Annotated in this window: 105 protein-coding genes, 1 tRNA gene and 1 pseudogene (2 of these 107 only partly in view); 59 read left to right on the plus strand and 48 right to left on the minus strand. The window is 36.7% G+C overall.

Features of this window, described 5'->3' with window-relative positions; all coding sequences use genetic code 11:
- Positions 1-355: the 5' portion of a LysR family transcriptional regulator gene (locus tag FHR28_RS18095; RefSeq protein WP_004722769.1), read on the minus strand. The gene continues 635 nt to the left of window position 1, outside the view; the window shows 355 of its 990 coding nt (coding positions 1-355); its start codon is at positions 353-355; its stop codon lies beyond the left edge, outside the window.
- A 625-nt stretch (positions 356-980) separates the two neighbouring features.
- Between FHR28_RS18095 and FHR28_RS18100 the strand changes: the two genes are divergently transcribed.
- Complete coding sequence (locus FHR28_RS18100; RefSeq protein ID WP_056514634.1) at positions 981-2,585, plus strand: isocitrate lyase; 1,605 nt, start codon at positions 981-983, stop codon at positions 2,583-2,585.
- Between the two features lie 361 nt (positions 2,586-2,946).
- Here FHR28_RS18100 and FHR28_RS18105 read toward each other — a convergent pair whose 3' ends face one another.
- The 6 genes from FHR28_RS18105 to FHR28_RS18130 all read right to left on the minus strand — a co-directional run bounded on the left by FHR28_RS18105 (position 2,947) and on the right by FHR28_RS18130 (position 7,478).
- The gene (locus FHR28_RS18105; RefSeq protein ID WP_004722766.1) at positions 2,947-3,234 is read right to left on the minus strand and encodes a PA4642 family protein; all 288 of its coding nucleotides are present in this window, start codon (positions 3,232-3,234) and stop codon (positions 2,947-2,949) included.
- A gap of 222 nt (positions 3,235-3,456) precedes the next feature.
- Entirely contained in the window at positions 3,457-3,729 is a 273-nt protein-coding gene (minE, locus tag FHR28_RS18110; RefSeq protein WP_004722763.1) for a cell division topological specificity factor MinE, read from the minus strand.
- Between the two features lie 2 nt (positions 3,730-3,731).
- Positions 3,732-4,544, minus strand: coding sequence for a septum site-determining protein MinD (minD, locus tag FHR28_RS18115; protein ID WP_004722761.1), 813 nt, complete (start codon positions 4,542-4,544; stop codon positions 3,732-3,734).
- 66 nt (positions 4,545-4,610) lie between these two features.
- Positions 4,611-5,330, minus strand: a complete 720-nt coding sequence (gene minC, locus FHR28_RS18120; RefSeq protein ID WP_004722759.1) for a septum site-determining protein MinC — start codon at positions 5,328-5,330, stop codon at positions 4,611-4,613.
- A gap of 143 nt (positions 5,331-5,473) precedes the next feature.
- Positions 5,474-6,523 (minus strand): hypothetical protein, encoded by a 1,050-nt coding sequence (locus tag FHR28_RS18125; RefSeq protein WP_004722756.1) that lies wholly within the window; start codon positions 6,521-6,523, stop codon positions 5,474-5,476.
- Positions 6,524-6,560: 37 nt separating this feature from the next.
- Positions 6,561-7,478, minus strand: a complete 918-nt coding sequence (locus FHR28_RS18130) for an acyltransferase (protein WP_105713225.1) — start codon at positions 7,476-7,478, stop codon at positions 6,561-6,563.
- Positions 7,479-7,857: 379 nt separating this feature from the next.
- Between FHR28_RS18130 and FHR28_RS18135 the strand changes: the two genes are divergently transcribed.
- From FHR28_RS18135 to FHR28_RS18180, 10 genes are all read left to right on the plus strand, one after another.
- Entirely contained in the window at positions 7,858-8,508 is a 651-nt protein-coding gene (locus FHR28_RS18135; RefSeq protein ID WP_056514630.1) for an OmpA family protein, read from the plus strand.
- Positions 8,509-8,961: 453 nt separating this feature from the next.
- Complete coding sequence (locus FHR28_RS18140; protein WP_004722749.1) at positions 8,962-11,001, plus strand: UvrD-helicase domain-containing protein; 2,040 nt, start codon at positions 8,962-8,964, stop codon at positions 10,999-11,001.
- A gap of 101 nt (positions 11,002-11,102) precedes the next feature.
- Positions 11,103-11,555 (plus strand): dUTP diphosphatase, encoded by a 453-nt coding sequence (gene dut / locus FHR28_RS18145; protein ID WP_004722748.1) that lies wholly within the window; start codon positions 11,103-11,105, stop codon positions 11,553-11,555.
- A 229-nt stretch (positions 11,556-11,784) separates the two neighbouring features.
- Complete coding sequence (locus tag FHR28_RS18150; protein ID WP_154129633.1) at positions 11,785-13,224, plus strand: phosphomannomutase/phosphoglucomutase; 1,440 nt, start codon at positions 11,785-11,787, stop codon at positions 13,222-13,224.
- Positions 13,225-13,282: 58 nt separating this feature from the next.
- Positions 13,283-14,188, plus strand: a complete 906-nt coding sequence (gene argB / locus FHR28_RS18155; protein ID WP_004722746.1) for an acetylglutamate kinase — start codon at positions 13,283-13,285, stop codon at positions 14,186-14,188.
- Between the two features lie 174 nt (positions 14,189-14,362).
- Positions 14,363-15,148 carry a GNAT family N-acetyltransferase gene (locus FHR28_RS18160; RefSeq protein ID WP_105713223.1) on the plus strand — a complete coding sequence of 262 codons (786 nt, stop codon included), beginning with the start codon at positions 14,363-14,365 and terminating at the stop codon, positions 15,146-15,148.
- Between the two features lie 185 nt (positions 15,149-15,333).
- Positions 15,334-16,182, plus strand: coding sequence for a class II glutamine amidotransferase (locus FHR28_RS18165; RefSeq protein WP_016539214.1), 849 nt, complete (start codon positions 15,334-15,336; stop codon positions 16,180-16,182).
- Between the two features lie 1,067 nt (positions 16,183-17,249).
- A complete protein-coding gene (locus FHR28_RS18170) occupies positions 17,250-17,705 on the plus strand; it encodes a bacteriohemerythrin (protein WP_056514616.1) in 456 nt (151 codons plus the stop codon).
- 203 nt (positions 17,706-17,908) lie between these two features.
- On the plus strand, positions 17,909-18,991 hold the full coding sequence (locus FHR28_RS18175; protein WP_216076339.1) for a hypothetical protein: 1,083 nt from the start codon (positions 17,909-17,911) through the stop codon (positions 18,989-18,991).
- Between the two features lie 17 nt (positions 18,992-19,008).
- Positions 19,009-19,329, plus strand: a complete 321-nt coding sequence (locus tag FHR28_RS18180) for an RnfH family protein (protein ID WP_004722741.1) — start codon at positions 19,009-19,011, stop codon at positions 19,327-19,329.
- Between the two features lie 84 nt (positions 19,330-19,413).
- Here FHR28_RS18180 and FHR28_RS18185 read toward each other — a convergent pair whose 3' ends face one another.
- On the minus strand, positions 19,414-19,812 hold the full coding sequence (locus FHR28_RS18185) for an outer membrane protein assembly factor BamE (protein ID WP_004722739.1): 399 nt from the start codon (positions 19,810-19,812) through the stop codon (positions 19,414-19,416).
- Between the two features lie 112 nt (positions 19,813-19,924).
- On the opposite strand from FHR28_RS18185, the gene fur reads away from it, so the two are divergent.
- Complete coding sequence (gene fur, locus FHR28_RS18190) at positions 19,925-20,362, plus strand: ferric iron uptake transcriptional regulator (protein ID WP_004722737.1); 438 nt, start codon at positions 19,925-19,927, stop codon at positions 20,360-20,362.
- 79 nt (positions 20,363-20,441) lie between these two features.
- Here fur and FHR28_RS18195 read toward each other — a convergent pair whose 3' ends face one another.
- Together FHR28_RS18195 and FHR28_RS18200 are read right to left on the minus strand one after the other, a co-directional pair.
- Positions 20,442-21,560: a PilT/PilU family type 4a pilus ATPase gene (locus tag FHR28_RS18195; protein WP_004722736.1), complete on the minus strand. Its 1,119-nt coding sequence runs from the start codon at positions 21,558-21,560 to the stop codon at positions 20,442-20,444.
- A gap of 25 nt (positions 21,561-21,585) precedes the next feature.
- Positions 21,586-22,623 carry a type IV pilus twitching motility protein PilT gene (locus FHR28_RS18200; protein ID WP_166783226.1) on the minus strand — a complete coding sequence of 346 codons (1,038 nt, stop codon included), beginning with the start codon at positions 22,621-22,623 and terminating at the stop codon, positions 21,586-21,588.
- A gap of 123 nt (positions 22,624-22,746) precedes the next feature.
- Between FHR28_RS18200 and FHR28_RS18205 the strand changes: the two genes are divergently transcribed.
- The 6 genes from FHR28_RS18205 (at position 22,747) to FHR28_RS18230 (ending at position 27,876) form a co-directional block, all read left to right on the plus strand.
- Positions 22,747-23,439, plus strand: a complete 693-nt coding sequence (locus tag FHR28_RS18205; protein ID WP_166783227.1) for a YggS family pyridoxal phosphate-dependent enzyme — start codon at positions 22,747-22,749, stop codon at positions 23,437-23,439.
- A 122-nt stretch (positions 23,440-23,561) separates the two neighbouring features.
- Complete coding sequence (locus tag FHR28_RS18210; protein WP_004722731.1) at positions 23,562-24,395, plus strand: undecaprenyl-diphosphate phosphatase; 834 nt, start codon at positions 23,562-23,564, stop codon at positions 24,393-24,395.
- 205 nt (positions 24,396-24,600) lie between these two features.
- Complete coding sequence (locus tag FHR28_RS18215; RefSeq protein ID WP_004722728.1) at positions 24,601-25,404, plus strand: thioesterase family protein; 804 nt, start codon at positions 24,601-24,603, stop codon at positions 25,402-25,404.
- A gap of 296 nt (positions 25,405-25,700) precedes the next feature.
- Positions 25,701-26,492 (plus strand): hypothetical protein, encoded by a 792-nt coding sequence (locus tag FHR28_RS18220; protein ID WP_166783228.1) that lies wholly within the window; start codon positions 25,701-25,703, stop codon positions 26,490-26,492.
- Positions 26,493-26,656: 164 nt separating this feature from the next.
- Positions 26,657-27,412 (plus strand): hypothetical protein, encoded by a 756-nt coding sequence (locus FHR28_RS18225; protein ID WP_166783229.1) that lies wholly within the window; start codon positions 26,657-26,659, stop codon positions 27,410-27,412.
- A 56-nt stretch (positions 27,413-27,468) separates the two neighbouring features.
- Positions 27,469-27,876, plus strand: a complete 408-nt coding sequence (locus FHR28_RS18230; protein ID WP_004722722.1) for a hypothetical protein — start codon at positions 27,469-27,471, stop codon at positions 27,874-27,876.
- Positions 27,877-27,893: 17 nt separating this feature from the next.
- On the opposite strand, the gene FHR28_RS18235 is transcribed toward FHR28_RS18230, so the two are convergent.
- The 3 genes from FHR28_RS18235 to FHR28_RS18245 all read right to left on the minus strand — a co-directional run bounded on the left by FHR28_RS18235 (position 27,894) and on the right by FHR28_RS18245 (position 33,341).
- A complete protein-coding gene (locus FHR28_RS18235) occupies positions 27,894-31,490 on the minus strand; it encodes an AAA family ATPase (RefSeq protein WP_166783230.1) in 3,597 nt (1,198 codons plus the stop codon).
- Positions 31,491-31,499: 9 nt separating this feature from the next.
- Positions 31,500-32,753 (minus strand): exonuclease SbcCD subunit D, encoded by a 1,254-nt coding sequence (locus FHR28_RS18240; protein WP_166783231.1) that lies wholly within the window; start codon positions 32,751-32,753, stop codon positions 31,500-31,502.
- A 210-nt stretch (positions 32,754-32,963) separates the two neighbouring features.
- Positions 32,964-33,341 (minus strand): VOC family protein, encoded by a 378-nt coding sequence (locus FHR28_RS18245; protein WP_004722716.1) that lies wholly within the window; start codon positions 33,339-33,341, stop codon positions 32,964-32,966.
- A 106-nt stretch (positions 33,342-33,447) separates the two neighbouring features.
- On the opposite strand from FHR28_RS18245, the gene FHR28_RS18250 reads away from it, so the two are divergent.
- Positions 33,448-34,077, plus strand: coding sequence for a hypothetical protein (locus FHR28_RS18250; protein ID WP_166783232.1), 630 nt, complete (start codon positions 33,448-33,450; stop codon positions 34,075-34,077).
- A complete protein-coding gene (locus FHR28_RS18255; protein WP_004722712.1) occupies positions 34,078-34,572 on the plus strand; it encodes a hypothetical protein in 495 nt (164 codons plus the stop codon).
- A gap of 51 nt (positions 34,573-34,623) precedes the next feature.
- On the opposite strand, the gene FHR28_RS18260 is transcribed toward FHR28_RS18255, so the two are convergent.
- The 7 genes from FHR28_RS18260 to FHR28_RS18290 form a co-directional block, all read right to left on the minus strand.
- The gene (locus FHR28_RS18260) at positions 34,624-35,193 is read right to left on the minus strand and encodes a hypothetical protein (RefSeq protein WP_056514586.1); all 570 of its coding nucleotides are present in this window, start codon (positions 35,191-35,193) and stop codon (positions 34,624-34,626) included.
- Positions 35,194-35,210: 17 nt separating this feature from the next.
- Positions 35,211-35,873 carry a DUF2625 domain-containing protein gene (locus tag FHR28_RS18265; protein WP_004722708.1) on the minus strand — a complete coding sequence of 221 codons (663 nt, stop codon included), beginning with the start codon at positions 35,871-35,873 and terminating at the stop codon, positions 35,211-35,213.
- A 31-nt stretch (positions 35,874-35,904) separates the two neighbouring features.
- Positions 35,905-36,645: an NUDIX hydrolase gene (locus FHR28_RS18270; RefSeq protein ID WP_151956059.1), complete on the minus strand. Its 741-nt coding sequence runs from the start codon at positions 36,643-36,645 to the stop codon at positions 35,905-35,907.
- Between the two features lie 197 nt (positions 36,646-36,842).
- Positions 36,843-37,883, minus strand: a complete 1,041-nt coding sequence (locus tag FHR28_RS18275; protein ID WP_166783007.1) for an IS481 family transposase — start codon at positions 37,881-37,883, stop codon at positions 36,843-36,845.
- Between the two features lie 129 nt (positions 37,884-38,012).
- Positions 38,013-39,509, minus strand: a complete 1,497-nt coding sequence (locus tag FHR28_RS18280) for a nicotinate phosphoribosyltransferase (protein ID WP_166783233.1) — start codon at positions 39,507-39,509, stop codon at positions 38,013-38,015.
- 18 nt (positions 39,510-39,527) lie between these two features.
- Positions 39,528-40,421 carry a phosphoribosyltransferase family protein gene (locus tag FHR28_RS18285; protein ID WP_166783234.1) on the minus strand — a complete coding sequence of 298 codons (894 nt, stop codon included), beginning with the start codon at positions 40,419-40,421 and terminating at the stop codon, positions 39,528-39,530.
- 587 nt (positions 40,422-41,008) lie between these two features.
- Positions 41,009-41,713, minus strand: coding sequence for a nitroreductase (locus FHR28_RS18290; RefSeq protein WP_151956062.1), 705 nt, complete (start codon positions 41,711-41,713; stop codon positions 41,009-41,011).
- Positions 41,714-42,131: 418 nt separating this feature from the next.
- On the opposite strand from FHR28_RS18290, the gene FHR28_RS18295 reads away from it, so the two are divergent.
- Together FHR28_RS18295 and gltS are read left to right on the plus strand one after the other, a co-directional pair.
- Positions 42,132-43,376 carry a DcaP family trimeric outer membrane transporter gene (locus FHR28_RS18295; protein WP_154129622.1) on the plus strand — a complete coding sequence of 415 codons (1,245 nt, stop codon included), beginning with the start codon at positions 42,132-42,134 and terminating at the stop codon, positions 43,374-43,376.
- A 548-nt stretch (positions 43,377-43,924) separates the two neighbouring features.
- On the plus strand, positions 43,925-45,160 hold the full coding sequence (gene gltS, locus FHR28_RS18300; RefSeq protein WP_004819437.1) for a sodium/glutamate symporter: 1,236 nt from the start codon (positions 43,925-43,927) through the stop codon (positions 45,158-45,160).
- Between the two features lie 37 nt (positions 45,161-45,197).
- Here the strand turns inward: gltS and chrA are convergent, their stop codons facing one another.
- Positions 45,198-46,406 carry a chromate efflux transporter gene (gene chrA, locus FHR28_RS18305; RefSeq protein ID WP_105713210.1) on the minus strand — a complete coding sequence of 403 codons (1,209 nt, stop codon included), beginning with the start codon at positions 46,404-46,406 and terminating at the stop codon, positions 45,198-45,200.
- Between the two features lie 137 nt (positions 46,407-46,543).
- On the opposite strand from chrA, the gene FHR28_RS18310 reads away from it, so the two are divergent.
- Both FHR28_RS18310 and FHR28_RS18315 read left to right on the plus strand, forming a co-directional pair.
- Complete coding sequence (locus FHR28_RS18310) at positions 46,544-47,530, plus strand: patatin-like phospholipase family protein (RefSeq protein ID WP_056514567.1); 987 nt, start codon at positions 46,544-46,546, stop codon at positions 47,528-47,530.
- A 434-nt stretch (positions 47,531-47,964) separates the two neighbouring features.
- The gene (locus FHR28_RS18315) at positions 47,965-48,486 is read left to right on the plus strand and encodes an acyl-CoA thioesterase (RefSeq protein WP_004722691.1); all 522 of its coding nucleotides are present in this window, start codon (positions 47,965-47,967) and stop codon (positions 48,484-48,486) included.
- Positions 48,487-48,649: 163 nt separating this feature from the next.
- Here the strand turns inward: FHR28_RS18315 and FHR28_RS18320 are convergent, their stop codons facing one another.
- A complete protein-coding gene (locus FHR28_RS18320) occupies positions 48,650-48,991 on the minus strand; it encodes a hypothetical protein (protein ID WP_004819444.1) in 342 nt (113 codons plus the stop codon).
- Positions 48,992-49,472: 481 nt separating this feature from the next.
- Here FHR28_RS18320 and FHR28_RS18325 point away from each other — a divergent pair, with 481 nt between their 5' ends.
- Complete coding sequence (locus tag FHR28_RS18325) at positions 49,473-50,081, plus strand: glutathione S-transferase family protein (protein ID WP_166783235.1); 609 nt, start codon at positions 49,473-49,475, stop codon at positions 50,079-50,081.
- Between the two features lie 256 nt (positions 50,082-50,337).
- On the opposite strand, the gene FHR28_RS18330 is transcribed toward FHR28_RS18325, so the two are convergent.
- Positions 50,338-50,565, minus strand: coding sequence for a hypothetical protein (locus FHR28_RS18330; RefSeq protein WP_004722685.1), 228 nt, complete (start codon positions 50,563-50,565; stop codon positions 50,338-50,340).
- 447 nt (positions 50,566-51,012) lie between these two features.
- Between FHR28_RS18330 and FHR28_RS18335 the strand changes: the two genes are divergently transcribed.
- From FHR28_RS18335 to FHR28_RS18350, 4 genes are all read left to right on the plus strand, one after another.
- Positions 51,013-52,026: a CobW family GTP-binding protein gene (locus FHR28_RS18335; protein WP_166783236.1), complete on the plus strand. Its 1,014-nt coding sequence runs from the start codon at positions 51,013-51,015 to the stop codon at positions 52,024-52,026.
- Between the two features lie 56 nt (positions 52,027-52,082).
- Positions 52,083-52,613: a YaeQ family protein gene (locus FHR28_RS18340; RefSeq protein WP_004722682.1), complete on the plus strand. Its 531-nt coding sequence runs from the start codon at positions 52,083-52,085 to the stop codon at positions 52,611-52,613.
- 107 nt (positions 52,614-52,720) lie between these two features.
- The gene (locus FHR28_RS18345) at positions 52,721-53,344 is read left to right on the plus strand and encodes an MgtC/SapB family protein (RefSeq protein ID WP_004819450.1); all 624 of its coding nucleotides are present in this window, start codon (positions 52,721-52,723) and stop codon (positions 53,342-53,344) included.
- A gap of 217 nt (positions 53,345-53,561) precedes the next feature.
- Positions 53,562-53,900, plus strand: coding sequence for an FKBP-type peptidyl-prolyl cis-trans isomerase (locus tag FHR28_RS18350; RefSeq protein ID WP_166783237.1), 339 nt, complete (start codon positions 53,562-53,564; stop codon positions 53,898-53,900).
- Positions 53,901-53,983: 83 nt separating this feature from the next.
- On the opposite strand, the gene FHR28_RS18355 is transcribed toward FHR28_RS18350, so the two are convergent.
- Entirely contained in the window at positions 53,984-55,024 is a 1,041-nt protein-coding gene (locus FHR28_RS18355; protein WP_166781830.1) for an IS481 family transposase, read from the minus strand.
- Between the two features lie 565 nt (positions 55,025-55,589).
- Between FHR28_RS18355 and pgaB the strand changes: the two genes are divergently transcribed.
- The 7 genes from pgaB (at position 55,590) to FHR28_RS18390 (ending at position 63,117) form a co-directional block, all read left to right on the plus strand.
- Positions 55,590-57,623, plus strand: a complete 2,034-nt coding sequence (gene pgaB / locus FHR28_RS18360; protein WP_105713207.1) for a poly-beta-1,6-N-acetyl-D-glucosamine N-deacetylase PgaB — start codon at positions 55,590-55,592, stop codon at positions 57,621-57,623.
- 8 nt (positions 57,624-57,631) lie between these two features.
- A complete protein-coding gene (pgaC, locus tag FHR28_RS18365; RefSeq protein ID WP_004722670.1) occupies positions 57,632-58,897 on the plus strand; it encodes a poly-beta-1,6-N-acetyl-D-glucosamine synthase in 1,266 nt (421 codons plus the stop codon).
- A gap of 33 nt (positions 58,898-58,930) precedes the next feature.
- Complete coding sequence (gene pgaD / locus FHR28_RS18370) at positions 58,931-59,344, plus strand: poly-beta-1,6-N-acetyl-D-glucosamine biosynthesis protein PgaD (protein ID WP_004722669.1); 414 nt, start codon at positions 58,931-58,933, stop codon at positions 59,342-59,344.
- 58 nt (positions 59,345-59,402) lie between these two features.
- The gene (locus tag FHR28_RS18375) at positions 59,403-60,530 is read left to right on the plus strand and encodes an acyltransferase family protein (protein ID WP_105713206.1); all 1,128 of its coding nucleotides are present in this window, start codon (positions 59,403-59,405) and stop codon (positions 60,528-60,530) included.
- A 139-nt stretch (positions 60,531-60,669) separates the two neighbouring features.
- Positions 60,670-61,587 (plus strand): HARLDQ motif MBL-fold protein, encoded by a 918-nt coding sequence (locus FHR28_RS18380; RefSeq protein ID WP_105713399.1) that lies wholly within the window; start codon positions 60,670-60,672, stop codon positions 61,585-61,587.
- 140 nt (positions 61,588-61,727) lie between these two features.
- Entirely contained in the window at positions 61,728-62,354 is a 627-nt protein-coding gene (locus tag FHR28_RS18385; RefSeq protein ID WP_166783238.1) for a hypothetical protein, read from the plus strand.
- A gap of 178 nt (positions 62,355-62,532) precedes the next feature.
- Positions 62,533-63,117 (plus strand): hypothetical protein, encoded by a 585-nt coding sequence (locus tag FHR28_RS18390; protein ID WP_166783239.1) that lies wholly within the window; start codon positions 62,533-62,535, stop codon positions 63,115-63,117.
- Here the strand turns inward: FHR28_RS18390 and FHR28_RS18395 are convergent.
- From FHR28_RS18395 to FHR28_RS18415, 5 genes are all read right to left on the minus strand, one after another.
- Entirely contained in the window at positions 63,111-63,353 is a 243-nt protein-coding gene (locus tag FHR28_RS18395) for a lysozyme inhibitor LprI family protein (protein ID WP_216076340.1), read from the minus strand. The two genes, FHR28_RS18390 and FHR28_RS18395, sit on opposite strands and share 7 nt — an antisense overlap.
- Positions 63,354-63,846: 493 nt before the next feature.
- Positions 63,847-64,407 (minus strand): TetR/AcrR family transcriptional regulator, encoded by a 561-nt coding sequence (locus tag FHR28_RS18400; RefSeq protein ID WP_004722653.1) that lies wholly within the window; start codon positions 64,405-64,407, stop codon positions 63,847-63,849.
- 29 nt (positions 64,408-64,436) lie between these two features.
- On the minus strand, positions 64,437-65,345 hold the full coding sequence (locus tag FHR28_RS18405; RefSeq protein ID WP_166783240.1) for an alpha/beta fold hydrolase: 909 nt from the start codon (positions 65,343-65,345) through the stop codon (positions 64,437-64,439).
- A gap of 49 nt (positions 65,346-65,394) precedes the next feature.
- Positions 65,395-66,183, minus strand: coding sequence for a crotonase/enoyl-CoA hydratase family protein (locus FHR28_RS18410; protein WP_166783241.1), 789 nt, complete (start codon positions 66,181-66,183; stop codon positions 65,395-65,397).
- Positions 66,184-66,452: 269 nt separating this feature from the next.
- Positions 66,453-68,003, minus strand: a complete 1,551-nt coding sequence (locus tag FHR28_RS18415) for a hypothetical protein (protein WP_004722648.1) — start codon at positions 68,001-68,003, stop codon at positions 66,453-66,455.
- Between the two features lie 408 nt (positions 68,004-68,411).
- Between FHR28_RS18415 and nfuA the strand changes: the two genes are divergently transcribed.
- Positions 68,412-69,050: a Fe-S biogenesis protein NfuA gene (gene nfuA, locus FHR28_RS18420; RefSeq protein WP_004819478.1), complete on the plus strand. Its 639-nt coding sequence runs from the start codon at positions 68,412-68,414 to the stop codon at positions 69,048-69,050.
- 300 nt (positions 69,051-69,350) lie between these two features.
- Entirely contained in the window at positions 69,351-71,384 is a 2,034-nt protein-coding gene (locus FHR28_RS18425; RefSeq protein ID WP_004722645.1) for a ligand-gated channel protein, read from the plus strand.
- A gap of 47 nt (positions 71,385-71,431) precedes the next feature.
- Here the strand turns inward: FHR28_RS18425 and FHR28_RS18430 are convergent, their stop codons facing one another.
- The gene (locus FHR28_RS18430; protein ID WP_004722643.1) at positions 71,432-72,442 is read right to left on the minus strand and encodes a hypothetical protein; all 1,011 of its coding nucleotides are present in this window, start codon (positions 72,440-72,442) and stop codon (positions 71,432-71,434) included.
- Complete coding sequence (locus FHR28_RS18435) at positions 72,439-73,488, minus strand: alpha/beta fold hydrolase (RefSeq protein ID WP_166783242.1); 1,050 nt, start codon at positions 73,486-73,488, stop codon at positions 72,439-72,441. Before FHR28_RS18435 ends, FHR28_RS18430 begins: the two co-directional genes overlap by 4 nt.
- 323 nt (positions 73,489-73,811) lie before the next feature.
- On the opposite strand from FHR28_RS18435, the gene FHR28_RS18440 reads away from it, so the two are divergent.
- Positions 73,812-74,426, plus strand: a complete 615-nt coding sequence (locus FHR28_RS18440; RefSeq protein ID WP_004722639.1) for a carbonic anhydrase — start codon at positions 73,812-73,814, stop codon at positions 74,424-74,426.
- Between the two features lie 63 nt (positions 74,427-74,489).
- Here the strand turns inward: FHR28_RS18440 and FHR28_RS18445 are convergent, their stop codons facing one another.
- Together FHR28_RS18445 and FHR28_RS18450 are read right to left on the minus strand one after the other, a co-directional pair.
- Positions 74,490-75,977: a hypothetical protein gene (locus tag FHR28_RS18445; protein WP_004722636.1), complete on the minus strand. Its 1,488-nt coding sequence runs from the start codon at positions 75,975-75,977 to the stop codon at positions 74,490-74,492.
- 516 nt (positions 75,978-76,493) lie between these two features.
- Positions 76,494-77,612 (minus strand): Fic family protein, encoded by a 1,119-nt coding sequence (locus FHR28_RS18450; RefSeq protein ID WP_166783243.1) that lies wholly within the window; start codon positions 77,610-77,612, stop codon positions 76,494-76,496.
- Positions 77,613-78,186: 574 nt separating this feature from the next.
- Here FHR28_RS18450 and FHR28_RS18455 point away from each other — a divergent pair.
- From FHR28_RS18455 to FHR28_RS18465, 3 genes are all read left to right on the plus strand, one after another.
- On the plus strand, positions 78,187-78,777 hold the full coding sequence (locus FHR28_RS18455) for a hypothetical protein (protein WP_155860340.1): 591 nt from the start codon (positions 78,187-78,189) through the stop codon (positions 78,775-78,777).
- 127 nt (positions 78,778-78,904) lie between these two features.
- Entirely contained in the window at positions 78,905-79,492 is a 588-nt protein-coding gene (locus FHR28_RS18460; RefSeq protein ID WP_166783244.1) for a hypothetical protein, read from the plus strand.
- An 85-nt stretch (positions 79,493-79,577) separates the two neighbouring features.
- Positions 79,578-80,849: a hypothetical protein gene (locus FHR28_RS18465; protein ID WP_166783245.1), complete on the plus strand. Its 1,272-nt coding sequence runs from the start codon at positions 79,578-79,580 to the stop codon at positions 80,847-80,849.
- A 984-nt stretch (positions 80,850-81,833) separates the two neighbouring features.
- On the opposite strand, the gene FHR28_RS18470 is transcribed toward FHR28_RS18465, so the two are convergent.
- Positions 81,834-81,909 (minus strand) — tRNA-Arg (locus tag FHR28_RS18470).
- Positions 81,910-81,981: 72 nt separating this feature from the next.
- Positions 81,982-83,352: an amino acid permease gene (locus tag FHR28_RS18475; RefSeq protein ID WP_034616126.1), complete on the minus strand. Its 1,371-nt coding sequence runs from the start codon at positions 83,350-83,352 to the stop codon at positions 81,982-81,984.
- Between the two features lie 317 nt (positions 83,353-83,669).
- On the opposite strand from FHR28_RS18475, the gene prpF reads away from it, so the two are divergent.
- The 3 genes from prpF to FHR28_RS18490 all read left to right on the plus strand — a co-directional run bounded on the left by prpF (position 83,670) and on the right by FHR28_RS18490 (position 87,135).
- A complete protein-coding gene (gene prpF / locus FHR28_RS18480; protein WP_166783246.1) occupies positions 83,670-84,857 on the plus strand; it encodes a 2-methylaconitate cis-trans isomerase PrpF in 1,188 nt (395 codons plus the stop codon).
- A 258-nt stretch (positions 84,858-85,115) separates the two neighbouring features.
- On the plus strand, positions 85,116-86,075 hold the full coding sequence (locus tag FHR28_RS18485; protein ID WP_166783247.1) for a diguanylate cyclase domain-containing protein: 960 nt from the start codon (positions 85,116-85,118) through the stop codon (positions 86,073-86,075).
- 148 nt (positions 86,076-86,223) lie between these two features.
- A complete protein-coding gene (locus FHR28_RS18490; RefSeq protein WP_004722627.1) occupies positions 86,224-87,135 on the plus strand; it encodes a polyprenyl synthetase family protein in 912 nt (303 codons plus the stop codon).
- A gap of 519 nt (positions 87,136-87,654) precedes the next feature.
- Here FHR28_RS18490 and FHR28_RS18495 read toward each other — a convergent pair.
- The 4 genes from FHR28_RS18495 to FHR28_RS18510 all read right to left on the minus strand — a co-directional run bounded on the left by FHR28_RS18495 (position 87,655) and on the right by FHR28_RS18510 (position 90,737).
- Positions 87,655-88,506, minus strand: coding sequence for an SPFH domain-containing protein (locus tag FHR28_RS18495; protein ID WP_004722624.1), 852 nt, complete (start codon positions 88,504-88,506; stop codon positions 87,655-87,657).
- Between the two features lie 26 nt (positions 88,507-88,532).
- A complete protein-coding gene (locus tag FHR28_RS18500) occupies positions 88,533-88,994 on the minus strand; it encodes an NfeD family protein (protein ID WP_004722621.1) in 462 nt (153 codons plus the stop codon).
- A gap of 138 nt (positions 88,995-89,132) precedes the next feature.
- A complete protein-coding gene (locus tag FHR28_RS18505; RefSeq protein WP_056514468.1) occupies positions 89,133-90,050 on the minus strand; it encodes a patatin-like phospholipase family protein in 918 nt (305 codons plus the stop codon).
- A gap of 60 nt (positions 90,051-90,110) precedes the next feature.
- Positions 90,111-90,737, minus strand: a complete 627-nt coding sequence (locus FHR28_RS18510) for a 1-acyl-sn-glycerol-3-phosphate acyltransferase (RefSeq protein ID WP_166783248.1) — start codon at positions 90,735-90,737, stop codon at positions 90,111-90,113.
- Between the two features lie 155 nt (positions 90,738-90,892).
- Here FHR28_RS18510 and FHR28_RS18515 point away from each other — a divergent pair, with 155 nt between their 5' ends.
- The 4 genes from FHR28_RS18515 to FHR28_RS18530 all read left to right on the plus strand — a co-directional run bounded on the left by FHR28_RS18515 (position 90,893) and on the right by FHR28_RS18530 (position 96,439).
- The gene (locus FHR28_RS18515) at positions 90,893-92,146 is read left to right on the plus strand and encodes an MFS transporter (protein WP_166783249.1); all 1,254 of its coding nucleotides are present in this window, start codon (positions 90,893-90,895) and stop codon (positions 92,144-92,146) included.
- A gap of 582 nt (positions 92,147-92,728) precedes the next feature.
- The gene (locus tag FHR28_RS18520; protein WP_151956133.1) at positions 92,729-94,390 is read left to right on the plus strand and encodes a phosphoethanolamine transferase; all 1,662 of its coding nucleotides are present in this window, start codon (positions 92,729-92,731) and stop codon (positions 94,388-94,390) included.
- Between the two features lie 17 nt (positions 94,391-94,407).
- Positions 94,408-95,100 (plus strand): DNA-binding response regulator PmrA, encoded by a 693-nt coding sequence (locus FHR28_RS18525; RefSeq protein ID WP_056514455.1) that lies wholly within the window; start codon positions 94,408-94,410, stop codon positions 95,098-95,100.
- A gap of 1 nt (position 95,101) precedes the next feature.
- The gene (locus FHR28_RS18530) at positions 95,102-96,439 is read left to right on the plus strand and encodes an ATP-binding protein (RefSeq protein ID WP_004722611.1); all 1,338 of its coding nucleotides are present in this window, start codon (positions 95,102-95,104) and stop codon (positions 96,437-96,439) included.
- Between the two features lie 28 nt (positions 96,440-96,467).
- Here the strand turns inward: FHR28_RS18530 and FHR28_RS18535 are convergent, their stop codons facing one another.
- From FHR28_RS18535 to FHR28_RS18550, 4 genes are all read right to left on the minus strand, one after another.
- Positions 96,468-97,274, minus strand: coding sequence for a hypothetical protein (locus tag FHR28_RS18535; protein ID WP_004722609.1), 807 nt, complete (start codon positions 97,272-97,274; stop codon positions 96,468-96,470).
- A 295-nt stretch (positions 97,275-97,569) separates the two neighbouring features.
- A complete protein-coding gene (locus FHR28_RS18540) occupies positions 97,570-98,244 on the minus strand; it encodes a phosphatase PAP2 family protein (RefSeq protein ID WP_166783250.1) in 675 nt (224 codons plus the stop codon).
- Between the two features lie 302 nt (positions 98,245-98,546).
- Positions 98,547-99,734, minus strand: coding sequence for an ammonium transporter (locus tag FHR28_RS18545; protein WP_166783251.1), 1,188 nt, complete (start codon positions 99,732-99,734; stop codon positions 98,547-98,549).
- Positions 99,735-100,053: 319 nt separating this feature from the next.
- A complete protein-coding gene (locus FHR28_RS18550; RefSeq protein WP_166783252.1) occupies positions 100,054-100,539 on the minus strand; it encodes a hypothetical protein in 486 nt (161 codons plus the stop codon).
- Positions 100,540-100,778: 239 nt separating this feature from the next.
- On the opposite strand from FHR28_RS18550, the gene FHR28_RS18555 reads away from it, so the two are divergent.
- Positions 100,779-101,393: a hypothetical protein gene (locus tag FHR28_RS18555; RefSeq protein ID WP_374759592.1), complete on the plus strand. Its 615-nt coding sequence runs from the start codon at positions 100,779-100,781 to the stop codon at positions 101,391-101,393.
- Between the two features lie 2 nt (positions 101,394-101,395).
- On the opposite strand, the gene FHR28_RS18560 is transcribed toward FHR28_RS18555, so the two are convergent.
- Positions 101,396-102,004 carry a hypothetical protein gene (locus FHR28_RS18560; RefSeq protein WP_166783254.1) on the minus strand — a complete coding sequence of 203 codons (609 nt, stop codon included), beginning with the start codon at positions 102,002-102,004 and terminating at the stop codon, positions 101,396-101,398.
- Positions 102,005-102,159: 155 nt separating this feature from the next.
- Between FHR28_RS18560 and FHR28_RS18565 the strand changes: the two genes are divergently transcribed.
- The 6 genes and pseudogenes from FHR28_RS18565 (at position 102,160) to FHR28_RS18590 (ending at position 107,399) form a co-directional block, all read left to right on the plus strand.
- Positions 102,160-103,002: an SDR family NAD(P)-dependent oxidoreductase gene (locus FHR28_RS18565; protein WP_228722103.1), complete on the plus strand. Its 843-nt coding sequence runs from the start codon at positions 102,160-102,162 to the stop codon at positions 103,000-103,002.
- A 94-nt stretch (positions 103,003-103,096) separates the two neighbouring features.
- Complete coding sequence (locus FHR28_RS18570) at positions 103,097-103,843, plus strand: DUF4882 family protein (RefSeq protein WP_216076341.1); 747 nt, start codon at positions 103,097-103,099, stop codon at positions 103,841-103,843.
- A 40-nt stretch (positions 103,844-103,883) separates the two neighbouring features.
- A pseudogene (locus FHR28_RS18575) lies at positions 103,884-104,174 on the plus strand (SDR family NAD(P)-dependent oxidoreductase); the annotation flags it as partial.
- A gap of 287 nt (positions 104,175-104,461) precedes the next feature.
- Positions 104,462-105,181, plus strand: coding sequence for a carbonic anhydrase (locus FHR28_RS18580; protein WP_154129509.1), 720 nt, complete (start codon positions 104,462-104,464; stop codon positions 105,179-105,181).
- A 693-nt stretch (positions 105,182-105,874) separates the two neighbouring features.
- Entirely contained in the window at positions 105,875-106,243 is a 369-nt protein-coding gene (locus FHR28_RS18585; protein ID WP_166783256.1) for an endonuclease domain-containing protein, read from the plus strand.
- Positions 106,244-106,433: 190 nt separating this feature from the next.
- Entirely contained in the window at positions 106,434-107,399 is a 966-nt protein-coding gene (locus FHR28_RS18590; protein ID WP_166783257.1) for a hypothetical protein, read from the plus strand.
- A 31-nt stretch (positions 107,400-107,430) separates the two neighbouring features.
- Here the strand turns inward: FHR28_RS18590 and FHR28_RS18595 are convergent, their stop codons facing one another.
- Positions 107,431-107,859, minus strand: coding sequence for an SMI1/KNR4 family protein (locus tag FHR28_RS18595; protein ID WP_154129507.1), 429 nt, complete (start codon positions 107,857-107,859; stop codon positions 107,431-107,433).
- 72 nt (positions 107,860-107,931) lie between these two features.
- Positions 107,932-110,826 (minus strand): valine--tRNA ligase, encoded by a 2,895-nt coding sequence (locus tag FHR28_RS18600; protein WP_056514435.1) that lies wholly within the window; start codon positions 110,824-110,826, stop codon positions 107,932-107,934.
- A gap of 349 nt (positions 110,827-111,175) precedes the next feature.
- Between FHR28_RS18600 and FHR28_RS18605 the strand changes: the two genes are divergently transcribed.
- The 3 genes from FHR28_RS18605 to FHR28_RS18615 all read left to right on the plus strand — a co-directional run bounded on the left by FHR28_RS18605 (position 111,176) and on the right by FHR28_RS18615 (position 113,618).
- Positions 111,176-111,871 carry a hypothetical protein gene (locus tag FHR28_RS18605; RefSeq protein WP_004722586.1) on the plus strand — a complete coding sequence of 232 codons (696 nt, stop codon included), beginning with the start codon at positions 111,176-111,178 and terminating at the stop codon, positions 111,869-111,871.
- A gap of 80 nt (positions 111,872-111,951) precedes the next feature.
- Complete coding sequence (locus FHR28_RS18610) at positions 111,952-112,749, plus strand: SDR family NAD(P)-dependent oxidoreductase (RefSeq protein WP_004722584.1); 798 nt, start codon at positions 111,952-111,954, stop codon at positions 112,747-112,749.
- A 101-nt stretch (positions 112,750-112,850) separates the two neighbouring features.
- On the plus strand, positions 112,851-113,618 hold the full coding sequence (locus FHR28_RS18615) for a hypothetical protein (protein WP_166783258.1): 768 nt from the start codon (positions 112,851-112,853) through the stop codon (positions 113,616-113,618).
- A gap of 133 nt (positions 113,619-113,751) precedes the next feature.
- Here the strand turns inward: FHR28_RS18615 and FHR28_RS18620 are convergent, their stop codons facing one another.
- Together FHR28_RS18620 and FHR28_RS18625 are read right to left on the minus strand one after the other, a co-directional pair.
- Complete coding sequence (locus FHR28_RS18620; protein WP_166783259.1) at positions 113,752-114,783, minus strand: agmatine deiminase family protein; 1,032 nt, start codon at positions 114,781-114,783, stop codon at positions 113,752-113,754.
- Positions 114,784-114,944: 161 nt separating this feature from the next.
- Positions 114,945-115,343, minus strand: partial view of a YbjQ family protein gene (locus FHR28_RS18625; protein ID WP_166783260.1) — the 3' portion only. Its footprint extends 30 nt past the window's final position; 399 of the gene's 429 nt are visible here — the last part of the coding sequence; its start codon lies off the right edge, out of view; its stop codon occupies positions 114,945-114,947.

Here is a 115,343-nt window from a genome sequence, read left to right on the forward strand (position 1 = left end):
ACGCTTTGACTAGACGAGGAACAAGTGTCGCTTCGGCATAATCAGAGGTCATAATACGGAATACACGGTTTGAAGTATAAGGTCGGAACTCAGTACGAGGTTCCAAAATCATCGATAAATCAGACAGTGCGTCACGGATGCGGGGTTGTAATTCTAAAGCACGTTCTGTTGGTGTCATACCTTCAGAAGAACGAATTAAAAGAGGGTCATTAAATAAATTACGAAGACGACGTAAAATATTACTCATTGCGGGTTGGGTAACACCAAGCTGTTCAGCAGCACGAGTCACATTTTTTTCACGTAAAAGAACGTCAAGGTAAATTAAGAGGTTGAGATCGACCCGCTCCAGATTCATAAAAAAAATACCGAAAATAAAATTTAGAAATCACAGGGGATTATGCCATAAGGAAATGCTTTTGTGTAAAAAGTAGATAAAAAAACAGCAGGCGATTTATTGTTGTAGAAGGATCAAGATTTATTGTCTTAGTTTTAAATTGAGATGCATGTTTGAATAAATCCTAATCTGCCCATTATACATCAAGGCAATCAGATTTTTGAGCAACAACATTGTTTATCAATCGATGAATCAGCCGATTATGCTTTGAGCAATTCTTGATCATTCAGGATATTTTTATATCAAAAAAACCCAGTTCTGGTTTTTTTGTTACAAGCTCAGACTTAAGTCTAATAGTGATAAAATGAATAAATTGCCTTATATTTAAGCAAAACAGGGGTGATCGCTATTTAAATAAAATTTTATAAATTAAAGGTTTATTGGTTTTTAATATAATTATAATACGACTTTGATCTACATATTTTTTAAATAAATACTGAAAATTAACTCAGAATATTGGATTAATTTGAGGAGTCAATCTAAGCTAAGACCATAACAACGAAGTGTTCTAAATCTGAACAAACAAATACCGAGTGGATTTAGCTCTTCGATTGATGAAATCCTAATATTATTACAGGAACATATCATGACTACATACCAAACAGCGATTGATGCAATCCGTGAATTAAAAGCAAAATTCGGAAGCACATGGCGCGATATTAGCCCAGAAGATGCTGCGCGTATGCAACTGCAAAACCAATTCAAAACTGGTTTAGATATCGCTAAATATACAGCTGCGATCATGCGTCGTGATATGGCTGAATATGATGCTGATTCTAGCAAATACACTCAATCTTTAGGTTGCTGGCATGGATTTATTGCGCAACAAAAAATGATTGCGAACAAAAAATATTTCGGTACTACAAGCAAACGTTATATCTACCTTTCTGGTTGGATGGTTGCTGCACTTCGTTCAGAATTCGGTCCACTTCCTGACCAATCTATGCACGAAAAAACTTCTGTACCTGCTTTAATCGCTGAAATCTATACATTCTTACGTCAAGCTGATGCGAAAGAACTTAACGATTTATTCCGTGCGCTTAAAAAAGCAAACGAAGCTGGTGATACTGCTAAAGCTGCTGAAATCACTGCTCAAATCGACGGTTTCCAAACTCACGTTGTGCCAATTATTGCGGACATCGATGCTGGTTTCGGTAACGAAGAAGCGACTTATTTACTTGCACGTAAGATGATTGAAGCTGGTGCTTGTGCACTACAAATCGAAAACCAAGTATCTGATGCTAAACAATGTGGTCACCAAGCTGGTAAAGTAACAGTTCCACATGAAGACTTTATCTCTAAAATCCATGCATTACGTTATGCATTCTTAGAAATGGGTCTTGATGACGGTATCATCGTTGCGCGTACTGACTCTGAAGGCGCTGACTTGACTCAAAAAATCCCAGTGGTTAAAGAGCCAGGTGATATTGCTTCTCAATATATCAGCTACTTAGACACAACTGAAATTGATATTGCTGATGCTCAAGAAGATGAAATCTTAATTAAACGTGATGGTAAATTACACCGTCCTAAGCGTTTAGCTTCTGGCTTATATCAGTTCCGTGAAGGTACTCAAATTGACCGTGTTGTACTTGACTGTGTGTCTAGCTTACAAAACGGTGCAGATCTTCTTTGGATCGAAACTGCGACTCCAAACGTTGAAGAAATTGCACACATGGTTAACCGTGTACGTGAAACAGTTCCAAATGCGAAGCTTGTTTATAACAACAGCCCATCATTCAACTGGACTTTAAACTTCCGTCAACAAGCTTACGATCGTTGGGTTGCTGAAGGTAAAGATGTTTCTGCTTATGACCGTGCTAAATTAATGAGCGCTGAGTACGATGCTTCTGAATTGGCTGCTGATGCTGACTCGAAAATCCGTACATTCCAAGCAGATGCTTCACGTGAAGCTGGTGTATTCCATCACTTGATTACACTTCCGACTTACCATACTGCTGCGCTTTCTACTCATGAGCTTGCACAAGGTTACTTCGGTACTGAAGGTATGTTGGCTTATGTTGCTGGCGTACAACGTAAAGAAATCCGTGGTGGTATTGCTTGTGTTAAACACCAAGCAATGGCGGGTTCTGACATCGGTGATGATCACAAAGAAATCTTCTCTGGTGACAATGCACTTAAAGCGCATGACGATGCTAAAAACACAATGAACCAATTCGCTGCTCACTAAGCACTGATTTGATTCGAAGAACCCAGCGTAAGCTGGGTTTTTTTATGGCAGGATGATAACTAACTGTAGGATTTAGTTTACACAGCATATTGTTGTTTGAATTAAATTAAGATTGGAAGACGTTAAAACATGGTTAAAGATAAAATGAAATAGTGTAACTCTATAAAAGTTTATTTATTCATGTTGATGTGTATAAGTATTTAAATCATTGTATTCAATAGTGATGAGGATACGTTTGAGAATTTTGAGATATACATTGAGGAAAAGAGGGCTATATAAAATAAAAATGCCCAATGAAATTCATCAGGCATTTATTGATTAACAATATTGAGTTGTATCGTGTTATTCGCGTATTTAGTCGTTAAGCAAACTTTGCCAATACATCTAAGAAACCTTCTTTTTGACGCGGATATTCTGCGATCACATCATGAATACGTTGACCTTCAGGATTGGTTGCATTGATGTCTCGACCATCAGCAACAAACTTGGTTAACAAGCGTTCATAGTCAAACGGGCGCATATGTTTAAATGCGTGATAAAGTACATGAAAATCTGTATTGGTACCTTCAGGAGGAAGTTGATCTAAGTAGGCAAATACACGCTCGTCTGACCATTCTTCATTGAACGTTGCTGGCTGTGAAAGTGCCATAACAGCATCTCCTCAAAATAAAATAATTCTAAATCTAATGATTGATTTGCAGCATTATATAAACCTTATTGATCTTTCGTTTAATAAGGATAAATACAATATTTAGCTGAAAAAAATCTAAAATAAAAAGGGCAAAATATATTGCATGAGTAAAAGCAATGCTTTTTGACTCTGCCCTATATTTTGCCCTGAATCAATTCACTTGACTAATCAATAATGAAATTATCGTTCTTCAGGTAAATTGATATTCATTTCCAACATTTCAATGTTGGCTTCAGAACGAACTTGCATTTGAATATGCTGTTCATCCACACCACGGACATAACGATTAACCACTTGCATGATTTCTTTCTTCATTTGGTCAATCTTGTCTTGGCTTAAACGTTTGCCCAAACCGTTTTCAGAAGCAACAATAACTTTTAAGCGGTCTTTAGCAGTTTGGGCGCTAGATGGTTTGTCATCATTGCTAAAAAGTTTACTCCAAAATCCTGCCATTTCTACGCTCCAAATAACCGTGCTAACCAACCCTTAGGTTTCACTGTAATATGTCGATAAGGACGTTCCTCACCCAAGAAACGCGCAACTAAATCATCATATGCTTGCCCAGCAGATGCTTCTTGGTAAAGAATGACAGGTTTACCTTCATTCGATGCCTGAAGCACGCTAGGGCACTCTGGAATGACGCCTAAAGTTGGTACACGTAAGATATCTTTTGAGATATCATCAATGGTCAACATTTCTTGTTTATCGGCACGTTCAGGGTTAAAACGCGTAATACATAAATGCTTACGAACACGCCCTTCGTTGTTTTCTACTTTTTTCGTCTTACTGTCGAGCATACCGATAATACGGTCTGAATCTCGAACAGAAGAAATTTCTGGGTTTGTTACAATAATTGCTTCATCTGCATGATACATGGCTAAAATCGCGCCACGCTCAATCCCCGCAGGTGAGTCACAAATAATATAATCGAACTCTTGCGAAAGCTCATCGATTACACGAGCAACACCATCATCGCTCAACGCATCTTTATCACGGGTTTGTGATGCAGGTAAAATATATAGATTTTCAATATCTTTATCACGAATCAATGCTTGTTGTAAGCGTGCTTCGTTATTGATGACATTAACAAAATCATACACCACGCGGCGTTCACAGCCCATGATCAAATCTAAATTACGCAAACCCACATCGAAATCAATCACAACAGTTTTATGACCACGTAGGGCTAATCCTGTTGCAAAAGATGCACTCGTCGTAGTTTTACCTACGCCACCTTTGCCTGATGTAACGACAACAATTTTGGCCACCGAATCCACTCCTGTTATGGTCATTTTACCCGATTAAACGAGTTTTATATGGTGTTAATTTATACCTTAAAATTGCAAAGCTTCAAACACTAGCTCTTGCTGGTCATTCAAGTAAATATGTACAGCCTTTTTAATGACATCTTGAGGAATGTCATCTGCCACACAATATGTTCCTGCAATAGAAACCAATTCGGCTTCTAGTGAATGACAAAAAATTCTTGCAATGGTGTTACCACCTGCGCCTGCAATGACTCTACCACGAACACTGCCATAGATATGTATATTTCCTGAAGCAATCACTTCCGAACCACTGTTAATACCAGCATTCAGTATGATGTCCCCATGATCTTGAACTAGGCATTGACCAGTTCTTAAAATTTCATCATGGTATGAGGTTATATGACTCAATGTTTTAGGTGTATCAACGCTTGCATTTGGGGTCGCCACAGTTGGAGCTTTTACTGGTGTTTCAACCACTTGCTCTTTCGTCGGTTTAATCCGTTGCAATGGACGATCGGCAGGCAAGACTGGAAATTGAATTGCACGTGCTTGATCACCCAATAAACCATCAATCACAGCCATAGGCTGTAAATCTAGACTGATAATGAGTTGAATCAGGGCAATAAGCTCTTGTTCAACTGTGCTATCAATAATGACTAAAGCCCCTTGATAAGAGGTTTCACTCATCATTGAAGTTAATTGCTGGCGGATGGCATCATGATCATTAGTATCGAAGGTTAATCGGGTAAAATTAACCATTCTGCCTGTAATCCGTATATCAGCCATAATTATTCCTTAAAAGGCGTGTGACCTAAATTTTCTATCTAAGCGTCAAAAATTGTGAAATAGGGCAAATGCTAGAACATATTGAATGATTTCTCTAGCAAAGATACAAATATTTTCAATGAATTGCTTATTCTTTGAATCACTTAATCTTTTACTTGATCATTTTTTTCTAATTCAAGCTGCCATTGTTTTACTTTCACTTGTTTCCTTAACGATTCTAAACTTTCATAGACCACAGATTCAACCAGTTCTTCAAGCTTCTGATTTTCAATATTTAACTGGCTTAATTTGGTTGAGATCAGTTGATAGGTCGCGTTTGGATTGTGTAGATTGCCTTCTGTAAAAGGTTCAACCAATCCTTGGGTAATGTTCTCACCTAACTGTTGCCCAATATTTTGAATCTGATTTTCAATCATACTGCCTGCAATTGGGATCATGCGCAATAACTGGGTCAATTGCGGGGTGTCCTCAATCGCTTGACGTACAATCTGTCCGACATTATGGGTAATCACATGACTTTGTGCTTTTAGTTCAGTGGCCAAAGACTCTTGTAAGACTTCAGCTAAAGTTTGTGCAAAACGATCTCTATGATGATCAATTAAATCATGAATGATTTTTTTATGACTTGAGCTGGTGTCTAATTCTTGTTTAATTCCATCAATGACTGTAATCACAACACGATCAGATAATTCTTCCATCAGCACTCGATAATAAAACAGCACACGTTTTAGAATGTTATCAGGAATAACCTTATAACCTAACTCATGAAAATGATAAGCAATAATACCGACCCGAATTAAACGTAAAAAACGTAAATAAGGAATAATCGCTAAAATTTCATACCAATGAATAAATGGAAAGAAAAACCAACGCGCATGATGTTTGTTGATAATTGCGATGAGCCAGCGAATGCCTAATTCAACAATCAAAAAGGTGATAAACCAGCTTTCCGTTTTAATCACCCATGGATGCAGATCTGTTTTGTAATACTGTAAAACTTGCGGTAAATGAATTTCATTGAAAAGCCAGTCACCAAAATTACTCATTAAAAAAGCATTGGCACATAAACAGAATAGGTTGAAGACGATGATAAACATCATAAAGATGTCATAACCAAAAGCGATCCACCATCCTCGTGACATATCGTTTTTCGTTTCTGTACTGTTTTCGAGTGGTGGAACTTGCTCTGTCATATCCATCCTATTCTGTGATTTTTTCTTCAATTGAACGTTAGTGGTTATATTTTTGTTTTATGGCGCTAATCAGTTGATCTTTTTCAGTCCATAAATCATCAACCCAGTTTTGAAAGCGTTCGCGATATTCTGCATCATCTTCATAATTGCCACCCAATACCCATTCAGGAATCTCAATTTTACGCATATTGACCACAATTCGTGGTACTTCACCTAACCAAAATTCTCCATAACCGGGTGCACCATCTGGATAAACAATGGTCATGTCCACCAGTGCGTCAATCTTATCACCTAAGATATTTAAAGCGAGTGCGAGTCCACCTGCCTTAGCTTTAAGTAAATTGGTAAAAGGGGATTGTTGTTGAGCATGTTTTTCTGGGGTAAAGCGTGTTCCTTCAAGATAATTGAGCAATGTGAAAGGCTGGCTTAATAACTGTTCACAGGCTTTACGTGCTTCTTCCATATCACGTGTTTTCAGTTCAGGATTCTTTGCAATCTGCTCTTTGGTATGGCGTTTCATCATTGGAAAGCCAAGAATTTTAAATGCTTGCCCGACAAACGGTATAAAAATAAGTTCCCATTTGGTGAAAAACCGGGTGAGTGGCATACGGGTTAGACCAAAATACTGGTTTACTGTGGTATCGACCCAACTTTGGTGGTTACAGGTCATTAAATAACGACCTTGCATATTTAAATCCAAGTTTTCATCAACGGTAATGTCCCATTGTGTTTCGGGAAGAACATGATCAATCAACCAATTATTGACACTTAACCAACTATTGGTGATATTGATATTGGTTTCATCCACCTTTTTTGACTTTTTAAATAATTTGGTCAAGCCTAAAGCTAAAACAGGTGGGCCGTGAAAAAAAGTACTGCCAGTAATCACTGAGCCAACGGTTAAACCTTTCGTAATTTTTTTTAAAATAGGTTGCTTCTGCTGTTGAGATGACATAGAACAGTCCTAATGATTTATTGTGAGTGCCAGTTCAAGCGACTAGATATTTTTTACTGCTACGTTGCGACATTGGAAACCATGTTTATCATTATTTAGAATGAATAAATTTCGTATTTGTTGCCTCGTATCACCCAGAAATATACATAATCGCAAACATAGACGAATTGTCCACAGGCCTTAAATATAATCGTTACAATGCAATTTAAAAAGACACATTTAATGACTATGTATAAATTATGATGATCACTTTTGTAAATTTCATTGTAAATATTACAAAATGTAAAAAAATACGTGATTGTTAACAAAATGCCTATAGTGGCACTTTGTTTTTTATACCAAAATTAAGTTAACAAAAAACACAACTTGGAGGCATGCAATGCGTGCACTATTAATTACAACACTTACAGCAGGGGCTTTAGTACTTTCTGGCTGTCAATCAACTGGTAATAACATCGGTGGTATGGAGTACGACAAATCTGCTATTGGTGGTTTGATCGGTGCAGCAGCGGGCTATGGTTTGTCTCGTGGTAATGCAAACTCATCTGCACAAAATAATCGTGCAGCAGCAATTGGTGCGCTTTTAGGTGCGGGTACTGGTCTTTATTTAGACAATAAAGAGAAGAAATTACGTCAGCAAATGCAGGGTACTGGTGTAGAAGTTAACCGTAATCCAGATGGTTCTGTAGCTTTAGTTATGCCAGGTAGCATTACATTTGATACCAACAAGTCATCAATTAAACCGAACTTCTACGGTACTTTAAATAAAGTTGCTCAAACTTTAATGGAAGACAATAAGAGTGTAATTCTTGTAACGGGTTATACCGATAATACAGGTAATGATTCAATCAATATTCCATTGTCTCAAAACCGTGCATACTCAGTTGCAAACTACCTTAAAGGTAAAGGCGTGCAAAGCCGTATTGATACTCAAGGTTATGGCTCACAAAACCCAATCGCAGATAACTCAACTGCTGCGGGTCGTGAACAGAACCGTCGTGTTGAAATCAGCATTTATGCAGCAAACTAATATGCGACAAACTAAGAAATCGTAACAACAGTAACGTATTTTTTGGTTGAAGGCATTGAAAAGGAGTCATGGTTCGCTATGATTCCTTTTTTTATTTTCCAAATTTTTGCTTAAATCTCATCAATTTGTCTAAGGATGAGGTTAAGGTTTTTTATCATTATAACTAGAGTCGATACGGTGACAGTCTTTCTTCTTGCTGCTGCTATTTGCTAGCCGTTATGATGGCTTTGGGTGATAGCTTTTGGTTATGCTTTCGCCACTTGATCGCCAGTCAACTGAATAACAACAACTCATAACAAAATAGAGTATTGAAATAAGAAGGTTTGAAACTAAAGCAGAATTTAACTGAAATGATTTTTATCTGGTTTTTATATTGGAAAAATTCAAATTAAGCATTTTGCAACTCTACTTTAGATGACTATAATCGAGCTCGAAGTTTTTAGAGGATGAACAATGTCGAAAGCAAGTCAACTGAATGACAAGCAACTTGAAGCCATGAAATATACTCAAGGACCCTTGTTAGTACTTGCAGGGGCGGGTTCAGGTAAAACCTCAGTAATTACAAGAAAAATTGCGTATTTGGTCCAGCAGTGTGGGATTCCTGCGCATCGAATTACCGCAATGACCTTTACCAATAAAGCTGCACGTGAAATGAAAGAACGTGTGGGTAAGTTGTTAGGTAAAGAAGAAGGGAAAGGGCTTTCAGTTTCGACCTTCCATACCTTTGGTTTAAATTTATTACGAATTGAGCTGAAAAATACCCCACTTAAAAATAATTTCTCAATCCTTGATGCAGATGACTGTAAGCGTATTCTTATGGACTTGATGCATCGTGATAATTTATCGGGTGCTGAAAGCAAAGAATTGATTGCTAAAGCCATGAAGAAAATTTCTGATTGGAAAAATGATTTGATTGTGCCTGAGCAAGCACATACGACTTGTGAAACACCAGAAGATGTGCAGTTTGCCCACTTGTATCAATTATATGAACGAAATTTACGGGCTTATAACGCTGTAGATTTTGATGATCTGATCGTGATGCCAACACGTCTCTTACAAGACAATGCAGAAGTTCGTGATCGTTGGCAAAACCGGGTTCGCTATCTACTCGTGGATGAGTATCAAGATACCAATACCGCGCAATATATTTTGGTAAAATTATTGGTCGGTGTGATGGGGCAGTTCACCGCTGTAGGTGATGATGACCAATCCATTTATGCATGGCGTGGCGCAAAGCCTGAAAATATGGCATTGCTAAAAGAAGATTTCCGCAATTTAAAAGTGATTAAACTGGAGCAAAATTACCGTTCTACCAGTCGTATTTTAAAAGCCGCGAACCATGTCATTGAAAATAATCCACATATCTTTGATAAAAAGTTGTGGAGTGATAAAGGTCATGGTGAAGTCATTCGAATCATCACCTGTCGTAATGATGATGATGAATCTGAACGTGTGGTAAAAGACCTGCTCACGCATAAATTGATGAATGGTAAAAACTGGAAAGATTATGCGGTGTTGTATCGCGGAAATTTCCAAGCACGTGTATTGGAAACTCAGCTACGTCAAATGCAGATTCCATACAAGCTCTCTGGTGGTCAATCTTTCTTTGGTCGTGCAGAAATTAAAGATGTGATGAGCTACTTACGCATCATCATTAACCCTGAAGATGACAGTGCTTTCCTTCGTATTATCAATACGCCTAAACGTGCAATTGGCCCAGTAACACTTGAGAAGTTAGGTCTTTTTGCCCAAGAAAATCATTTATCACTGTTGGCTGCGGCAAGTGATCAACGCTTAACTATGGTGATGCCGAAAAAGGCCACCACACAATTGGCTGAGTTTGCTGGCTTTATCAATGATTTCACTCGTGAATTGTTAGATGACGATGAACCTGTTCCTAAAATTCGTCAAATGATGAATGATGCAGGCTATATCGATTATTTACGTGAAACGGCTGCAACGCCTGCACAAGAAAAAACCAAGATTGATAATGTGGAGATGCTCTATACCAGTATTCAAAGCTTAATCAATCGTGCTGAAGATGTAGATGAAAAGAACATTGAAAGTGTGATTCGTAAAATGGTGTTGCTGGATATGCTTGAGCAGCAGCAGGAAGATGAAGACACTGATAAGGTCAACCTGCTGACATTACATGCATCTAAAGGTCTGGAATTTCCATTTGTTTATATTATGGGCTTAGAAGAAGAGCTTCTGCCACATAAGAACTCCATTGCCGCTGAAACGATCGAAGAAGAACGCCGTTTAATGTATGTAGGCATTACCCGTGCACAACAAGGTTTGACCTTAACTTTGGCTGAACAGCGTAAAAATGGTGGGCAAATGAAACAAATGACCCCAAGCCGCTTCTTAGATGAATTACCACAAGATGAGTTGGATTGGTTAGGTCGTAAGAAAAAATTAGCTGAAAATGTTGATCCTAAGCAACAGGCACAGCAATATTTACAAAACTTAAAAGCGTTATTAAAACGTTAATTTTTTAAATCAGTTCTTTTATTTTTCTTTCGATTTGATTTTGAACAGATCGGAAGACATAGAAGAACCTTTAACAGCTTTATTTAACCAAGGATTTCAATATGAAAGTTCAAGTAAAAGTACTTGATCAACGTTTAGGTCAAGAATGGCCAATGCCAACATATGCAACAACAGGTTCAGCGGGTTTGGACTTACGTGCATGTGTAGAAGAAGCGATTCAAATTGAACCTGGTCAAACTGTGTTGGTTAAAACAGGTATGGCCATTTATATTGAAGATACTAATTTTGCTGGTCTGGTTTTACCACGTTCGGGCTTGGGCCATAAGCATGGGATCGTATTGGGCAACTTGGTTGGCTTAATTGATTCAGATTATCAAGGCGAATTGATGGTTTCTGTTTGGAATCGTGGTCAAACCACCTTTACTTTAGAACCAGGTGAGCGTTTAGCACAGTATGTTTTAGTGCCTGTAGTTCAAGCGCAATTTGATATTGTAAGTGAATTTGAAGCGACTGAACGTGGTGCAGGTGGTTTTGGTCACACTGGGAAGAACTAGATTTCTCTCATTATTTTAAAGCCTGATTTATCAGGCTTTTTTAGTATTATGTTTATTTGTAACAAAAAGTATGTATAACGCTGTATATAAAATTGAATATATTATCAAGAGTTTTTTAGTATATTGCATTTGACCCGATATAAATATTCTCATATAAATGAATTGCTTGCTTATCATTAGAGAGATTAAGCTGACGAAATAAAGGGTTAAGCAAATAGAAGTTTTGCTTATGAAAAAGATGAATGATTTTCCTTTTCAGATTTTCCGCGCCTATGATATTCGTGGAAAAGTTGAAATGATGCCACCTGAATTGATTCAGGCAATCGCATATGCTTTAGTTGATCAACTGATTGAAAAGGGTCAATCAAAAATCACCTTAGGATACGATGCACGATTAAGTAGTCCTGCGTATGCTCAAATTATCAAACAGGTATTTCAAAATAAAGACATTGAAGTCACTGAAATAGGTTGTTGTGCTACGCCACAATTGTACTTTGCTGCAAGAAATACGCAGGGCAATGGCATTATGGTGACAGCGAGTCATAATCCAAAAACCGACAATGGTATTAAATGGATTATGCAGTTTGAGCCACCGTCTCCTGAAATGATTCAAAACATAGGCACTCAAGCAAAAAGTTATCTGCAAAGTGAGCAGTTTCCATTGCTTGATACAGGATCGTTTGTTCAAACAGCGGCTCATCAAATTAAATCTGAATTTTGTTTATCCTATAAATCTGCATTATTAAAAGATATTCACTTAACCCGACCGCTCAAAGTCGTGATTGATGGCTTAAATGGTTCCGCAGGCTTTTGTGCTAATCTTGTTTTAAAAAAATTGGGCTGTGAGGTGATTGCATTACGCTGTAATGCTGATGGAAACTTCCCTGACCATGCACCAGATCCTTCACAAGCCACACATTTAGAATTATTACGACAAAATGTACTCAATCATCAGGCAGACATTGGTATCGCTTTAGATGGTGATGGTGATCGCGTGGTTTTATTGGATGAAAATGCCCATATTATTTCAGCGGATCGGCTTTTAGCATTGTTTGCCCAAATGTGTTTAAAAGATCATCCACAGCATGAAATTGTGTTTGATGTGAAATGTTCATCTATGGTACGTCAAGTGGTTGAACGTTTGGGCGGTCAAGCCAAGATGATTCGAACTGGTAGCAGTTTTTTACGCAAATACATGTCGCAATCAAAAGGCCAGGCTGTCTTTGGTGGTGAGTACGCAGGTCATTATGTATTTAATGATGGGCGTGGACTTGGTTATGACGATGGTCTATATGCTGCCTTACGTGTGATGGAATACTTATGTGGTTTCCCTCAAGCAACATTGTCTGAAATCTTAGCTTGTTATCCAGATCGTTTTTATACTGAAGATACCTATATCAGTACCCATCGTACTGATCCGAAAATTGTTTTGAATGAGATCGAACAGCTCAGTCAACAATTTGGTGCTGAGCTGAGTAAAATCGATGGTGTTCGCCTTGATTTTGAGCATGGTTTTGGCATTATTCGGGCATCAAATACAGGTGAATATTTTACCGTACGTTTTGATGCAGATTGTCCAAATTGTTTAAATGAAATTCGTCAGACATTTGCGTCTATGCTCAGTGATCGTTATCCTATGATCGCCCAAGATATTCTACAGGCACACTGATTTCTTGCATCATCCATATTCATCAGTCTAATTCCTACAGCTCACTAAGGAGAGGCGAATGCCACATCAGCATACTGGCATCGACAAAGCGCAAATATTGACAGAGGCTTTGCCATATATTCAACGATTTTCAGGTAAAACACTCGTTGTAAAATATGGTGGCAATGCAATGACTGATCCAGAGTTGGAAAGCTCATTTGCTCGCGATATCGTTTTACTCAAAACTGTAGGTTTAAATCCGATTGTCGTACATGGTGGTGGTCCACAAGTAGATTCATTGCTTAAACAGTTGGGCCGTGAGTCTGATCGTATTGATGGAATGCGGGTAACGGATCCTGCAACCATGGAAGTGGTCGAGATGGTTTTAGGCGGCAGCGTCAATAAATCTATCGTTAATCTGATTAATCAGCATGGTGGACGTGCCATTGGTTTAACGGGTAAAGACGGTAATTTATTGCGTGCTCAAAAGCTCTTGATGGAAAAGACACTTGCAGATGGTACAGTCACGCAAATTGACTTGGGTCTAGTTGGGGAAGTGACTGGGGTTAAAACTGACGTTTTAGAAATGTTTACCCAAAGTGATTTTATTCCAGTGATTGCGCCTTTAGGTGTAGATGAAGACGGTCAAACTTATAATATCAATGCAGACTTAGTCGCAGGTAAAGTGGCAGAAGCTTTGGGCGCGGAAAAATTGATTCTATTGACCAATATATCAGGTGTTTTAGATGAAAATAAAAACCTCCTGACTGGACTAAGTACTCAAGAAGTCGATCGTCTCATTGAAACTGGGGTGATTTACGGGGGGATGATTCCTAAAGTGGGTTGTGCCTTAGATGCGGTTAAAGGTGGGGTTGTGAGTGCGCACATTGTAGATGGGCGGGTACCTCATGCAACACTCTTAGAAATCTTTACCGATCATGGTGTAGGAACGTTAATTACCAACCGTGCCAAGCCTCAGAAATAATTTTTAATCAGTACATTATTTTTCTTCAAAAGCCAGTGTAAAACATTGGCTTTTTGTTTTGCCGATTTTATTTCAAATTAACCATTCATAGCGTGTTTTTAAACGGTCATTTTTTCGTCATATAAGTGTCATCGGGATTGCCTAGTGTAAGTAAAAGCTCAAGGAGTCGAAAATATGTTCGCAAAATTAAATCAGTATCGTCAGAACTTCCAGAACTTAAATTTACCGTTACCAAAACCTAAAAAAGCACAATCACAATATAAATTTGAATGGGTTGAAGACCTGAAACAACTCAAAGAAGTACAAAAATTTCGTGCAGTACAATTCGCAGATCAGTTTGGCATTACATTTGAAAATGGATTAGATCAAGATTTATATGACCTTGATTGTGAGCATGCGGTATTACGTGATAAATGGAGCAATGAGATTGTTGCCTATACACGTCTGAAGTTGATTCAGGGGCATGAGCTTGCACGTAGTTATAGCGCACAAGAATTTGATGTTTCTCAACTTTCACATCTATCCAATATTGTGGAAATAGGCCGTACGTGTGTACATCCGCGTTATCGTAATGGACGTGCATTGTCGATGTTGTGGTTAAATTTGGTTCCGACAGTGCTATGGAAAATGAAAGCAAAACACTTAATGGGATGTGTCAGTATCCGTTTGGAAGACAATAAGGCACGTGCTTACTATACGCATCAGCATTTGAAGAAAATGACTGCCAAACAGTCGATTGATATAAAGGCAAATCCCGCTTTTGAACCGAGCCATCCAGAGTATAGCTTTCCACAAGATGAACGAATTCCAAAGTTGTTTGATGTCTATTTGAAAATGAATGCGCGTTTATCGAAACAGGCATATCACGATGAAGCATTTAATTGTTTAGATTATTTTGTCTTTTTAGATGTCAATGAAATTGCCAAAAACTTTGTTTTAAACAAAATGGTTAATCGCTGAGTGTCCGAAAAATAAGGGTACTTAGAGTTTGATATCCTAAAAGTACCCAAATCATTTTGCTGATCTGGGTTAGGTCATGGGTATAATATGCATCTGTTTGCAGTTATTTTCAGTTATTGAGATTTGCAAGCAGCTGCGTAGTCATGCACAATATTCTTATAAATAAAATGTTGTATGAATACACTATGTGCCAATTGCTTGGAATGAACTGCGCTGCTCCCACTGATATTACTTTTTCGTTTCGTGGGTTTTCTCAACGTGCAGGAATAACCTCTGATCATTCTGATGGGTTTGGCATTGCCTTTTTTGAAGATAAAGCATGTCGTTTATTTGTCGACAATCAATCTGCAGTCTTGTCACCGATTGCTGAACTGGTACGTAACTATCCAATCAAATCACGGAATGTGATTGCGCATATTCGCAAAGCAACTCAAGGTAAAATCACCTTAGAAAACTCCCACCCCTTTATTCGTGAGTTATGGGGTAGACAGTGGATTTTTGCGCACAATGGTGATTTACATAACTTTCATCCACATTTGTCAGGGCGTTTTACCCCTGTAGGCAGTACCGACAGTGAGCTGGCATTTTGTTATTTGCTTGAACAACTGGTTTTAAGATTTGGTTATTTTGAACCGAGTTTAAATGATGTATTTGCCTTGCTTGAAGAAATTTCACCTAAAATTGCAGAATATGGCACTTTTAATTTTTGCCTCTCCAATGGACAAGCATTGTTTAGTTATGCGACAACGAAGCTGCATTGGATTGTACGCGAGTATCCATTTACATATGCACGCTTGGTCGATATTGATGTCGATATTGATTTTAGTCAATTTACGACAAAAGAAGATCGTGTTGCCGTGATTACCACAGAGCCATTAACTCAAAATGAAGTTTGGACCGCATACCAACCTGGTGAGATGATTTTATTTAAAGATGGTCAAGTGATAAAAACAGCAACAACACATGTTGAAAGACTTGCTCGTGAGGCTGCTGATCCAAGTTTGGTTAGAGTCACCAAGGCAGATCAATATTAGTTTGATCTGAATGAATTCATATGATGATTGGGGGGAGGTGTTATTCGATAACTCCATGTTTTTCAAGTATAAATCATTGTAAAAATAAAAAACAATTCAATTTAACTAGCCCATTCAGGTTTTTATAGGTGCTTTTGTACTAGCTATAGATGCAAGAATTATCTTAGATCGATAGCAATTTCCTTATCATTCGGTTACAGGGTTTTTTTCACTAAATCCTGTAAAAATTACTTCGAATTATTTATTGTAAATCGCATTATTTTGAATGATCAAAGTCTCATATTAAATTGTATAGGATGGTCATCTTTGATACTTAACGGAGTATTTTGATGCTACTACAACAAACAGAAGACAATCAAAATAATAATGTTTAATCATATTCTCTTGAAAAAAATGAGTAATAATATCGTTATAATTGTTTAAATATTAAAGTTGTTTCATAAATCAAAAAATGATTATGTGGCATGAATCATATTGGTATTGAAAGTTCCTTCTCGCTTTGGGAGAAGGCTAGGATGAGGGCGCTTTTATGTTGATTTATGGTTTTAAAAAGGACTTATGAAAGAAGTCTATTATATAAAATTGTCGTGATAAAATTTATATTTCAACTCTTTTAAGAGTAAATCATGAAATAAGCGGAATAAAAATAGAAAATAAATTTCACTTGAATAAAGAAATTATTTAAAAATATAACAAAATCACAAAAGAATATTTTTTCTTATTTTGCAAAAATGATTGAGTGATTTTATCACGAGAAATCGTGTTGAAAATAGTAAGTAAAATATCATTTGAGTGGTTGTTTAAAATTTTTAGATTACACATTCATAATCATTTATTCATTCTAAATAATAAATATAGACAATCAATAAAATTATTTAAACTTAATAATTGGTTAAAAAATATCTTACTCTTTTAGTGCGGATTAAAATATTATCTAAGTATAAACAATAACTTAATTTATTTCATAGTTTTTTTAATGAATCCCGACTAATACAGTTCATTTTTATTTAGAGAGATAGCCGTTAATATGGTTGCTGAAGGTCAAGACATTATTTTAAGGTGATCGTATGAAGATGAGATGGATTCCAGAATATAATACGGGTATCGATGTGATCGACGATCAACATAAACGGATTTTGGATTATATCAATGAAATTGATGAAATCGGTATGGCAACGGATCGTACTCGTATTAAGCAAATTCTTGATAATATTATTGACTATACACAATCCCATTTTACCTTTGAAGAAAGCTTACAAGAAGAAGCGGGTTATAAATACCGTGTTCCTCATAAACGCGTACATGACTTATTTATTAAACGTATCGAAAGTTATCGTACCAGTTTTGAAGAAGGGCATTCTATAGAAAAAGAATTGCATGAAGTATTGTCTAAATGGTTAATTAATCATATTCAGCATGATGATGCAGATTATGTAGGGGCTGTAAAATTAAATATGATGGGGATCATTAAAGAAAACGAAAAGAAAAAAGGCAAAAATTGGTTTGCAAGATTTTTTTCATAATTTACAGGCATTTTATGATTGTGAAATTATGGGAATCACCAGCTCTCTAACTAAAAAAATTCAGAGGGGATAAAAAGAAATAACAAAGATTATAACAATATCTAGCGCAGCAAATCATCGAGGGGTGATTTGCTTTTTTCTTTTAAGCTTTGATTTTCATCATCGACAAAGGCAAAATAGCAGAACTTTTTACGAAACACCTCATGCAGGATTATTCTATGTCACGATGGTTATCGCCGCTCATGGCATTTTGTTTATCATTTATGATTATCGCAGGTTTAGCTCCAAGTCTGGATATTCAAACTGATCGACAAATTGATTTTTGGATATTGTGGTTAGTGTCAATGCTGGTGTTGGCATTGCCGATTACTTATTTAGAAGTTGCTTTAGCAAAGCGTTCTAAAACAACTGCACTCAATGCCTTGTCTAGCTTAACTCGTGATGCTGACGCATCTCAATCGTGGCGTATTGTGGGTTGGCTGGCTGTTATTTTTATTCCATTCTTAGCGGGTGGGATTTTATCGAATATCAGTCAAAGTGCTGTGCAGATTGCGAATTTACCGATAGAAGGTCATTTGTTATTTGCAGGTGCCGCTGTGGTGGCTTTTGCTTTGTCTTTTGCACCTCGTCAAATTTTAGTGGGTTTGATCACGATAGGCGTGCTGCTTTCTTTAATCCTTGCACAAGTTTTCGGTACACACTTACCCGCTTGGCATGTTACTCCTGTAGAGTTTAAGGAATGGGGCAATGCAACGATTTTAGCCCTTGTGGCCACAGGTCTCGGTTTAGGCTTGTATTGGCAAACCAGCTTGTTGAATGTTCAACAGAATAATGAGGCGTCTAAAACAGCTTTACCGATTTGGATTGCGCAATTGGTTGCTGTGATTGCCTTTGGTTTTTTTGCAGCTTCAGCGCAAATCCCTGCCTATACTTTATTATTTACTGCAGTCATTTCAGCCGCGTTATTATTACAACTAGGCAAAGAACAGTTAGCTCAACGCCAAGTCGCAATATTTATTCAATTTGTAGTGTTGTTGCTGGCATTATTCATTTGGGCAATTCCAAACATTGCAGTGCTGTTTAATCCATTGCTGATGATTTGGGGCTTGGTCATTTGCTTGATTTACTCAATCTTTGTGGGTTGGATCATGAAAATCAGCCACCTGCGTAAAGCAATCAATTTTAGTTCAGAAGCGTTTTATAATATTTGGCGTATTGCGGTACGAATTGTTTTACCTTTGAGCATTGTGTTGGCATTGGTATCCTATATTGGACAGTTAATTTAAGGGTCAAGGTGGATCTCGTGGCAAAAATTTGGGTGGCATATGCTGCCGAAAAGCAACAATTTCACATTGAGTTACAATTTTCTCAAGGCATGACGATTGCCGATGCAATTGCGCAAAGTGGATTGGCACAACAAGTAGAATTGCCTGAAAATTTTAGTTTCGGTATTTTCGGAGTGAAAATAAAAGCGCAATCGCATTTGCTACAAGCAGGTGATCGTGTTGAAATTTATAGAGCTTTAACGATTAATCCAAAAGATATTCGTCGCAATCGCGCAAAAGCAAATCCTGTCGGACGTTACTGTCGTGGCAATCGCTATCAACAATTGTTATTTAAATAAGGCGTTATTTACAATAATCGCTTTAAACAATTGAATGCATATGAAAAACCCCTCATTGAGGGGTTTCTTTTTATCGCAAAGTGTCTATAGTGGGGGCGCATTCAATATTGCTTCTTTAGAAGCAGGTAAACCAGGTTGAGACTCAGGAATGGTTTCTAAACCTTCAATTTTGTTTACGACACCTGATTGATCAAAATAAACCTTTAAATGTTGGCCATGTGCTGCGGGAATCTTCGCTTTTTTCGCGTAAGTTCCTGGGATATAGTTGTAAATGTAATCCCATCGTCCTGGATTCAATGGATCTGAGACTGTTGGGCTACCCAACAAGAACTGTACTTGTTGGTAGGTCATACCGACTTGAATTTTTGAAGCTTGAGCTTGGGTTAACGGTGTTCCCTGAGGAATATCGACTTTGTATACTCCAAATACAGAACAACCACCAAGTAAAGAAGCGACGAATAACGTCAGCATGATTTTTTGCATTTTGCTACACTATCCCAAATTAATTATGATGCAATTGATCCAAGGATAGATCATACTGCATCTCAACTCTGTTGCATATTCCAACTTAAAATTTGTTGAGAGACCTTTTTATATGCCTATTTCAAATCAAGATTTACGCAAAGCTGGACTTAAAGTTACCCTACCACGAATCAAGATTTTGGAATTATTAGAAAATTCAAGACAACACCACTTGAGCGCGGAAGACATTTATAAAACATTACTCGAACAAGGTGAAGATGTCGGTCTAGCGACCGTATATCGTGTGTTAACACAATTTGAAGCTGCTGGAATTATCCAGCGCCATCATTTCGAAAACAATCATTCTGTTTTTGAAATTATGCAAGAAGATCATCATGATCATTTGGTTTGTCAAAATTGTAATAAAGTCGTTGAATTTACTAATGAAACCATCGAGCATGAGCAACATTCGGTAGCTGAGAAACACGGCTTTCAATTGACTGGACATTCTTTGAATCTGTACGGTTATTGTGATGAACCTGCATGTCAGGAAGCTTATCGTAAGCGCTAGAATCACATAAATACAACAAATGAAGAGGGGGCTTAACTAAGCCCCCTCTTTTTATATCAGCTTATTTTTTGCTTTTGAACTATTGTCCATCAAAGGTGAGTTTGCTATTTGAATTGAGTAGCTGTGCCCCACCTTCTTCATCCAATTTGATTTGTAGACGTAAATCATTTGGAGAATCAGCATGTTTAAGTGCGTCTTTATAGGTAATTTGTCCCGCTTTATAGAGGTCAAATAACGCTTGGTCAAATGTCTGCATACCTAATTCACGAGAGCGCTTCATCAAATCCTTAATTTCATGTACATCACCTTTACGGATTAAGTCTGAAACTAACGGTGAGTTGATGAGAATTTCAATTGCAGCACGACGAGAATTACCGTCTGGTGTTGGAATCAATTGTTGCGCAACCATGGCTTTGAGGTTAAGTGACAGATCCATAAACAACTGGCTATGACGGTCAGACTCAAAGAAGTGAATAATCCGGTCAATTGCTTGGTTGGCGTTGTTGGCATGCAGTGTGGCAAAGACTAAGTGGCCTGTTTCAGCAAATGCAATGGCATAGTCCATAGTTTCACGAGAGCGGATCTCACCAATCAAGATCACATCTGGTGCTTGACGCAAAGTATTCTTAAGCGCAATTTCAAAAGAATCTGTATCAATTCCCACTTCACGTTGGGTAATAATACATCCTGCATGTTCGTGTACAAATTCAATTGGGTCTTCAATGGTGATGATATGACCTTTAGAATTTTGATTGCGATAACCAATGATGGACGCAAGCGAAGTTGATTTACCTGTCCCTGTTGCACCAACAAAGATGATGATCCCACGTTTGGTCATTGCGAGATCTTTAAGGATAGGTGGTAATTTAAGCTCATCCATGGTCGGAATTTGAGTTTCAATACGACGCAAAACCATTCCTGGCATATCACGTTGTTGAAAAGCACTGACACGGAAACGCGCAGTTTTATCGCGATTGGTAATGGCAAAGTTACATTCACGCGTCTCAGCAAATTCTTTACGCTGCTTTTCACTCATAATAGAGTTAAGCAATTGCATAATAATTTCGCCGTTTAACTTGGTTTTTACCACAGGAACAATTTGACCATTAATTTTCATTGATGGTTCAACATCCGCGGTAATAAATAAGTCTGATGCTTTTTGCTCAATCATCATGTTGAGCAAGTCATTAAAGTCCATCTTTTTTAAACCTCAATAATCCATTTTATAAGAATGATTCTGGTTGTTTTGCTACATTTCTTGCAACTTGAGGACTAATAACACCTTTGGCGACCAGTGTTTTTAAACTCTGATCCAATGTGGTCATACCATAGTTTGCACCGGTTTGAATTGCTGAATACATCTGTGCAACTTTGTTTTCACGAATCAAGTTACGAATTGCAGGAATACCAATCATGATTTCATGTGCTGCAACTCGTCCGCCACCATTCTTTTTCAGCAGGGGCTGTGAAATAACCGCTTGTAATGATTCTGATAACATGGCACGGACCATGTCTTTTTCTTCAGCAGGGAATACGTCAATCACACGGTCAATGGTTTTTGCCGCTGATGTGGTGTGTAGTGTACCGAAAACCAAGTGACCTGTTTCTGCTGCAGTTAAAGCCAGGCGAATGGTTTCAAGGTCACGCATCTCACCAACCAAGATAATGTCAGGGTCTTCACGTAATGCAGAACGCAGTGCTTCATTAAAGCCATGTGTATCTCGATGCACTTCACGTTGGTTGATAAGGCACTTTTTAGATTGGTGTACAAATTCGATTGGATCTTCGACCGTTAAAATATGGTCATAGCGACTGTCATTAATAAAGTCAATCATAGAGGCCAATGTGGTTGATTTACCGGAACCTGTTGGACCTGTTACAAGGATCAAACCACGGGGTAACTCACAAAGATCCTTAAAGATTTGTCCTAAACCTAAATCTTCCATGGTCAATACTTTGGAAGGAATGGTACGAAATACAGCACCCGCACCACGGTTTTGGTTGAATGCGTTGACACGGAAACGGGCAATACCTGGAACTTCAAATGAGAAGTCAGTTTCTAATTGTTCTTCAAAATCACGACGTTGTTTGTCATTCATGATGTCATAAACCAGTCTGTGAACTTCTTTATGTTCCAGTGCTGGTAAATTGATACGACGGACCTCACCATCGACACGAATCATCGGTGGCATACCTGCTGAAAGGTGTAAGTCAGATGCACCGTTTTTGACGGAAAACGCCAATAATTCTGTAATATCCATAATGTCCCCGAATAAAAACCTATTTGCTTAATTATTTTGTAGAATAATAAGGCCTTTCACTCAGCATAACCAACAATTTCATTGCTTGGAAGCTGAAAATTTTATGAAATGAGAACCTTGTCAATGAATGATCTAAATCAAGCTCGAAATCATGTACTCGCGCAAATTCAGCAGGCCTGTTTGGCTACAAATCGAGATGTGAGTCAGGTACAGTTGTTGGCAGTTTCCAAGACACATCCAAGTACACTATTAAAAGAAATGTATGCTACGGGTCAGCGTGCTTTTGGCGAGAATTATTTACAAGAAGCGCTCGAAAAAATTGAAGATTTAAAAGATTTAGAGATCGAATGGCACTTTATTGGTCATGTGCAGCGCAATAAAACCAAGCATCTTGCTGAAAAGTTTGCGTGGGTGCATGGAGTTGATCGTTTTATCATTGCAGAGCGTCTCTCAAATCAACGAGAAGCGACTCAAACGCCATTAAATATTTGCTTGCAAGTCAATATTGATGCACAAGACAGTAAAGATGGTTGTCAGCCTGATGATGTGGCAGATCTGGTGAAACAAATCAGTCAATTAAAGAATTTAAAGTTACGTGGTTTAATGGTGATTCCTGCACCTGATCATCCGCAAGCATTTAGTGATGCAAAGCAATTATTTGATCAGGTTAAAGTTCATCATGCGCATGCTGAAGATTGGGATACGTTGAGCATGGGGATGTCTGGAGATATGGTAGAAGCCATTGCCGCAGGGTCAACCATGGTACGTATCGGGACGGCTTTGTTTGGTGCACGAGATTATTCAAGTCAGCGTTAAAGATCAGACTAAAACTGGCTTGGAGCCTGACTTAATTTTCGCTGGGTTTAAGTTTATTTTAATTTAGATTTAATGCTGTAAACGTATAAGGCATCAATAATTCTAATCCGTTGAGATTGTTGATGACTATTTTTCATGTACTTATTCTTGCCATCATACAAGGGTTTGCAGAACTGCTGCCTGTATCCAGTTCAGCGCATGTGATTGTGGCTGAAAAATTGATGGGTTTTGACCCATCAGCGCCTGATATGACGTTTTTATTGGTGATGCTACATACAGGAACCATGTTTGCGGTCATTGTGTATTTTTGGAAGTCTTGGCGCACAACCTATTTTTCGTCATGGGATCGTTTTAAAAAACAAGCATGGTTTGTGATTGTTGCAACAGGCATCACTGGCGTACTTGGATTAGCGTTGCAATCGATGATCAAACATGTTTTTTTTGCTGGGGCAAACCACTTTGAAATTGAGCAATTGTTTAGCAATTCAAAATTAATGGCTGCTGCTTTAGCATCTGCTGGTGTATTGATTATTTTATCCTCTCGATTAGATCGTGGACAGGTTGGTGATGTGACGATGAAAAGTGCGGCATGGATTGGCGCAGTTCAAGCTTTATGCTTGCCGTTCCGTGGTTTTTCACGTTCAGGTGCAACAATTTCAACAGGATTATTTTTAGGTGTCGCTCGCCAAAAAGCGGAAGAGTTTAGTTTTGCCTTGGCAGTGGTGTTAACCCCAGCGGTGATTGTAAAAGAGCTTTATCGATTGCTACATGCCGAGAATTTTCAAAGTATTCATTTAGCTCAACTGCTTTTACCCAGCATGTTTGGGATGCTGTTTAGCTTTATTGCAGGTCTTGTTGCTTTAAAATGGCTATCGAGTTGGCTTGAACATGGCCGCTGGCATTTCTTTGGTATTTATTGTCTGATTTTTTCAGCTGTCGTTTTACTCATCGGTTAAATATAGGCTTTCAAATACTGACTTTTCAATATGTCACTCTTTTTAATATCTCACTTTAAATTTAAGCGTTCAATCCAGTGTGAAAATATTGAACGCTATGGGTCATTTTTCCTATTAGTATTAGACTTCTTTGCTTAAGTCGAGTACAAAAATAATGCGGAATTATATGTATAGCGAATGATTTTTAAGAGTGATAGGGAAGTTTATGTCTGCATATTATCAATTGATTCAGCGTCATATCGATGAGCAGGGTGTAGTGACTGCACATTATCAATCGACACATCATGCTCAAGGGGCTTGGAATGCGCATGAGCAACATATGGCACCAGCGACAGGGGTTATTTGTGCTGAATTAGAGCAGTTTTCACCTCGAAATGATGTTCGAATTGGTCGTATAAGTTTAGATATTCTTGGATTAATTGCGGGTGGTGAATTTTATATTCGGACAAAAGTGATTCGTGCTGGCAAGACCATTGAACTGATTGAATCCGAAATGGTTACACAAGGTAAAATAAGCATTGTGGCGAGAACTTGGCGCATGATGACCAATAATAGTCAAATTGTTGCAGGTTTAGAGGATCAATCTATTGGTACGCCTGAACAGTTACCAATTTGGGATGAAATACGTCAATGGCCTGGTGGCTATATTCATTCGATTGAAGCAAGGACTGAGCAACGTCGACAAGGAGCTGGTATTGTGTGGCTTAGCAATACTTTGGATATGGTTGAAGGTCGACCGACATCGTCATTTGTGAAGTTAATGGGAATGATCGATACTGCAAATGGTGTCGTGGCGAGACAAACACCCCCTTTTAATTGGGGCTTTCCAAACTTAGATTTACAAATTCATTTATATCGTTTGCCTCAAGGTCAATGGTTAGGTTTAGAAACCGTACAACAATATGGTGACGATGGTATTGGTTTAACCAGTTCCGTCTTACATGATATTTATGGGCCATTTGGACGTAGTGAACAGATTCTAACTCTAAGACCTATACAAGCTGAGTAGTTGCATCAATGAAATCAAAAACTGTATTTCTACATACAGTTTTTTGATTTGTGTTGGTATTTATTCTTTTGAATAGTAATTAGATTTTTACATTGGCTAAGATAAATCACTATAAAAAAACAATTCTATGTACTGGTAAAATGAAGCTGATGAGTATCCGTTTAAGCATTTGGAATTTACTTTAAGGCAAACTATTCAGTTAACTTTTTTAAAATATACTCAACAATTCTAGATGTAATATGATCCTCAATTTGACTATACTGATTTGAATAAAATTTAAAAACTGGAAATAGAATATGTATAAATCCAAACTATTATTATGGTTATGTCTTTGTGCTTTAATCAGTGCTTGTAGTACTGCAAAATATTCTTCAACTCAGGATGCTACTTCGCAAGAAATCGAATCTGCACCATCACCTACCTCAGCAACAGCTAAGGCTGCACCAGCGCCTATTTCCAATCAAAATCGAGTAAAGTCAGAAGAGCGTTTGGGGACGAAATGGGGAGATGACGTGAGTTCGTATGTGACTCAAGTTGATTTAAAACGTTTAAGTAGTCATCCTATTGATGAAACTCAAATTCGTTATGCCAGTAAGCAATTTTCAGGACGCAGTATTAACAGCATTTCTTTAGCCGCTGGAAAAATTAGCTTTTCTGTTGTGGATGATCGTGGGCGAATTTTACCACTGTATCGCGAGGGTGAGCGTTATTATCTCTCAGCCCGTGATGGACAAAGCTATCAATTGCGTTATGCCAATACCAGTAGCCAAACCTTTGAAGTTGTTGCAAGTGTCGATGGCCTAGATGTTCTTAATGGAAGTAAAGCTTCACGTTCAAATAGTGGTTATGTGTTAAGACCTTATAGCTCATTTGCGATTGAAGGTTTTAGAAAAAGTAACTCATCTGTAGCTTCATTTATTTTTAGTAAGCCAAATGATGCTTATGCTGCCAACTCTGCCAGTGGTTCTATTCAAAATACTGGTGTGATTGGTACAGTGGTGTATGAGTTAAAAGCACCTAAATACGATCTACCCAAAAAATCTAAGGATACTTATGCGCCCGCACCAAATGCCTTTCCTGCGGATTAATTAAAAATATCAAAACGAGAGAGGGGGATATTATCCCTCTTTTTTTGAGATGTTATAATGTTACACAATTGCAATAATTTAAAAATAGCGCAGTCAAAACAGCTGCGATATTATGACTTTGATAATAATCTACGTAACTTATAAACTTTAAAATAGGTTTTATAATGAAAAATATAAATATATTTCTCTGTCTTTTGTTGTGTATTTTTCTAGCTGCATGTTCGAAAAAAACAGATGAAAGCGCATCACAACCCCAAACCGAAGCGACCAGTGCAGATGCAGCCGCTGAAGCAGCCAACAATCAAGTTGCAGCTGATGAAAAGTTAGGCACAAAGTGGGGTGATGAAATTGATTCACATGTGACTGAAGTGCAGTTAAAGCGTAAATCTGATTCACCTCTTGCTGAAACTATCGTGCAATATGCAGATAAGAACTACAAAGGTAAAACAGTCAATGCAATTTCTATAGCTGCAGGAAAAGTGAGTTTTTCTGTTGTAGATGATCGTGGAAACCGAATTCCAATGTATCGTGTTGGACAAAGCTACTATTTGTCAGGGCGTGAAGGGCAAAGCTATCAGCTTCAGTATGAAAATAACACAGCGAAAACCTTTGAAGTGGTTGCCAGTGTTGATGGTGTAGATGTCATTGATGGCAGTGAGGCGTCCCGAAGTAATTCTGGTTATGTCTTACATGCACATGATTCTTTGAAAATTGAAGGTTTCCGTAAGAGTGAATCTGCTGTTGCTTCCTTTACTTTTAGTAAGCCTAAAGATGCGTATGCTGCGAACTCAGAGAATGGTTCAATTCAGAATGCTGGTGTAATTGGTACAGTTTTATATGAGTTGGAAGCACCAGAAGATGAGGCTAAACCCGTGAATAAATATGCACCTCCACCAAATGCATTTCCCGCAGATCGATAAAGAATAAAGTAAAGAAGTACTTATAAGCACTTCTTTTTTAATTGTTTGGAAGAATAATGAAAAATATTAAATATTTACTATCAATTCTATGTTTATTGGTTACATCTTTAATTCATGCAAATACAAGTGTAAATCCTGAGCTGAACAAAGCGATTGTTTCAGAGCAAAAGACTTATCAAGCGTTTAAGGAGGTTTTTGAATCCCTTGTTGCATCTCTCATGGATTCAATTGCGAATACGGCTCAAGATGATAATATAATGAGCGCGCATAGGAGATGTGTTCATCAACAGCAAATCGTTAAAATGTTGTTGAATAATCAAAAGTATAAAGAGCAATTCGATCAAGAGTTTGCTGAAGATCAGCGGACATTTGATGAAGCTTTGAATGGTTTTAAAAATTCAGTGACTGCAATGAAACCTTATTGCGATAAGATACAAGCAGAATACGATAAAAATTTAAATTAAGAAGTGTGAGTTAAACACTAACTCACCACTTCAATCGTACTTGCACCCGCTCCTAAAGGACGTACCTGAATTTGCACAGGAATACGTTCATGCATTTCCTGTATATGTGAAATCAATACAACTTTACGCCCTTGATTCTGCAATTGATCTAAAGCATTCATGACCATATGTAAAGAAGATGCATCCAATGTTCCAAAACCTTCATCAATAAAGAGAGATTCAATTTTCATTGAACCTGATGCCATATTGGCAATTGCCAAAGACAAGGCAAGGGCAGTCAAGAATGATTCACCTCCTGAAAGTGAGGCAACAGAACGGGTTTCACCGTCCATATCATGGTCAATGATGGCAAGGCTCAGTGAGTTATCTAACCGCTTTAAGGTATAACGTTGAGACAACATCGCCAATTGTTGGTTGGCGTGTTCGAGTAAAATATCCAGATTATACTGCTGTGCATAATCACGGAATTTCTTACCTGTCGCATCTCCCATTAAGCCTGAAATTTTGCCCCAGCGATGTTCTTCCTGTTGTACTTGTTGAATCTGATCAGCAAATTGCTTTTGCTTAGCAAGATTTTGCTGATGCAATTCAAGTTTAAGTTTTAACTGATCGCGGATTTCAAATTGGGTTTTTAAAGCATTCACATTATCCAAAATCAATTGTTGTAGCTGTTCAAAATCAATTTCGGGTTGATGGAGCTTATGTTCGGTTAATTGCTCTTGTATAGTGTTAAGTGCTGAGTTGGCCTCATTTAACATTCGTTCAGCATGTTGCAGTTGTTGGCGAATCTGTTGTTCTTGTACCGCTGTGATTTGAGCCAAGTGCTCTAAATCATCAGGCTGAAAATCTGGATGCTGAGTGAGCCATTGTTGAATATCCTGATTCACTTGATTGAGGCTATTCTGATTGTGTTGTTGCTGGGCGTTGAGTTGTTCGAGCTGACTTTTTTCCTGCTCAAATTGATTGCGTAATTGATTAAAACTTTGCTTTTGTTGTTGGTAAAGCGTCTGAATTTTCTGGTATTCATGCTCATACTGAGTTAACCATTCATTCGGCTTAACCTCTGTTAATCCTGTCATGCTTTGAATGAGTCGATTTGCCAATTCTGTATTTTGTTGCCCTTTCAGTTTTATCTCGTTCAAGCTATGGGCAGTTTCAGAAATTTGTTTGGCTGCATTCGCTATATTGAGTTGAGCAGTATTGAGTTGCTGTAGATATTGATCATGCTGTTTCGACAATGACTCAAATTGTTCAAGTTGTTGTGTACGTGTATTTAATTGGCTCAAGATATGTTGTGCTGTGGTGATACTGTATTGTTGCCATGCATTTTTTTCACGATCAGCTAAGCAACTGACAATATGCTGAACCTGATTGTGTAGGTTATTGGCATTTTGCAATAAATGTTCAGTGTGTTGAATGCTTTGAGTTAATTGTTGCTGAATTTTGATGCTTTGAATCCATTGCTTAGATTGTGCTTCCAATTGTTGAATATCAAACTGATATTGCTGGGTAAGTTGCTCCAATTGTTGCTTAATTTCAGATTGTGTCTGAGTTAAGTTCAGCGGGATTTGGGCTGATTGACCTTGTTCAATACACAGCTGTTGTATGACGTTTATTTTTTCAGTCACATTTTGAAGAGTGGTCTTAAGCTGTTGCTGTTCGACACTCAATTTGGTCAAGTCTTGTTGAGCCGCTTGCCAAAGGTTAAAGGTTTCTTGTTCTTTGAGCGTGGCTTGTTGTTCCTGTTGCTGTTGTAACTCAAACAGTACTTTAGATACAGCAGAATCATCAAGGTGATAGGGATGAGTTGTGCTTCCACAAACAACACAAGCTTGACCATCTACTAATTCAGCTCTTAAATGTTCTACATTTTCAGCATGTAATAAGCGTTGCTGTTGTAAAACCTCTTGCAGTTTTAAACGGGCTTGTTTCGCCGTTTGAGCATCTTGCTCAGCCTGTATTGTGGTTTTTTCAAGTTGTTGAAATTGCGCTGAGCAATGATTCAATTGGTTATTAAGCTGCTGGGATTCAATCTTTAATTCAAAAAACTGGGCTAATTTTTGCTGTAACGTCGCCAATTGGTTGAGTTGGCTTAGTTTAAATTCACGTTGTTGACGCGTTTGTTCAAGCTGAGTTTCAAGTTGCTCCGCAGTTCCAAATTGATGAATTGAGTCTTGTAATTGTGTTTTTTGCTCAATTAATTTCGTTTCAGCCTGAGATACATTTCCTAATTGATTTTCAATAGACTGATAGTGCTGAATAAATTGAGTTAACTGTTGCACATGTGCAGTTAAACCTTTATCCAAACTTGAGAACTGTTGAGTGTCTGCAAGTTGCTGATTTAAAATATTTCGTTTTTCTGTAATCTGCTGAATATGATGTTCAAGTTGTTGTTGTTGATTGAGTAGTGGGGTTTTAGACGATTCTAAATCATTTAATCTGGTCTGAATTTTCTTAAACTCGACTCCAATAAAATCCCGCTCCTGAATACATTTTCGTACTTCACTCAAAGAGTCACGATGGGTATTTTCAAAATTCTGCTGAACAGTTAAAGCACTTTCAGTTTGGAGAAAACGGGTCTTTTCAGTGTCAAATTGAACTTGTAATGCATCAAAAAGCTGTTGTTGTTTTTGAATTTGTGGTGCGAGTTGCTGTTCGGTTTTTATCAGTTGTTGCTTTTGAAAAAGACTAGAGCGAATCTCTGAGAATATTTCTAAACGATTTAAACGTTCACGCTCAGGGATTAAGCCTTGTTGGGTTTGTAATTGTGTATCAAGCAACTGTTGCTTAACGACAATTTCATCATTCAGTTTTTGTTTACGCTCAAACCATTGCTGCTGTTTTTCAAGTTGCGATTTTTCATCTTCAAGTTTTTTATAGTCTTGATTGATGTGTTGGAATTGTATGTGTAATTCAGCGGCATCTTCCTCAGAGAGGAGCTCAATATGACCGAGAAGATTTTCCAATTCCTTACGTTTTGATGCCACCAATTTGGTTTTTTCATAGGCCAATTGACCGACTTTTCCAAAAATGGATGAATTGGTTAAATACTCAAGTAATTCACCACGTTCATTGTCACGTGCTTTTAAGAAGGCTGTAACTTCGGACTGTGCCAAAAGAACTGCACGGGTAAATTGCTCAAAACTCAGTTGGGTAATTTTATAGATCGCTGATTCAACGGCTTTGGCTTTATCTGCTACCACTGTTTCATCAGTTAAGCATTTTAAATAGCGTTGGACACTTTGTAGTTTTCCATCTGCTTTTTCACGGGAACGTTTAAGTTCCCAGCGTGCCAAATAATGCTTTTGGTCTTGTGCCACAAAACATAATTCAGCAAAGCCGTGTGCGGTACCACGCCGTAGTACAGTCAGTGGTGAGTTGGTTAAAAGTTCAGAGCCATCAACATCCTGTAATTTACCATCACTGTCTTTTAAACGTGGGATTTTATTAAACAGAGCAAGGCACATGGCATCCAAAATGGTTGATTTTCCTGCCCCTGTTTTTCCAATAATCGCCACTAAACCTGCTGAAGCCAAAGGCTCAGATTCAAAATCTATAAAATGTTCACCCGAAAGAGACGCGAGATTTTTGAGTCGTATAGATAAAATTTTCACAGCAAACTCCTATACGTCATGTTGATTTTCAAGCGTTTTTTCGGCTTCTTGTAATAAGCTTAAAAAGTCTTTCAAGACTGCATCATCATTGGTATAGCCATTTTTTTCCCAAAGTTGTTGAAAGAGTTTTTCTGGTGTCGGTGGTTCCAAATTGATTGAAGTAATTTCATCGCTATTTTTTTCTGATGCAAAGTATTGTCTTGAGATGCGAACTAAGCGGTAACGGCTTTTAGGCAAGGCATCTTCAAATTGTTGGCGCAAATTGGGCGGAGGTGGAACATCGGTATGGTATTCAATATCGACATATTCACGCTGGTCAACATTTTCAATTTCACCGCTTGCTAATGCCTTTAATTTGGCTAAAACTTCGTTCAATTCCCCTTTAATTTTATGCAGTTGTACACTACGGGGAATAAATACACTTTCAAATGAAACCCGTGACTCATCTGTTTTAAGCGGGTCAATATTAACGTCGACAATTTGGTGTTTATAGTTGATTTCACTAAAGGATAAGGGAATAGGTGAACCACTATAACGGATATGTTCCTGACCAACTTTTTGCGGTTTATGTAAATGCCCCAGTGCAACATAATCAATGCTATCCTCAAACAATGTAGTAGATAGTGCTTCCTCATTGCCAATGATAATCGGGCGTTCAGAATCAGAGGTTTCTCCACCTTGCATATGGGCATGTGACATTAGAATGAGTGCTTGATTATCTGTCTTTCGTTTTCGTGCTTCAGAAATCACCTGTTGATGTAAATAGGCAATGGCATTTTGACTGTTATTGGTTTGTTCATTAAAGCCAGTGATTTCGGCTGGGCGCAGAAACGGTAAGCTTAGGCACCAAGCAATAATATTTTTTTGTTCATCATAAATTGGAATCAGTAAACGATCTAAATCAATTTGACCAAGCTCGTTTTTATGAATCACACCGACTGTTTTAGCGTGATATTTTTCAAGCAGGGGCTCAACTTGTTCAATGCGATAACCTGAATCATGATTACCTGCAATCATTAAGGTTTGCATATGTGGGGCAAGCTGATGTGCATTGGCTAGGAATTGATAGAGCTGTTTCTGCGCAGCAGATGCAGGATTGATGACATCGAATATATCGCCTGCAATCAATAGGGCATGGGGCTGTTTTTCTTTGATTTGAGCTAATAACCACGCTAAAAATTGCTCATGTTCATACTGGCGAGAATGGTTATAGAAGAATTGTCCCAGATGCCAGTCTGAAGTATGAAGAAAGCGTACAGTCATTAGTTGGATAAGCCTTACAGAATTTAAAATTAAGGTAGCACAAATTGAATGCTTAAATCAGCTGTAAGGCCTTAATCACTTAATATGATCTGTATTTTTTATAAAAATTCTTAAAAATTTTTCACTATCTTTTAATTTCAACTGTTTCATGCAGCCCAATATAGACAGGTTTTTTCTCAAACATTCATTTAGATTTTTAATCAATCAAGCTTATTTTGCATTGGGATCAACTTGGACGAGTCCAAAGGTATTATGATCTGCATCTAAAAAATAACCTTGCCAACATTTATTGGGAATAGCAAATTTCTCCATTGCTACTTGTCCACCCAAAGCTAAAATCTTTTCAGCAGTTGTATCAAAATCTTCAACCTCAAAGGAACAGGTAAAGGCATTGGTTCCACAATGGGTGGGTGGTGTTTGAGCTGGACGCTCCAATAAGCCACCATGTATGTTGGCTGTTTCAATTTGAAAATATTGAATGGGTAGACCTTCAACTTTGCTAAATTTCCAACCGAAAACTTCATGATAAAATTTAACTTCACGTTCAGGGTTTGAAGACTGAATTTCAAAGTAGCTTAGTGCATTCATTGTTATTGTCCAATTTTAAATGTTTTGATTAAGATAATAGAGTTTGCAAAGTTGTGATGTATAAATATTGAAAATGAAAGAATGAGGCAATTAAAAGTGATGTGTTATGGATAAAGAAAAATTACATGAATTACGCGCAAAAATTACCATTTCAATCGCAGATGCTTGCGCTTTATTAAAACAATATGATGAGATAGAACATTGCATACAAGCTTATCATCAGCAGAATATTGAAAAAATTTGTGCAGCAACAGATTGTAAAGCGGAGCTTGCACGAGAATATTATGATGATCCTAGATATCATCACAATCTTGAAAAAATCATTCAAAAAATTAATGAATTTAATCAACGCACAATCAAATTGAGCATAGATGAAAATCTAAAATATGTTGATAAAGTGGGTTTCTTTATTTGGGCTGAAGATGAAAACTTAGAGAGGATACAAGATAAAAACAATAGAACTTATTTTATTCCGCAAGATGATTTTGCTTATGTCGTTAAACTATTTAGATCTTTATTTCCGTTGTTTAGCCCACTGAGAAATGAATTTGAGTGTAGTTTTGATCCTTGTTCAGATAATTATTTTGATCAAAATACCATACAAGGCATTATCTTAAAAATTAGAGATCTGCATTTTAACGATAGCAAAGTGATGAATTTTTTAGAAAAACTGGTCTGTTGTTTAGAGGAAAAAATGCAAATAGGGACTTATGTAGTTATTTTTGGAAACCAATAAATGAAATTGAAGCGGAAGTTAGAAATTGATTTAAAAGATTTTATTTTAAATGGAAAGTTTGATTTTGTAGAATTAGGGCAAACCATAGAATGCTTGAAGAATGAACTCTCCAAACCGGATGATCACTTAACGATAGATTGTTATACCGAACTTTGGCGTTTAGGTACGATAGAACTCCATTTTTTTGAAAAGCAACTTTGCGCTATTTTTTGTGATGAGTTTCGTCAATTAAAAAAGAGTAAAACTTTGAAAGTTGAGCCTTGGGTGATTCAAAATTTTAAAAAATTGAGTTTGGACAAATTTCTAAAAATTCTAAATAAGCAGAGAGCTGATTATTCCATTAAATTTAATCAACAACTGAATAATGTAATTGTGAAAATCAATAAAAGTCAGGTGGTTTTATATTTTGAACCAGAGCTTGGTTCAAAAAATCCCGAAAAACAAAATCCAAATCATTTTTTAATCAAAGCTTTTGGTTTATCTAATATGTATTAGCCTAAATCTGATTTGTCATTTTTAAGCTCATCAGGCTAAGGGGGAGTAACTCTACTGATGATTATTTTGAACAAAATTCTTAAGCTTATTTAAAATTTTATAACCAATAAAATCGTTAAAATTTGGATATTTAATCCGATAATACTCATTCCAATAGCTGACAATTCTACTTTGAGTCGTTTGGTCATATTTGGGATTTTGCAGCATAAATGCTGCAAAAAGCCCTTGATTATTTGCATCTAGAATCGGTTCAATGGCCTCTAAAATTTCTTGAACATATTCACCCAATAACTGAAAAATGAAAGGGATCATAAAACTTGTAAGGTCAGTTTTAATGAGTCTTTCGAGCGCTCTTTGCCGAACAAAACCATTGTGATGGCGAGTAAGAATACACCATAGAATTTGACGTTGTGTTAAAGAAAAATTATGAAACTCAATACATTGTAACTGAGTTATATAGATCCTTGATGGTACAACGATATGTTCGTGATGAATCAACACTTCGCATTGAGAGCTTTCATGAATTTTTATTTTTTTACTTTCTAAGTATTTTGATATTACTAAAACATCATCTAATAGAGCTTTAGGAAAAGCTCGGATTAACTTTAGATGATTGCTCACGGATTTGCTGCTCTCAGTTATTTTAAAGTCGGTGCAAAATGAAAATCATAACTCTCAGAAATAGGAATAATTTTTTTATCCACTTGTTCGATATCCTTACCTTCTTTGGTAAATAACATGGGCATAAAACTAAAGACTTGGTTGCCATTGAGACTTTGAAGATCTGTCTGCCAGTTTTGCCAACGGAATACTTGATAAAACTGAGCAATATCTCCATTGAATGCCCAAGTCAAAAATTCTGAATAGCTCACATCAAGATTTTCCCATACCAATGTATCTGGGGCAAAATAGTAAATCTTTCCAATTGCTTCACCTAATTTTCCATTATTGATAGCAAAGTAACCCCCTAAAACATCATCAGCAATCAGTAGATAGGTTAGCTCCAGATCAGATTGATGAAACGTTTTATGATGATTCCATTCAGTAATACCACGATCTAATTTTGGATGTCCTGAAGCTAAAATTCTCAACCATCCATGATCAATCAGTATTCCACCTGTTTCATAAATAATTGAACCCATAGGTGAACGTGTTGTGACTTGAATGCTCAGTAACTCTTGTTCAGCTCTTAATTTGTTCTTGGGTAAAACTTCAATATGGTTGGTGGCTTGAGTCATCCATTCTTGTACCAATATCCAGCCTGAATCTTCAATATTGATTAATTGTTCTAAAGTTTTCATTGTTCGCTGTTATCCAAATAATACAACGCGCTTAAGTGGTTTCCCTCGGATACTCCAAAATTCGAGGAAAATGGAAATCATAACTTTCTAGCGCAAACTTATACAATTGAGCAGGACGTTTGCCCGCAATTTTAGTTTGGTCTGTTTCCTCAACTGCGCCAGCTTCAATCATACGCCGTCTAAATGATTTCTTTTCTAGGCTTTGCCCTAAAATAATTTCATAAATCTGCTGTAGCTCAGTCAAAGTAAACAGTTGAGGCATCAAACTGACGGGTAAGGCTGTATAACGTGCCTTACTACTTAAACGGTCAACAGCCATATCTAAAAGCTGTAAATGATCAAAAGCCAAGTCTAATTTTTTTGCCTCAGCAATTGAAACCCACTCGCTATATTCATTTTGTTCAGTGGCAATCTGTTGGAATGCTTTGAAATCAATCAGGGCAAAATATAAAGCTGTTACAGCCCATCCACGTGGATCACGTGTTGCATTGCCAAGCGTCGCAACTTGTTCCAAATGCGGTGATTGAAGTCCAGTTTTTTCAACCAATTTACGATGTGCTGTTGCCATCAAATCTTGATCTTTAGACAAATCGACAAAACCACCTGGGAGTGCCCATTTATCTTTTTGTGGGAAATTAGAACGTTTAATCAATAAAACCTGTAGTTGACCCGCATCAACAGAAAAAATCGCCATATCAACTGTAAGTAAAGGGGATTCATAATCCTTTTTATTATAGTTTGATAGAAATTCCTGTTCAGAGTTAAAGGTCACTGTAAGACTCGCTTGATTTTATTAAAGTAACGGATTGTGTTGGATTATTGCAGGGTGGAAGAGATTCGCCAAGTAGAAAATAAGTTTAGTAAAAATGAGATGGATAATGGCGTATTTTAAGCGCAGAAACCTTGCGATAAAATGTACTAGCTCAAACCAGATCTGACAGTTACCCATTTTTTAGTGTGCCTGTCAGGTTAAATTTGAGCTAAATTCTTCTCAGCCCAAATTCGCTTCCCATCAAGTAATGTTTCCAGTGGTGTGCGACCACAGCACATTTTTCCCTGATGAGTTCGTTCAGTATTATAGAATTTTTGCCAAACGTCTAGATCAGCTTGTAATTCCTCTAATGTATTATAAAGCTTCTTCCTAAATGTAATTTGATAAAACTCCTGCAAGATCGTCTTATGGAAACGCTCGCATATTCCATTCGTTTGTGGGGATGCTGCTTTTGTTTTGGTGTGATCAATATCATTGATGGCTAAATATAGCTCATAATCATGTTGTTCAACCTTACCGCAATATTCAGTACCTCTATCTGTCAGGATACGCAGCATTGGTAGATCCTGCGACTGATAAAATGGTAGTACACGATCATTTAACAGATCTGCCGCTGTAATCGGTGTTTTCGTTGTATAGAGCTTGCAATGAACGACTTTGCTGTAGGTGTCGATGAAAGTTTGTTGATAGATTCGACCGACACCTTTCAGATTGCCAACGTAAAATGTATCTTGGGCTCCAAGATATCCTGGATGGTGTGTTTCTATTTCGCCACAAGCAACATCATCTTCATGTTTACGCTCAAGTGCAGCAATCTGATGATCATTTAACTCAAAGCCATCTTGTGCCACTTTGGCTTCTAAGGCTTTCAATCGCTTTTTAAAATTCTCTAAATCGTGGCGGAGCCAAATAGATCGAACCCCGCTACCTGAAATGAATACACCATTTTTACGTAACTCATTACTACTGCGGTGTTGACCATAAGCTGGATATTGGATTGCGAAATCAATAACGGCTTGTTCTGTGGCATCGTCTACACGATTCTTAAGATTCGGTACTCTTCGGGATTTATTGATGAGTGAATCAACATCACCTGATTCAACGAGTTCCTGATAACGGTAAAAGGTATCTCTAGAGACACCCATGATTTTACAAGCTCTGGATACATTCTGAAGTTCTTCAGCTAAATTGAGTAAGCCTACTTTGTGTTTGATGATTTGATTGTTAGTATGCAACATAAGAAAGTTACCTTTGTTTGATTAAGATTCGACACCTTTATCAAAACGGGTAACTTTCTCTTTTTCAAGATCAATGTCTGATCAGATCGGAACTAATACAGATAAAAGCAAGGTTTCTGCAAATAGCTGTTATAACTGATTTGCCAAGCGTTCCCGAATTTCATTCAAACGACATGCTCGAATCAATTGCCCATCTTCAAACACCGTTTTTAACTCACCTTGTTGTTCTTGTTCCATTGTTTGTTGATCAAATAATACAAAGCCATCCTCAGTTTTTTCTACACGAAGTAAACCTTTGGCAGATTTCTTTATACCAGAATCAGTGATTGGATCTTTAAACAATTCACGTAGAACACCGTTGACTTGTCCCCAAGTGGCTTTAACTGCAAAGCCAAATGTGTCACGTGTTAAATAATTATAAGTATAACTACCGATGCCAAAGACCAGATTATTTGAAGCAAAGCCCTTAGCTTCCAGCCTTTGAACAATATTTAAAGCACGTTCCAAAGTAATCGAGTCACCATAAATCAAACCAACACGCTCATTTAAAACTTTATAGCCTTGATCTGTTTCGGTTCCGCCAAAGATTTCCCATAAACATTGCACAGCGCCTTTATAAGCTGGACTGCCCATTTCAGCTTCAGGGTCACCGCAAATGATTTTTACAGGATCACCAGAGTCAGGACGAAAAACCAATTTAGCCAAACCTAAAGCATTTGGCTGGCGAGCTAGAATTTCGTCTTTTAACTCCACAGTAAATTCTGTAATCACTCGCCAAAAATCCCAAGTATCCGATACGATACTGACCACACCTGATGGATAAAGCTCTGTGATTAAACGTCTAAAAGTTTCAATTTCATTGTCTTCACTGCCCATACACATCACACTATGTTCGGTTGCTGGAACCGAAACACCTACAATGCCTTCCGCATCGTAATATTCTTCTGCATAATCAATCGCTGAAACCGCATCTGTACCGATAAAGCTGGTTAAATGCCCTACACCATTTTGTGTGGCATCATAAATCCCACTCATGCCGCGACTACTAAAATCATGGCCTTGTACAGCAACGAAGTCTAAAGGTGCACCTGTTTTAATCGCATATGCTGTCAGTAAGCGTTTGTATTCAAATGCAATCGTTGCTGTCGTACAGCTTTTCCATAATTCAGCGCTGAGTACTGTTTCTAAGTAGTTGGTTAACCAAAAGAACTCAGGCAGGGTATTTACAATAGTGAGGACAGGTACTTTTATATTGACACGACTGCCTTCTTCTAGCGCTTTGATTCGGATTGGTAAATAGCCTAAGTCATATAAAGCTTCGATATGATCGACTGGTACTGCACCGTCACCCAATGCGTTATCCATTCTACGTTTATATCTAGCTATGACTTTTGCCTTATCTTGTTGGAAAAAACCTTCATTCCAAGTCTCGATCAAAAAGTGTTTGATAAAGCCTTGTAAGCCAAAGAACACGATTTTATCGTCGAAATCAGGCAACATTTTTGCTAAACGAGAAGATCGTGGCGTGAAATTGGCATAAACATATTCTGTGCCAGCAGGGTACTGACGTCTGTGATCTGCTTTATAAAAGTCGATTGCATTCAGTGGATTGATTTTTAAGCTCATTCTTATTCTCCAAAATAATTAAAATGAATTGAAACGACTAAATGAAATGACGTTTAAATTTGGGTGTTCAGTTTGTGGAAAGCTCGTCGTGGTAAAAATTTGGTCAACCAAGCCTTCAAATACGTGCATACCTTTACTAAAGATCCCGTGAGTCACATACAAAATCACATGTTGGCAATTTAATTTTTTTAACTCTTGTGCAATACCAATAAAAGTTGCACCACCATCACAAATATCGTCCGTGATCACAGCTGTTTTGCCAGTTAAATCAGTTGCATTGACTTGAGCATTCTGAATTTTTCCTGTGACGGCATCACGTTTTTTTTCACAGTAGACCATTTCGATTTCGTGATCCCTTAAGCTATTGATGACTTTGGTAATCATTTTGGTCCGTTGTTTTGCACCTGCATCTGGACAGATTAAAACGGTGTCTTGAGCAATTAAAATGTCTTGTAACTTTGAATTTTGCAGAATGATTTCACTTGGTTGAACATTCTCAATCTCAAAAAAATGGGTGTTTTCATTTAAAAGTTTTTCAGTAACACAACTATGTGCATCCCAAACTTTGATTGATTTACGCTGTTGTGGAAATTGCTCAGTATTGATATTTAATAATTTTGTCATCAGTTCTAATGAGAATGCCTGTCCCATCGCACAGATTCGATCTTGGCGTGCGTATGGGAAATAGGGGATTTCCAAATCAATTTCTAAACCTTGATTGAGTAATACATTTTCAATTAACAAGTAATCCATCAAATCTTGCGTGTTACTGATTTTGGCTTGAATCTGAATTTGCCCTTTCAATGTTTTTAATGTATCTGCTGAAATTTGAACATGTCGTTCACCACCCGCAAACTGGATATTTTGAATAGGGATAATATTGTTGTTTGAATCTTTGACTTGGATAGACATGTTGCTTATACCTATAAGGTGGCTTATTGCCAATACATATATAGTGTCATAAAGCCTATTTAATTATCAATATTACTTTACAAAAGATTACAAACTGCGGTTTTAGAGACCATTAAAATGAATTTATTTTATTAAGTATTTGTTTTTATTGTGTAATTTTAAATTGGTGGGAACATGTTGATTTTTAATGCTGTCTATTATTCGAGATTTAACAGGTTTTAATCCCTAGACATTTATTATGTAAGAAACAGCAGGGGATCGCTAAAAGACGATAGCTATATAAAGACAGCTACGATAAAAAGCCCTTAGTATAAGAAAACATGTACTTTAACAAGCCAGGTGGGATGATTCATTCGTTGAAATATGCTTGTATCAACTGATACAGAAGAATAGATTTTTTAAAAATTAAAAAAATGCTCATGTGGAGTAAATCATATTGGTATTGAAAGTTCCTTCTCCACCTTTGGAGAAGGTTAGGATGAGGAACTTTTATGTTGAACTCAGTTTTAAAAAGGGCTTTTGAAAGAAGCCGAATAAAAATATTTTAAAATGACTTAAATTATTGAAGGCAGTTAAATAAAGCTGCTCTAATCCAAGAACACGGTAAAGTTTTCAACAGGTTCACGCGGGGTAATAAATGTATTTACCATATGATCTGGATCGGCATAACCCAACACAACAGCACAGACTAACTCTTCATCGTCAGGCGCATTGAGTACCTCTAAGACGATACGATGAAAATGATTCCATGCAGCTTGAGGGCAACTGTCTATACCGCGAGCTTTGGCTGCAATCATGACATTTTGCACCATCATGGAAATGTCCATTTTAGCGCCAGTCCCCATAATTTTATTTACAGTAAAATACAGCACAACAGGTGCATCAAAAAGCTGATAATTCCTTAAATGTTGTGCAGCCATTTTTTCTTTTTCACTTTTTTGAATCGCTAAAAGTCCATATAGCCCCCAACCATTTTCACGACGACGATCGATAAATGGTGAAATCCAAGTGGTCGGGTAGTATGAGAAACTCGCTGTATGCTGATCAGCAAGTTCTGGTCGAGTAAATAATTCGATTTGAGCAGCACAAACTCGGTCAATCATTTCTTGGCGTTTATTACCTGTGACTACATATACTTTCCACGGTTGGGTATTTGCTCCAGATGGTGCACGACATGCAACATTTAAAATATCTTTAATAATGGCTAAATCGATAGGTTTATCCAAAAAAGCACGTACTGAATGACGGCTTGTAATTACTTGATCTATCACTTGAACCTGTTCGAAAAACATAAAAATCCTTTAATGGTCTAGTTTTCCATCAAATAAACTATATACGATAGTCGTAGAAGCGTTATATTCATTTTTTGAAATTTTAGCTAAGCCTTAGATTATATAATGATTATAGAAATACTAATCTGAAAAAAGAATTGAAATTAAAGTCTTATTCGATAAAACTGATTTAATAAAGGGGTTGAGTTACGCTAGATTACAAAGGTGTAAGAATTATACACAAATTGTTACTTTTGGGTTTTAACTTAGTTTCAACGCTTTCATAATTTAATAGCAAGCATATATGTGCAAAGTTTTTTTTATGTGGTGTCTGAGAAACTACTGAAGAAAACAAGAAAAATTGATTTTTTAGCAAAGTATTGGGGTTAAAAGATCAAATTGTACGGATGCACATCATAAATAAGGCTAGGAGTATTTCATGAGTCTATTCACAAATCGCAAGTCATTGATCGTCAAAAGTTTAGCATTAACAGTAACAGCTTTGATGGTAAATACAGCTCAAGCTGCTACTGACAGTCAAGAGATTCAACAATTACGCAATGAAGTTCAAGAATTAAAAGCACTTCTTCAACAGCAACAGCAGCAAGTAAGATTAGTTGAATCTAAAGTTCAAGCAGCTCCATCTTCTTCTTCAGTTGGCTTAAAGTCTAAGTCTGGTGCAGATATCAATATTTATGGTTTTGTTCGTGGTGATGCGAACTATATCATTGAAGGCGGTGATGACGACTTCAACAAAATCAGTTCAACCAATGGTGAAGCGAGAGATAAACTCCGCGCGACAGCAAAAACTACACGTATCGGTTTAGATTTTAATACGCCAGTAGGTGATGCTAAAGTTGGTGGTAAAGTTGAAGTTGACTTTGCAGGTAATGGTGTAAATGAAAACCTTCGTATTCGTCATGCTTATTTAACCTATAACAACTGGTTGTTCGGTCAAACAACATCTAACTTCTTGTCTAGTCATGCACCAGAAATGATTGACTTTGCAACTAACGCTGGTGGTGGTACTACACGTATTCCACAAGTACGTTATGCATACAATTTGGCACCAACTACAAAATTATTGGTTGCTGCTGAAGAAGGTAATAGTGCTGGGGCTACAGGTACAGCAGTTAAATATAGTCTTCCTGTGTTAACAGGTAAAATTACACAATCATATGCTGATGGCAACGGTAATGCATCTGCACGTGTCTTAGTAGAAAATTATAAAGATAATAATGCAGGCAAAGACAAGACTGGTTGGGGTGTTGCACTTGGTACAGACTTTAAAGTTGCAGATCCTTTAAAACTTTTTGCTGATGCATCTTATGTGGTTGGTAATAGCAATTACCTATACGGAAGTAACAATGCGTATTCTGTTGTAAATGGTGATATTGAACAGAATGAATTCACTGCACTTCAAGTGGGTGGAACATATAAAATTTTACCTAACTTGCGTTCAACTTTAGCGTATGGTGCATTGTTTGCTGACAATGGTACTGATTTTGCCAAATCAAACCAAACTGCAAATGAAAAAATTCAACAAGCTTGGTTAAACGTGATTTATTCACCAGCTAAACCGATTGATTTAGGTATTGAATATATCAACGGTAAGCGTGAAACTTTTGCGGGTCAATCTTATAAAGATAACCGTGTAGGTTTAATGGCGAAATACAATTTCTAATTTTAACTTAGAAATTTATTGATCCAAAAAGCCGAGGAATGATCCTCGGTTTTTTAATACCTGAGTATTCATATTAAAAATAATCATCAAATCAATATCATTTCAAATAATGAATAATATTGTAAAAACATAAGACATTTGCTTAAAAAAATGCATAATTAACCCACTTTTTTTCTATGTTCATATTATCGTATAGATAAATGACCTGTTTTGGCCTGTTCTTGTAAAGCGAATGACTTATGAGGACTGTATTTCTCATTGTTTGATGAAATGATCTTTTATCAATAATAGGAGTAACATCATGACCATTTTCTTTTCTAAATTTTTGCAGCATTGCAATTCTGTTTATATCTAATCGCTAATGTATTTATCGCGATGAGCCTTTTTGATTTTCAATGTTGAAAATCTGCATTTTATTTTAATTTTTTGTTGTATATATCAGGCAATTAGGTAATCACTAAATCTGAGTGATTTTAAGTCTGCTACTATGGAATAGCATTTCTGTATCTATACAACAAAAAATCTAGCCAAAGAATGGACAATTACTTATGGAATTTTCTTTTAATGCCTTCTATACGTTGATTGCAGCGGTCATCGTATTGTTATTGGGTCGTTTCCTGGTCAATAAGATTGATTTTCTCCGTAAATATAATATTCCAGAACCTGTTGCTGGGGGACTTGTTGCCGCAATTTTGTCTTTACTCATCCATAATTTCTGGGGCTATAGCATTACCACGAGTAGTGAATTGCAAACCAGTTTCATGTTGGTATTTTTCGCTTCGATTGGTTTAAGTGCAAATTTTGCAAAATTAAAAGAAGGCGGTTTTGGTTTAGTCGTTTTTTTAATCTGTGTTGCCTCATTTATTGTCGTACAAGACTTTGTTGGGATTGGGTTGGCAACAGCCATGGGTCTAGATCCGCTGATTGGTTTGATTGCGGGTTCAATTACCCTTACAGGTGGACATGGTACAGCAGGTGCTTGGGGTGAGATTTTAGAAACCCAGCATGGTATCCAAGGTGCATTGGCTTTGGGTATGGCAAGCGCAACCTTTGGTTTAATTATTGGTGGGATCATCGGTGGTCCATTGGCCAAGCTACTAATAAACCGTTATCAGTTATCTAATCCAAAGACACAAAAAGAAGTGGATGAGACCAATCAGCAAGCTGTTTCTGATCTTGGTGAATATGTTCCCTTTGAATATCCACATCAAGTCCGTTTGATTACTGCAGATAATGCGATTACAACATTGGGACTTTTTGCAGCATGTCTGGCTTTTGCTGAATTCATGACAGGTTACAGTAAAGGACAATGGTTTGAGCTGCCAACATTTGTTTGGGCACTCGCTGGCGGTGTTATTCTTCGAAATGTACTCGAAGGCATTTTAAGAGTTAAAATGTTTGATCGTGCGATCGATGTGTTTGGTAACGCAGCATTGTCACTTTATCTAGCGATGGCTTTACTTTCATTAAAACTTTGGCAATTAGCAGATTTAGCCGGGCCATTGGTGATTATTCTGAGTGCGCAAACATTAACGATGGCTTTATATGCTGCTTTCGTGACATTCCGTGTAATGGGGAAAAATTATGATGCAGCGGTATTGGCCGCAGGGCATTGTGGTTTTGGTATGGGTGCAACACCGACAGCTGTTGCAAATATGCAGGCCATTACCAATATGTACGGTCCTTCACATAAAGCATTTTTGATTGTTCCGCTTTGTGGTGCTTTTTTTGTCGACTTAATTAATGCCACAGTGATTCAGTTAATTCTAAAATTTATCGCTTAAATTTTAGATTTAAAAAGCCAGTGATATCACTGGCTTTTTAAATGAAATTCAGCAAGGCATAATGAATAAATAAAAGACTAGGAATACTGATAAAAATTGAAATTTTAAGTTTTAGACTTAACAGCATTAAACAGGCTGTGAGAATATCTAATGGATTGCCCATGGTTTTTTGTAGCATGGGGACAATCACAGACAAGATAAATCCAACAACTGCGGCATTGATGAGCATTACAGAATTTTGAATATAACGATTCTCAAGTTGCTTAGACCAGTAAGGCAAAGCTAAAAAAACTAAGAAAAAAGACGGCAGAAAGATCAACAGTGTTGTTATGGCAGCATTAACAATGGGAAATGTTGTAAGGGGCAAATACGCACCAAGATAACTGGCAAAGCTAAACAGTGGCCCTGGCATAAATTGCGCAAGTGTGTAACCTAATTCAAAGTTTTGTTTGCTGATTAGACCTGTATCGACCAAATCTTGATGAAGCATGGGAAGAACTACATGGCCACCACCGAAGACCAGAGCGCCTGTTTTATAAAAACTAAAACTGGCTTGAAAGAGCAGTTTGTTGGAAAAAAGCATGGCTAAGCACAAGGCTAAAAAAATTGAAATAAAGCCAATCAACCAGATTGAATGATGACGATGAGCGATTGGCAAGACCTTAAAATTTATATGCTGCTTTGCGATAGTAAGATCATTTGAATCCTTTTGAATATATGCAAATCGCGTCATTAAAATGGCTAAACAACCAGTACCAAGGATAATCGTAAGTTGTATCCATGCATTGGAAAATAGGAGCAGTAGCACAGTACTGACAAGCATTAAGGCAACTTGTAATTTGGTTCTACAATAGCTTTTAAACATCTGAAAAAAAGCAAAGACGATAATTGCCAAGATGATCGAATGGATTGTTGAAAATAAGGTTACATTAAAAATTGGATGATGTTGAATGAATCGTGCTAAGCCAAACATTAGCAATGCTGAAGGGAGGGTAAACCCAATCCATGCAGCAACTGCGCCTAAATATCGATGTTGCAAATAGCCGATAGCCATGCCCATTTGACTACTACTTGGGCCTGGCAGTAGTTGGGTGAGTGCAAGCAGTTGAGCATACTGCTGCTCATTTAGCCAATGCTTTTTCTCTACAAAAGTCTGTTTAAAAAACACTAAATGTGCGGCTGGACCGCCAAAGCTACTACAGCCTAATTTTAAAAAAATCCAAAAAATTTCAAAAAGTGTGGGCATATTTTTAGGATTATTTTAGACATTTATTTTTATAATCTAATCGAAAATCATGACAGAATAAATAAATACAACAGCAAATCATTGCTAATTATGCTTATATACATGCGAATTTAGATTGTGCCATGATCTGAGAGTATATGTCATTGTTAAAGAAAACCTTAGCTTCTTTGTTTTGTGGTTTGTTACTAACTGCATGTGCACACACACCCGAAAAAAAATCGCAAGCCAGTAGATTAGCACCACAGCAAGTTTTAGAAGCCTCTTCGCGATTGGACAATACTTTTTATCAGTACAAACAGTTATCAAAGAAAAAACCTGTGATTGCTTTGGTTTTAGGCAGTGGGGGCGCGCGTGGTTACGCCCACATTGGTGTAATCGAAGTGCTGGAACAACATGGTATTAAACCTGATTTTATTGTTGGAACAAGTGCGGGAAGTATTGTTGGTTCAATTTATGCCAGTGGAAAATCGCCTGAACAATTACGCCAAATTGCACTCAATATGAAAGTGGGCGATGTGCGCGATTTCAAAATTGGGATGAAAGGTTTTTTTGATGGGCAAAAAGTTGAAGATTATGTCAATAAGCAAATCGATCAGATGCCTTTGGAAAAAATGAAGATCCCGATGTATGTGGTTGCTACAGAATTACAAAATGGTGAAAAAACAATTTTTAATTATGGCAATACTGGGCAGGCTGTGAGAGCTTCTGTATCTATTCCAAGCATGTTTATTCCCACCAAAATTAAAGGTAAGGAATATGTCGATGGTGGTTTAGTTAGCCCAGTACCTGTGAATATCGCCAAAGAATTAGGTGCAGATATCGTGATTGCGGTGGATATATTGGCGCAACCAGTTAACACGGAAACCACGAATGTCTGGGGACTGTTTAATCAAAATATCAATATCATGCAAAATAGATTAGCCGCAGAAGAATTAAAAAATGCAGATATTGTGATTCAGCCAGATTTGCGCGAAAAAGCGCATATTTTTGATGTAAAAGGTCGTCAGGATACCATGCAAGCTGGAATCGATGCTGCCAATCAACGTATGCATGATCTAGATGTGGTTATTGCCAGTAAGAAAAGTCTTGAAACTGCTCAGCAGCAATATCAAGTTCAAAACTAAGATCAATCGTAATAGATCCATTTAAAAATATTATACTTTTATCACTGTATGATTATTTGAATAAGGATGATGTGCTATTTCAGTAATCACTTTATTGAAATCTATGATGATTAAATTTGTTAAGTCTAAAAAGTGAAAATTGTGATACAGCCTAATATAATTTTAGAAACCATTCCTGTAAACACTGAACATTGTTATCAAATTTAATGCCAATTATCGGATCAACAGCGGCTTAAATATGGCAAGATTGCAGCGGAAATATTGTAAAAAATAGAAAATGATTGATAAACCAATAAGATATACCTCAAATAAATGACTAGGTTTATAATCATAAATTGAGAGAATGGTCAATTGCCGAATTAAACATGTTTTTTAGCTGAAAAGATATATAATAATAGGCTTAAATCTCCTGCCAAAATAGAGTCTAGAATACGATGTCTCCATTAGATCAAATGATCCCAGCTACAGATGACCAGTCAGAATTAACCATGTCCGTTTTGATGACCCCAGATATGGCAAACTTTTCAGGTAATGTACACGGTGGAACCATCCTTAAGCTACTTGATCAAGTTGCTTATGCATGTGCAAGTCGTTATTCAGGAAGTTATGTTGTGACACTTTCAGTCGATAAAGTGAATTTCAAAGAGCCAATTCATGTGGGTGAAATGGTCAGCTTCCTTGCCAGTGTCAACCATGTTGGTCGTACCTCCATGGAAATCGGGATTCGTGTTGAAGCACAAAATATTCAAAAACGTACAGTACGTCATACCAACAGTTGCTATTTCACCATGGTGGCTGTAGATGAAAATGGTAAACCACAACAAATTCCAGCTTTAAATCTGGATAATGATTGGAAACGCTGTCGTTTTGAAGCGGCTGAACAACGTAAAGTGGCGCGTTTACAAGAAAATCATCATCCTTCTTGCAGTATCTATAAAAAAGCTTCAAATGGTTAATTGATTAAGTTTCCCCCTCATTGCCAATGAGGGGGGCTTTAGAGAGTCTCAAAATTTAAATGAAATGTGGTTAGCGTGATACGCTATATTTGCCAACACTAAGCTATTGACGCTTAAACATAGATTCAAAAGATAAAAATTTGATAAAGACAGAGCAGTACTTTTAATTGACTTTGTTAAGAACACGTCCATCTACAGTCATGCTCCATGTCCCATTGGCAGTTTGTTGCGGTGCTTGAGAAACTTTAAACTCAGTTGAAAGTGGTCCAATGCCAGCACTAAAGTTATTGCCTTCAAATTTAGAAATTGGGGCAGATACAGATGAACTTGAATTAGGTTGTTTATTGCTATATTCAACACGGCCTTCAGGTGTAATCATCAAATTTACACTGCCATCCTCACTTTGCCACGTGCCTGAGTAGTTTTGCTTATCTGTCGGTAACGGTTTGCTACATGCAACAAGTAGGGTGCTGATGACGCCTAAACCGATCAGTTTTTTTAACATTTTAGATTCCTCGTTAGTCTTGATATGTCAGGTTTTAGTTATAAATTTATCAATTTTACAAACTGATTTAAGTGCAAAATAGTATAGCTGAATTATTCAATAATTCGAATTAGAAAAGCACTCAGAGGGCCATAATTGGCGTATGTACGAGTTATCTTAAAGATTAAAGATCAGAAAAATGATGTTATTGGATGACTTTAATTTTTTTAAAAGTGCAATTTATATAAAAAATATTCTAAATTATTGGTTTGAATCAATCGCTATATTGAGAATAAATTGATTTTTTTTTAAATAAATTGCAGTTAATTTTTCTGTAGCTTAGAGCCTTTATGAAAGGATGGAATTTATTTTTTCATAAGCTATTGATAATTATTTTATTTATTTTTTTAGAAAGGAAGCACTTGCTTTTGCATATAAATTAATCAAATTTGGCGATATTTTGATTATACTCAAAGCACGATAAAAATGGATTTAAAAAATAATGAAACTTTATACCAATGTACATTCTCGTGGAAATACCGTTTTGCCTTTATTAAAAGAATTAGATATCGAAGATCAAGTTGAAATTATTCAAGTGGATTATAAAGACTTGAATCAGCCTGAATATTTGGCACTGAATCCGATGGCTAAGATTCCTTTTTTAGTGGATCAAGGTTCTGTCATTTCTGAGACGCCTGCAATCTTTGCGTATTTAGCAGACAAATATATTGAGAAAGGTTTAGCACCCGCATTGAGTGATCCCAAACGTGGAGAATATTTAAAATGGTTATTCTTTTGCCACGGACCTTTGACTGAGTTTATGGATATTAAAAGCTTAGGTATTTCAACAGAACAAATTCAGGAACGAAGAAGAAGTCTAGGCTTTGGTACAGAAGAAACAATTTATAACTTTATTAAAATTGGGCTAAAGCAAGCAAATCCTTATTTGCTGGGGCATCAAATCTCTGCGGCAGATTTGTTTTTAGCATACTGGCTGATCTTCGCCATCTCTTTTAAAATTGTGCCATATCTAGATGAATTTAAGCCGTTTATACAGTTGATTCAACAGCGTGATACCGTAAAAGATGTAGCCTGGATTCAGGCAGTTTAGCGGAGTTTGTTCAATCATGAATATGGTTTAAAAATTGGATTTTAAATTTATCTGGATGATTCAGAATAGTGAAAATTGAAATATTATCGGTTGTTTTAAACATAAAGTAGATGCTGAGAAATACATTTTTTGATCATCAGCTTAAGTGAATAACATCAGAAAAAATAAAAAGACTAAATCGCAGCATGATCTAGTCTTTTTATTCAGATCGTCTTTTCAGACAACCCAATTGCTAACTCGGGAGGAGTATTAAATCTTATTGACCTGCTTGAGGAGCAGAAGTCGCTGGAGCTTCAGCAGCGCTTTCAGTCGCAGGTTGAGCTGTAGGTTGACCAGCAGCTTGAGTATCTTCAGCTGCAGCTGGTTGTTCTTGAGTTGATACGACAACTTGTTCAGCTTCAGTCGCCGCTGTATCAGTTGCTGCAAATGTTGAGAAAGCAGTGAAAGCAAGTGTAGTAGCTAAAAGAGTTTTAACGAGTTTCATTTTTGGCATCCTTAATTCATCGAATTGATCGTATAACGACCTGTGAGAGCGTCAGTTGTTAAATGCGTTGCTGATCACAGGGAGTAGTGTCATGCTAAGTGCAGATGAAAAAATGGGCAACCTAAGCAACAAAGCGTAACAGGCTGGTTTACATGTTTAAAACAAATCATTGTATTATGTTGCTTTTTTGTGACTCATTGACTTTTACTAATAGGTAAAAATGTATGTAAATATGAAAAGTTGATTAAAAAACATACTATGCTGTTACTTAGACTTAACATTCATTATGCAATCTTTATGAATGCTATATTGGAGTTTTGGATTGCTTTTGTAATTTTAATTTAAAAAATAGATTTAAAACCTGAAACTATAGGCAAATTTTCAGTAATAATAAGAAGCGTCGTGATAACCATCAATTTCTTTCATTTAATATGCTGAGTCGATCCTTTGAAGATTTTAAGCCAAAAAACAGTCAAAACTCATATTATTTCTGGATTTTTAGGGGCTGGAAAGACCACCTTATTACAGCATTTGCTTCAACAGAAGCCAGAAAATGAAACGTGGGCTGTGCTGATGAATGAGTTTGGACAAATTGGTGTAGATCAACAATTATTACCACAAGACTCAGGCTATGAGGTAAAAGAATTACTCGGTGGTTGTTTATGTTGTGCAGGACAATTGCCTATGCAAATTGCCTTGTCTCGATTGATTTATGATAAACAACCCGATCGACTATTTATAGAACCCACAGGCTTAGGTCATCCCGCTCAACTTTTGGCACAATTGACTGAACCGCAATGGCAAGCGCAAATTGATATGCGTGCATTGGTGACAGTAATCGATGGGAGTCGCTTACATGATCCTGAATGGGTGAATCAAGAGCTTTATCAAGATCAGTTAAAAGCTGCACAAATTGTTGTGGTTTCGCATGCAGATAGTATGTCTGCGTCTGATCATGAGGTGTTAAACCAGTTTAAAAATGATTACTTTGCTTATATTCAAACTTGGGTATTGGTAGAGCAGGGCAATCTTGATATTCAACAGCTGGATCTATCCCATCAAGGGGTTGAGCGAAAAGTTGTACCATTGATCCAAGTGCAAAAGCAATTTAACCCCGATGAAGTACTGCCTGTGGTTAAACAATTGCCTTATCACTATGTTGAAACGGCTAATGGATATACTGTTGCAGGTTGGAAATTTTCAAAGCGTTGGCAATTCGATTTTTATGACTTGTTAGATGTCTTGTGTGAGCAAAAAGACTGGTTGCGGATCAAAGGGATATTCAATACCAATCAAGGTTGGATGACATTTAATTTTAATCCAGAAAATTTGAATTATAAATCGGGTGAAGAAAGCTTGGATAATCGGATTGAACTTATTAGCCAGCACAATCGTGATTGGGAAAGTTTAGAAACGGCTTTGTTGAATTGTCGAATTGATCAGGCGGAAAAAACGCAGTAATCCTTTTGAAAATCTTATAGACTGTGCGCCATATTTAAGAACTTTTTGGAACTTTCATGGCATTAAAAGCAACAATTTATAAGGCTGATCTCAATATTGCCAATATGGATGTGCATCAATATGGTGATTATCAATTCACGATGGCATTACATCCATCTGAAACGATTGAACGCTTAATGGTGCGTGTATTGGCATATGCTCGTTTTGCAGATGAACGTTTGGAATTTACCAAAGATTTATTTGAAACTGATGAACCTGCTTTATGGGAAAAGGATTTAACCGGACAGTTGATTAAATGGATTGAAGTTGGTTTGCCTGACGAAGACAAAGTTAAAAAAGCGGCAGCGCGTTGTAAAGAAGTGGCTGTCATCGCCTATGGTTCAGCCGTTGCAGAATGGTATAAAAGAAGTTCTAAACTCAAAACATTATCAAATGTTCAGGTATGGCAGTTGTCTGAGGCGACGACAACTGCAATTCAAGCTTTATGTCAACGCACAATGCAATTGCAATTAAATGTTATGGATGGTGAGTGGACTTTAATTGGTGATGATGCTCAAGCTGTGATTGAATGGACACAGTTACAATAAGCATTGTTGTCCAATAAAAATTGACAAGAAAAGTAAGCGAATCGCTTGCTTTTTTTTGCTTAAATTTCGTATACCTAGAGTGATAAAAATAGTTATGTAGAAAATCAATGAATAATGACATCTACCACTTACTGATGGCTTTGGCGATTGGTGCGATTATTGGTGCAGAGCGTGAGTATCGCAGTAAGTCAGCAGGGTTACGCACCATGATTATGGTGAGTTTAGCATCCTGCTTATTCACCATACTTTCGATCAAAATTGGGGTACAAAATCCTGATCGTTTGGCAGCAAATATTCTGACTGGTTTGGGGTTTTTAGGTGCTGGGGTTATTTTTAAAGATGACAACCGAATTTCAGGTATTACCACTGCAACAACGATTTGGATGGTGGCTGCATTAGGTATGGCTGCTGGTGCTGGTTATGAATATTTAGCATTTGTTGGAACGCTACTGGTACTGGTCGTTTTAGTATTTCTCGTCTATTTTCAAGAAAAAATTGAAGCGATTCATCAAGCTCGTAATTACAGGATTTTATGTGATTATCAGCAAGAGACCTTAGATAAATACGAAGAATTGTTTAAGCAATACAATATGAAAATTTTACGTGGCGTACAAAATAAAACTGAAAAACAGATTGTTGGGCGCTGGGTTTTAATTGGGTCTGCACAAAATCATAAAAAACTCACCAATTATTTGCTTTTAGATCAAGAGATTAAAGAGTTAAGTTTTTAAAATAAAAAACGCTTTTTAAATGTAGATGAATTAATCAATTTTGCACAACAAGCGGAACTTTGGAAAACGCAATTGTTGAAATACACGTATAATTACGCCCAACAGGTTGAGCAAGATTATCAACGTTTGTGTAAAAGTTATGCTGAATATTGTACTGAACAAAAGACAGTGATGTGTAAAGCTTTGCACAAACCCGAATGATGAATAGGAATAATGTATGTCAAATGAATTAGAAATTATCGACTTAAAAGTTGGTGAAGGTAAAGAAGCGGTAAAAGGTGCTTTGATTACAACTCATTATACTGGCTGGTTGGAAGATGGAACCAAGTTCGATTGTTCAATTGATCGTGGCAATTACTTTGAAACAGTGATTGGAACAGGCCGTGTAATTAAAGGTTGGGATCAAGGCATTATGGGGATGAAAGTAGGTGGTAAACGTAAATTAATCGTTCCTGCACACTTGGCTTATGGCGAGCGTAAAATGGGCAAAATCATTCCAGCAAATTCTAATCTGATTTTTGAAATTGAACTTTTTGATGTCAAAACACGTGATTAAACTCACTAAATGTTTGGGCTAATTTAGCTGTACTAGCTCAAACCAGATCTGACAGTTACCCATTTTTTAGTGTGCCTGTCAGGTTAAATTTGAGCTAAATTCTTCTCAGCCCAAATTCGCTTCCCATCAAGTAATGTTTCCAGTGGTGTGCGACCACAGCACATTTTTCCCTGATGAGTTCGTTCAGTATTATAGAATTTTTGCCAAACGTCTAGATCAGCTTGTAATTCCTCTAATGTATTATAAAGCTTCTTCCTAAATGTAATTTGATAAAACTCCTGCAAGATCGTCTTATGGAAACGCTCGCATATTCCATTCGTTTGTGGGGATGCTGCTTTTGTTTTGGTGTGATCAATATCATTGATGGCTAAATATAGCTCATAATCATGTTGTTCAACCTTACCGCAATATTCAGTACCTCTATCTGTCAGGATACGCAGCATTGGTAGATCCTGCGACTGATAAAATGGTAGTACACGATCATTTAACAGATCTGCCGCTGTAATCGGTGTTTTCGTTGTATAGAGCTTGCAATGAACGACTTTGCTGTAGGTGTCGATGAAAGTTTGTTGATAGATTCGACCGACACCTTTCAGATTGCCAACGTAAAATGTATCTTGGGCTCCAAGATATCCTGGATGGTGTGTTTCTATTTCGCCACAAGCAACATCATCTTCATGTTTACGCTCAAGTGCAGCAATCTGATGATCATTTAACTCAAAGCCATCTTGTGCCACTTTGGCTTCTAAGGCTTTCAATCGCTTTTTAAAATTCTCTAAATCGTGGCGGAGCCAAATAGATCGAACCCCGCTACCTGAAATGAATACACCATTTTTACGTAACTCATTACTACTGCGGTGTTGACCATAAGCTGGATATTGGATTGCGAAATCAATAACGGCTTGTTCTGTGGCATCGTCTACACGATTCTTAAGATTCGGTACTCTTCGGGATTTATTGATGAGTGAATCAACATCACCTGATTCAACGAGTTCCTGATAACGGTAAAAGGTATCTCTAGAGACACCCATGACTTTACAAGCTCTGGATACATTCTGAAGTTCTTCAGCTAAATTGAGTAAGCCTACTTTGTGTTTGATGATTTGATTGTTAGTATGCAACATAAGAAAGTTACCTTTGTTTGATTAAGATTCGACACCTTTATCAAAACGGGTAACTTTCTCTTTTTCAAGATCAATGTCTGATCAGATCGGAACTAATACAATTTAGCCATCAGCATGAACGCAAAAATAGAGGTCAATTGATCTCTATTTTTTTATGCTTGATGAATCATCTAACGACTACACTATGTTGCGCTAAAAATGTTGAGTAAGTCTTCTTCATTTCTGCATATTTCAATGTGATAAAAATATAATCCAAATCTTACTTTATGTGGCTATTGTTGAGCTAATATTGTGATTTTAAACACAATAGATTTATTTTTTTGTTTATTATTTGCTCAATACTTAACAATCATCTACAATACTTTTGTCTTAAAAGTGTTTAAATGTCACAAATAAATAATTCTGCTCAGAGTTATTTTTAAGGTTCGTTTCAGTTTTATTCTTTTAAATCATCGTTGTAAAACCTCTGGCTCAATTCGTCTTGAAAAAGGATTTTAGTATTTCAATATTGATGTACTACGGACGAATTCAGATTTAAAACAATGATGATCGAGTATTTAAATATATGCTAAGCCGTTACTTTTCTCCTTCAGCGATGATATGCGTAACACTATTGTTTTCTTCCTTTTATAATAGTGCAATGGCAGAAGTAGACCAAGTTGCTACTGAAACTCCAATCGAGCATGAATTACCTAAAATTGATTTAAATACGCTGACAATTATTGGTTATCATGAAATTACGCCTAATCATGATGCAGTGATTCCAGATTATGCCGTGACCACGAAACAGTTTGAGCTGCATTTAGATTGGCTACAAAAAAACGGCTATAATTTTGTCAATGTAGATCAAATTATTAAAGCCAATGAAGGTAAATATAAACTGCCTACTAAACCGGTATTGTTGACTGTAGATGATGGTTATCAATCTTTTTATCAATATGCATATCCGGTCATTAAACAACGTAAAATTCCTGTTGTACTCGCTGTCGTTGGCTCATGGTTAGAACCCAAAGCCAATGAAATGGTTCAATTTGGTGATGAAAAATTAGCACGTAAAAAACTTTTGACGTGGGATGAACTTAAAACCATGCAAAAGAGTGGCTATGTTGAAATTGGTAGCCACAGTTATAATTTACATCGTGGTATTTTAGGCAATCCTCAGGGAAACTCTGAGCCAGCTGCTGTCACACGCCAATACGATCCAAAAAGTAAAACCTATGAATCTGACAAAGCCTATGCAGATCGTATTTTTAGTGATTTGAAAAAGAATAATAAAGTATTGCAATCACATGGTTTAAAAGCACCACGTGTGATGGTGTGGCCATATGGTCGTTATAATATGGAAGCGGTTGCTTTGGCTAAAAAAGTGGGTATGCCTATTACGATTAGCTTAGATGATGGTCCAGACCATATTGAAAAATCTTTAGGTCATTTGAACCGTATTCTTGTTGAAGGGAATATGACTACGGATTCTTTGGCACAAGAAATCCAAAGTCGTCAGATGAATTTTACTGACAATAACCGCCCACAAAAAGTTATGCATGTGGATTTAGATTATATTTATGATCCAGATGAAGCGCAGCAAGAGAAAAATTTAGGTCACCTATTAGACCGTATTCGTGAAATGAATGTAACCACGGTATTTCTACAGGCATTTGCTGATCCTGATGCCAATGGTTCTGCTGATATGGTGTATTTCCCAAATCGTACTCTTCCAATGCGTGCAGATTTATTCAATCGTGTTGCATGGCAGATTCAAACGCGTACTCAGGTCAGTCGTTTATATGCCTGGATGCCGTTATTGGCTTGGGACTTACCCGCTTCAAATCCTGCATCTAAAGATGTGGTGGTGACTCAGCAAGCCAAAGACAGTGATCATTTAAATATGGGATATCATCGTTTAAGCCCATATTCACCAGAAGCACGTAAAGTAATTGAAGGCTTATATCAAGATTTAGCGAAATCCACGACATTTGATGGCATCTTGTTCCATGATGATGCAACACTTTCAGATTATGAAGATGCCAGTCCAGAAGCCATCAAAGCTTATCAACAAATTGGTTTACCAGCCGATTTAGAAGAAATCCGTAATGATGATGCAAAACTGCAAAAATGGACTGATTTTAAAACCAAGACCATTGATAACTTTGCAATGGATTTGGCGCAAAAGGCACGTTATTACCAACCGTTCTTACTGACTGCACGTAACTTATATGCTCAAGTTGCACTTTCAGCATATTCGGAAAACTGGTATGCCCAGTCTTTAGAACAATCGATTAAAAATTATGACTTTACTGCAATTATGGCAATGCCTTATATGGAACAGGCGCCAGATGCAACTAAGTTTTATAAAGATTTAGTGCAAAACGTGAAGAAACAACCGAATGGGATTAAAAAGACGATTTTTGAATTACAAGCAGTGAACTGGCGTAATAATCAAAAGATTCCAACCTCGGAAATTGCTCAAACGATTCAGTCTTTGTATCAACAAGGTGTGATGCATGTGGGTTATTACCCAGATGATCCAATTGAAGATCATCCAAATACTGCAGAAATGCGTAAAGTATTTGATTCTAAACCACAACGATTGGTTCCTTAAGGTCTGATATGAGTGCATTTCAACACCTGTGGCAATCCGTATTAAACTTTATCTTCTATTATCCATTATTTATGTCGTATCTATGGATGATAGGCGCTTTAATTTTCTATTGGAAAGAACGTAAAGAGCCACCATATACTCAACCGCCAACATTGGAAGAATATCCTTTAGTTGCTGTGCTTGTGCCGTGTTTTAACGAACAAGACAATGCGGATGAGACCATTAGTCATGCATTGAAGTTGAATTATCCAAACTTTGAAGTCATTGCGATTAATGATGGGAGTTCTGACAATACTGCAGAAATCTTAAATGCGTTGGCATTGAAGTATGACAAGCTTCGCGTCGTACATTTGGCTGAAAACCAAGGTAAAGCCATGGCATTACAAGCGGGTAGTTTGCTTACCGATGCTGAGTTTTTAATTGGTATTGACGGTGATGCGTTACTTGATCCATATGCTGCACAGTGGATGATTCGTCATTTTCTCAATAATCCTACAGTTGCGGCTGTGACAGGTAATCCACGTATTCGTACTCGTTCGACTTTACTGGGACGGATTCAAGTTGGTGAATTTTCTTCAATTGTCGGTATGATTAAACGTGCACAACGTACTTTTGGTCGTTTATTTACAGTTTCTGGTGTGATTACTGCTTTTCGTAAAAGTGCTGTACATGAGGTGGGCTATTGGTCACCAAACATGTTAACTGAAGATATTGATATTACTTGGAAATTGCATCGTGCGGGTTGGGATGTAAAGTTTGAACCGAATGCCTTGGTTTGGATTTTAATGCCAGAAACCTTTGATGGTCTATGGAAACAACGCTTACGTTGGGCCATGGGTGGCGCGCAAGTTTTAATTAAGAATTTTGATGTATTATTTAAACCGAAACTGAATTTTCTATGGCCCTTGATTATTGAGTTGATCCTCACCTTAGTCTGGTCATATTTAATGCTGATTATGGTGATTTTCTGGATCTTGCACTTGCTGCTACCGTATGCAGGCTTCCCAGCAATGAGCTCCCCATTATTACCGATGGGAACAGGTATTTTACTCGGTACAACTTGTTTACTGCAGTTCGCAATCAGTAAGTGGATGGATAGTCGTTACGAATCGAGTTTAGTGAAAAACTACTATTGGATGATTTGGTATCCCTTTGTATTTTGGTTGATTACAGTAACGGCAAGTATTGTTGCATTCCCAAAAGTTCTTTTACGTGGAGAAAGTAAAAGGGCACGGTGGGTCAGCCCCGATCGTGGTATGCGACATGATGACTAACATTTTAGTCAGAATAAGTTTTGAGATATGAATATGAAAACAAACTCTTTGATTATTGATGTACGTAAGCAGTTACCGTGGCATCGTCGTTATTTCTCCACGACAATGACGGCAATGCTGTGGGCATTTTGGTTGTTGCTTTGGAGACCTATTGTCATCTTGGTGGGATATCTTTCACTTGAGAAACCACAACTGGTACATTACTTCTTTAATGCTTTTGCAAAAGCCCTAGAAAGCGGATTATTTGCGTTGATTGCTTGTGCGATTTCTTTGTGGTTATGGAGTAACTTTGTTCCAGCGAAGACCAAAAAGGAAGCAGAAGCTAAATCTACACAAGAATATGCTGACCATTTCAATTTGAATGTGGATGAACTTCTACATTCTCGTCAGCAAAAAATCGCTACAGTTCATCATGATGCTGATGGTCGCATCACATATATTGACTAATGGCTTAGTCAGCAAAAGTCCCACAGGTTGGGGCTTTTGTTTTCACAGGGAAACATAGATGTCCGCAAAAATAAACTCGGCAGAAAGTATTCGAGGTCTAGCTTGTTTAGCTGTCGTATTTTCTCATCTTGCAATGAGTTTTTTTCCATTTTTACATCATTTTGATCCTAATGAGAAAACAGATTTGGCTTGGGTGTATGCCATACATCATTTGCCTTTTGGTTTTCTCTACTCAGGTGATGCTGCTGTTTTTGTATTTTTTGTTTTAAGTGGCTTTGTGCTCAGTTATGCGATCTTAAAAAGTCCTCAACAATTTCATGCAAAGATTAAAAATATGATGATTAAACGCTATCCGCGTTTAATGATTCCAGCACTGACTTCATGCATTATTATTTGGTTGGTCTTTAAAGTCATCCATATTGATAGTAGTCATGTGGGTGCTTGGTTACATGCATTTGCGATACAAGATTTTAGTTTTAAACATGCATTATATGAAGGAACTATAGGCGCATTTTTATTCTCAGAAAGTGATATAAACTGGGTGTTATGGACGATGACGATTGAGCTTATGGGTTCATTTGCATTATTTTTTCTACTCTATTTGTACCATTATAAACATATTGCTTTTTGGCTAGGCTCACTTTTAATTCCTTGTCTTGCATTTCTTTGGCGAGGGCAAGGCTTTAGCTTTGGGATTTCCAGTTTTATTATTGGTATCTATATTTATTTGTATGCCAAACCACTTTCAAATGCTGTAGCCATTCCTATGTTATTGATTGGCCTATATTTAGCAGGTGCACATAATACCAGTGCAGCCTATAGCTGGGTTCATCATATTTTAGGGGAGAATACTTATGATTATAGTAATTTCATCGCTGGAATTTTAATTGTTTATAGTGTTTTGATGAGCCCATTATTGTCTAAAGGCTTAGATCACCCGATTTTAGTCTGGTTAGGAAAGTTATCTTTTTCCATTTATCTATTACATTTAATGATGCTGTATTTAATCTGTATTCCGTTGTTTAACTTATTTTTAAGTTGGCATTGGAGTTATTCTCTCGCAGTAATCTGCTCAGGGTTAACTGCGATTGTAGTCACCCTGATTGCTGCGAATTTTTATAGTGATTATGTCGATCAGTTGGCTATTAAGGTCAGTAATAAAATTGCCAACAAGGTTTTAAATTAGTCCTTCAAAACACGCATACAATTTGCAAATATTGTTTACAATTTAAGATGTACTGAGTTGTTTTTTAGGCATTAAAAAATTGATAATTATCGTGATTTAATCAAGTATGGGCGACTCATTTTTAGCATGGATCGCTTATATGCATCTGTTCAAATCCATTGTTATTTCATTGATCGCAATGAGCTTTCAATATACTCAAGCAGCACCATTAAATGCTCAGCAAGCATTGACCGATGCACCGCCGATGAGTTTGTTTGAATCGTGGAATACGCCCATTGAGCCCTTTAAAATTTTTAATCATGTTTATTATGTCGGTACTGAAAATTTATCTTCGGTGCTGTTTGATACAGGTGATGGTTTGGTTTTAATTGATAGTGGGATTGATCAATCGGCAGCGCAGATTAAAGCCAATATTGAAAAATTGGGTTTTAAAATCACAGATGTAAAATACCTACTCAATAGTCATGCGCGTTTAGATCAAGCTGGTGGTTTTGCCAAATTAAAACAATGGAGTGGTGCTCAATTGGTCGCAAGTGCTGCCAATGCCGAAATGCTAGAAAATGGCGGCGTGACTGATTTTGCTTTAGCTAAGCAATTGCCTTTTCCATCTGTAGCTGTAGATATCATTATCAAAGATGGGCAACAATTAAAGCTCGGTCGTCAAATCTTTACAGCACATGCGACGCCAGGCCATTTGCCAGGTGCAACCTCTTGGACGACAGATATCCGTTATTACTTTAAAAACTATAAAGTCATCTATGCTGACAGTTTATTTACGGGCGGTTATTATTTGTTAAACAATAACAATTATCCAAATCTAGTTTCAGACATACGACACACATTTAAAACTTTGGATGCAATCCATGCAGATATTTTCCTTGCCAATAAAGCGGATCGCTTCCATATGAAGCAGAAATTAGCTAAATTGAATGCGGGGGATAAAAAAGCATTTATTGATCAGACGGGTTTACAAAATTATGTAGCGAAGGGGAGTGTTGAATTTGAACAACAATTACAGCAGCAACAACGCTTAGCGCAGTTTAAAACATTACAATAATTAATTTAAAATAAAACATGCTATATGCGTTATATAGCATGTTTTATTTTAAATATTGCTATAATTCAGATAAAACTGATCATTTGTTTTTAAATGATATACAACAGATAACGACTTATCCTAAAATATAGAAAATTGAAATGAAAATACAATATATCAAACAGTTATTATTCATTTGTAGTGTCGTGATCACGTCATCTATATATGCACAAGAATTTCAACAATTGAACATTCAAATGCAGCTTTCAAAACAATGTTATCAAGATGATGAAGACATATTTTTACCTCAAACTTATCAATTACGCTCGACAAAAGTCGTATTAAAAACCTATTCCTGTATCCGTAAAAAGCAAGATCGAGAGCAATATTTTTCAGCGTATGGGATACAGTTGGGTGCTAAAAAATCATTATATTTAGTCGATCAACTGGCGGATGCAAGTGGTTATGTTGGTGTTAAATCTGAGCAAGTGGATGCAGATACGATTGTGTTTGACAATATGTATGAACGTGGCGGTGATTTAGTGATTGTGTGGATGCCAGATCTACAAAATATCTATCATGTGAAAGTTCATTATATGGCTTCAGATGAAGGTGGGGTAAAGCTGTATAGTAAAAATGATCAGATTTTTATTCAAAAAATTGATTTAAAAGCGCTTAAAGATGACCAGCCGATATATAAAAATATAGTAAAACCAATAATACTCAAAAAGGTGCCAGGCAAAGGGATCGTATTTGCTTCAGGTGATCTAAAAGCATTACAAAATTAAAATAAGAGATCTGGTTTATCTGTATAAAGAAAACAATTGTTACGTTTAAGCTGGGTATCTCTAGTGAGATAGTTATACAATTTACTGGGTAAACTATTAAAAAAACAATCAAAATACTCAGCTTTAAACTTAGCTCATGAGTCTGAACTGGGGCGTATTATATGCTTGAGATTACGCTATGTTGAAATTTATCATTGTCCTATTATTTTTGATCACGTTATATGTGTTATGGCGGTGGGTTGCTAAACAAAAAATTAATGCAGCTTTTGAAGAACAACGACAAGCATTATCTCAATTGGTTCAGAATCCTCAAGACGATAATGATTTACCTGAAAAAACCAAGCTGATTAAACAGATGATTGCAGAAGAGCGACAAAAAGCGAGTTCAACAGTAGCAACAGCACCATTAAATTCTACAGTTCAAGTAGAGCAGCCGACCGTACTTGAGGAGCAACATACCCCCGCCAAGCCGATCACTGATGAAGACCAACGGTTATTTGATGCAGCGGCGCAACTGTTTTTTGAACAAGCTTTACAGACCAAAGATTTTTCTCAAGCCGGGCATATTCAACATGATGTACTCAGTAAAATGCCGATGAATACACAAAGTCAGATCGGGTCTTTTGATTTTGGTGAATGGTCTATTTTTTGGAGTTATCATGAACAATCACTTGAATACTATGTCGGACGTTATGGGGTGTTCTATGCGCATGTTGATCATCAAGGCATAGAACATAAAGCCGAATTTAAAGATCGTTATTGATTTTCTATTAGACTGCTTAATTCTTTTAGTCGAAATGTTGTGGAATTGATTTCACAATCTAAATGTGCAAATCCTGATGCCAATCCCAAAGCACCATAAGTAAGACTTCCCATGAGTTCATTACATTGAGCATCACGATAATTGAGCCAAGCTTTTTGTGATTTTTCTAGTAATAACTTGTTGTTATCATCGTATTGCAGATAAATGCGTTGATATAGCTCAGGGTCTGTTGGCATTTCATAAACGGCTTGCGTTGTAGGTTAAAATTGAGCATGAGACGTATACGTCGTAAAGCATGAAACGAAGAGAATAGCGAGACTATTTTCAAGTTTCATAACGGAGGCTGAGATAATTTTAGCCACAACCCTGAGCAAGAACAAAGCACTGCTTTGTTTGCAGCGCAAGGCGCAGCGGGGGACTAGCGTGTTTTTTGCCGCTACGTCGTTACGAACTATTCATTTAGAATGACTAAATTTCATATTTCGTGCCTAGTGCCGCCTAAAAAACACACGTAGTCGCAAACGTAGACGAATTGTCAACAGACCCTATTATTTTCGCTTTATCTGTTTTTAATTGCTGCTGCATACATTGATAAGCTTGTCGTTGATCTTGTTGATTGCATTGTGCATAAGCTGTATTGAATAGGCTCATAAAAAGCAAAGCTAAAAAACTATATTTGATCTTTTTTATCATTTAATTTTCACCAAGAAGTTGCAAATCAGTCGAGTATTATAGGGAGAGTTGTTGAGAAATTCGCGCTTTGACTTGATTTAAATAGAACAGATCGTTATTTAGTCGATACATTAAAATCGCACCCTCATAATCGGCCACACTTATTTTTGCCAAAATTTGTGCATCGGCTTGATCCATTTTTTGTTGAAATAATTGATACAAGGCATTTTGCCAATCTTGGAAAATTTCACGGATTTTTTCCAAGACTTCTAAAGAAATATGGCTTGCCTCTAAGGACAGTATCCCCACTAAACAGCCTTTTATTTCATAACTAAAAAAATGAACAGCTTTATCATGGATGATTTGAAATTGTTGATTTGCATCCACTACAGCAAAATCTTCGAGTTTAAACAGCGATTGATTTAAATAAAGATGAGTGTGCGCTAAGATCTGCATCAATAAGGCTTGTTTGTTGGGATAATAATAATAAAACGATGCTTTACTGAGTCCACATGCTTTTGCCAACATCTCCATACTTGTTCCAGCATAACCATGTGCTTTAAATTGTAAAGCACAGGTATTTAACATATGTTCAGGCCTAAGTTTTTGTGGGCGCATAGATGACCTTGCTGCTTATGGAGTTAAAATTAATCGTGGATGAATGTTTCGAAAGTATTTAACATTTTATCCCAAATTGGCTCCGAACCTTGACGAAAATAGCCCATATGTCCAATCTGTTTTAAACCAAACTCGTCTGCGGATATGTTGATAAAGTGCATGGGCGCATTTTTGTAATGTTGCATAAAAGCATAACGAGAATTTGGCAATGCCCAATCATCATCTAAAGCGGCCACTGCATAAATCGGCGTTTTAATTTGGGCATATTGTTCATGCAAATTTTGTTGCTCAGGATCTGCAAAAAAGTAAGTGGGATTTTTGCACCATCTACGCCATTGTTGGTAGACCCCTTTAGGTAAATCTGCACCCATATTGAGTTTACTCCAAGGTAAGTAACCTGTAATCGCCACCATAGGTGGAAAGATAATGTTCCAAATTACCTGAACTTTAATTTTTTCTTTAAATGGCATATAGCCATGCCAGCCAGCACCTGTGCCAAAACAATACATTGCACTTACTTTGTCGTGATTCGGTGTTAACCCTAAGGCTTGTCCACCGTAAGAATGTCCAACTAAAAATAGGGGCGTATCTTGTTTAAAACTGTAGTCAATTGCACCTGCTAAATCTAATGTTCCCCAATCCAGATATGACATTTTAAAACCTTTTAATTGCCGTGGCGCAGATTTGGCCACGCCACGATAATCAAAAGTGAGTACCTGATAACCCAATTGTGCTGCATATTCAGAGAAGCGGCGATAAAATGCTTGTGGGACACCTGTTGCACTGGAAACAACAAGATTTGCTTTGATTGTATTGACTGGGGTGTAAAGTACGCCAGCCAGTACATAACCATCCAATGCCTTAAAGCTGATGGCTTGGCTTGTAAAACTATTGCCATTCAAGTGTTTGATTTCAGTTGAATACTTTAAATTTTGCATGATTGTTCCCACAGTTATTAGGTTATCGCCGTATATCGCTATGATTGGTTTACTTGCCTTTAAACTGTGGTGCTCGACGTTCGATCATTGCTCTCACACCTTCTTGCGCATCTTCAGAGGCGAGTAAAGGGCTAAGTAGATTTTGTAGGTTTGCAAATGCGCCTTCAGGACTTTGTAAAAAGGCTTGATGTGCCGAATGGAGTGCCGCTTGGACGGCAAGTGGTGCCGCATTGGCAATACGTTCAGCCAGCTCTATGGCACGCGTTAACTGTTGGTTATCCTCAACAACCTCAGTGACTAAGTTCATTTCATAGGCTGTTTGTGCATAAAATAAATCACCAGTTAACACATATTTCATGGCTTTTGCCCAGCCAGCAGCTTGGACGAAACGTACTGTTGCACCACCAAAAGGTAAGATACCGCGCTGTACTTCAATTTGGGTAAATTGAGTATTTTCATTGGCAACAACGATGTCAGAATTCAACATCAATTCAATACCAGCGGTATAACAATAGCCTTGTACCGCGGTTACCAATGGTTTTGTTCTTTGACGCCCAACAGTTCCCCAAGGATTCACAATATCATCGCTAAAATTAAATACCCCATCGGCTAGTTTTGGTTGTAATTCAACCAAGTCCAATCCTGCGGTAAAATGATCGCCATGTGCAAAGACCACCGCACAGCGTAGTTGTGGATTATTTTCATATTCAGTTAAAGCCAGTGATAGGTCGTGAATCATATGACTATCAAAAGCATTGCGTTTATCTGCACGATCTAAGCCAATTAAAAAAATATGACCACGGATTTCACGACTGACTTTTCCTTGTAGATTTGACATTTGTTGTTCTCTCATTGGTTGTTTTATAAGTTTTTAAACGATCGTTAGAAAACTGTCAATCATTTTAGAATGACTGAACCGTTTACATTGGTATAGCATATTTAAGGCGTTAAAGGATTGCTGCATTATGTATGTTATTTGGCGCTTTGGGGGAGTGCCTATACTTTTTATAAGAAATTTAACAAGACATAAAAAACTGCTCATACACTTAAATGCCCAGCTAAATTTATCACTGGGCATTTAATTTAAAGGGATTTAAACCTGAAGAGTTACTTTTTAAACTTGGTTAAAAGTTTTTGCATCGGTAATTTATCACTCGCATACCCATAAATTGCAGCAAAAGGTAAGGCTGTGCGAGCAAGATAGGCGACACGCCATAAACCACCATGATTGGCGCCTTCCATCATCAATTCTAATGGATGCCCCATCTCTGTTTCAGGATTTGCAACAGACTTAGGATTTCTTAGGTCATGAATCCAAAGCGCTGCCATAATTGAATTGGTTGTTTCAGGACGGAACGCTTCTACATCAAACAAACTCGCACCGTTGAACGCAGCTTTAAGCAACGGATTCTTGGTGACCGAATGTGTCGTCGTGGATGGTGCAATATTGATACTGACATGTTGCCCTTGATGTCGTGCTAAAGTTGCACGCCACTGTTGAATACGTTTTGCCAATGCATAATTAGGGCCTTGTTCAACCACCAGACAATCAGCAATCCCATAGAATTTACCATTGTCAGAGCGAATCAATTGTTGATCATGGTGCTTAAAGAATTGCTTTAAGGAAAGGGTTGCAATCCCTTTGCTGAGTACAGTTTCAAATTTTGATCTATATTTGAACTTTTTGTTTGAACCTTCAATCACTTCTTCAGGTACTGCATAAACATCTGTAGGCGTACACATATACATTAGTGATGAATCATTCTTGTGTTCACTAACATGGCTCATAATCGTGTCCATTGCCATCGACACACGTACATGTTTCTCACCATCCAAATAAGCAATAGAGGCCAAATCTAACTTGTGTGGATTATCACAAAGCCATTGCGTAATTTCTGGAATTTGGGTCAGTAAATTTGCCCCAAGTTTACTTTTTAATTCTTCAATATCATGGTTATTGACGATTTTTTGAAAACTAGGCGCGTACAGTGTAGCATTGCCATTTTCAATGGTTTTAAGAATTCTCTCCCAAACGCGTTCATTGGGTAGATCAACGGCAACAATATTGGCTTTCCATTTTGATAACCATGTTAATGGGCCTGCCTCTGAAGCTGCGCCAAATAAAACTAAGGTACGATCCGATAAATCAAACCATTCAGGATGTGCAATCACTTCTCTGAGGGCGTCTGCATGGCTGGCTTCAATAATGCCAGTGTCTTGCCACTTTTGAATTTGCTGATATAGCGCTTCGCCTTGTAGTTTTTGCCCGTGATAGGGTACAAACCACTCCACCTCAGCATCTGAATGACCTTTAAAACTAACGCTTTGAATCTTGTCTAGTACTGGAACTGTACCAATATCTTTTAAAGAATAGCGTTGTCCATCTCTAAAGAAATCAAAGCTATGTTGGGCTTTGTGTAAGCCTTGTTTGGCAATAGTGATGGCGTTATGACTTGAACGAATGCCATGTTCAACCAATGCCTTAAAATAAACTGGATAATTTTTACGCCAGTTTTTTTCATCTAAAGCTTGCTGTGCGCTGAGATGATCAACCAAGGAAAGTGCTTCTGCAATGATTTCTTTACCGACTTGCGAGCTGCTACTTTTTTGAGTCTTTGGATGAACTGGAAACTGTAAACCATCAATTGAACTGGACATGCAAAATATCTCGTTTTATTTCATCATTAATATACAGATGTATACATTATCCATGCCATATTCAATATTTGGGTGGCATTTTCTGACAAAATTCAGATAAATTGGTCGTATAAATTGAATAAATCAGTGCGAAAAATGTCTTAAATTAAACTTAGTATTTCATTTATAAAAATTTTCATTAGTGTCATTTTATGCGTTTTAAAGCGCGATTTGTTGATAAGCTAAAATGCAGTAAATATCTATTTGTGTATGATTTATATTCACTTATTACACGAATATTTTAAGTTGAAATTTGCGTAGATTATATTTTTTACATCTTTTTAAGTTAATTCCGACAATTTTAGTTGATTTTCACTCATTCAGCCTCATCTTCAGTTAAAATACCGACTTCAGCTTGAGGATAGAGTTATGTCGACTGAGAACACCAATACTGCGGTTGCAGAAGAAATTCCAAATTTATTGATTACTCCCAATGCGCAAGAGTATTTAAAAGATCTTTTGGAGAAGCAAAATACTCCAGGAATTGGCGTTCGTGTATTTGTTGAAAATCCAGGTACTCCACGTGCTGAATGTTGTATGGCATACAGTGCACCTGATGAAATTGCTCCAACAGATTACAAACAAGATTATCCTGATTTTCCTGCATTTATTGATACACCGTCGATTCCATATCTGAAAGATGCTGTAATTGATTACAACAAAGACCGTTTTGGTGGGCAGCTTACTTTCCGTGCACCTAACTCGAAAGTACCACGTGTTGGTCCAGATGCGTCTATGGAAGAGCGAATTACTTATATTCTTCAGGCAGAGATCAATCCTGGATTGGCAGGGCATGGCGGAAACTGTGCACTGGTAGAAGTGGTTGAAGATGAAGAACATGGTTTAACTGCGGTATTAAAATTCGGTGGTGGCTGTCAAGGCTGTTCTGCGATCGATGTAACGTTAAAACAAGGTGTAGAAACTACGCTTAAAGAGCATATTCCTGAACTCGGGCGTGTGGTCGATCAGACTGACCATAGTCAAGCAGAAGGCGCTTATTTCAAATAATCTGTATATCAATGTAGATATTTGACTGTTCTTTAAAACCTCCGAATTTCGGAGGTTTTTTTATGGATAATGCATAGCTAAATTTAACTTTTGTATTTTTTAAATCTTAATAAGCTTAAATGAATCTTAAAAAACAGAATAAAAACTTAAAGATATGCCTAGAAATGTCCAAATATTAACCGAATGGTTAATAAAAATGAGAATAGTTATTAATATTGTTTATAATGCTGTGGTGTTTTTATTACACATTGTATCTAAACCTTCATTGTCTATTCATTCTTAGCCTCTTTGGAATACCTTATGTCAACTAACCGTATCATCCAATCTGCGTTATCTCTCTCCATTATCACCGTTATGATGGGAACTGCCTATGCCGCAGAATCACAAGAACCTTCTAATAAAACTAATTCTCAGTCTACAGAGTCAACCAAATTAGAAACGATTGTTGTGACAGCAAGTGGTTTTGAGCAAGAGGTGAAACAAGCTGCAGCATCTATTTCAGTTTTAACGCAAGAAGACATTAATAAAAAAGCGTATAGAGATATAACCGATGCACTTAAAGATGTTCCTGGTGTAGTCGTAACAGGTGGTGGAAGTTCAAGTGATATTAGTATCCGTGGTATGGGTAGTGCCTATACGGTTTTTTTGATTGATGGTAAAAAGGTCAATACACGTTCAGTTCGACCAAATAGTGATAACTCGGGTATCGAGCAAGGTTGGATGCCAAGTATTGAAAGTATTGAACGTATAGAAGTGATTCGTGGCCCGATGTCTGGTTTATATGGTTCAGATGCCATGGGCGGTGTGATTAATATTATTACCAAAAAAGTCGCAGATACTTGGACTAGTTCGGTTAAATTGGATACGACACTACAAGAAAATAGAGATTCTGGAGATATTCACCAAGCAAACCTATATGTTTCAGGTCCTCTAATCCGTAATTTACTTGGCTTAAAGGCGAATGGAACATTCTCACAACGCAATGAAGATGACATCATTGGTGGCTATAATAAGCAACGTATACGTGCGGGTGGCGCAACACTGAGCTTGACGCCAAGTTCTGAACATACCATTGATTTAGAATATCAGCGATCAATTCAAAACCGTGATCAGACGGTAGGTAAAACAATCGCCAATGTACCTGGTCGAAATGGCAGTCCCCCGACCAATTCATATACTGATTATTATCGTACTGAATATAGTTTGACTCATCGTGGCGAAATTGGCGATTTAAAGACACATTCTTATATTCAACGTGAGGAAAATGAAAATCCATCCCGTAGCATGGAAGCAATCAATACAACGTTTAATACTTTGAACCAAATCAATTTAGGTTCTCATGCTTTGAGCTTCGGGGGAAGTTATTTAAAAGAAGAGCTTGAGGATTTTGGCAATCAGTTAGTTATTGGTGGATCAAAATTAACAAACTTAGATCGCTATAGCTGGGCATTATTTGCTGAAGATGCGTGGAATATTGTAGAGCCATTCACGGTAACTGCTTCATTACGCTATGACAAAGATGAAAAATTTGGTGATCATTTTAGCCCGAAAGTCTATGGTGTTTGGACCTTGAATGATAACTGGATTGTTAAAGGTGGGGTATCAACAGGTTATAAAACTCCGGCATTACGTGCCACTGTTGCAGGGTGGGGACAGGCAACAGGTGGTGGTCAGTCAAGTGGTATGATTGTGGGTAATCCAGATTTAAAACCAGAAACCAGTATCAATTATGAAGCATCGATTAACTGGGATAATAATGACAATTTAGATGCTGGTTTTACCGTATTTAATAGTGAATTTAAAGATAAAATTACTGAAATTCGCACCTGCCAAGGAGACTCTGGAACTATGGGATGTTCTTGGTTAGGTCAACAATTCGATTTTGTCAGTCAACGTATCAATGTCGATAAAGCAAATATGCGTGGTATAGAGGCGACTCTGGGTTGGGCAATCACGCCAGATGTTCGTTGGGCAACAAATTATACATTTACGGATACTGAACAAAAGAGTGGTGCATTTAAAGGTAAGCCATTAAATGAAATGCCGAAACATATGTTTAATACCACATTCGATTGGCAAACAAATGATCAAGTTGGAATGTGGAGCCGATTAAATGTAAGAAGTAAAACTTCTGACTATTTAAGCCGTACATCGATGGGGAAAGGTAGACCAGCGTATGCAATGATTGATGTTGGTCTAAACTATAAACCTTCCAATGTGTTGCAGTTCAATGCTGGTATTTATAACTTATTTGATAAAAGCATAGATACTGCGACTTATAATTATGTACTGGATGGCCGCCGTTACAATTTGGGTTTAATTTATAAGTTCTAAAGCTCAATTAAATTGCATTAAATTTGTTTAATCATGAAAAAGGCGCTTTATGCGCCTTTTTCAATATTGAGAATCTTTAAAGTTTCATCTGAATAATAAAATTTTTCCAGATAGATCCGTGCACGACTCTTTAAGTGTTGAGAAGCAACCATTTGTTGAATAACAGGTTCAAGTAACTGTTGTAATTGATTTTGAATCAACGCTTCATCAATATTGATATCACTTAAAATTAAATCAAAAGGGCGTTCTGCATTACGTACATACCAAGTCAGTACGCCATCATGCACTTGTTTCTTTAAATAATCTGTTTGGCGAATATGTTCCCATATTTCATGCCCCATACCTACAGTTTTAGGTAAGTCGTTAATTTCAACATAATTACGCAATACAGCAATCGGTACTTTTTTAATTTTATGCCATAAATTGGCTTGAAAATGATAAAGCTTATTGTCATCAAATTGTTGATTAATGACTTGTTCACTCAACTGGCTAATTTTAATAATATTTTTTTGCAGATAATGCTTAACCGTATCATCTAAATTAGTGTCGGTAACCGATTCTAAAACTGATTTCCCCATCTTCATAAAACGTCCCACACCAGGAACTTTTTTATTCATGACCGAATTATCAATATAGTCTTGAATAGAATGATGGATCAATTGGGTTAACATGCTTGAAAAGGCAGGATTATTGACAACACGTTTGATCAAAGCTTGGCGATGACCTGATTTGCTTGCGACATATTGTGCGATTTTATCAATCGTGGTGACTGGAATAATATCCTCAATTAACGCTTCATCATTACTTGGATGAATCAATGCAAAACGAATATGCTCAGCGATTTGCTCAATGAGAAAGTTGTTTGCAGGTGTCGCTAAAATTTGCTTTGACAATAAATCATGAATTTGTGCAAAAGACCAAATTTGTTTTAAAGGCTGTTTTCTAAACCAATGATAAAATTCAGTAAACTCAATTTTAATCGTATCAGCCTGTGAAAATTCTTGATCTAAAAAGCCAAGTTGGGCTTCGATCAATTGTTCAATGAGTTGATTTTTCATTTTTTGAACTCAATTTGTCCATGTGTTTGATCTGACAATGGGTTTTGCAAAGGCTGTACTTTATTTAAAAAGCTTAAATAGTGGTCTGCAACACGTTCAGGTGCTTCAAGTAATGGCATGTGCCCAACACGTTGTAGAATAATCGGTGTTTCAGGGCGTTTTAATACTGATTTTAATTCATTTGCAACATCGGCATTTACAATCTGATCTTGTTCACCCCAAAGAATCATGGTGGGCGCTTCAATGTTTTTTAACATCGTGGTAAAGGTTGAAGGGGTGTAGAGTCGATTGAGTGCGTCAATTTGATTGATGATTTTGGCTGTGTCTTGAGATTTAGCAATGAACAATTTTTCTTGTTCATCTTTAATCACACGTGCAGTAAAAGGTGGATTAAACATCACCTTTTTCATGACAAAATCCAAATCACCTTTTTGTGTGATTAATAATTGTTTGAGATAGATCGGATTTCTTAAATAATTGGTATTTGTTGATTTAAAAATACCCCCAGTACTCATTAAGAATAAGCTTTTCGTATCAAATGGATATTGTGATGCATAAAACATTGCAATGGTTCCCCCCAATGAATGTCCTGCAATATTTAAATTATCCTGGATATGTGCAGCTTCAATAAAGCGTCTAAGTTGCTCAGTTACATTCGGTACAGATAAATCAAAATTGGCTGGAACTTGGGTACTTCCTGCTGAAGGCAAGTCTGGAATAATCACATGGTAATATGGGGTCAATGACTGCGCAATATCATTCCATGTATCACGGCTGCTGGCTAAACCATGAATCAGTAAAACTGTTGGCTTATCTTTAGAACCACCTTCACTATAAGACCAAATAACATCACCCACACGCAATGTTTTAGACGTTAATCCTGCCCAAGCACGTTCTTCTTGTACAATTTTTAAATAATCCACATATTCTGGTGTGCCAGCAGTTGCATGGTTATGACTACCTAAAAACAATACACCGATCGCAGTCAAACTTAACAATATGCTGTTTAAAAAATGAAGAATTTTTTTATGGGCCAGTTCAGACATGCAGAGGGTTCCGAGTAAAAGACTAGGCATTATATAAAGTAAAAATATTATTCATGATCATAATTTTTTCAACATTTGCCGAGAAAGTCTTATTTGTAAGTTTTTTGCCATAGTTTCAGTGTCCAACTCAACTAATATAGAGATTATTTTGTATTTTAGTTAAATAATTTTAATTAAACTGTGAATTATGTCTATGTATTTTTGAAATTCAGCCCCATATCCTCTACATAACAAAAATTGTAACAGAGTTTATTTTTAGTCAGTGACTTTCACATTTTGCGGCATTAAAATAATCACACTCTCCACACAATGGAACAAAGGACATGCTAACTGCTCAAGAAGCTTTAGAACGATTAAAACAGGGTAATGAACGTTTTGCACATGGTGAAACCAATCTGACTAAATTTTTGACGCATCAGCAACGATCTGAAATGATGGACAGCCAAGAGCCATTTGCCATTATTTTAGGTTGTTCAGACTCTCGTGTTCCAGCAGAAATGGTTTTTGACCAAGGTTTCGGTGATTTATTTGTGATTCGTGTTGCAGGTAATATTGTCGCGCCGTCACAAGTGGGCAGTGTGGAATTTGCCGCAGATAGTTTTGGCTGTCCATTGGTTGTTGTTTTAGGGCATAGCCATTGTGGTGCGATTCATTCAACGATTGAAGCGCTGAAGAATCCAAATACACCACCTTCTGCAAATCTTATGTCAATTGTAAACCGTGTTCGTCCCTCAGTTGAAATTCTAATGCAAACTGAATTGAAAGATGACTTAGAAAAGCTATCAATGCATGCCGTGAAATCAAATGTTTTTGCTTCAGTTAATCAATTACGCCATGGTTCAGCCGTATTAGAAAACTTAATTGCCAAAGGTAAATTAAAAGTCGTTGGTGCTGAATATTCTTTGGAAACGGGCGAAGTTTCTTTTTATGATTTTTAATGTTTGAAATTGCCATCATAAAAAATCCCACTTAAAGTGGGATTTTTTTATCGGTATAGACTCTTAGAATCTATAACCAATTTTTAAACCATAAGCGATTGCATTGTTATCTTTAAACTCTGCAACATAAGTATCGCCACCTGATTGAGCACCTGTTTGTGCTTTTGCATCACCTAACCAGAAGTATTTAACACCACCAGCGATGAACGTTGCAGGCGTAGGGCTATATTGAACACCTAAACCTAGATTCCAATAACCTTCTGTAGGGCCTAAAGTTGAAACTGGGTTACCCGCGCCAGAGTCCCAACCTACTGCAACAGTTCCTGACCATAGGTCATTAATTTTACGACCAACACCCGCAGTCACACTATATTGATCATCAGAATATTCAACCAAGTTAAATCCATTTGGACGGTTAACTAGACCACCGATTGCTTGAGAAACTTTACCAAATTTTAACGGTTGGATTGAAAAATCTTTCCAATTTACCCAACGCAGGTTTGCGAAAGCAATGGTATTTGCCATGATTCCTGTTTGTAAATCGATGTTAACAGACTGTGGTGTCGTAATTGTCGTTTTACCATTGGCAGCAGCAATTGCTTTTGCCGCAGCAGTTCCAGTATCACCGAGTAAAGCTAATGCACCAAGCGTAGGAATCGATTCATTGATATTCACATCATGATCGATTTCAGAACGATAAGTTACCGATGCTTTTAATGCGATATCTGGAATCTGATATGCAGCACCTGCTAACCAACCCACACCGCCAGTCTCTTTGATGTTTGCATCATAGCCATTATATAAACTATATGCTTGACCACGTAGACTAACATTCCCTTTAATTGTTTGGTAAACACCACCACCATAGAAGTTTAAGTTTGCAATCGGTTGAAAACCAAAAATCATTGAAATATTTTGGGTATCTACTTTAACTTTGGTGTTGCCCTTACCTAGTGTACTATTCGCTCCTGCAATACCTTGATCCACAGCTTGTGTTACACCAGTTGTGATCAAAGCCATTGCACCAGCATTTCCTCTAATTTGTGTTGCAATCTGATCAATTACTGCTTGAGGGGGGGTTGGGGAACCTGTTGCAGCAATTGCTTGTTGTGTAGCTCGGGCAACAACTTGCTCATTTACATTCTTTGTAATTGTAGTTGCACGAAGTGCTGTTAATCTATCCTGAGGTAATACAGTATCGTGATCAGACGAAACGAAAGCATTTTCACCTGAATATGCAGCATCTGCCCCAAATGGTTTGTCATATAAAAGACCAAATGAGACTTGATCAGTCAGTTGTAATTTAATCGCAGCAGATGGAAAATAATAATCATCTCCCATATCACTAATTTCACGATATGGTTTAGGCGTATCTCCAGCTTCTCGACCTTCAACAGTTGGATCTAAAACTGAAATACCAGCTTCAAAATAATTATTAGGTTGAAGGAATGCCGAAATTGATTGGCCTGAGCGATCCATTGCTGCGGCAAAAACACCAGTCATTGGCAAACTTGCAGCAATTATCGCGATTGATAAATGTTTTAATTTCATTTTAATTTTTCCCTAATATAATAAAATGAATACTTTGAAGTACTTAAGTTTTGAATGAGAAATAATTTTGATACTTAAATATACAACTCAAAGTTACTTCTATTTACAAAATAACATATAAAAAATAAGAGTAAATACTCTAGAGGGTGAATTAGTGAAAAAAAAATGAACTATGTAGTTTAGTTTAGTGGGCGAGGATTTAGAAAAAAATATAAAGATGTGATTATTTATAGAGATATTAAAAAAATTCAAAGTGAAAATAGTAAAATTTAGATAATTTCGTGATTGATGGATTGCATAAAATATAACCAAATGGTCAAAATAACGTTGAGTTTATTTGGCAATATAAGTGGCTCAATATTAAATCTTTGTAAAGACAGAAAGTCACTTTTTATTCTTCTTCAATTGTGCGCCCTTATAGGATTCAAGTTTTTGATTTATCTATTCAAAACCGATAAAAATATTTTAAGTAAATTGGCTTTATCGCAAAAAACACCTTTAAAAAGGGTATTATTTTTATAATAGGGAATTGATTTGATAGCGAGTATTGCGTCCACCACCTTCCAATTTGATTATACATCCTTTTTCTAACAGGTCGGATAAATGCCGAGTAGCTGTTGCTTTACTGACTTTAGCAACCTTTTGATATTGAGAGGCACTAATACCATGTTCAAAGCCATTTTCTCCACCATCTAATAAGCGATTCAATACCCTGCGTTGTCCTTCATGGAGATCTAAATTTGAATATTTATACCAAAACTGACTTTTAAATACAGTTCGATTAATTTGTTTTAACGTCGTTTCGAGGCTGTCATTTAAGGTGTCTAAAAACCAGACAAGCCAATTAGTGATATTGGAATCATTTTTTTGGCTTTGCTCTAAGATTTCATAGTAACTTTTACGTTTGTTTAATATAACAGGGGACATCGCATACAAGCGAATACTCTGCTGATCCATTTGTGCTAAGGCCAGGTCTGTCAGTGTACGGGTAATACGCCCGTTACCATCATCAAAAGGATGCAGTGTGATAAACCATAAGTGAGTAATACCCGCACGAAGTAGGGGATCAAGCAACGCATCGGTTAGACTAAGATTAAACCAATTTATAAAGGCTTCTAAACGTTCTTCAAGTCCTTCTCTAGGAGGTGCTTCAAAGTGAACTGTCGGATAATCCAATCGACCAGAAACAACCTGCATTGGTTCTGAACCTCTGAGTTGACCAATGCGTAAGCGCTGCATTGTCCAATCGGGATCATTAAAAAGCCATTGATGCCATTGCATAAGACGTTCAACAGTAAGTGGTTGTTTCACATTGTTCAGCGCATCAAGCATGATATTGGCCAAACCTTCAGATCTGTCCGAACTTGGATAAGGTTGGTCAAGCGTAACGCCTAGACGACGTGCAAGTGAGGAACGTAATGAATACACATTTAAGGTTTCATTTTCAATCGCGGATGATGCAACAAGATTGGTAAGTAGAATATTTAAGGTGAATTGCTCTTTGGCTAAATCATGTTGACTTTGCCCAAGTAGAATTCCAATTTTTTGATGAATCTGTCTGGTTTTGGGTAAGATGATTTCATCTTCCCATCTAAAGTTTGTCCAGTTGTTGGTTTGCCAAATCCACTCTTGCATCTTAAATCTCCACTTAGAACTTTTCCAAGATGAGCTAAATATAGCATATATTCGGCTCACTATATGAGTTGAATAAGATGCTTAATTAGCTCGCTTATATCGATTTAGATCCATAACTATAATTTTGTATATTTAGGTTTTTTAATATTTGGGCGCAAGTAATCTAATCTTTAGCTTTTATCATCAGCCTTAAACATGATTAAAATTACCGTTCGAAAACTTTTGTAAGGCTTAATTTTATTGTCTTAATTTTGGTAAAGAGAATTTTTTTTTATTCTTCTTTAATTGTGCGCCCTGCGAGCCTAGAATCTATAACATAAGATTATGATATTAATATATTTTATTGATTTTGTATTTCTACAAGGTACTCATACAGGTGCTCATTCCTGAAAATGCCTACTTCAATCATAATTTGGATGTTTGTGTAATTTGCTATTTGGAGTTCAAATTCTTTCTATATTTACAAGATATTTTCATTTTTCTAAGGGGAGAGAGTTTTGAGTACGCTATTATGCGATTTCTCTTTCAGAAAATTAAAGATCATTTACAGGTAGTAAATTTAAAGGTAATCAAAATGAACAATCTTATAAAAATGTTGTCATCCATCAAAGCAGAAAAGAACCACTTTATTGAGCATTTAGATCGTATTGAAGGCTACACAGAAGATGAGATTTATCAAATTGAGCTAAGTCACAATATTTCAATTCACGGGCAATTTAAAGAGTTACTTATGACCATGGGTAAATGTTCTGGTGGTCTTCTTTTTGGTGATAATTTTTATATATATAACAGTTTTCGCGGTTTAGGATTTGGTAAAGAAAGACAAAATGATTTAATGCAGGAGGATGATCCTACAGTCAAATTTTTAGAGAATTGTGGAGTAGATGATTTAGTTGAAAAACAATATTTTGAAATCTGCGGTGAGAATGAACATTTGAATGTTTTTTTTATGTACACCAAAGATGAAAATGATTTTATTTATGAAATCGATAAAAATACTTATACGGTAACAAAGTATGGAACATTATTTGATTATCTTGTGCGTTATAGAAAATCTATAGGTTCTTACTCTACTGGTGGAACAGTTAGAGGAGATGAATATGCTAACTTTTTTGAATCTTTAACCACTGGAAGATTATTAAAAAAAAGCTCAACTCTATACTGAGTTGTCCTATAAAAGTCTTTTAAAATCAAATAAAAATACTAAATTGAAGAATGTCTAAATTCATAATTCTACAAAGGGTTAGCTTTCTTCACTTTTTATACATATCTACAAAAACAAGAGAAATAGAGTGGAAAATCCAAGATTAGTTTTCGAAGAGGCTTGTATTTATTTACTTACATATATTGCTTATGTTGCTGCATTTTTAATTTTCACATATTATTGTGGAGCAAGTATAACTTTGTTTTATAATAATTTTTTAAAGAAAAATCAAACAATTTCTGACTCTGATGTAAGTTATTTAAATCAGACTCATGGTACTGATACTAGCTTGATTGAAGGGTTAGGAAGTGTTCTAGATTTCTTTAATGCCTTCATACCAAGCAATATTTTGATTTTAATATTTTTGGCTGTTCCATATTTACTTCAATTTTTCTTAATATATTTGATGAAACGCAAAAAAACTAATAGAAATGACCTTAAAGTATATATATCAAAGGCTGTGACATCTATCACGTCTTCGATAAGTTCGTTAATGTTTTTTATCACGGCGATATTAGTAATTGGTTTTTTTTACATTGGCTTTGTTTTGAAGATGTGGGCTAGTGGTTTAATTGGGTTCTTTTTCTTTATGGGGCTTGGCTATATAGTTATAACTTTTGTGATTTTCTTCATGGATAAGAGTATTGCAAGTATTGTAAAGAAAACAATATATTAAATCCTATTTTCGTAATCTATTATAACCAAAATATAGCCCTGTTTCGGGGCTACTCAATATTTTCAAAGTCTTGCGTTTAGTCTTTTTGGCATCACCGATTGGTATTGTCTTAGCATTAGCGGCTGCGATTGCTTTGCTTTGGGATGACTATCAAACATGGAAACGTAGGGGGGAATCGCTTCTTGATTGGGAGAAGTGGGCTAGTGGTATTGAAACTGCAATTAGTAAGATTAAAGAACTTGGTAATACGCTAAAAGATCTACAACAAAAAGCCACAGACTTTATTTTAGGTAAAAAGATAGGTGATGAAACTTTAGGAATCAAGCTTGGTCGCACTGTCGCAAAGGGTCTAGCTTTTATTGGCAATAAAGAAGCTCAAACAGCACTTGATGCTGAAAAAGCCAGTACAGGTAATACTAAACAACAATCAACCCAAACGCTTCAACAAACGGCTTTAGTTGGAGTGAATAGAATTGTTGGAATGGCGAATGTTGTAGCGGAAGATGTTAATGCTAAGACGACTGCAAACCAATCTTGGAGTCCAAGCATTAATAGCAAGAATTTCACTCCTGAAAAAGCAATAGCTATTGCGGATGTTGCTAAGCGAATTGGTGTAGATCCTAATGATCTAGCAGCTGTTATTTCTTTTGAGACTTCAGGAACATTTAGCCCAAGTATTAAAAATAAAAAATCATCAGCAACTGGTTTAATCCAATTCATGAAAGGATCAGGAGGAACAAAAGGAAAATACTATGGTATGTCTAGAGATTCTTTTGCTTCATTATCTTTTACAGAGCAAATGAAATATGTTGAACGCTATTTTAGAGAACGTGGTTTTGATGGTAAGAAAATGCGAGATGTGGCAGATACATATACTGCTGTAACTGGTTATGGATATAAAAAAGGGACACCAACTTATGATTTAAATCCAGTTTGGGATTCTAACCATAATGATATAATCGAAAAAGGTGAGATGGTTTTAAATCCATCTTTTAGAGCGCATCAGAAAACATATTTTAAGAAACCTATCACTAGTGTGCCAACTGACATGAAAGAAAAAATTTCTAAAATGGCCCAAAATGCCGAAGTTCCGAACAATATTAAGTCTGTAGTCCCTAACTTTTCTAATAGTCAATCATTTAATCGAAATGTAAATATCAATCAAAAAACAGATATTCATGTAACTGGCGGTGATGCTATGATGACCGCAAAAGCAATACGAAAAGAGCAAGATGCTGTTAATCTGCAAATGACAAGAAATTCAAAGGGACTGATGGTTTGGTTAATTAATACTCATAGGTGTATCAGATTTTGTGAACTCTTTGCCATATTCAGAGTATTCGTTATCTTGAATTGAATAACATGTTTTTACATTATCATAAGCATCGCGATAAGCAGAAATACTTCCTTGAGTGCATAAGAGTGAATTATTAACTGAGTATTAAATAATTGGAGGTTTTCCTGTTAGACCTCCTTTTTTTGTCTTTAAAACCTAGAATTTCATCTCTTAAAGGTAAAGCCAAGCCATTTTTTGAATCTAAAGCAATAAATCTAAATATTTTAGGTGATGAGCTTAGGTTGAGAAGAATGTACTTTTGATTAAAGAAACAAAATGACTCTTAAATTAATGATTTGTACAATCTTATGTTTCTTTGGCGTATATGGAATATATCTATCAAAACTATCTAGGAACAGGTGGTTTAGAAATATGATAAACGCCCACACGTGCCGCGCTGTAGGTTCACTGCCATATAGGCAGCTTAGAAGCATGCGTAGCCATCTTTAACTTGCTTGTAGTTGTTCACTGCCATACAGGCAGCTTAGAAATCCGAGGGAAACATGTGGTATGAAAAGAGTCTGTTCACTGCCGTATAGGCAGCTTAGAAAAACACTCAAAACATTGTAACGAACACAACTGAGTTCACTGCCATATAGGCAGCTTAGAAAATCATAAGCTGGGGTGTAATTCGTACCCTCTAGTTCACTGCCGTCTAGGTAGCTTAGAAAACTTTAGGGAAAGTGGTATGAAAGGGTAGTTAGTTCACTACCGTCTAGGCAGCTTATTTAAACTCCATGAATAAAGCCCCAATTAAGGGGCTACTCTCAACAAAATACAAACTCTCTTGTTGTATTCAGCCTGCTTTGAGGTTTTGCAGATGCACACTGAGGGTCAGTGAGTGGTTTGACTAATTTAGCCATAATGGGTACCTAATGCAGATAGAATCGGTCTAGGTACTCATTATTTGAGGTTATAGCAAGTTGTATAAGGTTGTAAGGATTTGAGATTTTGGTGTAAGTATTTAATTTTTATATTGTATTAGTGAGTGTGGGTTTAATAATTTGGTGCGCCCTGCGGGACTTGAACCCACGTCTGTCGCTTAGGAGGCAACTGCTCTATCCAGTTAAGCTAAGGGCACAATAAGTAAATAATTTACCGTATATGCATATGAAAAAAAAGCTATTATCGAAATAATAGCTTTGGGTTAGATTTATTTTTCTTCAGTCTTTATTTCATTTGGATTTAAAATATCAAACAGGACTAACATCAGGGTAATCCATACAGGAATCATCAACACGGATTCTTTAAATCCTTGATCCCACATGATATATAAAACGATACCAATAAAAATAATCACTACAAAATTACTAACAGGTGCCCAAAGTGCAGGGTACTTACTGGTTTGATTGGTCAAACGTAGAGCACGCTTAAACTTTAAATGAGTGAGTGTAATCATTAACCAGTTTAAAACTAAAGCGCCAACCACCACATACATCAAATGACTTAAAGCATCTTCTGGTAAATAATAATTTAAAGGTACACAACCTAAAATTAAAAATGCAGAAAGTAATACAGATGGAATTGGTACACCATGTTTATTGGTTTTGGTAAAAATTTTAGGTGCATTGCCTTGTTTTGCTAAACCATAAAGCATACGGCTATTGGCATACATCCCACTGTTATAAACAGATAATGCCGCAGTTAAGATAATAAAGTTAACCAGATGAGCTGCCCATGCAATCCCAATCATACTAAAGACCATTACGAATGGACTTTTATCTAAACCACCAAAATTCAACTGGTTCCAAGGCACCAAAGACAACAGAATAATCATCGAACCTACGTAAAAAATAAGGATACGTGGCACAACTTGATTAATCGCTTTAGGAATGGTTTTTTCTGGGTCTTTGGCTTCAGCCGCAGCCATACCAACTAATTCAATACCGCCAAAACCAAACATAAGGAAAGCCAGCATATAAAATAAGCCGTCAAATCCATTTGGAAAAAAGCCACCATGAGACCATAAGTTTGAAAAAGCAATTCCTGAACTTACATCTGCGGTCAGAACCAAATAAATACCAAATACAATCATTGCAACAATAGCAGTGACTTTAATGATGGATAACCAAAATTCTGATTCACCGTAAAACTTCACATTTCCTAGGTTGACCAGTGTAATCACAACAAAGAAAAACAGTACAGATACCCAGTTTGGAATTTCAGGCCACCAATAATTGATGTATTTGCCAACCGCAGTTAATTCTGTCATTGCAACTAGGATGTACAGCATCCAATAGTTCCAACCGGTTAAAAAACCAGGAAATTTACCCCAATATTTATTGGCAAAATGGCTAAAAGAACCAGCTACGGGTTCATGTACTATCATTTCCCCAAGCTGACGCATAATTAAAAAAACGATCAAACCACCAATGGCATAACCCAAAATAATGGATGGCCCAGCTTTTTCGATCACATGTGCTGAACCTAAGAATAATCCTGTACCAATTGCACCGCCCATGGCAATCAATTGGATATGACGATTCTTAAGCCCACGCTGTAATTGTGTAGACTCGTTGCTCAATGTGTACAACTCTATTTATGCGAATTTAATTATTGTAATAGATTGGTTACTTTTAGCCTAGTATGCGATAGATGTATGGAAAGGAACTGTGAAGTCAAAAAATAATATATTTAATTTTTTTATTCATTTTCAATGAAATAAGATTAATTTTAAATTTTCAAAGCAAACTGAATCTGTTTAATATTTAAGCTTTATGACAAGATTTATTTAATACTTAAGTCAATCCGTCAGTATTTTACTCAAAAAAAGGGTAGTATAAAACTGAATGAAGATTCATTATTTTAGACAACAAAGAGAATTGAAAGGAATACGATAAAATGAGCGCTGCACCACAAATCAAAATCCCAGCAACCTATATGCGTGGTGGTACCAGTAAAGGTGTCTTCTTTAAACTCGATGATTTGCCTGAACGTGCACAAATAGCGGGGCAATCACGTGATCAGTTATTACTCCGTGTGATTGGTAGTCCAGATCCGTATGGAAAACAGATTGATGGGATGGGCGGGGCGACTTCAAGTACCAGTAAAACAGTTATTTTAGCAAAGAGTTCACAACCAAATCATGATGTTGACTATCTGTTTGGGCAAGTGTCTATCGATAAAGCATTTGTAGATTGGAGCGGCAACTGCGGTAATTTAACAGCTGCTGTCGGTTCATTTGCAATCAGTAATGGTTTGGTTGCAGCTGATCGGATTCCAGAAAATGGTATTTGTACAGTTCGTATTTGGCAAGCCAATATTCATAAAACAATTATTGCCCATGTGCCTATTACTCAGGGACAAGTTCAAGAAACTGGTGATTTTGAATTGGATGGTGTCACTTTTCCAGCAGCAGAAGTTCAAATTGAATTTTTAGATCCTGCCGATGATGGGGAAGATGGTGGAGCAATGTTCCCAACAGGAAATGTTGTAGACAGCTTAGAGGTTCCTGAAATTGGTACATTTCAAGCAACTTTGATCAATGCTGGTATTCCTACAATTTTCTTAAATGCCGAAGAGATTGGATACAACGGAACTGAATTACAAGACGATATCAACAGTGATATAGCTGCATTAGCGCGTTTTGAAAAAATCCGTGCTTATGGTGCGGTAAAAATGGGTTTAATCCAAGACATTAGTGAAGCGGTTAATCGTCAACATACTCCGAAAGTGGCATTTGTATCGCAACCTAAAAGCTATACCGCGTCTAGTGGTAAACAGGTGGGTGAAACCGATACAGATTTATTGGTGCGCGCGTTATCGATGGGTAAATTACATCATGCCATGATGGGAACAGCTGCGGTCGCGATTGGTACAGCGGCAGCAATTCCAAATACCTTGGTGAATTTGGCTGCTGGAGGTGGTGAACGTGAGGCGGTACGCTTTGGTCATCCATCTGGAACACTTCGCGTGGGTGCACAAGCTTTAAATGAAACAGGACAATGGGTTGTTAAGAAAGCCATCATGAGTCGTAGTGCGCGTGTATTGATGGAGGGCTGGGTTCGAGTGCCAGCAGATAGTTTTTAATCTTTTTGATGTGCTTTCAAATAGCATTTGAGAGATTTGATCGTTGAAATTTTAATAGCCTTGCATTCGCAAGGTTTATTTTTTTGTGATTTATATCAATAAAAGTACTAATTTTGTATTGTGTATGGCAAAATAGTTACAGTATTTTATCATACTTACTTTATGTGATAGCAATTCTGATGATTTGCTGTTGTAAAAAATTAATACATTAAATGCTGATTTCAATAGATTAAAAATTTATTGGCTTCGAGGTGGCGTATGGAACAAGAGTCTAAAAAACTACGAGATAGCCTTGAAGACATCAAAGTTTTTGAATATTTAAAAGATATTGACAAATTGCATCTGGTTTCTTTTATTTCACAAATTCCTTTACCCATCGCTTTATTTGATCAGGAAGCGCGGTTTTTAGGGGTAAATCAAAAATTTGCTGATATTTATGAAAGTGACGCGCTTTACTTGTTTGATAAGTTACTCAATACATTTTCGACCGTTGTTTATGCTCATTTCACTGAAGCAATGCGTTATTTCTCAAAAAATAAAAATTATTTTGAGCAAGAATTTTATGTCAAAGGAAAATTTTATCTTTCATATTTTAAAGCAATACGTAATCAATATGATGAGATTGAAACAGTTGTAGTTGTTTGCTCGGATATAACGCGTTTGAAGCGCCGTGAAAATGTACTTTTGCAAAATAATAAAAAATTGCATGACCATCTCTATTTAGATTTTGTCACAGGTTTACAGAACGCTTTTGCTTTTGAGCATTATTTAAATAAAATCTGGCAAAACAGTTGTGACTCGCATTTGTCATTTCTTAAAATTGATTTAGATAACTTTAAGCGATTTAATCAACTCAATAGCTATACTGCAGGTGATGAGGTCTTAATACAACTCGGTTCTGTATTAAATGAAGCGATTGCGCAAACTGAAGAAGCTGAAATTTTTCGTTTAAATTCAGCAAGTTTTGTTATTGTGATTGAACATCTTACTGAGTGGGCAGTGGTGACACTTGCAGAACGACTTAAATTTGCAGTCACCAATGAAAAGATATTGTTTGGTAGTAATAATGAATATCTTACTGCATCTATAGGAATCTATCATTTAGATCCACACAATAAGCCGACTGAGGTGGATGTCTTACAAAAATTAGAGTTTGCAGTACGTTCTGCCAAAGAAAAGGGCCGAAACTCGCTGTTTCTATTAAAAAACGAATTATAAATGCTTTGCACTTATTCAAATGATTGCATTGGAATTAAAGGATGAGAATTATAGTGACTCATAGTAGAATGTTCTGACTCACCAAATTTACCAATTTATCTAAAACTGCTGATTTTAGTTTTAGCGATTCGTACAAACCGAGGCAGATGTGACTTCTATTCCCAATGTAAATGCAGAAATTTTAAAACGAGCGCAAGTGCAAATTCAGCAAGATTTACAAGCTGCTTTAGATGCTTTTTCATTGCCAGAACCATTAAAATCTGCAGTGCATCATACGGTGATGTTAGGTGGAAAACGAGTTAGACCGGCTTTAAGTTATGCAACTGCACATTTAAAACAAAATAATCCGAATTTTGCAGCCGTGCGTAGAGCTGCGGTTGCGATTGAGTTTATTCATTGCTATTCATTGGCACATGATGACTTGCCATGTATGGACAATGACTTGTTACGTCGCGGACAGCCAACTTGTCATGTGGCTTTTGGTGAAGATACAGCGCTATTAGCTGGTGATATTTTGCAATCGATGGCATTTGAGGTATTAGGAAGCCGTCTATTTGATCAAGGTCAAGCTGTTGAACAGGGCATTATTCTTAAACAAATGCAAATCTTAGCCACAGCAAGTTCAAAAATGGTATGTGGTCAGGTTTTGGATTTACAGGCTGAAGGCAAACATGTCGATCAAGCACAGTTAGAAAATATCCATCGCAATAAAACAGGGGCTTTAATCCAAGCTGCAATTATGCTGTCTGCCGTGACAATTTTTGCCGGTACAGATCAAGCGATTCCACAATTGCGTCAATATGGTCAAGCGATTGGTTTAGCATTTCAAGTACAAGATGATATTTTAGATGTGGTGTCTGACACTGAATCTTTGGGCAAAACTGCGGGCAAAGATCAACAAGTAGATAAGTCGACCTATCCTGCCTTAATGGGCTTAGAAAATGCCAAAATTTATGCGCAACAATTACATGACCAGGCATTTAAAGCTTTAGCGTATTTTGGCGAGGATGCACAGGAATTGAATCAAATTTCGCAATTTTTGTTGGCAAGAAAAAGCTAATTTAATTGAGATCAAATATTTTTTCCATGATGGATGTCACTGAGTCAATTTCTGCCTCAGGGATATAAATTTCAACATCACTGGAATTATTCCATCTGAACGAATTAACCAACAGCTTTAGGGTTAATCGTCCGTTCTCAAATGAATATTCGATGTCTCTGGTTTCAAATCCATATATTTGATCAGTATACTCAATGTAAATACTGCTTGGACACGCTAGTTCATCCCGACATAGGGTTATATATCTCGGGGCATCCTCGAACCAAAACGTAATAGAGCAAAGCCCATCATCTTCAAAGTCTTCATCTATCTGTATTTTATGTAATTTCATTTTAATATTGATCTTTAAATCTCGAATGCAGATGCAAAGAGAGGATTTTAAGTAACGCGAAATTTAACTATAGATAACGAAAAAATATGGATCAATTGTTCAACCTTAAAACTTAAGCGACATTTTTCACGTTAAAAAATAGGCAACCCATCGGCTGCCTATTTTTTAACGATTTTTACCGCGCTAAATTAGTTTCTACCCATCACACCACGAATAGTATTCATAATATCTGCTGGGAGTACAACAGTTTTGGCATTATTCGATTTGGCCATGTCTTGCATTGCTTTGACATATTGCTCACCGAGTAAGTAGGCAACAGGGATTTCTTTATCACCCACAGCAGAGGTCACCATTTCAATGGCACGCTGAGAAGATTCAGCCAATACAACCTGAGCTTCCGCATCACGGCGAGAGGCCTCTAAACGTCCATCTGCTTCTAAAATCGCCGCTTGTTTTTCACCATCTGCCTTGGTCACTGTTGCACGACGTTGACGTTCTGCAGCAGCTTGGGCTTCCATCGCTGATTGCATCGTGTGCGATGGTTGAATATCTTGAATTTCCACAGTTTTTAGTGTGATACCCCAGTCTGAGATATCATCAGAGATCGCTGCTTTTAATTTTGCTTTGATATGATCACGTGATGACAATGCATCATCTAGATCCATTTCACCAACGATTGAACGAAGTGAAGTTTGCACCAAGTTTTGAATTGCCCAAGTGTAGTTTTCAATACCATACACGGCTTTTTCTGGTGTGGTTAAATTGATATAAGCCACAGCATTCATCACTAATACCGCGTTATCACGGGTGATGACTTCTTGTGATGGGATATCTAGAACAATATCTTTGGTGGTGACTTTGTAAGCCACTTCATCCACATACGGAATGACGAAGTTTAAACCCGGACTAAGTGTGGTGTGATATTTACCTAAGCGTTGTACGATCCATTTATAACCTTGAGGAACAATACGCACGCCTTTGAAAATGGTCACAGCGACAAATAGAAATAAGACTAAAACAACAATAGAACCAAAACCCATTTAATTTTCCTCTTTATTCTTCATTATTAAGATGATGAATGTAGTTTTACCACTAAATCATTACCTAAAATATCAGTTACTCGTACACGGTCACCTACTTGTACAGGCGATAAAGTACGGCAATTCCATTCATCAGAACCCAAAACAGGCATTGGAAAACGAACACGAATTTGATCATGGCTAAGCCCAGTTTGAATGACCATACCCGTTTGACCAATGGTTGCTTCACGAGAAAGCCCAGCTTTGGTTTTATCTACAGATAGAGGTTTAATGAATTTAAACCAAGCCACAGTGCAAATGATGGATAAGATAATCCAGCATACGACTTGCAGGGTGAAACTCATACTTGGGAATAACCACAACAAAATACTGACCACAACTGCAGCAATACCAAACCATAAAGCAGCAAACGCTGGTAATACAAGTTCGGATAGGATCAGCAATATGCCAAGTACAAACCAATGCCACGGTTCAAAAATAAAGTTCATACATCTACTCTAGTGATTATCATTGATATAGATGACGGATCATCCATATCAATGTAGCAGATCATTTTAGTGCTGCATATAAAAACGTGATTATTCTCGTTTTCAATCATTCTTGATTATATGAACGCCATTGCGATATTAGAATTTTGCCCGAGGCGCAGGCTTTAATGCAGCAGGTGATTTTTTAAAGTTAGTGATTGCAGTTTGAATGGCGATGATTTTGCCTTGGGCTGCTTTTTCACCTTCTAAAATTGCTTGGTTACTGGACTTAAGATCAAGCGTACCTAAGTGTCCAACTTTAGGTTGAATCACGATATTAGCCTGAGCCAACTCATTGTTAATACTTTGTTGCCCCATGATGTTAATGGTTTGGTCCAATAAGCCCCACATATTCATAGGTTGGCTACCACTTGGACGTGCAGAAATATCGACCGCAATTACGATATCTGCACCCATATCACGTGCAGTCTGAACCGGAATTGGGCTAACTAAACCGCCATCAACATATTTTGTATTACCAATGGTTGCCGGCACAAAAACATTGGGGATACTACAAGAAGCGCGAACTGCTTGCCCTGCATTACCTTTAATAAATTCTGCTTTTTTACCATTGTCTAAACGTGTGGCAACTGCTGCAAAACGGATTGGAAATTGCTCAATCGGTTTATTCGCAACATTGCGATTGACATAATCTTGTAGTTTTTGACCAAGAACAATACCTTGGCTATTTAAAGTCAAATCACGCAAATCAGATTCTTTCAATTGCTGTGCGATCTGCTGCATTTGATAAGGTGTTTTACCACTGGCATAGATACTGCCGACAAAACTTCCTGCACTGGTTCCAGTCACAATTTTAGGTTTGATCCCATGAGATTCTAAAACCTTGAGCACACCAATATGAGCGAAACCTTTTGCACCACCGCCACCTAAAGCAATGGCAATAACAGGCTCACGTGCTTTAATCGCAGTGGTCTGAGTTGGAGTTTTGGTTGTTTTGTCACAGCCAACAAGGGCTAGACCCAATAAGCCTATAAAACCAAGTTGTTTAAAACGCATGGGGTATTACTTTTGATCAAAATATATGTTGCACATCTGAACAGATTGTCTCTATTTTTTCTAGCCATTTTTCAATAGTTTTTGTAAAGGAATCGATAATAATTTAGGTCGTTTAGGTGAAAAGCTACCTTTAAAACGCGATAAAATTTCTGCTAAATCTTGCTCATAATCTCCTGTGGGTTGCAATGTACCTAAACAGTGAATTCGCTTTTTCTCGTAATCGAGTGAAAAAATTGCAATCGGTATATTGGCGCCCATTGCAATGTGATAAAAACCACTTTTAATTTTTTCAGCTTTTTTTCGTGTACCTTCAGGTGCAATGGCAATCCAAATTTTATCTTGTTGTTGTATAACTTTAACAATCTGTTGGGTGAGTCCATGCGGTGAATCACGCTGTACGGGAATGACACCAATCCACTCAAAAAGTGCTTTGAGAGGTGGCTTAAACAGGCTATCTTTTCCAAAAATTGTGACTTTAACACCAATACCTAACATGGCGAGGAAAGCATATAGACCATCATAATTCGAGGTGTGTGGTGCAATAAATACCACGGCTTTAGGTAAGTTGGGAAATTCACCCTCAAATCCCCAGCCTTGAACTAAGTAAAGGTTTTTAAAGATATTACGGCTGGTGCTGGTACCACGTTGGGGTACTTGATCTGGTATGATCGGAAAGTTTTGTGACATTGTATTTTTATATGACTGCTCTTGTATTGATTTTAGTTTTTTGCTTAATAGTGACTATCTGCAAAATGTAAATATTACAAAATTTGTAGATTAAAGCAATACACACAAGATCAAGTTAGGCCCATTTATATTGACATCGTTCGAGTTTAGATTGCATGCGACATACTTATTTGTTGTTATTTTCACTGTATTGGGCGCAGGGTTTACCTGTAGGTTTTATGACCCATGCCTTACCAGTGATTTTACGCTCACAAGGCGTGTCTTTGGCGCATATCGGCGGCTTTGGATTACTCATGGCGCCTTGGGCAATTAAAATTTTATGGGCGCCTTTTGTGGACAGTTTTGGACATGGTTCCAAAGGGCATTATCGAAGTTGGATTATTCCAACCCAAGTTTTAACCATTGCTATCCTAACCATTTTATCTTTTTTACCAATTCAATCCCTGAATGAACCGATCTATTTATTATTGTTTTTTATGGCTTTGCTCTGTATGAACAGTATTGGTGCAACCCAAGATATTGCAACGGATGGCTTAGCCGTTAGTATTTTAAAAGGGGATCAGCAACATATTGGGAATATGATTCAAGTCATTGGCTCTCGTTTAGGATTTATTATTGGGGGCGGGGCAATCCTATGGGCAATGGACTGGCTAAGCTGGCAAAGTACGTTTTTGATTTTGGCAGGAATTGTGGCTTTAAATACAATTCCTATTTGGTTTTATCAAGAACCTAAGCACTTAAAAAAGACTGCTTTAGCACATTTACAGGATGACGTTGCACAGCATTTTATTGAAAAATTTAAAACCTATTTAACTTATTTCTTTGTCAATAAAAAACTAAGAGCATGGTTCTTTGTGCTTTGTACCATCAAAATAACGGATGGCTTTACAGGTCCAATTACCAAACCTTTGTTGGTTGATCTACAGTTGAGTCTTTCCCAAATCGGCATTTATATCACTATGTTGGGGGCATTTTCTGCACTATTGGGTGCAGGCTTGGCCAGTTTAATGCTAAAAAAACTACAGCGTCACCAAGCCTTAATCCTGTTTTCTATTTTGAAATTGATCAGTTTAGCAGGGTTCGTGTGGTTAGCAGCTCAATATGAACAATCGCACTTTGTAGCACCGTGGTTAATTTATTTGATTAATGCTTTAGAAGATCTGTTTGCTGCAATGCTTTTAGTCATAATCTTAACTTTAGTGATGCAATATAGCCGTCAAGAACATGCAGGTACAGATTTTACTTTTCAGGTCTCTATTATGGCAACAGTCAGCGGGTTGTTGTATACATTAAGTGGCATGATTGGCGATCAATTGGGATATTTTAATTATTTAAGTTTGATTTTGGTGATAGGCATTTTTTGTCTCATCCCGATTATATATTGGGTTAAAAAGATACGTTATTCATAATATTATGAGCTTAAATTTTTATAATATGCAAGGTGAGTATTTAGTATATAACGCTATGATTAGTCGTTTTTTGATTGAATTAAATAGATTAAATAATTTTTCTTAGGTATCATTAAACTAATAATATATTATAAAATCATAAAATAAATTGCGTGGTTAATAAAATTTAATTTATATATAAATATCTTTGATTTAATGTGATTTTACCTTTATTTTTTAATTAAATATTGATGTGTTTTGCATTGAATGGAAAATAAAAATTACTTTTTCGTCATTTTTAAATGTGTAGAAATCTATTCGTGTATTATCTCATTTATTGGATTTAAAGTAATTTCAGCTCCCAATAATTAACTCAAAAAATTACTGTGGATCGATTAAGCAGGATTAAAATCTACAAGCTATAAAATAATACTAAATTTTTTATAGTTTTTTTATTTGATTTTAAATTTCTCAGATTATGAGAAATATTAAGGTAATTACAAATAGGATCAGTGGCGCAATATGCTTGGGAAAGTGCTTTTTAAGTTCAGTTTAAGCTTCATTTTTTAACTTAACACTATTGAAAAGAGTATTGCCAAAGTAATGTCTAACTTAATACAGCGTATAAAACGACGTGAAGTCTCAATTTCCCTAACTGCTTTTAATTTTATTGTCGCAGTGTGGTTAGGCTTGTGTCTGAATTTTAGTTTTTTAAATAAAGTCCAGTCTCTAACGCCTTATCAGGGGGTTAAAGCACAACTTTTTCTGATCGCGACAGGTTTTGTGCTGGTTGCTTTATATAATCTGTTATTACAAATTTTAGACTGGAAATGGACAGCAAAATTTTTTGCAATTATCTTGGTCTTCATTGGTGGATTTAGTGCTTATTTTGTCAATTCATTGGGCGTGGTGATTTCGCCTGATCAAATTCAAAATATGGTACAAACAGATCCTAGTGAAGTGTCAGACTTACTTTCTTTACAATTTTTTATTTGGACACTGGGATTTGTTGTTTTACCCATCATCATTATTCTTTGGGTAAGAATTAAACCAGAAAAAATTGGCAAAATACTGTTATTTAAAAGCCTAAATATTGCGGGCTCTTTCGCTGTAATTGCCGCATTATTATTTGTATTCTATGTGGATTATGCCGCTATATTTCGTGAACATCGTGATTTAAAAGGCATGATTTCTCCGCAAAATGCAGTGGCTTCAACACTTTCTTATTTTCATAAAAAAGCACCGAAAAAAAATCTACCCTTGATTCGTTATGGTGAAGATGCGCATTTAGTCGAAGATGTTGCATTACAACATAAACCTAAACTGATGGTTTTGGTGGTCGGTGAAACTGCACGTGCAGAAAGTTTCTCTTTAAATGGTTATGCAAAAAATACCAATCCTGAATTGTCTAAGCAGGCGGGATTAATTAATTTTTCTCAAGTCAGTTCTTGCGGTACAGCAACCGCAGTTTCAGTGCCTTGTATGTTCTCAGGTATGCCGCGTAAAGATTATGATGAGCAACTTGCCAGTCATCGAGAAGGTTTACTGGATATTGCACAACGTGCAGGTTATAAGGTGACATGGATTGATAATAATTCAGGATGCAAGGGCACTTGTGATCGTGTTGAAAAATTTGTTATCCCTCAAGATTTAGAGAAAAAATGGTGTCAAGGTGGCGAATGTCAAGATGGTATTTTGGTAGATAGCTTAAACCTATATTTAAGTCAATTGCCAAAAGATGACAAGCAAGCGCATTTGATTGTATTACATCAAATGGGAAGTCATGGACCTGCTTATTATAAACGTGCACCAAATGAATTTAAAAATTTCAAACCGACATGTGAAACCAATGCGATACAAGGTTGTTCATCGACTGAATTGATTAATACTTATGATAACTCGATTGTCTATACAGATCATATTCTAAATCAATTGATTGAAACTTTAAAACAGCAAGAAAATTATCGCACAGGTTTTTGGTATTTATCTGACCATGGCGAGTCTACAGGTGAACGTGGTATGTATTTACATGGCGCACCTTATGCGATTGCACCTACTCAACAAACCCATGTACCTATGGTGATGTGGTTTTCAGATGCATGGAAATCTGTAGCAGCAAAACAAATCAATTGTTTAAATCAACAAAAACAGGCAACATTGAGTCAAGATAATTTATTTCCAAGTCTTTTGAGTTTGTTAAATGTCCAAACTCAAGTCATAGATCAAAAAAATAATATGTTGCACCAATGTGCTGTACAAAGCTGATTGAAAGGATATAAACCATGACCAAAATTTTGATGATAGAAGATGATTTTATGATTGCAGAATCATCTAAAACATTATTGAAATATCAAGGCTTTGATGTGGAATGGGTGAATAATGGTTTAGATGGCCTTAAGCTTATTTCAGAGAAACAATTTGATTTGGTCTTACTGGATTTAGGCTTGCCCATGATGGATGGAATGCAGGTCTTAAAGCAAATTCGTCAACGTTCTAGTTTACCAGTACTGATTATTTCAGCACGTGATCAATTACAAAATCGTGTTGAAGGCTTAAATCAAGGCGCAGATGATTATTTGATTAAGCCTTATGAGTTCGATGAACTGGTGGCTCGTATCCATGCGTTATTACGTCGTACAGGTGATACAGCGAAAGAAGTAACTGGAAGTGCTTCAAATCTGCTAAAAAATGGTGAAATTGTTTTAGATGTTGAACAGCATATTGCAACACTAAAAGGTGAAACGGTGGAGCTTTCAAATCGTGAATGGGCGATTCTTATTCCGTTAATGACCCATCCCAATAAAATATTTTCTAAATCTAATTTAGAAGATAAATTGTATGCTTTTGATAGTGAAATCAACAGTAATACAATTGAAGTCTATGTGCATCATATCCGATCGAAATTGGGTAAAGATATTATTCGTACAATTCGTGGGTTAGGTTATCGTTTGGGGCAACCACAAAAAGCGGAATGATATGGAAACAGCATTTTCCTTAAGAAAGCGTTTAATTCGTTATACCTCTATTTTTAGTATTTTACTTGGTTGCGTGTTGGTTTTTTCCGCTTATAAAATTTCTTTAGAAGAGATCAACGAAATTTTAGATGCACAAATGGTTTATCTGGCCGAACGGGTGGAGTTAAATCCAAGGCCCATTCAAAGTCATTTTGATATACACAAACGCTATCATGAAGAAGATTTATTTATAGATGTTTGGGCATATGCTGATCCTAGTCAAACGCAAAATACGCCACATCATGTCATTGTTGAACCTAAACAAAAGGCTGGTTTTTATAGCCAAGATACAACGCATGGCACTTGGATTACTTATATCTTACCCACAGCTAATTATCAGATTCAAATCAGCCAGCAAGAAAAAGTCAGAGAGCATTTGGCTTTAGAGCTTGCAGGCAGTATGTTTCTTCCATATTTACTGATCATTCCATTTGCTTTGTTGGGCTTGGTTTATATTATTCGTCGCAGTTTGAAACCGCTTGAAGACTTTAAATCCGAACTGGCAAAACGTGATTCAAATTCATTGGTGGCAATTCAAAATGCTCACTATCCAGAAGAATTACTGCCGACGATCCATGAAATGAATCATTTGTTTGAGCGAATTTCTGTTGCTCAACAAGAACAGCGCCAATTTGTGGCAGACGCTGCACATGAGTTACGTACACCCATCACTGCATTGAATCTACAAACGAAAATTTTGATGAGCCAGTTTCCTGAAGAGGAAAATCTAAAAAATTTAAGCAAAGGTTTGGCTCGGATGCAGCATTTGGTCACGCAACTGCTTGCTTTGGCAAAGCAAGATTCCTCATTGAGTCATGAAGTTCAAGTGACTCAATTTAAGCTAAATGATGTGGCACTCAATTGTGTAGAACAGTTGATGAATCTCGCAATGGAAAAAGATATCGATCTTGGCTTTGTCCGTAATGAAACAGTGATTTTAAAAAGTGTAGAACATAGTCTTCATTCAATCATTTTTAATTTGATTGATAACGCAATAAAATATACCCCTGTCTCAGGCATGATTAATATCTCGGTATTTGAAGATATTCATGATTCTGCGTATGTTTTGATTGAGGACAGTGGTTTAGGAATTGATCCAGAGATGTACGATAAAGTCTTAAAACGTTTTTATCGTGTACATCATCACTTGGAAGTGGGCAGTGGTTTGGGATTGTCAATCGTGGATAAAGCCATTCAACATTTAGGTGGTGAATTGTCTTTATCCCGTAGTGAGGAGTTGGGCGGACTCAGTGTCTTGGTCAAAATCCCGATTCAGTGTGATATCAAAACTGAGAAGTAAAATGATTGGAAAATAAATGATCCTATTTCTACATTAATGGAAGTGGTTCATTTTTCTTCATATATTGGAAAAATTCTAAACATTTTTGCATCCTACGACCATCACTGCCAAGTTTACCCAAATTAAAGTTTGCGACCCAGTTGAGTTTATTTCCAATACGGCAAATTTCGTTGTATTTTGATTTACTTGGATAAATTTCTCCAATAAAAATATCGCAAGCTTGAGCAAGCTCATCATCATTAAAACGAAATGACGTTGAGAAAATAAAACATAACCAATCTCTAATTTGACAGGTTTCTAAGTCCAGTACTTCCCCAGGATCAGTTTCAAAGTCAATAAAAGTAAATGCTTTGTCCTTATTGACTAAAATATTTCGTGCAAAGGCTTCACTCAAATAACTATCTTTGTGATGGACAGCTTGAATTGCAAAGATTGCTTCACGATAAAACTCTAGTTTTTTTGCCGTATTTCCTTCCATTTGTGCCAATGCTTGATCGAGTTGCATCACATCTTCACCATGATCAGCAGCATCTTCAATCAATAGACCTTGTGAACAATTGGCTAAAATTTGTGGCGTTGGAATACCTAATGAGTTTAATTCTGTCAGACGATGAACTTCACAATAAATCGATTTGCTTCCACCATAATTTGGAATAGGTGTTAGCGCTTCAATATTGAGTATACGTGCAACCCATTTTAATGGGACATAAATCCAAGCCGAGTGGCGTTCAGAGGCTTTTTTAAGCCACACTTTGCCATCATCCAATTGATAAGACTGAATATTTTGGTCTTGAATTTTAAGTGAATTGCGGAGGAATTTAGAAAAATTACTCATATTTTGCACGTATAAGATTACTAAATTAGCTCAAGTATAAACAAAATATAATAATTTGTAAAAATTAAGATTGATTTAATAATTTAATATTTAAATTATGACAAAAATGTAATTCTTTGAGTGATAAATATAGCTATGCATCACTTCATTTAGCTTTTAGATTGGAATGAAAAGAGATAAGCGATCAAATAAGTGAGAATAATGAGTAATTCGTTTTTAAATATCTGATGTATTTTTAGAGATGCATTTATAATAAAATAATGTTGTGCAATATATCGTTTAGAGTTTAGGATCGTTATCTGCTAAATTTTTTATAAAAGATACGATACACAATTACATTAAATGTAAAAATAATCCAGCCTGTCCAAAGGTTATGGCTAAGAAAATGTGCACCACGCATGATTTGCCCCCAACCTGTAATCAAACCAAGTGCTAGGCCTAAGACTAAGAAAAAATAAGCAACTTTAGAATTTGATCGTCTAAATACAAAAAAACCTGTAAGCAGTGAAAAACCTGTGCTGGCATGGCCACCAGGAAAGCAACGTCCATTGCTTGCAGAAAAATCCCAAACATAGCCTAGAGCAGTTTGCTCAGTCATAGACCAAGGGCAGGCATGGGCTGAGTGGGATTTTAAAATGCCAATCAGTGCAGTGGATAAAACACTAACAATAAATAAATAGCCCAATTGCCATTGATACGCTTTTAATTTCGCAACTTTAAAAGAAGCAATCCATGAAATGAATACCGCAATATAAAAGGCAATGACGATATGTTTAAGCAACTTGTGATTAATTTCAATGAGAAACCAATTGTTTTTGAGTGGGAAATGACCAGTGCTATCTATCCAAGGTTGGATAAAATACATATCGATTGCACCACCAACAGGAAATACAAAGAACAGTATTAAAAATAGTATCCCAAGCAATAAACTATTTTTTAGGAAAAATTTATTTGAGTCGGAATACGGCATGAGATGAGTCACTCAATTTAATCATTTTAATCTGCGCTTATTAGAAAAAAATAAACTTAAATTAGACTTAATTATTAAATAATGAGCAGTCTTATTATTGAGTGGCAATATAAAAATTAAAATATCTATGATTATTTCAAGATCAGTGTTTTGAATCTTTATTTTAAGGGCTAACTATTCTATTTTAAAATTGTATTGCGGAAATTATTTTATTGTCATTTAGATACAATAAAAAAGCGGCTGAAAAGCCGCTTTTTTATAGCGTAAAAATGTATAAAATTAAAACATGGTATTAGAAACGATTAAAACATTGCATCTTCAGAATTTGCAGAAATTTTATGAATGGATAAATCCGCACCACGAAACTCTTCTTCTTGTGTTAAACGAATACCCATAGTGGCTTTAAGTATGCCGTATACGGCAAACCCACCTGCTAAAGCCAGTAAAATGGCAAGTGAGGTACCAATAAGCTGAGACATCAAGGATACTCCGCCGATTCCCCCCAACCACTGCTGACCAAATATGCCCACAGCAATACCACCAAATGCACCACAAACGCCATGTAATGGCCAAACCCCAAGTACATCATCAATCTTGAGTTTATTTTGTGTGTATGTGAACAGTTTAACAAACAGAAAACCTGCACAGATACCAATAAATAAAGCGCCAATTGGATGAACAACATCAGAACCTGCACAGATTGCCACTAAGCCTGCTAAGGGGCCATTATGTAAAAAGCCAGGATCTTCTTTTCCAAAGAAATTTGCAGAAAGCGTGCCGCCTACCATTGCCATGAGTGAGTTCATTGCAACTAAACCTGAGATTGCATCTAAGCGTTGAGCACTCATGACATTAAAGCCAAACCAGCCAACAATTAAGATCCAAGAACCGAGCGCTAAGAAAGGAATAGAAGAGGGTGGATGCGCACTAACGCGACCATCTTTTTTATAGCGCCCATGACGTGCACCGAGTAGTAACACTGCTGCAAGCGCAATCCAACCACCCATCGCATGGACCACTACAGAGCCAGCAAAATCATGGAAGCTTGCACCAAACGTATCCGTTAACCATTTTTGTAGGCCGAGATTGCCATTCCACGCGATCCCTTCAAAAAAAGGATAAACCAGCGCTACTATAAACAGAGTTGCAATGGCTTGAGAACGCATTTTGGCACGTTCTGCAATGCCGCCAGAAACAATGGCGGGAATTGCTGCAGCAAAGGTCAAAAGGAAAAAACAACGCATCAAATTGTAGCCATGCTCAGTTGAAAGCGTAGCGCCTGTATGGAAAAAGTGTTGTCCATAGGCAATATAATAGCCAACAAAGAAGTAGGCGATTGCTGAGATTGAAAAATCAGTAATGATTTTACTGAGTGCATTGACTTGATTTTTATGGCGAACTGTTCCCAGCTCTAAAAAAGCAAAGCCAGCATGCATAGCGAGTACAAGCACTGCGCCAAGCAAGAGAAAGAGTAGATCAACGTTTTGCATATACGATTCTTTTTGGTGCTATTTGTCACAAATTGGTTCAAGTATAACCAACGATTTGAATCCGTGAAGCGTTTGGCTGTATGAAAAAATAGATCAACAATTTCAAAATATTATTAAGACTCGATATAAAGCAAAAGTATGCACTATATTGGAATTTATGCACTAACTTGATGCAATAAGATATTCTGGCTTATTTTTAAGATACTGATAATTATTGATTTTTATTTGTTGTGTTTCACCTTAAACCCAGGCAGTCAAATTTTAATCTAAAAATAAACCGATAAAATGTTTTAACTAAAATTAAAAAATAACTTAATGATCAATTTTTGGAAACACCCAGACTGCAAACTTGATTTTTGTATTCGAAACGGTTTCTTTGAAATTTTTGACCGTTCCATCTATACACAGCAAAGCATTTAGTTGAGTCATTGATGGCAATATCTGGCCAACCATGTTTTCCTAAAGTAGATAGAAATTCAGGCGTCCCATGACTGTTAAATATTCTCACCCATTGTTTATTGGTCTGTTGGGTAACAATATAAAATCCAATTCCTGTGTTTGCGTAGCAACTGACACCACCATCGACTACAACGGCATCAGGACGACCATCTTTATTGAGATCACCATAATAGGAGATATTGCCAAGGCTACAGCGGCTTTCCCAGCCAAGATTGGTTTTTTGAAACTTTGCGCTTTTAAAAATTTGTGTTGCCGTTTCCTCAGGGACTTGCGGAGCCGCGGCATAATTATGTGAAGCTAAAAATAGTGATAAAACACCACTGCTGAATATTATTATATTTTTCATCATCATATCGATTATTTTGTGATTGAATTAACATTATTTTAAAAATATGTATTTTTATCAAGCTTTTGTTGTCATGCTATTGTATTCATCTTCTGGTTTAAGCTGTATCTTAGGGCTATTTAACTTATATCATTATAAATTTCAAATGGTTGGTGTATTATTGTGTGATTTAATGAGTTGTAAATAAATGTTTAATATAAAATCAATTTGCGATTAAACGATCAATGAAGTGTATAAAAATGATGGTGTCTAAAACATATTCCAATTTTTTAGTGTATTTGATGGCGTTCTTTGGTTTCTGTCTTTTTACTGAAGCAGTGAGTGCGCAGCCCCACCAATATAAAATCTATAAATCTAAACTGTTGCAGTGTGGAGAAGCAACTTTTCAAGTTATTTCACAATGTGATGATTCTAATGAGGATACAGAGTTAGGTAGTGCGGGTTCTTTTCGAGCATCATGTTTATCCAGTCAATTAACGGTAAACTGGAAAGGTCAGCAAAAGACACTGAGTTTTCCCATGGCAACAACACAGCAGAAGAAAATATTAGCTAGCAAAGGCTATGCTTTAAAACCTGAGATCAAAGTAGGGGATTGGTCGCCACAGAGTTTAGCTTGTAGTCAAGCGGCTGGTATTGCGGGGCATTTTGTAGTGGTCAATCAGGCAACCACCAACGATATTAATCAAGAGTATCACGGCAAAGGTTCATTGAGTGATGAACCCATTTTGCTGAATTTAAACGGGACTTTTACCAATGAAACACTTAAAGCGAAAATCTATGCTTTATTAAAGCAAGACCAAGTGAAGATTTCTAAAGTCATTGGTGCAAATGCAATTTTTGCGGATGAAAAATAGATTTAACAAAGATAAATCCGTTTAATTTTGTCATCTGTTAAGAAAAAGGCAGATGCAGCACAGGTTTCTTCGAGGACATTGACTGAAACACCATCACCGTTAAACTTTAAATAATGTTTAGGATCAATCTGTTCGTTAGCAATAATATCGCCATTTTCTCCAAAGCGATATTCTTCATCGACATAAATATTTGTTTTAGGTGCGACTTCGAACTTAGCAAAAATATCTAAATCATCATCTTCTTCATTATTTTGATAGTAATAAACTTTATCACTGTCCGAAATACGGAATTCAAACAGATATTTCATGCCTTTTTTATTGGGATTCTTTAAGACTTGGAAAGCATCTAGTTTTCCATCTCCATCAAAATCGATGAGCAATGGCTTTTTGAGATATGTCGTATCAACTAAATAACCTTGAGGGAGCTGTGTTGGATTATTGACGAGGTGGTCTGGCTCTGGCTGAGCAGGAATCACAATAGGTTCTGCTTTGGTTTGAACATGTTGTGGCGTTTCTTGTTTGGTTGGCTCACTTTCAGTTGAGGTGCTGGGTTTCTCATGATAGCCAATGAGAAAAATAAGGGTGATGCATAATAAAATTTTGTTTTTCATAGAATATGAATTATTCAATAATTTTGAATGCGGGAGATTCTATCTTAAAAATTGATTTTTTGATGCCCAATGTCCTAAATTGGAGATATAGTCGTGGGTTTTATCACGTGCCAGTTTGCTGTCCATACTGATTCATCACCACAATGGGGAATATTTTGAACACATCAAATTCTGATCAAGTTTCATCTGTCGTGATTACAGGAGGTACGCGTGGAATTGGTTTTGCTTTGGCAGAAGCTTTCTTAAAGTTAGGTTGGTCTGTGATGATTTCGGCACGAAATGCAGAGCAGTTAAATCAAGTTGTTGCAGACTTTGCGCAACGCTATGCACTAAATCGAATTTATGGGGTGGCTTGTGATGTGGCTCAATATAAAGATTTACACAATTTATGGGAAGAAACAGTTTTAAAGTTTGGTCAGGTCAATGTTTGGATTAACAATGCTGGTACCTGTAATGCAGCAAGGGCATTTACCGATATTGCTAGCTCAGACTTAGAAAGTGTAATCAAAACCAATGTGCTTGGTACGATGTTGGGTTCGCAAGTGGCTTTAAAAGGAATGATACAGCAAGGTTTTGGGCAAATTTTTAATATGGAAGGTTGGGGCAGTCGTGGCGAGTGGAGTGCAGGGATGACGCCTTATGCAACCAGTAAACGAGCAGTTGCTTATCTGAATCATGCTTTAAATAAAGAAACCAAGAATAGTAATATTTTGATTGGAACACTCAGCCCCGGAATGGTGGCAACGGATTTATTGATTTCTTCTTGGCAACAAGGTGAAGTTAAAAACTGGCATAAAATGAAATGGTTATTTATGTTTGTGATTGATCCACCTGAGCAAGTGTGTGGTTATTTAGCAGAACGCATCAGCAAGAATAAAAAGAGCAATACGCGTATTGTTTGGATGACACCATGGCGTTTGTTGCTTCGGTTTTTCCAACCTTATTATTGGAAAAGAAATCCGGTACAGGGGACGGCTTTAGATCAGCTTAAGGAATAGGAATTTTTGATTCTTTAGTTGCCTCTATCCGTTTTTGTACACGAATTCATCTTTTTATATTATATTTGAGATTGATAATGGCGAGAAAACAATAATGAAAAAGTTAATAATAGGATTACTGACAGGATTTCTAAGTATGAGTGGATGGAGTGCTTGTACTTATGATTTAGATGTGACTCAAGCTACATTGAATTCTGAAGAACCAGGTTCTTTAATTTTTCCAAATAGATCAGGTCAAAAAGTTGGCTTTAATATTTTTTCAACTTCTACATTGAAATATTTTTTAGCGACAAATAATAATGTTACTCTCAATTCTAGCGGCATCACTGTACCATCAAGCTCTATTTATGCTTATGAATATAAATTTAAAGTTCCTAAAAATCAGTTATTAAGTACAGAACAATTATTATTTTTTCCTGTAGCCCATATCGGGAAAAATGGCGGTCAATCAACCTTTTTAAGTAATGTTGGGTATACCAATGCATCAACAGAAAATAGTGCTGTAAATAAATTTACTATAAGCGATCCTAATGCGAATACTTCTTTAGTCGAATTAAATATTTCAAACAACAGTAATGACTATCAATACATAGGCATTTATATAAACCCAATTTCAAAACAAGCAGGATTTATTGTGAATGGCGTGAATAAAGGTTACTTATCAAATTACACTTTACCTGTAATTAATTCATTTTTTATGATTGCTGCTGGTTTAAATGGAATATCACCCAACTCCCCCAATATTGGAAAAGAGGTTTCAATTGAATTAATTACAGATGCTACAAAAATGACACAGTCTTATCCAACAGGTACAACTGATATTTGTGGCAATACAATTTGAATTATTCTTTAAAATATAACGAACTAATTTTAACAACAATATTTTGATTGGAATATTAAGTCCCGAAATGTTGGCCACGGATTTATTGATTTCTTCTTGGCAGCAAGGTGAAGTTAAAAACTGGTATGAAATGAAATGGTTATTTATGTTTGTGATTAATCCACCTGAGCAAGCATGTGGTTATTTGGCGGAACGCATCAGCAAGAATAAAAACAGCAATGTGCGTATTGTCTGGATGACACCATGGCGTTTAGTAATTCGATTTTTCCAACCTTATTATTGGAAAAGAAATCCTGTGCAAGGGATAGCTTTAGATCAACTGAAGGAATAGTGGTTTAAATTTGGAGTTTGATTAAAAATAACAATGGAAAAGCTTAGTCCAGCACTACTTATTTTATAAAATACAGAGTAGTGCATGCATCTGTTTTAGGAAAAAATAAAGGACTTGAACTTGAATGAATATATTTCTTATAATCTAACAAGATTTGGTAGAAAATCTTAATAAAAAATTTACCAAATTCACATCATGCTCTTTAGTACAACAGTATTTCATATGACTAGAGCATTTATAAATAGAGCATTCAGTGCTGAAAATATTTGAATAATTAAGGGGCTTTTATGTTTATTAAATTCAGTTTAACAATAATTAGTCTATTCGCTACAACAATACTTTGGGCAGGATCAGATTGGGATTATCAAAACCCCAAAGATTGGGCGAGTGCGAATCAAAAATTTCAATCGTGTGCAGGTGTAAATCAATCTCCAATTGATATTCGAGATACGGTGACTGCGAATTTACCGCCATTGGAATTTAATTATCACACTACAGCAAAGTCTGTACAAAATATTGGTCATACGATGCAGATTGAGTTTAATCAAGGAGCAAGTTTAGTTTTAGATGGGCAGACTTTTTTACTGGAACAATTTCATGTACATAGTCCAAGTGAAAACAATATTAATGGTCAAAGCTATCCCATGGAATTACATTTAGTGCACGCTTCAGACAAAGGTGAATTGGCAGTTGTCGCATTAATGTTTCAATATGGATTGGAGAATGAAAAACTAAAACATATCTGGAATTCCTTGCCTAAAAATGTGGGTGAAAGTAATCAGCTATATTCAAAAAATAAAGCAGACAGCTATTTACCCAATAACTTAGAGTATTACCGTTTTAATGGGTCTTTAACAACACCGCCGTGTTCAGAAGGAGTCCGATGGGTGGTGTTTAAGGAAATTCAGCAGGCGTCGAATGAGCAAATTGAGTCTTTTATGGAGTTAATGGGACATCCAAATAATCGTCCGATACAACCGATTGGCGCACGGTTGATTTTGGAGTAATTCAGGGTAAAAAGTAGATCAGAGGATCTACTTTTTTAATTCTTTTGTGGAATTTGCTTAGAAAAATTCTTTTAATTTTTTTTGCACTAAAGTTATTCGTTATTGGAATGATGATGTGTTAAATCAGACTGAGGTGGTGTTGGATGGTTTGCGGAATATCTGTATTGAATTGAAAGACACCTCTCCCTAACCCTCTCCTGGAAGGAGAGGGAACCTCATTGGGTATTAAATAACTATTAAATTCTCAAAGAGTGTTTCTTCCACATTTTGGGGAAGATTGAGGTGGTGGAGTTTATGCAAATATTTTAGTTGCCTCTCTTTAATCCTCTGTTGAAAGGAGAGAGAAACCTATTGTGTATCGAATGATTATTAAACTCTCAAAGAGTGTTTCTGCCACATTTTGGGGAAAATTAAGGTTGTGGAATTTTATGCACATATTTTTAGCCACCTCTCTTTAGCCTTTTTCTGAAAGGAGAGAACTCCATTGTGTATCGAATAATTATTAAATTCTCAAAGAATGTTCCTTCCACGTTTGATGGAGATTGAGGTGGTGGAATTTATACAAACATTTTAGTTACTTCTCTTTAGCCTTCTTCTGGAAGGAGAGAAATTTATTGTGTATCAAATAAAGATAAAATTAGTAACGGAAGTCCCCTCTCCCCGTGGGAGAGGGTTAGGGAGAGGGAAAATAAAATGAAGCTAAACCCCAAATTATTAGAATACGCTAAATCTATGCGACACGATGCCACAGATGCCGAACATCTTATGTGGCAACTTTTACGAGCTCAACGATTTATGAATTTAAAGTTTCGTCGTCAACATGTGATTGAGCCTTATATTGTTGATTTTTACTGTCATGAATTGGACTTAGTGGTTGAGTTGGATGGTGGTCAACATAATACAGATGTGGTCGTAGCTTATGATAATGAAAGAACTCAGTTTTTAGAGGCCTTGGGACTTAAAGTTATCCGTTATTGGAATGATGATGTATTGAATCAGACTGAAGTGGTGTTAGCGGATTTGTGGAATATCTGTATTGAATTGAAAGACACCTCTCCCTAACCCTCTCCTGGAAGGAGAGGGAACTCCATTTTTGAATTCAGATTTTCATGAAATCAAATGATACTCCCTCTCCCTATGGGAGAGGGTTGGGGTGAGGGTAATTAATATTTTTAAAAAACAAATATTTATTTTTAATAATTTAAATTATAATTTTGCGATAATTTAAATTTTTTAATAAAAAGTGAGTACTATGATTTTAAATTTGTTGATAATTTTGGCTTTGTTGATTTTTATCACTCTTGTTGTCATCGTAATAAAAAATAGTAAAAGTTCAAAAGATACGTCTTATCCTCATCAAAAAGAAATGAATGATTCGCAATCAACATATTGGACTGAAAGTTTCAAAGTCCAATCAGATGAAAAGCGTAAAGACATGATTGATGCTGAAAAAATTGGCTTTTTAAAACTGAGTTTAAAAGACGATGGTTTGATTGATTTAAAGCATCAACTCAATCTTTCAAATATACAAATGGATGTATTGATTCAAGAAGCTCCTAAGTCGCTTAATCGATTGATTATAGATTTTGGGTGTGTCTATGATCATGATGGTGACGAAGATGTCCGATATGTACCTGTAGAGCTTTGTACAGAGAGTGTTACATTAAATTTTGATCAGGCTTTTTTTTGTTGTTTTTACTTGGCGGATCGAGAGATTTATTCATACAATATTTCTGATCGCTGGAGTGATGAAAATGCAACTTTGGAACAAGCTTATAAGCAATTTACTCAAAAGTTAGCAATCTTACTTAAACAGGGATGGAAAAATTATTATTTACCTCATGATGCTAGATATGCAGTTTCATGCGAAGAACGTTTATTAAAAGAGCAACAGCATACAATTTTACCTAATCAATCCATTTTATCTTTTGAACAATTTTGTAATTGTCTAGAGGGTGAACTTCATGCAATTGATCTCAATCTTTATTTAGATGGGATCTATATGAGTGTTTTTTATGATGATGCATTTTCGGTTTCGTTCGAAATAAATAAGGCAAATAATTTGTTATCTTATAAAAGTTATTGTCCAGAAGGTCTTGATGATGTGAATGAAATTGACGCTTACAAAGTAAAGGCTAAACTACTTCGCTACAAAGCAGAGCAAGAAGCGAGACAACATGGTTTTGAAATTGATGAAAGTTATACTGACCCGATATAAATCAAGAAATTATTCAATTCAGTGTTCAGAATCATGAAAGATGATCACAATCATTTGTCATCATCATTGAGATAAACTCTTCAAAACTGTTACAAACCTTATTATGCGTATTACAGATTTCATAAATGCCGAATTCATTGCCATGTTCGTCTAGTTTTACTGCATATGCAGTCATCCAGAGTAAGAATTCAGAGAATACAAAACAATTTGCATGAGGAAAGTTTTCAATCCCTTTTAAATCTTTTACAGGTCTAAATTCAGCTAAAGAAAAGAAAGAATAGCCCTCATCACCAAAATTGGCTTCACCTGTACCATTGAAAAAAATAAAATATTCTTTAAAAATTTGTGGAAGTCTAACTCCGTATTTTTGTTCAAATTTTAACGTTTCTAACAATGTAGTCGGTTGATTGATACGTATATTTTGATTGATGAAATGTTGTTTTAATTTTTGAATAACCATAATTATTTTACTCAAAAAAAGAAGGAAGCTTAATTAAGCTTCCTTCTTTAGAGGCAAAATTGCAAGCTTCGCTTAAAGCGCTGCAATCTGTTCCATATTGGCTTTAATCTTGGCTAACTGATCTACAAATTCAGCAAGTTTAACTTTTTCACCTTCAACAACAGCAGCAGGTGCTTTAGCCACAAAGCCCTCATTTGCAAGTTTAGAAGCAATTTGGTCATGCTGTTTTTGAACTTTGTCTAAGTCTTTTTGCAAACGAGCAAGTTCTGCTTTCGGATCAATCAAACCTTTCATTGGAACAAATACAGACACATGACCAACGACAGAAGATGAAGACAACGGCGGTTGCTCAGCATCTGCTAAGAAGGTAATGCTTTCAACTTTAGCCAAAGCCTTAAAAAGTGGTTCAATACGTGCAATTTGTGCTTTTTCAGCATCAGTCGCGTTTTGAAGCAATACAGGTAATAAACGTGCATTACCTAAGCCCATTTCGCCACGAATATTACGTACAGCGCCAATTAAGCCTTGTAGCCCAAGCATATCCGCTTCAGCCTGATCATTGATACGTTCAGGATTTGGAACAGGGTATGGCGCAAGCATGATGGTTTCACCACCAATACCAATCATTGGTGCAAGGGTTTGCCAAATTTCTTCAGTTAAGAATGGCATGATTGGATGCGCAAGACGTAAAGATGCTTCCATTACAGAAAGAAGGACACGACGAACTTCTGCTTTACGCTCAGCTGATACGTTTTCATCATTCAGTACTGGTTTGGTCAGTTCAACATACCAGTCACAGTATTCATTCCAGATGAACTCATAAATCGCTTGAGCAGCCAAATCTAAACGGTAGGTTGCAAACGCTTGTTGAACGGCAGCTTCCGCTTTTTGTAAACGGCTGACAATCCATTGTTCAGGAAGTTCCCAAAGATCTTGACGGATTTCCTGACCAATTGGCTGTTGTTCACAGTTCATCATTACGAAACGGGTTGCGTTCCAGATTTTGTTGGCAAAGTTACGATAGCCTTCAACACGTTTCATATCGAACTTAATGTCACGGCCTGTATTGGCAAGTGCACAGAAAGTAAAACGAACCGCATCTGTACCGTAAGCTTGAATACCTTCAGGAAATTCTTTACGTGTAGATTTCTCAATTTTTGGTGCATCTTTAGGGTTCATTAAACCAGTGGTACGTTTTTGTACTAAGGTTTCAAGATCTACACCATCAATCAAATCTAATGGGTCGAGTACGTTCCCTTTAGATTTAGACATTTTTTGACCTTCACCGTCACGAACCAAACCATGTACATACACGGTTTTAAATGGAACTTGCGGTGTGCCATCTTCATTTTTCATGAAGTGCATGGTCATCATGATCATTCGGGCAACCCAGAAGAAAATGATGTCAAAACCTGTTACCAATACATCCGTTGGGTGGAATGTATTTAAGAAATAGTTTTCTTTATCTTTTGCTTCATCACCGGTCCAACCCAGTGTAGAGAAGGTCCAAAGACCTGAAGAGAACCATGTATCCAGTACATCTTCATCTTGATTTAATTCAATATCAGCAGCGATATTGTTTTTTTCACGAACTTCTTCTTCAGAACGACCAACATATATGTTGCCTTCTGCATCGTACCAAGCTGGGATACGGTGACCCCACCACAATTGACGAGAAATACACCAGTCTTGAATGTTGTTCATCCAAGCCATATACATATTGCTGTATTGTTCAGGCACAAACTTAATATCGCCATCTTTTACTGCTTTGATTGCAGGCTCTGCAAGAGGCGCAATCTTGACATACCATTGGTCGGTCAATAATGGTTCAATGATCACACCTGAACGGTCACCACGTGGTGGTTTCAGCGTATAGGGTTGAATTTGGTCTAACCAACCTTCAGCTTCAGCTTGTGCAACCAATTTTTTACGTGCAGCAAAGCGCTCTAAACCAATATAATCAGCTGGTGCTGGGATGGTTTTAGAAATCGCTTCGCCAGCTTTTGCGATAAACTCAAAATCAGCTAAAACTTCGGCATTTTTGTTGAAAATGTTGATGATTGCAAGTTCACAACGCTTGCCTACTTCATAGTCATTGAAGTCATGTGCAGGGGTGATTTTTACACAGCCTGTACCGAATTCTTTATCGACATATTCATCTTTAACAATCGCAACCGCACGACCTGTAATCGGCAGGATAATATTTTTACCAACAAGGTGTGCATAACGTTCGTCATCTGGAGCAACTGCAACAGCAGTATCACCCAGTAATGTTTCTGGACGGGTTGTTGCAACTACTAAATAATCGTGACCGTCTTGAGTACGTAGAGACTTATCTTCAAAGAAGTATTTGAAGTGCCACAATGAACCTTGTTCTTCTTTATCTGATTCAACTTCTAGGTCTGAAAGTGCAGTTTGTAGTTTAGGGTCCCAGTTTACCAAGCGTTTGCCACGGTAAATCAAACCTTGTTCATGCAGTTTTACAAATACTTCTTTAACAGCATTTGAAAGGCCATCATCCATGGTGAAACGTTCACGTGACCAATCTACAGATGAGCCAAGACGACGAATTTGACGGGTAATTGTGCCGCCAGATTGTTCTTTCCATTCCCAAATTTTGTCGATGAACTTTTCACGCCCTAAATCATGACGACTAATGTCTTGAGCTGCCAATTGACGCTCAACCACCATTTGCGTTGCAATACCCGCATGGTCAGTACCCGGTTGCCATAAAGTATTTTTACCAGACATACGGTTGTAACGTGTCAAGGCATCCATGATGGCATTGTTAAAACCATGACCCATGTGCAAGCTACCTGTGACGTTCGGTGGCGGAATCATGATACAGAATGAATCGCCTTTACGAGACGGTTGGAAATAACCTTTCTCTTCCCAAGTCTTGTACCATTTTTTCTCGATCTCGGTAGGATCGTAGGTTGTAGCAATATTTTGCGCTGAATCAGTCATAGTAAAAACAGATCAAAAGTAAGTAAAAAATTGCATTCATTGTAGCAAATATTCATTAGGAATGTTGATTCCTGTTATGGCATATTTATCTTGAATTAAATGCAGCAATCAAAACATGAGAATACAAGATGCATTTGTTGTTTTTATCGATCTTAAATATGACAAATGTTGGATATTGTGGGGTTTTAACTGAGTCATATTTACAAATGCGTGTTTTAGATATTTGATTTGTTGAGAGTATTTGTGATTGATATTCAACAGATAGCAGTAGTTAAAGACAATGCAAGATATTTCAAGTTTTGCTAAGATCAAAATTGAATAGGACAAAACAACAAAAGGACACATAACAATGCAGTATAAAATCGATTTATTGATTAAACAGCAGACTTACCAAGAGTTAAAAAGCATTACCCAAAGTTTGAATCATGGCGAAAAAAGAGATCTGGCAAAACAATTAGGTAATGTCTTTACGGAAATGTCATGCCAAGTGCTGGATCAGGTTTTTGGAACCTTACTTGATGAACAACGTAAAAATGATGCACTAGATGCGACAGGGAAGAAAAAGCTCAAAGAAGCTGAACAGATTTTTGATCAGATTGAAGGGGCATTAAAAAAATATATGCCGTGGTCAATTTCCTTTTTTAGTAATGATCGTCTAAAGCCTGTGGCAAACCATATTCTTAAAAAGTTTGAAGATTCAGATGCAACTGAAGTGGTGATGTATTACCAATTAGACCGTAGCTTAGGGCAAGAAGCGACTAGCAATATTCAAAAGGTCATTCAAGGGGATACCAGTGCTTTGCCTGTGACACTAAAAAATTTGGTTAAAATTATTGACCTCGGTGTATCAGAATTTATCCGTGACCCTAAGACTTTGTTAAAATTTAACTTTGTGGTCGATAAAACCTTAAATGGTGTGATTAATATGATCACCAGTACTGGCTATAAACGCTTAGAAAAAGTTGGCGATGAATACAATCCTCGCAATGTAGAAAAGGCGCAACATTATGCAGAACATTTTAAAAAGTTTTTAGTTGAAGGTTAGTTTTTAAAAGCAAATCACTTGATTGATTTGGTGGGTCACGTGGTCTAATATTTATTCACCATATTCAAGAGCATAATAAAATGGAAAGCTTAGAAGGAAAGGTGGTTTGGATTACAGGCGCATCTTCAGGGATTGGTAAAGCCTTGGCTGCTGAATGTGCTTTACAAGGTGCACAAGTGGTTTTAAGTGCAAGACGTTTAGAAGAACTTGAAAAAGTTCGTATAAGTCTTCTTAACCCAGATCATCATATTTCTGTGGCAATGGATATTACCGATGAAGCACAAGTACGCCATGCATATGAACAAGTCTTAGATGAGAAAGGGCGTATTGATTGGTTGATCAACAATGCGGGTTTAAGCCAAAGGGCACTGATTGCTGATACCACAATGCAAACTGAACGTGCGATTATGGAAATTGATTACTTCTCTCAAGTGTTTTTGACCAAATTGGTTTTACCAACCTTTTTAGCTCAAAAATCTGGGCGAATTGCGTATATTTCTAGCGTTGCGGGCTTATTGGGGACGCAATATCGGGCATCTTACTCTGCAGCAAAAGCAGCGATTCATATGTGGGCAAACAGTTTACGCGCAGAAGTGGCACAAGATGGTGTTAATGTTTCTGTTATTTTCCCTGGTTTTGTAAAAACCAATGTATCTTTCAATGCCTTAAATGGTGCAGGAAAAGCACAGGCACATCAGGATGAAGCCATTGAAAATGGATTAGAAGCTGATGATTTTGCGCAGAAAACAGTTTCCGCTTTATTAAAGGGTCAAGAATATATTGTCGTGGGTGGGCGTAAAGAAAAATTGGGTGTGTTGGTTTCTCGTCTATCACCATCGACACTTTATAAAATGATTCGCAAGATGAAAGTAAAGTGATTGAAAATTCATAAATTTTGCCTGTATTGATAAGGCGTTTATATATTGTATAAGCGCTTTTTCTTAATATTTTCCGTCTCTATCTTTAAGCACAAAAAAAGATGTTAAATCTAATGAAAATAATTTTTAAAATCATCAGTCTACAATTCCTATTGATCAGTGCTGTTTATGCAAATATTTGTGATGATACTCAAGTTGTCGCGCAAATATTGAAGCAGGCTAAAATTGTAAAGCTTGAACAGTCTTTAATCGACTGTAAAATCGATCCGGTCGATAATTCAAATATGATCATGGCCTATGCCCAATGGATTCCTGTAAAAGGACATCCAGAAGAAGGGGATTATGCTTTAGACTTATTTAAGTTTAATCCAAAAAATTTAAAGCTTATTTATCACTATGCTGTTGCAGAACGCATGGTTTCGGACGCAATTAGCTTAAATTCTATTGAGCTGGATACTGCAAATTATAAAGTCACTGATTCAAATCGAGCTTTGGGTCTAAGATTAAATTACTCGGGTCACTCACAGCCCTTTCCTTTTTCTATGCAACTTTTAAATTTATATGACCTTAAAAATAAACAACAAATTCTGGACAGCTTGATTGTGACACGTAATCGGGCAGAAATAGATATGCATTGTAATGCAGATATTGAAGAACGCGCTTCTACCTTAGTCATGCGGTCAACCCAAACCAAGAAATATACGGATATTTTGGTCAATAGCAAAATTAAACGCTACCAGACGCAAGTGATAAACGAGGATTGCCAAGAAGTTAATCATCACTCATCGCAACAACGGTTTGTTTTAAAATTTGATGGGAAAAAATATCAATTTCCTAAAAGTTTTAAAGATGAATATCAGTATCGATAGGCAATATAAGCAGTTGGATAGTAATGCTGATTATTAAACATTCATCTTCTCGTTCGCGAGTAAAAATAGCAGTGAGCTAAAAGATGAATGCTTTTAAAATAACAGGATATTTGAAAGGGTAAAAATCGAATGCTTAATGTATTTTATTGAAGTAGTTTAATAATAATTCAGCATTTTTGCCTCTTAATTGCCATGACATACAGCGCACACCACCACCCATATGGCACACCTGTGCAGAGTGAATTGGAATGACTGTTCGTTTGGTTAGACGACGAATTTGCTGTAATGCCAGTGCATCTTGTTTAATACCAAATTGCGGAAAATAAATATGCTCAGGCGTAACCAGCATATTAGTATATAAACCACAAGCCGAACCAAATTTTTCATCATAGATCTCACTGCCATCATAAGGCGTGGTGATTTCATGAATTTTGATATCTGGAATACCGCGTTTTAAATCAATTTTTAACTGTTTGGCGTAGTCGGGGTCTTCAGGATAGGTGTTAATCACTAAAGTATTCTGATCTATAAAGCTTACGACACCATCCGCATGTTCTAAACCACCTTGTTCATCCGCCTCAATAAATGCAATATGTTTAGCGCCCGTTAAACGGATCAGCTGTGCTCTAGCTTGGGTTTCGGTTAAATGATTGTCAGCTAAGAACTTTGTGCTTAACACAACATTGCCATAACCATCTTCAACCCAATTACCGCCATCATTGAGCAGTTGAGTCTGGGTAAATTTTAAACCAGCTTTTTGACTATAGACTTTAAAGTCTGCTTGAACATCATCAGAAATAGCTTGAGCTTTTTTGGTTCCACCTTGTCCTGCAGCGGTATATCGAAAAAGAATAGGTTGATTGGGATTGGCACTACTAAAATCACGCATCCAAATATCTTGCATAGGCGCGATGGTGACATGCTGTTTACCCAATGCTTTGACATAATCAGGGTAAAGTTGTTGATCGGTTAAGATCATCACATTGTCACCATTTTGAATAATTTTCTTTGCATAATCGACGTGGAAATCAAAGATATCATCGATTTTTTCTGCATAGTACTTATCCTGACTTTGTGGCGAAGCCAATACAATCAATTCTGCATTTATTGTGAATGGAAGCATAGACAGTAATCCGATACTTATTTTAAGTGCTAAAGCTTTCATGATGTCTAACCTGTTCATGAAGTTAAAATTCTTTCATTTTTGTTATGGTCAAGGTATTCCCAGATCTTTACATCACCAGAATACAAAACCAGAAAGTCCAACAGCGATTATGTATTCTGATGAAAAAATCATGATGATTATTTAAAAAAAGATGAGTGAGATTAAGTTGCTGTTCCGTAGGCAAACACTTCAACCATCCCACCTTGCATACCGAGTTCTGTAGTACTTAAACGTAAGCCCATGATATGCGTTGCTCCAATATTTTCAGCTTCCTGTTTTAATCTGACAATCGCTTCTCGACGTGCGCGATCGACGACACTCTCATAGGTGGTTAAACGACCACCAAAGAAGTTCTGAATTTGCGCGATAATAAATTTAAAATAATCATGTGAAATCACTACATTACTACTGATGAGTTGCCCATGCTTTTCAGAGACTTGGAACTTATTGGTATCAATTCGAATATGAGCAAGCCGCTGTTCATTGTCTGCCAATTCTTTTAAATGCTTTTGTTCGATAAAACGTCCAAACCCCCAGCCAATAAAAAACAGAACCAGTGT

Source organism: Acinetobacter sp. BIGb0196 (assembly GCF_011759595.1).
Lineage (GTDB): Bacteria > Pseudomonadota > Gammaproteobacteria > Pseudomonadales > Moraxellaceae > Acinetobacter > Acinetobacter guillouiae.

Coding starts and splice junctions, on each gene's coding strand:
- FHR28_RS18100 (WP_056514634.1), top strand. CDS start 981: ATGACTACATACCAAACAGCGATTGATGCAATCCGTGAATTAAAAGCA.
- FHR28_RS18105 (WP_004722766.1), bottom strand. CDS start 3,234: ATGGCACTTTCACAGCCAGCAACGTTCAATGAAGAATGGTCAGACGAG.
- minE (WP_004722763.1), bottom strand. CDS start 3,729: ATGGCAGGATTTTGGAGTAAACTTTTTAGCAATGATGACAAACCATCT.
- minC (WP_004722759.1), bottom strand. CDS start 5,330: ATGGCTGATATACGGATTACAGGCAGAATGGTTAATTTTACCCGATTA.
- FHR28_RS18125 (WP_004722756.1), bottom strand. CDS start 6,523: ATGACAGAGCAAGTTCCACCACTCGAAAACAGTACAGAAACGAAAAAC.
- FHR28_RS18130 (WP_105713225.1), bottom strand. CDS start 7,478: ATGTCATCTCAACAGCAGAAGCAACCTATTTTAAAAAAAATTACGAAA.
- FHR28_RS18135 (WP_056514630.1), top strand. CDS start 7,858: ATGCGTGCACTATTAATTACAACACTTACAGCAGGGGCTTTAGTACTT.
- FHR28_RS18140 (WP_004722749.1), top strand. CDS start 8,962: ATGTCGAAAGCAAGTCAACTGAATGACAAGCAACTTGAAGCCATGAAA.
- dut (WP_004722748.1), top strand. CDS start 11,103: ATGAAAGTTCAAGTAAAAGTACTTGATCAACGTTTAGGTCAAGAATGG.
- FHR28_RS18150 (WP_154129633.1), top strand. CDS start 11,785: ATGAAAAAGATGAATGATTTTCCTTTTCAGATTTTCCGCGCCTATGAT.
- argB (WP_004722746.1), top strand. CDS start 13,283: ATGCCACATCAGCATACTGGCATCGACAAAGCGCAAATATTGACAGAG.
- FHR28_RS18160 (WP_105713223.1), top strand. CDS start 14,363: ATGTTCGCAAAATTAAATCAGTATCGTCAGAACTTCCAGAACTTAAAT.
- FHR28_RS18165 (WP_016539214.1), top strand. CDS start 15,334: ATGTGCCAATTGCTTGGAATGAACTGCGCTGCTCCCACTGATATTACT.
- FHR28_RS18170 (WP_056514616.1), top strand. CDS start 17,250: ATGAAGATGAGATGGATTCCAGAATATAATACGGGTATCGATGTGATC.
- FHR28_RS18175 (WP_216076339.1), top strand. CDS start 17,909: ATGCAGGATTATTCTATGTCACGATGGTTATCGCCGCTCATGGCATTT.
- FHR28_RS18185 (WP_004722739.1), bottom strand. CDS start 19,812: ATGCAAAAAATCATGCTGACGTTATTCGTCGCTTCTTTACTTGGTGGT.
- fur (WP_004722737.1), top strand. CDS start 19,925: ATGCCTATTTCAAATCAAGATTTACGCAAAGCTGGACTTAAAGTTACC.
- FHR28_RS18195 (WP_004722736.1), bottom strand. CDS start 21,560: ATGGACTTTAATGACTTGCTCAACATGATGATTGAGCAAAAAGCATCA.
- FHR28_RS18200 (WP_166783226.1), bottom strand. CDS start 22,623: ATGGATATTACAGAATTATTGGCGTTTTCCGTCAAAAACGGTGCATCT.
- FHR28_RS18205 (WP_166783227.1), top strand. CDS start 22,747: ATGAATGATCTAAATCAAGCTCGAAATCATGTACTCGCGCAAATTCAG.
- FHR28_RS18210 (WP_004722731.1), top strand. CDS start 23,562: ATGACTATTTTTCATGTACTTATTCTTGCCATCATACAAGGGTTTGCA.
- FHR28_RS18215 (WP_004722728.1), top strand. CDS start 24,601: ATGTCTGCATATTATCAATTGATTCAGCGTCATATCGATGAGCAGGGT.
- FHR28_RS18220 (WP_166783228.1), top strand. CDS start 25,701: ATGTATAAATCCAAACTATTATTATGGTTATGTCTTTGTGCTTTAATC.
- FHR28_RS18225 (WP_166783229.1), top strand. CDS start 26,657: ATGAAAAATATAAATATATTTCTCTGTCTTTTGTTGTGTATTTTTCTA.
- FHR28_RS18230 (WP_004722722.1), top strand. CDS start 27,469: ATGAAAAATATTAAATATTTACTATCAATTCTATGTTTATTGGTTACA.
- FHR28_RS18240 (WP_166783231.1), bottom strand. CDS start 32,753: ATGACTGTACGCTTTCTTCATACTTCAGACTGGCATCTGGGACAATTC.
- FHR28_RS18245 (WP_004722716.1), bottom strand. CDS start 33,341: ATGAATGCACTAAGCTACTTTGAAATTCAGTCTTCAAACCCTGAACGT.
- FHR28_RS18250 (WP_166783232.1), top strand. CDS start 33,448: ATGGATAAAGAAAAATTACATGAATTACGCGCAAAAATTACCATTTCA.
- FHR28_RS18255 (WP_004722712.1), top strand. CDS start 34,078: ATGAAATTGAAGCGGAAGTTAGAAATTGATTTAAAAGATTTTATTTTA.
- FHR28_RS18265 (WP_004722708.1), bottom strand. CDS start 35,873: ATGAAAACTTTAGAACAATTAATCAATATTGAAGATTCAGGCTGGATA.
- FHR28_RS18275 (WP_166783007.1), bottom strand. CDS start 37,883: ATGTTGCATACTAACAATCAAATCATCAAACACAAAGTAGGCTTACTC.
- FHR28_RS18280 (WP_166783233.1), bottom strand. CDS start 39,509: ATGAGCTTAAAAATCAATCCACTGAATGCAATCGACTTTTATAAAGCA.
- FHR28_RS18285 (WP_166783234.1), bottom strand. CDS start 40,421: ATGTCTATCCAAGTCAAAGATTCAAACAACAATATTATCCCTATTCAA.
- FHR28_RS18290 (WP_151956062.1), bottom strand. CDS start 41,713: ATGTTTTTCGAACAGGTTCAAGTGATAGATCAAGTAATTACAAGCCGT.
- FHR28_RS18295 (WP_154129622.1), top strand. CDS start 42,132: ATGAGTCTATTCACAAATCGCAAGTCATTGATCGTCAAAAGTTTAGCA.
- gltS (WP_004819437.1), top strand. CDS start 43,925: ATGGAATTTTCTTTTAATGCCTTCTATACGTTGATTGCAGCGGTCATC.
- chrA (WP_105713210.1), bottom strand. CDS start 46,406: ATGCCCACACTTTTTGAAATTTTTTGGATTTTTTTAAAATTAGGCTGT.
- FHR28_RS18310 (WP_056514567.1), top strand. CDS start 46,544: ATGTCATTGTTAAAGAAAACCTTAGCTTCTTTGTTTTGTGGTTTGTTA.
- FHR28_RS18315 (WP_004722691.1), top strand. CDS start 47,965: ATGTCTCCATTAGATCAAATGATCCCAGCTACAGATGACCAGTCAGAA.
- FHR28_RS18320 (WP_004819444.1), bottom strand. CDS start 48,991: ATGTTAAAAAAACTGATCGGTTTAGGCGTCATCAGCACCCTACTTGTT.
- FHR28_RS18325 (WP_166783235.1), top strand. CDS start 49,473: ATGAAACTTTATACCAATGTACATTCTCGTGGAAATACCGTTTTGCCT.
- FHR28_RS18330 (WP_004722685.1), bottom strand. CDS start 50,565: ATGAAACTCGTTAAAACTCTTTTAGCTACTACACTTGCTTTCACTGCT.
- FHR28_RS18340 (WP_004722682.1), top strand. CDS start 52,083: ATGGCATTAAAAGCAACAATTTATAAGGCTGATCTCAATATTGCCAAT.
- FHR28_RS18345 (WP_004819450.1), top strand. CDS start 52,721: ATGAATAATGACATCTACCACTTACTGATGGCTTTGGCGATTGGTGCG.
- FHR28_RS18350 (WP_166783237.1), top strand. CDS start 53,562: ATGTCAAATGAATTAGAAATTATCGACTTAAAAGTTGGTGAAGGTAAA.
- FHR28_RS18355 (WP_166781830.1), bottom strand. CDS start 55,024: ATGTTGCATACTAACAATCAAATCATCAAACACAAAGTAGGCTTACTC.
- pgaB (WP_105713207.1), top strand. CDS start 55,590: ATGCTAAGCCGTTACTTTTCTCCTTCAGCGATGATATGCGTAACACTA.
- pgaC (WP_004722670.1), top strand. CDS start 57,632: ATGAGTGCATTTCAACACCTGTGGCAATCCGTATTAAACTTTATCTTC.
- pgaD (WP_004722669.1), top strand. CDS start 58,931: ATGAAAACAAACTCTTTGATTATTGATGTACGTAAGCAGTTACCGTGG.
- FHR28_RS18375 (WP_105713206.1), top strand. CDS start 59,403: ATGTCCGCAAAAATAAACTCGGCAGAAAGTATTCGAGGTCTAGCTTGT.
- FHR28_RS18380 (WP_105713399.1), top strand. CDS start 60,670: ATGCATCTGTTCAAATCCATTGTTATTTCATTGATCGCAATGAGCTTT.
- FHR28_RS18385 (WP_166783238.1), top strand. CDS start 61,728: ATGAAAATACAATATATCAAACAGTTATTATTCATTTGTAGTGTCGTG.
- FHR28_RS18390 (WP_166783239.1), top strand. CDS start 62,533: ATGTTGAAATTTATCATTGTCCTATTATTTTTGATCACGTTATATGTG.
- FHR28_RS18395 (WP_216076340.1), bottom strand. CDS start 63,353: ATGCCAACAGACCCTGAGCTATATCAACGCATTTATCTGCAATACGAT.
- FHR28_RS18400 (WP_004722653.1), bottom strand. CDS start 64,407: ATGCGCCCACAAAAACTTAGGCCTGAACATATGTTAAATACCTGTGCT.
- FHR28_RS18405 (WP_166783240.1), bottom strand. CDS start 65,345: ATGCAAAATTTAAAGTATTCAACTGAAATCAAACACTTGAATGGCAAT.
- FHR28_RS18410 (WP_166783241.1), bottom strand. CDS start 66,183: ATGTCAAATCTACAAGGAAAAGTCAGTCGTGAAATCCGTGGTCATATT.
- FHR28_RS18415 (WP_004722648.1), bottom strand. CDS start 68,003: ATGTCCAGTTCAATTGATGGTTTACAGTTTCCAGTTCATCCAAAGACT.
- nfuA (WP_004819478.1), top strand. CDS start 68,412: ATGTCGACTGAGAACACCAATACTGCGGTTGCAGAAGAAATTCCAAAT.
- FHR28_RS18425 (WP_004722645.1), top strand. CDS start 69,351: ATGTCAACTAACCGTATCATCCAATCTGCGTTATCTCTCTCCATTATC.
- FHR28_RS18430 (WP_004722643.1), bottom strand. CDS start 72,442: ATGAAAAATCAACTCATTGAACAATTGATCGAAGCCCAACTTGGCTTT.
- FHR28_RS18435 (WP_166783242.1), bottom strand. CDS start 73,488: ATGTCTGAACTGGCCCATAAAAAAATTCTTCATTTTTTAAACAGCATA.
- FHR28_RS18440 (WP_004722639.1), top strand. CDS start 73,812: ATGCTAACTGCTCAAGAAGCTTTAGAACGATTAAAACAGGGTAATGAA.
- FHR28_RS18445 (WP_004722636.1), bottom strand. CDS start 75,977: ATGAAATTAAAACATTTATCAATCGCGATAATTGCTGCAAGTTTGCCA.
- FHR28_RS18450 (WP_166783243.1), bottom strand. CDS start 77,612: ATGCAAGAGTGGATTTGGCAAACCAACAACTGGACAAACTTTAGATGG.
- FHR28_RS18455 (WP_155860340.1), top strand. CDS start 78,187: ATGAACAATCTTATAAAAATGTTGTCATCCATCAAAGCAGAAAAGAAC.
- prpF (WP_166783246.1), top strand. CDS start 83,670: ATGAGCGCTGCACCACAAATCAAAATCCCAGCAACCTATATGCGTGGT.
- FHR28_RS18485 (WP_166783247.1), top strand. CDS start 85,116: ATGGAACAAGAGTCTAAAAAACTACGAGATAGCCTTGAAGACATCAAA.
- FHR28_RS18495 (WP_004722624.1), bottom strand. CDS start 88,506: ATGGGTTTTGGTTCTATTGTTGTTTTAGTCTTATTTCTATTTGTCGCT.
- FHR28_RS18500 (WP_004722621.1), bottom strand. CDS start 88,994: ATGAACTTTATTTTTGAACCGTGGCATTGGTTTGTACTTGGCATATTG.
- FHR28_RS18505 (WP_056514468.1), bottom strand. CDS start 90,050: ATGCGTTTTAAACAACTTGGTTTTATAGGCTTATTGGGTCTAGCCCTT.
- FHR28_RS18510 (WP_166783248.1), bottom strand. CDS start 90,737: ATGTCACAAAACTTTCCGATCATACCAGATCAAGTACCCCAACGTGGT.
- FHR28_RS18515 (WP_166783249.1), top strand. CDS start 90,893: ATGCGACATACTTATTTGTTGTTATTTTCACTGTATTGGGCGCAGGGT.
- FHR28_RS18520 (WP_151956133.1), top strand. CDS start 92,729: ATGTCTAACTTAATACAGCGTATAAAACGACGTGAAGTCTCAATTTCC.
- FHR28_RS18525 (WP_056514455.1), top strand. CDS start 94,408: ATGACCAAAATTTTGATGATAGAAGATGATTTTATGATTGCAGAATCA.
- FHR28_RS18530 (WP_004722611.1), top strand. CDS start 95,102: ATGGAAACAGCATTTTCCTTAAGAAAGCGTTTAATTCGTTATACCTCT.
- FHR28_RS18535 (WP_004722609.1), bottom strand. CDS start 97,274: ATGAGTAATTTTTCTAAATTCCTCCGCAATTCACTTAAAATTCAAGAC.
- FHR28_RS18540 (WP_166783250.1), bottom strand. CDS start 98,244: ATGCCGTATTCCGACTCAAATAAATTTTTCCTAAAAAATAGTTTATTG.
- FHR28_RS18545 (WP_166783251.1), bottom strand. CDS start 99,734: ATGCAAAACGTTGATCTACTCTTTCTCTTGCTTGGCGCAGTGCTTGTA.
- FHR28_RS18550 (WP_166783252.1), bottom strand. CDS start 100,539: ATGAAAAATATAATAATATTCAGCAGTGGTGTTTTATCACTATTTTTA.
- FHR28_RS18555 (WP_374759592.1), top strand. CDS start 100,779: ATGATGGTGTCTAAAACATATTCCAATTTTTTAGTGTATTTGATGGCG.
- FHR28_RS18560 (WP_166783254.1), bottom strand. CDS start 102,004: ATGAAAAACAAAATTTTATTATGCATCACCCTTATTTTTCTCATTGGC.
- FHR28_RS18570 (WP_216076341.1), top strand. CDS start 103,097: ATGAAAAAGTTAATAATAGGATTACTGACAGGATTTCTAAGTATGAGT.
- FHR28_RS18580 (WP_154129509.1), top strand. CDS start 104,462: ATGTTTATTAAATTCAGTTTAACAATAATTAGTCTATTCGCTACAACA.
- FHR28_RS18585 (WP_166783256.1), top strand. CDS start 105,875: ATGAAGCTAAACCCCAAATTATTAGAATACGCTAAATCTATGCGACAC.
- FHR28_RS18590 (WP_166783257.1), top strand. CDS start 106,434: ATGATTTTAAATTTGTTGATAATTTTGGCTTTGTTGATTTTTATCACT.
- FHR28_RS18595 (WP_154129507.1), bottom strand. CDS start 107,859: ATGGTTATTCAAAAATTAAAACAACATTTCATCAATCAAAATATACGT.
- FHR28_RS18600 (WP_056514435.1), bottom strand. CDS start 110,826: ATGACTGATTCAGCGCAAAATATTGCTACAACCTACGATCCTACCGAG.
- FHR28_RS18605 (WP_004722586.1), top strand. CDS start 111,176: ATGCAGTATAAAATCGATTTATTGATTAAACAGCAGACTTACCAAGAG.
- FHR28_RS18610 (WP_004722584.1), top strand. CDS start 111,952: ATGGAAAGCTTAGAAGGAAAGGTGGTTTGGATTACAGGCGCATCTTCA.
- FHR28_RS18615 (WP_166783258.1), top strand. CDS start 112,851: ATGTTAAATCTAATGAAAATAATTTTTAAAATCATCAGTCTACAATTC.
- FHR28_RS18620 (WP_166783259.1), bottom strand. CDS start 114,783: ATGAAAGCTTTAGCACTTAAAATAAGTATCGGATTACTGTCTATGCTT.